Raw genomic sequence first — 115,343 nt, forward strand, 5'->3', positions numbered from 1 at the left:
AAGCCGTCGCGCTCACAACGCCGCTAAAGAAAGAAACCAAAGCCGAAAACCATGCCATCCCCGCCGCGCCCGTCGCCTCGCGAAACGCGGAAAAATGCACGCCGGAGTCTTTGCGATCCGTCACCTGATAGAAAAACCCGCTCAGGGTTTCCGGATTGCCCCAATCAAAGGAAGGTTCCGCAAGCGAACGGATGGGCAGATACAGGTAGACCGACAGACCCAGCAGAAACAGAGCGACGCAAGCCGTCAGGGAGCCCGGCGCCGCTTCCCGCTTCCAGAAAAAATAAAGCGCGACAATCGCAGGCAGGTACATACCCACTGTCGCGTGATTGCCCGCAGAAAGTCCGTAGAGGAACGCGGCGGCAAACAAAAAACGCGCATCGCCTCGCTCTTTCCACAGGAATAACAGATACATCAATACGACAATGAAGAAGGCGTTGAGCGAATACACCTCCGCTTTGACCGCATTCGACCAGAACGGCAGGGCAAACGCCAGCAAGGTCGACGGCGCCAGCGCAGATAAAAATAAAGTCCGCGTCTCTTTTGCGCTTTGACAGATTTGTAAAAATTTCAGGGATGCAAGGAATAGCGCCGACAGCGTCAGCGCCGCAATAAATGCCGAAACCGCGTTCACTCGAAAGGCGATGGAACCCAGAGGGATGAAGGTCGCGGCTTTCGCCGTCAGATTGTAAGTGGGAAATCCAGCCGGATGACTGATTCCCAACATGTACGCCGTGTCAATGAACTCAGGCGAATCCTTGAACCCGACGGTCGGGGACAGACTGGAAAGATAAATCAGCCAGGGAATGAAAAACAACGCCGCCAAAGCGACGATTGTTGGACCTGCGTTTCCAGGCAAAAAAAATCCGCGCCCTCCAGAAAAATTCCGGAAGGCGCGGATCATAAAAACTGAAACAGCTTAGGAAATATTACCCGCTGAATCGATCGAGTACATGGTGTTACCGCTAGTATGCGTTGCGGTTGCCGCAAACGAAGTTTCCGTTCCGTCAGAAACAGCCACCGTTACGTTCGCAGACTGCGTGTACCCAAAGGTCGATTGAGCCGCGATCGTTGGACTACAAGCATCCGAACCTGCATTGTCGCCCCAGTAAGCCTTACAAGCGAGATACATATTGTGCAGATTCGCTTTCGCATCTGAGTGATAAGCCCGTCGTTTGTACTGGCTGAATTGAGGAATTGCGATCGCCGCCAGAATACCGATAATGGCGATAACGATCAGCAACTCGATCAGGGTAAAACCTTTTTGATTTTTAGCTTCCGCTATTTTTGATATCATTCCTTAATTCTCCTCTGCCTAACGTTAGTGTGATTTGGAGCTGAACCCATAAAATTTTATTTACCCTTAGAAAAGCAATAACTATTCCAGAAGATGAATTTATTTTAATTTACAACATAAATGGCTATTTTTCAATTACATTTATAATTAACATCATAAGTAACAATAATCCAAATTATAACAAATTGACAAAAAACGTCAGTCAAAAAATGACAATATTTGGCATATTTAACAGTTTCATAGACCATGAATGACTCGCCCAAGCGCCCTGTCGGCATTCTCGGCGGTAGCTTCGACCCGATCCACAACGGTCATCTGAGTCTGGCACGTGCGGCCATGATTGAACTCGACCTCGCTGAGACGCTGTTCATTCCCGCGTGGGTATCGCCGCACAAGACCCATACCGACGTGTCTCCCGCCGAAGATCGGCTCGCCATGTTGCGACTCGCCCTGCAAGGACAAGCCAACTGCTCCATCTGCGAGATTGAACTTCAGCGCGAAGGCGTATCCTACAGCTTCGACACGCTGGCGGAACTAAGTTCCCAATTTCCTCAAAACGCCTGGCGGCTGATACTTGGCGCCGACGCCTTCATGGAATTTCATACCTGGAAAGACAGCGAGCGTTTCATGGAGCGCTGCGATCTGGCAATCGCCCCCCGCCCGGGCTTTGACTGGGGCGAGGCAGACCGCCTCTTGCAACAACCCTATATGAAAATCTGCGGGCCTCTGGAACCCGAACGCGATGCACAAAATGCGGGACGTTTTATAAACACCCGCACCGGGAGGCGAATCGCATTTTTGAACGGACCCGTCGTCGATCTTTCCTCATCCGAAATACGGAAACGTATCGGCTCGCGCCAATCCGTTAAAAATATGTTGCCCGAGGCAGTCGAACAATATATTATTCACGAATGTTTATACACAGAATGACCTCGGCCTGAGGCGGAATGACAGACACCTTAACCGAGTTGCAATCAATAGCTATTTCTGCCGCGGCAGATAAAAAGGCCTTCGACATCATCCTGCTCGATCTGCGGGGACGGTCCGACCTGACAGACGCATTCCTGATCTGTAGCGGCGCCTCTAAAGTTCAAGTCCAGGCGATCGCTGACTCCATACTCGAAAAGACACGCCTTGCTAAGTACAAGACCATTGCCCAGGAAGGTTTCACCGCCGGCAACTGGGTCATTCTGGATTTTATGGATATCATTGTCCACGTCTTTCAACAGGACTCCCGGGAGTTTTACGACCTGGAGCGATTGTGGGGAGACGTCCCAGTCTATAAGGCGGCAGGGCAATCGTAATACGGAGTGAGTGTCTAGATGAAACAGAAGGAATCGGAAAAGTACCTGTCCAAGCTCATGGAGATCCGCACGGGCATGGGCATCGACGCCGGAATCGGCTCAAACAAGGGTAAAAAATTTGAAAACGGGCCGACCCCCGATATAGCGGACGAAGCGGTCGAAACCTATGCCAAAGACATTCGCATGAATCTGGGCGAACAGGAATGGCAGAAATTCAAGCTCATCGAGGAAGCGATAGACAACATTAAAAACGGTTGCTATGGCCTGTGCGCGGAATGCGAAAATCCAATTCCACCGGCAAGACTCGAAATCATCCCCTTCGCAAAATTCTGCGTGAACTGCCTGAGCAAGATGGAAAACAACTCTGGTAGCGCGCGCACCGACACTCTCCAGTAAACCGACAACGCAACCTCTCGTCAGGCAAACAGGCGAACGCAGGCCTGTTTGCGCACAAGCGCCTGAACCCTCCCGACTTTATTTAACGGGACGAACGCGTCTTCCTCAGCCCGCATCAGCGCTCCAGATTAAATAAAATTGAAATAAGGGCCCCAAAAGCGGTATAAAGTAGGTTTCGAATTTAATATTTAAACCCTCGCGGGGATCTATCGTGTCTTTAAAAATTATCGTCATCGTCAGCTTACTGGTCATCCTTTCTGTTTACGTCGCGTTTTTAAACCCACAAAGCATAGAAATCAGCCTCACGCAAAGCCAGGTCTTTCATATTCCAACCGCTATATTTTTCTTTATATCGGTTCTGGTCGGCGTCGTCGCATCGGTCATCACCTACTTCACCGCCAGCGTGAAGGATGTGTTCAGCGACCTGTGCGAAGCCATGGATCGCAAGCGCAAGGAAAGAGAGCGTCTGCGCTGGGAGATTCTTCTTGAGAAAGGCGCCAACGCTCTGTTAGCGGGCAACAACGATAAGGCCCTCAAGTTTTACGGCAAGATCATTCGCGACAACCATATGCATGTCCCCGCCTTGATCCAGATGGGAAGCGTGTATCGCAAGCAGAGGAATCTCGACAGAGCGATTCAGTTGCACCAAAGCGCGCACGAATACGCGCCCAAAAATTTGCAGGCCCTGTTCGAGCTGGCGGATGATTACGGCGCCGCCGACATGTCCGCGCAACAATTGCAGACCCTCGAAAAAATCCGCAATCAGGACGGCAAGATCATTCTGGCGCACACGAAAAAACGCGACGCCTATATCAAAGTAGAAAACTGGCGCGGCGCTGTCGATGCGCAAAATCGCGTCGTCAACCTGACCGACAAGCGCGAAGACAAAGAAAAAGAGAAAAAATATCTGGCCCGCCTGCTGTTCAACAAAGCCTGCGAGCATATTGAGAAAGGCCAGAGCGACACGGCGATTTCCGAATTCAAAAACGCCCTGAAAGCCGACCCGGACTGCCTGCCCGCGCACGTCAAACTGGGCGACCTCTACGCCAACACCGGGCGCGAAAGCCTGGCGATGAAAACCTGGAAACACGGTTTCGAACGCACCGGTTCCGCCGCCTGCCTCATGCGCTGGCAACAGACCATGCTCGAACACAAGCAGGACAAGGAAGTGATCAAAACCTACGAAACGGCTCTCAAGAATTCTCAGCCTGGAGAAAAAGAAAATCTGGCGGCCCTGCTCGCCTCGCGCTACCTCGAAAGCGGTGAACCTGCAAAAGCCATCGAGTGCCTGCGCAATTACGGCACGGAAGATTCCGTCAAGCACGCGCTGTTGCTGTCCAACGCCTTGACCGAACAGGAAGAGACAGAAGCGGCGCAAACCACCTTGGACGTTCTGATCCAGCGTCTGCGACGCGAAACCATTGATTATATCTGCGGGGATTGCGGTTCGGTAACGGAACGATGGCGAGCCTACTGCGAGGAATGCGGGAGCTGGAACAGCCTGACTTGCCGCTTCCAACTCGCCGAGGTCGCCACACAGATCGCGGACAACGCGCCCATCGCGACGCCTGAAGCGCCCGAGACGCCTGAAGAAAATACTGATGAGGCGGAAGCTAAAAAAGAATCGGAAACTCCGGTCGCGGGCTAAGACTTACCGGCGAATCAATTGATGGTCGAGGATTTTGCTGTCCTTGACGAAAAACTTGGCCGAAACCAGGGTGTCGCCTTTCAGGAAAAAATAGATTCCCTTTCCCGGGTATTGCGCGATTTTGTTTGAGAACATATCGGGCACGCCGTAAACCTCGATCAGACGGTCGATTTTATCGCCCAACTTCAAGCCCTTGTCGAACTGACCTTTGAACGAAGGAAGCAGTTCCAGCTCCTCCAGCGTTCCCTTGTCGTTCAAATTATGAATGATGACGCCCTCGCCTTCATAATGAACCGAAACGCTGTCCAACTCCGGCCCCATTCCACGTTGCACCTTCAATTTTTTCGGGATTCCCAGCAAGTCGATCGCTTGCGACAAAGGCATTCCCACCTTGATATTTTTGCCAACGATCAGCCCCTCTTCTTCCTTGGGTTTCTGCGGCGCCTGCGCGGGAACAGGTTCCGGGGCAGGCTCTTGCGCATAGGCAGGAGCGCCGATCAGACATGCAAGGATCGGAATCAAAAATAATTTCGCCAAAGGTCGTCCTCCTCTATTTACGCCGTTGTCCTGAACCATGCAAACGTCCGCAGAACGCAGACGACAACGGAGATTTGACTGCAAAGGCCGATTACCGGGCCGGTTGTACCATTCAAAAAAAATCCATATCAGACGGCAGATTCTTGCGCCGGTCTTTTTTCTTTCTCGCTTTGTCTCTTTCGAATTTTCGGCGTTGAATCGGATCGTCGCGCAGGGGCTTTTTATGTTCGTCGTCATCGCCGTCCACCGACCAGATATCAGGCAATACATCCCTGCCGGACGCTTTGCGCGTGGTCGGCGTCTGAACGTATTTTTTTTCTTCCTGATAATTTTTGGAAGTCGCGCCGGACTCCAGCTCGTACAATTCCTTCAAGCCGTTGGCGTTGCCTTTGCGCGCCAGCGCCTTGCCCCGGGATTTGATTTCGCGCGCGTTGACCAAGCCTGTGCGCCACTCCTGCGGGATCGCTTCCTCGCCGTACCAGGCGCCAGCCCAGGCGCCCAGCAGACTGCCGATTTTTTCCGTCTCGCGACCCATGTTCAAGCCCTGAGTCATCACCGAAGAAAAACCATGAACGCGCGACAACAATATCAGCGCCAGCGGAATCAGGGTCAAAGGATGGCCCTGGTTGGGGTGACGAATTTCGACCCCGGCAAATTCCGATGCGTTCTTGCTGATCCATGCAAACAGTTCCGCCTCCGGTTCGTCGAAGCGTTCCAGCAGTCCTTCCAGCGTGACCGTAAATCCTTTAAATAGTTTTTCGTTCGTCTCCGCCGCCGCTTCGGGAAACAAGTCTTTGAAAGTCGCGTTCACCTCCGCGCAAAAAGCGATCATCGCCTTTAAAATTTCCGCGACGCGCTCCGGCGTTTCATCCTCAGAAGGCGCTTCCAGATCGAGCAATTGCAAGGTCGCAAAACCCGTCAACGCCGCGCCCGTCGCTTCCCACAAATGTCGGCTCATCATCAAACTCGTTTCCAGCCAGAGTCGAAGCAGAGTGGCGGAAGTCTTTTGATAATATAAAGCGGCGGGAATCGCCATCGTGGAGAAACTCAGCGTCGCTGATTTCAGTTCGCAATCCAGAAGTTCGTCACGGTTGACAAGGGACTCCAGCGCGCGCACGCACACCCCCTCTGGCGAACGGTACATGCCGAACCGCCCTTCCGGTCCGCCCGAAGACAATTCCCGGAGCCGTTCGGCCACCGCTTCAATGCCCGCCTTCTTGTCTATCAGCAAAGCGTCGCAAACCGCCAGCGCCAGCTGGGTTTGCGCCCCATACAGTCCGCGCATGCGATAACGTTTGACGCCCTTGCCCAGGAAGGGACGGACATCCTTGAAGCCGTCCATCTGCTTGAACAATTGCTGAATCGTCTCCGGCTTCAGGCCGCGAGCCGGGGCCGCCAGAGCGTCGCCGATCGCTAGCCCAAGCAAACTCCCCATGATTTTATCATTCCTGCTGTCCATAACGACACACACCTCCACCGAATTGTTTTCTTAGACTTCCATCAGCGGCGTGGGCTGGTCCTGGCGCGCGAGTATCATCGGCGTCGCATGGGATCCCAGAGCCTGCCGAGCCGTCATCTGGGCAATTTCCGGACAATTGTTTGTTTCGCTCAAATGCATCAAAACCGTCATTTTCAATTGCGAATGCACGACCTGTGATATCAACTCGCCACAGACTTCATTCGACAAATGACCTTCCTCACTTCTGATCCTTCGTTTCAAAGGCCAGGAATACGGACCCGCCATCAACATCTCCACATCATGATTGGCCTCGACCAGCAGAACATCGGAATGCCTCAGGGCGCCTACCGTGGTCGGGGTGAGCTTGCCCATGTCCGTCGCGTGGCCGATCTTCTTGCCGTCGCAATGCACGGTGAAGGCGACAGTTTCCCGCGCGTCGTGAGGCGTTTCATAAGGCTCGATGATCAAGTCGCCAACCGTCAAGGGTTCGCCAGCGCGAAAGCCGCGCCATTCCGGGAGCTTGCCCGCTTTTTTCTCGATGCCGCGAAGCGTGCCCTGGGTGGAATACACCGTCGCGCCCGAACTGCGGGCGATCGGCCCGACGCCGCGCACATGGTCGGAATGCTCGTGCGTTAGAAAAATAGCGTCCAAGGACGCCGCCTCCCGACCCAGGATCGCGAGACGCGATTCCATATCGCGCAGGCTGATTCCCGCGTCCAGTAAAATACGCGCGGAACCGGATTCGATGTAAACCGAATTGCCTTTGCTCCCGCTGGATAAAACGGAATATTTAAAAATAGGATGACTCGAATGAAAGGGTTATCAACCAGAAGGTTTTGGAAAGTCCAGAATCTCGTCGGTAAAAAAACGTTTCACGCATTCGTGCGCGCCGGATTTTACCAGAGAATGTTTGAATGCATAATCAATTTTTAACCACTGCTCCGCCAGCTCCTGGGGGATATCGCACTCTTTCAGGCTATCCTGCAAAAGGCAATTGCGCACTTCAAATAATTCGGCGCTGATGTTCATGTGCTGGTGCGCCGGTTTGGGAAAGCGACCCGAATAGACGCGACCGCCGCCCATGTTAGAGATCATGAAATCCGTTTGCTGGTTCTCGATGGTCTTTTGATCCACTCCCTTGAAGTAAGGGGCCAGCCAGGGATGCTCGTAAATCTTGTCGTAAAAAACTTTGTGAACTTTTTCAAAGGTTGGGCGACCGCCCAGTCTGTCAAACAAAGAACCTTCCGACATGCATTCCCCTTCAGTGAAGATCCATCGTCCCGCTATGCAACAACGACAAAATATCCATCAAATACTGATCCGGCGGATCAATGAACTGGACGGCGATGAGAAAGTCTTCCTCCCGCTCCATGCAACGCAAGGCCTTCGCCTCCAGCTCCGCCTCTCCGATTTCAGCCGTCCCGGAAAAAGCCACGCGCAGTTTCTGTCCCTCAACGACGGGGAAGGCAGAGAGAAAGGAGCCTCCCTCCACGGTCAAGTCGACGAGACGAGCTTTTTCTTTTTTGCCGACGCACTCCAAAGAAATCGTCAGCGGCAAGGATACGCGAGAAAACTTTCGATTATTCTCAGCCATCACAACATTCCCTACAGAGTCCGTAAAAAGACCAGCGACCCATTATACCCCTAAATATATATAGTCCAACCGCATTCGTTTCAACACAAATAAAGCGTCGCGAAGCTTTCATTGCCTGATTTCACGCCGCGCCCGCCGCCCTCAATCCATCTGGGCTTTTTGCAGTTTGCCGCTGTAATCCACATAGACCGATTTCCACTCGGTGAAAATTTCCATCGCCGCCGTTCCCGCCTCGCGGTGCCCGTTGCCCGTGCCCTTGGTGCCGCCGAAAGGCAACTGAATTTCCGCGCCAATGGTGGACGAATTGATATAGGTGATGCCGGTGTCCAGCGTTTCGATGGCGCGGAAGGCGCGGTTGACGTCCTGCGTGTAAATCGCGGAGGACAAACCAAATTTCGAATCGTTCACAATGGAAACCGCGTCGTCCAGGCTTCTGCAGGCGATGACGCCCACCACCGGGCCGAAAATTTCCTCCTGCGCGATGCGCATTTTGCGCGACACATCGGAGAAAACCGTGGGCTGAAAAAAGAATCCGTTCTTGCAGTTCTTGCCGGTCGCGAACTCGCCGCCGGTCATCAAGCGAGCGCCTTCGTCCCGCCCGATCTTGCAATAAGACATCACCTTCTCCCGCTGATCGGCGTTGACCAGAGGGCCGACGTCGACGGAGGCGTCCAGACCGTCTCCCAGCTTGAGGGCTTTGGTCCGCTTCAGCAGTTTGGTCGTGAAGGCCTTGAGAATTTTTTTATGCACGATGACCCGACTGCAGGCCGTGCAACGTTGCCCCGTCGTGCCGAAGGCGCCCCAGACCACGCCTTCTACGGCGGCGTCGATATTGGCGTCGTCCATGACGATGATGGCGTTTTTTCCGCCCATCTCCAGCGAGAAGGGCTTCATGAGACGCGCGCAATTTGCGGCGACGACGCTTCCCGTATCCGTCGAACCGGTGAAGGAAACGAGGTTGACTTCGGGATGGCTCATGAGCGGCTCGCCGGTTTCTGAACCGGAACCGGTCACATAATTCAGAACGCCCGCAGGCAGTCCCGCTTTCTCGAATAATTTGACGAAGGTGAGCGCCGACAGCGGCGTGTCGCTCGCAGGCTTGATGACGACGGTGTTCCCGGCGACCAGCGCGGGCAATAATTTCCAGGAAGGAATGGCGATGGGAAAATTCCAGGGCGTGATCGCCGCGACGGTTCCCACCGGCATGCGAACGGACATACAAAATTTATTGGGCAACTCCGAAGGCACCGTTTCGCCCGCCATGCGCCGTCCCTCGCCTGCGGCATAGTAAGCCATGTCGATGGCTTCCTGCACGTCGCCGCGCGTTTCTTTCAGGACCTTGCCCATCTCGCGCGTCATGTCCACGGCGATGGCTTCCTTGTTTTTCACCAACAGCTCGGCGACGCGGAACAAGATTTCGCCGCGTTTCGGGGCGGGCGTTTCGCGCCACATCTTGCGCGCCGAAGCCGCCGCTGAAACCGCTTCTTTAACGTCTTCTGCAGCGCTCTTCTGAAAACGCCCCACGCATTCCTTGTGATTCGCCGGATTGATGTTTTCAAACACGTCGCGGGTTGAAGCCGGTTTCCATACGCCGTTGATATAATTCTTGTAAAGCGGAGCCATGCCAACCTCCTTCCAGAATGAAACGATTATCGCTGAATGCGCTATGCACTCAGGCCCCTCACTTCAGCGCGTTCAACGCTCACTACCAATATAATGACTGAGTGGGCTAAAGCGCCAGTCCAATTGCATCTATCTTTCATGCGCTGGAGTCATCAATTTATCGCCCTCTCAATAGAGAGGGCCTCAGCCCTGAAAGGATTTTTTAAAAATTATTTTTTGAAAGAGCCTGGTAAAGAATCTTTCAGGGGAGGTTCAAGGGGTGATCGGATTGACCGACACGTTATCAAAATTCATCACGTTTTTTGTGGTCATCAAACCTACCTTCCCTTCTGTGTAGGTTGAGTCTGTCACCTCCAGATCCCAACTGGCCGGTTCGGGATCCGTCGCCAGCCATATCTTGGCCTTCAAGGCGTCGCCTTCAACGCTGGCCTTGATTGTGTAGTAATCCCCGCTCGTAACTACCACAACCGCCTGATCCAGCACCGTTCCAGTGAAGCCAAGCATGGACATGATGCTTTCCGTGGTGTCCAGAAGTATGAGTTGAAGCACATACACATGACCCGCAGGGTTTCCCGCACAGGCCAGACACAATATTCGCGCCTGATACTGGTGGGTGGTGTCCTGGTATCGCAGAACAAGGCCGGCGTATTCGTTCAAGCCCAAAGAACCATTGCGCATTAAATCCACCTGAGCTACATAGTCCTGCCAGGATGCGCATCCATTCAGGGATTGACCGGATCCGTTGGACGCGGTTTTGTATTTCTGGCTGGCTACGTTCCAGTTGACTGAGCCCAGTTCGGTCCATCCCGCGCTGTCGCCGTCGTCAAAATTATCCGTTAAAATACCGTCGCCCGACTCAAACGAAACGGGAATGGCGTTGAACACTGGGAAGTCGCTTCCCCCCACCGTGATCAGCGAATTCGCCGACAGGGTGATGGATGCGTTGGGCGCGGCCCAGTCATAGGAAAGCGTCGTGCTCGCTTCGCCCGAACCATTGGTGGTACTGGAAGACGCTCCCACCGTTCCGTCGCTGGCGTTGAAATTCACCGTGAGGCCCGAACCCACCGCGGCTCCTTCGGAGTCGAGCAGGGTTGCGGTGACGGTCGTCGTGTCGTCCGGACACTCCACCGGATTCGGCGAGGCCGCGATGCTCATGATGCCGTAAGGCGCCATGACCAGATTGCGCGGCGATGCATTGGATTCAAACGTGAGTCTGTGATGGCGGTCGCTGTAAGTCGTCGTGCCGCCCACAGTCGCCGCGCTTCCGGTCGTATAAGCCCCGGAGTCGAGATATTCATCGCGCGGGTCCTGGTTCGGGCTTTTCACCAGCACTTCAATTTCCAGTCGCCGGATGTCGTTCATATCGCTACTCGCCAGCGTGTAAGGCGGCACCGGTCGACCGTCTGCGTCCACCGTCACGCCCGAGGGCAAGGGATCGTCGTTCTTGTCGTAATAGCGGATGATGAGGTTGTCGATATGTTCCGCCAGCTTGCTTCGCTCGGAACCGCTATCGCCTACGTTGGGCTTGATCATATAAAGGTTAAAATCCGGCGTTCCCAGAGTGAGACCGATGGAATAATCCCGTGTTTCCGCCGAAGAGATCGCTCCGTCGCTGTCCATATCAAAAAAAGGCGAGATCGTGAAGGTCTCGGTGCTGGCCCCGGTCGAATTGGACAAGGCGTAAGTGAACACTTCATCCGCCTCTATCACGCCGTCGTTGTCTTCGTCAAATACGCTGGTCAGATAATGGTCGGATGCGGCCAGAAACCGGGTTCCCCGAACGACGTTGAAACCGGAGTTCTGCACGCCGCGCGTGATATAGTTCACGGCGGCGCGGCCGTTGGCTTGCATCTTGTTGAGTTCGTTTTGCAGGATGAACGATTCTTTTTGCGACTGAAACACCGTCACCAGCATGGCGATGAGGACCAGAGACAGGCCGCTTCCCACCATCAAACCTATCAAGGTAAAACCGCGCTCGTTGGTCCAGCGTTCGCCTGAAGTGTTTGCTTCGCACATACACGATTCTCCTGATATTTGCATACGATTCATATCGTCTCCCTACTCAAGAAATCCCACTCGCTCAACGCTGTAAATAGAGGGGATGAAGGGCGGCCAGAAATCCGGGTCCTGAAACCGAATGTCCCAGCCCCAGTTTCGCGTCGGGCCGGAATAACAGTCGCCGCCCAGACACCACAGGCCATCCGCCTGCTCGCTGACCCAAAGATTCACAAAGGAGCCTAGAATATTGAGACTGTTCCCCGTCCACCACTCATGCAGTCGTGGATAAGAATGCACGCCGCCGCTGTATTCGCTCCCGTCCGCTTGCGTCGGAAGGTTGCCGCTGAACAGCGCCGCATTGACCGATGTCGTCGTGCCCTTGTAATTGTTGAACAAGGTGTTTTGACTGATGCCGCAGGGCTTCGTTACAAAGGCGTTGGACAGTACGTTGATCGCGTCGCCAATGACCGCCACGCCATGCGTGTTGATGGTGTTGAAATCGCCGTGAATATAAACCGGGTTGTCAGTGACCAGCGTGGTTTCGTCGGAGACCTGGGCGGAGGAGGTCGCGTCCAGCTTGACCAGACGTATGGCCTGCAAGTCGCCCGACTGGTTATCGAAGCTGGCGTCCGGCGAACGCGATGTAAATATCAGAATGCCGTCTCCAGCGAGGCTCAAACCATTGTCCGCCAGATAGGCCTCGTACCACGATTCCAGCAGGTTCAAGTCGATGTCCGTCGTGTCCACATCGCGACCGTCTTCCCGGCAATCTTCAAATGCATCCTGCGTTTCCTGAATGATCGGCAAGGCCAGACCGGTTGAAACTCCGGCTGAGGATTCCCCGGCCGCCACCAGCGCCGTCACGTCGGTGTTGGGAGAAGGACGCGATACGAACACCTCGGTGCCCGACCCGAGACCGCCGGTGCCGATGATCTTGATGCCGTCAATGGTCGTGCGTTGCGGGTCGCCCGCGCGCTGTTCATAAAATCCGCCGCGCGAGAAAAACGCCTTTGCAGGAGTCGAATAGGGTTCCTCCTGAATCAACACGTAATCATTGAAACGCGTTTCCTCTGTGGCTTCGTTGGCGGTGGTGATATCCGTCGATACGGTCTCCGTTGGCGAAAAGGTCGTACCCGTCCCTGCCGTCTTCACGATCACCGTATTGTTATAGGTGCGAATCGGCGTGTCCTTGGTGTTGTTGTAGACATTGCCAGCGGCAGACATCAGATGCGGCGACAGACTGTTACTGGTATCGTAATTTCGCAGGCGGATTTCATTGCCGGACGAGGAACCGATATAAATGTCGCCGTTTGAATGAATGCGTCCCCACATGTCCATGTCCGGCCCGGGAAACAATTCCAGATCGGCGGCGTTGCCCGTCATTCCATAAAAAACGAAATACTGCACGAGCGGCGTCTCAAGAATACGAATGGTTTCGCGCACCGTTTCCTTGGTCTTGTCCTTGAGCGACTGGGAGTGGCTCTCGATATTGTAAGTGTAGGCGTAATGATAAATCGTGGTGTTGCCGACGATGGTCTGATAAAGGAATTGCTCGACCGGATTGGTGACCTTGTATTTGACCTCGTAACCGCGATAATCGCTCTCCGTGATGAAGCCGTCTGCATCGGCGCCCGCGTAATCTGCCGACTCGGTGTAGACCGAGAGATTTTCAAATTCGTTGACCACTGCGTTGACGGCAAGGTCCAGCCCCACCTCCGCCGAATAAAAGGCCTTGCGCCCCTTGCTGAAGGAGTTGGTCGTCTCCATGTTCAGCGTCGCCGCCTTGAATGCGCCCGCCGCAAGCGACGCCAGCACCGCCATGATGATCATGAACAAGACAAGGGTATTGCCCGCCTGACTCGCCCAACTTCTGCAATACTGAGCTCGGATATTCATTCGATAAATTGCCTCCTGTGCAGGACAGAACCCATATCAACCGTGTGCGTCTTTCCCTTGCTACCGGTCCACGATGTCTCCACCGTCACCTCGATCATGCGTATGTCTTCCGCGTCGTCAAAACTGTAGCTCCCGCCATGCGGGTAAGCGATGATCGACCACTCTTGCGTGAAATTGTCGATGGTATCCGTTTTTGTGTAGGTCCAGTCGTCGACCGCTGTCATGGACTGTTCGGTGATGTAATCCGTCACAACATAAACAAAGCCGTACACGCCGCCAATGGGCTCGTTGGTGGCGAGTCGTTTCAGTTGTTCTATTTTATTGGTCGTGTGCATGGTGGCGAGAGTTTCGTACTTCGACTGCCGCTGATGATGCATGATCGAATCCACCGCCTTTGCCAGCGGCACCATGCCAACGGCAAGGATGACCAGCGACACCAGAATCTCGATCAATGAGAAACCCGCCTGTCCGCGCAATCGACATTTTTCAGTCGCAAACTTGATTGTCTGTTCGTCGGCTCGTTGCATCATCCTGTGCTCCAGGGTCCCGGCGTCGCCGCCAGAGAATCATATTTCCAAAGGTCCGCAGACCCTGTTCCCATTACAATGCTCACGGCGCGCATGCGATCAGTGGATAATCCTACATCCTTGCTCGGGAGCATATAGACGCCGCCTCCGGCGGAGGCTTCGCCGCGGGAATTGAAGGTGAGTGTGGCAGCGCCTCCGAAATCTGCGGCGGCCGACATCGCATTGCCATCCACGTCCTGGATCGACGAGTCGTAGCCAAACTTCATATTGTTTTCCAGATTGACGGTTTTTACTTCTTCGCCGGAATCTGCACTGCCGTCGGAATTCGTGTCGTCATGGATCGTATACGTGTGATTACTCACGTCAAAGGTCACAATCACATCATTGTTGTTGCCGATCGCCTTGGAGCGGGCGAGCATCAGATCGAAATAAACTTTCTGCGCCTCGGCGTTGATCTGATACATCTGCGCCCAGTTGGATATTTTTGGAATAGAAATTGCCATCAACACGCCCATCACGACAATAACCACCATGATTTCGATGAGCGAAAATCCGCTGTCCCGAGACGCGGCAAGTATTCGGAGACGACGATGGGGAATGACAGACATATCGCTTCGCCCCAGGCTCTCAGCGCCGAACACCAAAATTTCGTAAGCTGAAATTATCGGACTGAGTGAAAGTTGCCTTTGCTTAATATCAATGTCTGTTGCTGTAAGCATTCGACTCATCGCATTTTGCTGTGAAAACAAACGACTCTACTGTTGTGTATGAATGATTGAATTATATACCCATTCCTACCAAAAGTAATGCCATTCAATTGATGTCACTTATTGGAATAGATAAAGCAATCTCTATGCCATCATTCGGAGCAAGCCAAAACAACGCAGTGAAGACCAATAATTATAATAAGTTATACATTGATAACTTTTTTAATGAAGCAATTGCTCTGGCACTCGACTGACAAATACAGGCAGTAAATCGGACAATCGTATAAAATATCAGACGGTAGCTCTCAACTCCTGAAAGGCTCGAAGCTCCTCAATGAGTCCGTCAAACCGTTTTATAAAACGAAATTTAGAAAAACAGGGGGGGAAGATGCTACACAGGAAACCTGCCCTCAGGTTTCCTGCCAGGATAAAATGGTCACTTTATTGCTCAGGAATGGCGCGACGCCTCCGCCATTATAGTTGATGTTCGGGTTGCCGCTCAGCAGATTGGCGGTGACTCTCGAATCGGTCGCCGAAGCGTCCGCCGCCAGCACAAAACCGTTGATTGTCGGGTTGCCGCTGAACTCGATCTGCTCGCCCGCATAAATCATCCCCTCAATCGCGTTGGTCGGGTTACCGCCCATATCGATATCGGTTCCCGCCATCATAAAGATATTCTGGATTTCCACCGGGTCGCTCGCCAACTTGCGATTGGTCAATTCCGGGCCGCCGGAGGTGACGATATGCCCTTCTGCTATGACAGTGATCTCAAAAGGACTGCCCGCCGAACCGGCGCCGCTGATCGACACATTCCCTTCGATATAATAATTGCCCGGAAAGCCGCAACTGTCGCCCAGATCCCATTCCACCGGCGGTCCGGCGTCGTATCCCCAGCCCTTGTTGTGGCTCCCGCAAGGCCCCACTCCGGTGCGAAAATTGTCGTCGGTCGAGGTATTGTGGATCGTCGTTCCCGCCCCGTCGCGCACCACCCCGTCGGCGCCCAGCACGTATTCTGAAAGGCTCTTGTAATCGGAGATGGTCGGAACAGGGATGCTCTCCACCGGCGCCCCGCTCGCCGTGGCGCCGCCAACGGTCGGACTGCCGCCCGCCGTATAAGTTCCCGACGCTGTCGCCGATTGACTGATGGAGGGACTGCCGGAGAGCGTCAAATCTGCATTGGAATGCGCGCTTCCGCTCGAACCCGTAACCGAAGGGTTGCCTGAAACCGTCAGATCGCCGTCGGTCGCGATCGCATGGTTCCCCTTATAGAGCGTGCGGGTCAACACCACTTCAATCGTTTTGCTGATGCCGTCCGCCGTACCCGTCGCGGTGAGAACCACGGTGTTGTCCACATCGTCTGCAGTGTTCCCATCATTATCGTTGTTATCGGCAATGGTGACCGTATAGGTCCCCCCGCCCAGAGAAATATTTGTGAAGGTTCCTGCGGGCCAGTTCGAGCCGTCCACTTCATCGTCAAAACCGTTACTCACTTCGCCGGGGCTGTTGCCTGAGCCGTCGTAATTGAAGTAGCTGACGGCGCGATGGATACCCGCTTCCGCCAGATAGACCGCCTTGCGCGATTTGGTATAGTCTTTCGTTCGCGAAATATCCTGCGCCGCCCATTTGATGCCGCCCAGAGCCAGCGCCGCCAGAACCACCAGCAGGATGAGAGAAGTGGCCAGCGCCATTCCTTCCTGCCGCATGAAACGATGTTTCGGGATCGCTCTGTTCATTGCCCTCTCCTCAATTCCTCAGGACCACATCGGTCTTGAATTCTTTCGTCAGTTTGGAATCGTTTGTGTCCTGCATAGAAATTGACACGCCGATGCGCTTGACCTGGGAGGTTTCGGTTTCTCCGTAAAAATCAAAGCTCATCGACTGCGCCTCGCTGATCAACACGTCCGCCGATCCTGAATCAACGGTCTTGGTGATGTTCGTCCCCGAATGTTGCAAGGTCACGTCGTTGTACTTGTTGACCGTGAACAGGCGCGTGTTCAATCCATAGGTGTAGGAGTTTGCCAGACCGCTTCCCAAAGGCAGATTCGACGCCGTCGGAGTCCCGTCCACCGTATTGAGTTCGTAGGACCCGGCGCCGGGATTATAAATGACAATCTTGTCGCCGTCGGCAAAACCGGTACCGTCCACCACCGTCAAATCCGTCGCCCCGGCCGCCCCGGCGCTCACGCCTGAACTGCCTGTGGGCGTCGTCGTGCGCACGTCTCCATTATTCACCCGATAACTGATCGAGGAGGAAGACATCGCCGTGATGCCCTGATCCGGCGGCATGCCAAAACCCGCCATTTTCAACTCGCGGGTGATTATCTTGATCGCGTGACGACCCTTGGCCCGGATATTGGTTGATGAATTCTCATCCTGAATCACCTCTTCCTGCATGGTGAACACATAGATCGTCGCTCCCAGCAAAATAACGCCGATGATCGCCGCGACCATGAACTCGACGAGAGTGAGGCCGCTTTCTTCACGCCACCGAGTCTTCAATCCCGCTTTCTGACCCTGTCTTTTGACTCTGTTTCGATTCATCATTGCCCTGATCTATTGCGAAATTTGCGAAGTCAGCGTAACGGACCCGTTTTCCCAGGCCACCGTCGCCTCCACCGTGTAGAAATAATATAAGGTTCCATCAGTCGTGATCGTCCAGGTGCGCGTGTACAGCGCATCCGAGCCACCCGTCGCGCCCTCGGCGTCAATCAATTCGCCGCCCGTAGTCGCCGACCAGCCTGCGGAATAAACCGGCGAATCCAAACCGTCGGCGCCGCCCAGCGAAGTCGACAGGGCAATGCTTTTGATCGCCTCCAGCTTGTCCTGGGCCAAAGTCGTCGCCGTGGTTTCATGACTGCTCTTGGCGTTGCGCGAAACAATCGAACCCGAAGTGGAGGCATAGAGAATGAAACCAAGCGCCAGCATGACGATGGCGATGAGGATTTCCATGATGGTGAATCCTCGCTCCGATACCGCAGGCTCCAGTGAGGCGACCCGGTGATCTGTTCCAGAATTTTTTAAATACAAACTCGCGTCCTCATTATGGAATGCGACTCCGCCAAGCCAGACCCAAATATGATTCTACTAACAGTTGAGGTAATAATTAGATTGTAATATAAATATAGCCACTATTATAAAATACGTCAACTAAATTACCAGCCATAACTGAAAGCGTATGAAATTTTAGAATTCTACTTTTTCATCTCGCGGCCCAGTTTTTTCTCGACGGAAGCCATCTTCGATTCCAGGCGGCCGCTGGCTCCCTTGCGATAATCGATTTTGATGCCGCAGGAGATGCGGTCGCAGTCCTGGCTCATGCGCTCATAGCACTGTTTCACCACCGCCATCACCTCGTCCCATTCCCCTTCAAGCACGGTTCCCATGGGATTGAGTTTATAATTGACCCCGCTTTTGTCTATGATTTCAAGAGAACGGCTGACGTACTCGCTTACGCTTTCCCCTTTGGTCAAAGGCGACATGCTGAATTCCAGTAAGACCATAAGATTTCAACTCCAGAATGAAAAAATTAATAAGAATTTACTTGCATTCTATTCCGCATTTATGGAATCATCAAGAATTCCATTCGAAATCACACAAATATTTCGAAAATCTATGGAACAAGGTGGTATTTTGAGTTGCGCCCAATAGATGTATATCGCGATAAAATAGACAAGATCGACGATCAACTGCTCAAGTTGATCAATCGCAGAGCCGCCCTCGCCGTTCAGATCGGCAAGGAGAAATCCAGGCAGAACGCCAAGATTCATTTCCATGTTCCCCATCGGGAGCGGGAAATCATCGAGCGTTTGAAACAGGCCAATACCGGTCCGTTTTCCGATGAAACCATCGAGCTGGTATTTCGCGAACTGTTTTCCGCCACGCTGGCTCTGGAAAAACCCCTCAGGATTTCCTTTCTTGGCCCGGAAGCCACTTTCACGCACCAGGCCTCCGTCAAGCATTTCGGTCATTCCTCCACCTTTCTTTCAGCGCCCAATATCGAAAGCATCTTTTCCGACGTCGAAAATGGCAAGAGCGATTACGGCGTGGTTCCCGTGGAAAACTCCATTGAAGGCGCGGTCAACGTCACCCTCGACTGTTTCGCAGAATCGCCGCTGTTGATCTGCGACGAGGTGAATCTTAAAATCTCGCATTACCTGTTATCTTCGGCAAGCGATATCAAGTCGGTGAAGACGATTTATTCGCATCCCCAGCCTCTCGGCCAGTGTCGCCAGTGGTTGAACCGTAATTTACCGCTCGCCGCGCATGAAATCACATCCAGCACCGCATCCGCCGCAAAAACCGTACGCGGCAAGAAAAGCGTCGCCGCCATCGCAGGCAAGCTGGCGTCCGACCTCTACGGTCTGAACATACTCGCAGAAAATTTGCAGGACAGCGCCGACAACACCACGCGCTTCTGGGTGATCGGCAAAGAACCGGCCAAAGCGGCCAAGCGCAACAAAACTTCAATTGTATTCTCTATTAAAGATGAAGCCGGATCGCTTCTGCACACCTTGCAGTTATTCGCCAAAAATTCGATCAATCTGTCCAAAATCCAGTCCCGGCCCTTGCGCAATCGTCCCTGGGAGTATCTGTTTTACGTCGATCTTGAAGGCCACCAGGACGAAGAACTCATCGGCAAGACTTTGAAAACTCTGGCCAAGAAATGCCTGTTCTTCAGGATTCTGGGTTCCTACCCCAACCGAGGCTAGAGAAAAAACGTGCCTGAATTTGGAAAAGTATGCATTGTCGGCGTGGGCCTGCTGGGTGGCTCGATTGCGCGCGTTATCAAAAAGAAACATCTGGCGGACGAAGTCGTCGGTTTCGGTCGCAACCTGAAAAATCTGGAGTTGGCCAAATTCCTCGGCGTGGTGGACGGCTTTTCTCAGGATTTGGGCGAAGCGGTCAAGGACGCCGATCTGGTGATCTTCTGTTCGCCGGTCGGTTCGATCATACCGCGCCTTGTGGAGAGTTTACCGCATTTGAAAGCCGGTTGCCTGCTCACCGATGTCGGTTCGGTCAAAGCCTCTATCGTCAATGCGATTGACGAGTTACTGCCCGAGCGCCTGCATTTCATCGGTTCGCACCCCATCGCCGGGAGCGAGAAAACCGGCGTCGAGGCTTCCTCGGACGATCTGTTCTGCGGGGCGCGTTGCATCGTCACGCCGACCGAGAAGAGCCAGCCCGAAGCGTTGGAAAGCCTGCGTCGTTTTTGGCAAGACATCGGAATGGCCGTGGATTGCATGAGCGCGGAAGAGCACGATTTGATACTTGGCGCCGTCAGTCATCTGCCGCATATCATCGCCTTCGCCCTCATCAACACGCTGTCGGCGGTGAAAACGGAGAACTGTTCCGACGTTTCCGCATTTTCCGGCAAGGGACTGAAAGACAGCTCGCGCATTGCCGCGTCGGATCCGGTGATGTGGCGGGACATCTGCATTCACAACAAATCAGCCTTGTTGAATCTGATTGACGAGTTTCAAGCTTCCCTGCAACAGACCCGAAGCTGGATTGAAGACCAGCAGTTCGACTCGCTTGAAGACTCGTTTCGTTCGGCGCAGGAACGCCGCATCAACCTGACTTGAATTTATGATCATCGCAATCGACGGACCCGCAGGAAGCGGAAAGAGTACGGCGGCGAAGACCGTGGCCCAGCACCTGAATTATCGCTACATCGACACCGGCGCCATGTACCGCGCCGTCGCCTGGAAAGCCCTGCAGGCGAATGCCGATCTGAACGACCAGAACGTCATCGGCAAAATCGCCGAGGAGCTGGAGATCGAACTGCTTCCGCAACCCGGCGGTCAGCGCGTGCTGGCGGACGGACAGGACATCACCTCCCAGCTCAAGAATGAGACGGTTGGCGGCGGAGCGGCGGTGGTTGCGGCGCAGAAAATTGTGCGCGACATTCTGGTCGCCAAACAACGCGATTTTGGCAAGAACGGGGACATCGTGATGGACGGTCGAGACATCGGCACCGTCGTGTTCCCGCAAGCAGATTTCAAATTCTTTCTCGAAGCGGACCCGGAGGAACGGGGTCGGCGACGATATCTGGAAATGAAAGAAAAACATTCCGAAGCCAATCTGCCCGAGATCATCGAGCAGGTGCGGCGCCGCGATCAGGAAGATCGCAATCGGGACATTTCACCGCTCAGAATGGCGGACGACGGCATTCTCCTGGACACCACGGGACTCAATCCCGGCCAGGTGGTCGAAAAAATTATCTCTTATATAGAACAGACAGCGACTAAAAACTGATTTCTGAAATTATCAACACTAAACACTCCGATGGAGAACAACATGGACTTTAGAGAGCAGATGGAGCAGGACGCATTGGCTGACATTGCCGAGTTGGAAGGCAAAGAGTCAATGACCGCCGATGAAAAAAAGGCGTTTGCAGAAATGGAAGATTATTTTAACAACAATCTGGCGCAGTTTAAGGAAGGCCAGATCATCCACGGCGTTGTTCTCGATCTGAACAAGGACATGGTCACCATTGACGTCGGTTTCAAATCCGAAGGTCTCATCGCCACGCATGAATTTTCCGACGGCGGCAAGAACCTCGCGATCGGCGACGAAGTGGAAGTCTTCCTCGAAAAAGTGGAAGACAACGACGGCAACGTTGTTCTGTCCAAAGAAAAAGCCAACAAGATCAAACTCTGGGACGAACTGGTCACCACTTTCGAAGCGGATCAAACCATCGAAGGCACCGTGGTCGCAAAGGCCAAAGGCGGCCTGACTGTGGACATCGGCCTGAAAGCCTTCTTGCCTGGATCGCAGATCGACCTGCGCCCGATTCGCAACCTGGAAAAGCTGATCGGCGAGAAGTTCGAAATGAAGATCATCAAGATGAACAAGAAGCGCGGCAATATCGTTTTGTCCCGCCGCATCCTGCTCGAAGCGCAACGCAAGATGATCCGCGAGGATACGCTGAAGAAACTGGAAGAGGGCAATCTCGTCACCGGTATCGTCAAGAACATCACCGAATACGGCGTGTTCATCGACCTCGGCGGCATCGACGGCCTGCTCCATATCACCGACATGTCCTGGGGCCGCGTCAACCATCCTTCGGAAATGTTTTCCATCGGCGACAAGGCCGAAGTCATGGTTCTCAAATTCGATAAGGAAAAAGAGCGCGTTTCTCTCGGTCTCAAACAAATCACTCCCGATCCCTGGGTCAACGTCGAAGAGAAGTACGCTGTACACACCCGCATCAAGGGTCAAGTGGTCAGCATCACCGATTACGGCGTATTCGTGGAACTGGAAAAAGGCATCGAAGGCCTCATTCATATCTCCGAGATGAGCTGGAGCCGCCATGTGCGCCATCCCAGCAAAATGGTTTCCCTGCATGATGAGGTCGAGGCCATTGTTCTTACGCTCGATAAAGAGCGCAAGCGCATTTCTCTGGGCATGAAGCAGATCGAACCGAACCCCTGGGATCAGATCGACGAGAAATATCCCATCGGTTCCGAAGTGGAAGGCACCGTTCGCAACCTCACCGATTTCGGCGCTTTTGTTGAGCTGGAAGACGGCGTGGACGGACTCATCCACATCTCCGACCTGAGCTGGAAGAAAATCAAGCATCCGTCGGAAGTGTTGAAGAAGAAAGAAAACACCAAAGCCGTCGTGCTCAGCATCGACAAAGAGAACTGTCGCATTTCTCTCGGCGTCAAACAGCTTCAGCCCGATCCCTGGGATGAAATTGCGCAGAGCTACACCATCGGCACCGAAGTGGAAGGCAAGATCATTAAAGTCATCAACTTCGGCGCCTTCGCTGAATTTGGCGATGGACTGGAAGGCCTCATTCACGTTTCGCAACTGAGCTCGGAAAAGGTAACCAACCCGGAAACCGTGGTCAAAGTGGACGATGTCATCAAAGCCAAAGTCATCAAAGTCGATACCTTCAATAAAAAGATCGCCTTGAGCATCAAAGCCTTCGAGAAAAATCTGGACATTGAAGAGATCAAAAAAGAGCAAGCTCTGCTGGACAATTTCAAGGAAGATAAAGAAGACGGCGACAACGCCGAATGATTTTGGAGCCTCGGCGAGTTCATACCGGACTCGCCGGGGCGCTCCTTGTTCCCCTCTATCCCTAACTAAAAATGTTTAAATTTTTTCTGGGAACCCTGTTGGTCGCACTGCTGGTCATCGTTGGAATACGCATCAACTCCACCGATTTCAGCAACCGCCCCAAAATTGCCATTGTCGACGTCGCAGGCGTCATCACCCAATCCGACAACGTGGTCCGGCAGTTATCGACCTATCGCCTCGACAACAGCGTGCGCGGCGTGATACTGCGCATCGATTCGCCCGGCGGCGCCGTCGCTCCCTCGCAGGAAATTTACGACGAAGTGATGAAACTTCGCGACGCAAATAAATTAGTCTACGCTTCGATGGGCAATCTGGCCGCCTCCGGCGGCTATTACGTCGCCAGCGCCACGCACCGCATCATCGCCAATCCCGGCAGTCTGACCGGAAGCATCGGCGTGATCATGGCCTTTTCCAATGTCGAAGAACTCATTCAAAAAATAGGCGTGCGCCCCGAAGTCATCAAGAGCGGCGAGTTCAAAGATTCCGGCTCGCCGGTACGACCGATGACTGATACCGAGCGCAAGTATCTGGATCGCGTGGTCAAAGACGTGCATGCCCAGTTTGTCGACGCCATCGTGCAAGCCCGCGGCATGCCTGAGGATAAGGTCCGCGAACTCGCCGACGGCCGCATATTCACTGGACGTCAGGCCCTCAAGCTCAATCTGGTGGATGAGTTGGGCGGACTCGAACACACCATCGAAGTTCTCTCCAAAGAACTCGGCATCGAAGAGACGCCGCGAATTATCCGCGAAGAAGAAAAAACCGGCTTTCTCGATTTTCTGGCCCAGACCCTGTCGCCAAGCCGCGCCCTGCAAGCCGTAACCCGCCCCGCCCCGCCCTCCCTGCAGTACCTCTGGACCCTCAATTAGATTGCCGCGCGAATGGCGCCTCGCTACATGTCTGGGAAATACGCTTTGGAAATATCAAAAGCCTTGACTTAGTTGACTTTAGTGCTATACTTCCGACCATCAAAAACGTAACAATTTTCTAATTTTTGCTTTTGAGTGGGAGAAAGGTTAAATGACTAAGGCCGAGTTGGTTGAGAAGGTGGCCAGCCAAATCAATCTAACCAAAAAGCAGACTGAAGTTGTGGTCAATACCGTCTTTCAAAGCATTACCGAATCGCTCGGTCAAGGCAAGAAAGTGGAGTTGCGCGGTTTCGGAAGTTTTCGGATTCGTCAACGCAACGCCCGGGTCGGTCGCAATCCCAAGTCTGGCGACAAGGTGGACGTTCCCGCTAAAAGAGTTCCCTTTTTCAAAGCTGGGAAGGAATTGCGAGAACTGGTGGACGGCGAACTCGATGGCGACGACGGTGAAGATTAAGAGTTTAGGAAACGCCACTGCTGTCCCTGCTCTCTGATTGTTTCATTGTTTTGCCTTCCTGGTGATTGTTCTGCATGCCGAGGGTTCATAAACCCGGCGGCGTCTAATGGACGCACCCCTACCCCCCTTCAAGATCCTTAACATTACCCGTTGACGTGTGAATTATGGGCGGAAGCTCTTACGGAAAACTATTTCAAATCAGCACCTGGGGAGAATCTCACGGCGCTGGCATCGGCGTCGTTGTCGACGGTTGCCCCGCAGGACTGCCCCTGAAGGAAGCTGAAATTCAGGTCGACCTCGACCGCCGAAAAACCGGACAAAGCAAGGTCACCACCACGCGCAAGGAACTCGATCAGGTCAAAATCCTGTCCGGCGTGTTCAACGGCAAGACCACCGGAACCCCCATCGCCTTGTGGGTGGACAATCAGGACGCCGACTCCTCCAAATACGAATTGATCAAGGACCGCTACCGCCCCGGTCATGCGGATTACACCTACGATATGAAGTACGGCTTCCGCGACTATCGCGGCGGCGGACGCTCCAGCGCGCGCGAAACCGTGGGCCGCGTCGCCGCAGGCGCCATCGCGCGTAAATTATTGAAGCGTCGCAAAATCAAAATCATCGGATTCACCCGGCAGGTCGGGCCACACATCGCGCAGAAAGTGGTCTACTCCGAAATCGAAAAAAACATCGTCCGTTGCCCCGACAAGAAAATGGCCCAGGCCATGATCGACCATATCCTCGACGCGCGCAAACGCGGCGACTCCGTCGGCGGCGTGGTCGAAGTAGTGGCTATCGGCGTGCCGCCCGGACTGGGCGAACCGGTGTTCGACCGACTCGACGCCGATCTCGCCAAAGCCATGATGTGCATTCCCGCCGTCAAAGGCGTGGAGGTGGGCATCGGATTTCAAGCCGCCCTGCTCTCCGGCTCCGAATGCAACGACGCCTTCGAAAAAACCAAAAGCGGCATCACAACGCGCACCAATCGCGCCGGCGGCGTACTCGGCGGCATTTCCAACGGCAACGATATCGTCGTGCGCTTCGTGGTCAAGCCCACCGCATCCATCAATCAGGAACAGGATACCGTTTACCAAAGCGGCAAGGCCGGGCGCATCCGCGTTGAAGGACGCCACGACCCCTGCGTCGCCCCGCGCGCCGTACCCATCGCCGAGGCGATGGCCGCGCTGACCCTGATCGATCACCTGATGCGACACGAACATTCCAAACTCTAGTCACCCGCAACATCCGAGGCCGTCATGCATATCGGCATCATTCAAAACCAGCCCATCTTTGGCGCCGTCGAAGCCAATCTGCAGGATCTCGAATCGCGTATCCGACTCGTCAACGCCGACTTCATCGTCCTGCCCGAGCTATGCACCACCGGCTACCAATTTGTTAATCGCGAAGAAGCGCTGGAACTGGGCGAATCCATCCCCGATGGCCCCTCCGCGCAACGCCTCATGCAACTGGCTCACGAAAAGAAAGCCTGGCTCATCGCCGGACTGGCCGAACGAGACGGCGACACCGCCTACAACTCCGCCCTGATCTGCGGCCCCGAAGGCTATCTCGGAACCTACCGAAAAGCGCATCTCTTCGATAGCGAAAACGACTGCTTCAGCCCCGGCAACACGCCCTTTCCCGTGTTCGATCTGCCCGGCGCGCGCGTGGGCGTGATGATCTGCTTCGACTGGCGCTTCCCCGAAAGCATGCGAACGATGGCCCTCAAAGGCGCCGACCTCGTCGCCCACCCCTCCAACCTGGTGCTACCGCATTGCCCCGAAGCGATGATCACCCGCTGTCTGGAGAACCGCATGTTCGCCGTCACCGCCGACCGCGTCGGCTCGGAAGAACGCATCCCCGGTCAGCCCCTCAAGTTTATCGGACAAAGCCAGATCGTCGATCCCGACGGAACCGTGCTGGCGCGCGCCTCGCGCGACCTCCCCGAAACCATCGAATTTGAAATCGACCCGAAGCAAGCCCGGCAAAAAAGCATCAACACCCGCAACGACCTGCTCAGCAACCGCCGCACCGACCTCTACGAACTCGACTGAATTTTTTCAAACGATATAATCAAAAAGTATTGATCTGAAATTTGGAGATTGCTCTTTTCTTCCCACTGTTCCGAGAATTCAAAAAAAAATTGGAACAGCGATAGTCCGAGTGTTTATACTCTGTGAAGCCATCGTTGTGTGTGTTGGTCCCTGATAGACAAATTGGGGGAATCAATTCTGCTCACAAAATAGTAGCTTTGGGCGTACAAAGTATTTTAGAGATTACACACCATACTCTTAAATTCGCTTAAAAATTAGATCACTAATCATGCCTGACAGAAACCGATGGACACGGCAACAATTACTAATAGCATTCAAACTCTATTGCGAAATACCATTCGGAAAATTTCATCAATCTAATCCAACGATAATACAATACGGAAAAATAATTGGCAGGAACCCATCAGCGCTAGCAATGAAATTATCAAATATCGCTAGTCTTGATCCGGCGATCACAGCGACGGGGCGAAAGGGCCTTACAAAAGCATCAAATAGCGATAAATTGATGTGGGAGGAGATGACTTCTGATTGGAGCCTTTTTCTTGTTGAGATTCAGAAAGCTGAAAAGGAATTAAAAATTCAATCTGCTTTAAACAATGAAACTGATAATGACTTTGTAGACAACGGCAATGTTATTTATCTGGGTAGCAACAAGATAATTCAATCAACGCAACGTATTGGTCAACATTTTTTTCGCAAATCAGTTCTAAGCGCCTATGACAATAAATGTTGCATTTCAGGGCTTTCTATTCCAAGCATGTTGGTTGCCAGTCATATCATTCCATGGAGAATTGATGAAAAAAACCGCTTAAATCCTAGCAATGGTTTGTGTCTTTCAAGCTTGCATGACAAGGCGTTCGATTTGGGAATCATAACGGTTAACGAAAATATGAAAGTCATGGTGTCTCGATCAAAAGTTGGCAAGGACGATCATTTTTTTGATTCGGCAATTATGGCATTTGATGGAGCCTCAATCAAAGGTCCTGAAAAATTTTTTCCCCACAAAGAGTTTTTGTCTTATCATCGTCAAAATATTTTCAAACCCTAATATCCCTGCAAATTATGAATATTTGTTTTCAATATCTCTATAGAGACTATGGGAATTTTAAAAACTGGGGAGACGTGATTTTTTCAAATCCTAATGGATTGGATATTGGTCAGATTAAATCTATGCTTGAAAAAGTACTAATAGATCAAGCCTATTTTGTCGCCTCGAAGGTGAATGTCCCGAATTTGTACTTTGAAGATTACAAAGAAAATTTAGATCATGTCTGGCATGAATTTTTCTCCATTGAATATACAGACGAAAAGCCAAATGATATTTATGGTCGTACCATCGAAAAATTTGTTGAATCTATTTAATATTTAAATTTATCCGCTACCTAGCAAATTGCAATGTTTAGACGACTCGTCACATTGGAAACCTAATCATGAGCGAAAAGAAACTCGGTTCTTGTCTTTGCAAAGCGGTTCGATTTGAAATCGACGGAGAATTTGAGTCCTTCTATCTCTGTCACTGCGTGCATTGCCGCAAGGATACGGGTTCGGCGCACGCGGCCAACCTGTTCTCGAAGAGCGCCTCTCTCCACTGGATTTCCGGTCAGGACAATGTCACGACTTTTCACCTGCCATCGACCCGCCACGTCAAAAGCTTTTGCGCGACCTGCGGCTCGGCCCTGCCCAACCTGCAGATGGAAGGAAAACTCCTGATGGTTCCGGCGGGCTGTCTCGATAGTCCGGTTGCCGTCCTGCCGACGGCTCATATCTTTCTGTCTGACAAGGCGGAATGGGACGAAGCTTTGGAAAACGTTCCCAGGCGCGAAAATTTTTCGGATTAAAAGCGATCAGCATATCCCGTCATCGCGAGCGACCATCAGGGAGCGCGGCGATCCAGCGACGTTGATCGTTTCATGAAAGACTCTGGATTGCTTCGTCGCTTACGCTCCTCGCAATGACGTAGTGTCGGCTGCGTTTAGCAAGTGGACGGGTGTTGTTGCGTCGCTGGCACAGCCAGCGTCATCGCGAGCGACCATCAGGGAGCGCGGCGATCCAGCGGCGTTGAACGTTTCGTGAAAGACTCTGGATTGCTTCGTCGCTTACGCTCCTCGCAATGACGTTAAACAATTTCCCCATATAGATCTCGCCAATATGGGTTTTTCTCTTCTATCAGGCCTACCTTATATATCCGAGAACCAGCCTTAATCTGTTTTTCACGTGTTATAGCATCATCCATTTTGGAGCAAATTTCAAAATAGACGAGCAGGGTGCAATTGTATTTCTTGGTAAAACCTTCTGTAATTTGTTGCTTGTGCTCATACACGCGCTTGGGAAGGTTTGCTGTTACCGCTGTATATAAGGCCCCGTTTCGTTTGTTTGTCATTATATAAACAGCAGGAATTTTCATGATGTGTTCTGGATTGCTTCGATCTGCGCCGCAATGACGACAAATGTATTCATAAGAGGTGAACTGTTATAACCCCGGCTGCTTCCATACTTTACAATATAATTTTGGGGAGGGGAATTTGAAGCATTGATCTCTCCGTCATCGCGAGCGACCGTCAGGGAGCGCGGCGATCCAGCGGCGTCAAGTTCTTCATGAAAGACTCTGGATTGCTTCGTCGCTTACGCTCCTCGCAATGACGAACCTCCCGGCAAGGCACCAAGGCCGCAAAGCTAACCCCGTATTACTATTCATCTCTTTTGAGCGCAATTGATATGTTCCAGCAATCTTCCAGCGGGCGTTGCCCGCCTGCCCCCTCACCCAGCCCTCTCCCTCAGGGAGAGGGTTTTCTAACTCTGAACTCTTAATTGCTAGCAATCCTGTTAGGCGCAATTGATATGTTCCAGCAATCTTCCTGCGGGCGTTGCCCGCCCGGCGAGGCGCCGGAGCCGTAAAGCTAACCCCGTATTGCCATTCATCCCTCCAGAGCACAATCTAATCGTTACGGCAATCTTCCTGCGGGCGATGGCCGCCCTCTTAAATCAATTGAAACTTTCAATCTCTATTGGAAAACTTTACAGAATGGATGGATTTTTGTTAATCTGTCAGCCGTTCAACCCTTGATATCAAAACAAGCTCAGGCGTGTTCCGCCTGTCAACTGGAAGGTCCTATGGAAAAGAAGACCCGATATTTAAAGAGCAACGAGGACAGCATCTACGATTCCATCACCAGCCTCACCTGGATGGCGAAGGACTCTCAACTGACGCTGGAAAAAGCGGTGAGCTGGGACGAGGCGGAAAGTTTTGCCAAAGAGATGAACAAGAAAAAAACCGGCGGACACGACGACTGGCGCATGCCGACGATTCATGAAGCCATGTCCCTGTTCCAGAAGGAAACGCTGAACAAGGATTCCGCCGGGGCCGATATCCATATCGACCCGATCTTCCCTCCCGGCGCGGGCAACTGCACCTGGACCAGCGAAGTGCGTGGACGCGAAGCGCAGATTTTCTTTTACGTGAACGGATTCCCCTACTGGTACGAAAAAACCGATCAAACCATCAGCCACTGCGTTCGACTCGTTCGCCGCGATTGATTTTTAAAGATATCCAAGTCGGCTGACCCGTTGCGATTGATCTTCAAAGGTACCCATGTCGGCTGACCCGTTGCGATTGGCCTCTAAAAATCCCCATCTCGACGGGTCGGGCGCGATTGATCTTCCAAAGATCTCCATGTCGGCTGTTCCGATGCGATTGATCGAGTAAGAACTTCCATCTTTGAGCGTCCGCCGCGTGTAAACAGCGCGGCGTCCTCAATCTTCGTTCAAGCCGTGCAGGTATTTGGGGTTGGGAACGTCCAGACCGAAGGCGCGCTGGGTCTTATCCTGGCGGCTGAACTGGCGATAGAGTTTGTGGAAGGATTCGGTATCGAGCCGGTCGTCGAGCAGGCGATGAAACTGCGCTTCGGAAATCTTCTGTAACGACGATTCGGCAAACAGAGAGGTTCCCAGCGCCGTCCAGTAAGGCCCGACAAAGCCCTGATGCACCAGGCTGTCGGCGACGCCAAAATAATTCAAGGATTCACGCAAGATGTGCTGGGCAATGTAGACCGGAACGCATCGTCCGATCGCCGCGGTTCGGGAAGGGTTTTTGGCGGGATAGACCCAGAGATTGACGATGGTTCCCCCCATCGCCCCGAAGTCGCGCCGAATGCCGCGCAAGCGCGGGGCATATTGTTTCGACATCCAGGCTTCCAGCTTGACCGCTTGCCGCTTCCCCGTCTTGCATTCAGGCGCCGCTTCGGTCGGCAAGACGCCGGCCAGCAAAAAAATCGCCAGACCTACGCCAATCAGACCGGCGCGGCTGAATACGGGCCGCTCAGTCGTCGGTTTTCTTGAAGTTCGGCACTTGCTGACCGAACATCGGGATGTGATCGTTCTGAATGGTGTATTCCTGATACAAAACATGGAACTCCTCGTTTGTGAGGTCCGGGTTCAACAGCTTTTTCACCTGCTCTTCCGTCACCAACTGCTGGGAAGGTTCGTCGAACATGGTGGCGCCCACGCCGATCCAGTGCGTCGGCAGGAATTTTTGAACCGTCAGACTGCCAATGCCGCTGGTGTATTTATCCGCAACCGTCAATACATGCCTGGCAATGTAAGCGGGAACGCAACGCCCCACCGCGAAACTTTTCGAGGTATCGCCCATCGGGTAAGCGCGCAAAGCGAAACGCACATGCCCCACTTCTGAAATTTCGGCGCGGATCGCTTTTCGATCCTTGCGGAATTGCTTGGAAAAATAGCCTTCCACCTTGATCTTCTTTTTCTCGACAGGAGCGCACTCTTCCTGCTCTTCAGCAAACGCAAGGCTCGAAACTGACAAGATACATAGCGCTACGCTGGCGAGGATAAACATCCGGTATTTCATAACTCTCCTGGGTAAAATTGGGACCCTGCAATTGCACAAATCCGCCTGAATTTTAAGTAGAATGGGTTGACCTTTGTTATAATAGACTGGAACATTTGAAAAATCACGTTTTGTTCTGGCAGACTCAGGGAATGAAAACCCCGTCTCAGCTTTCGCCCGGCTTGTCAGCGCATTGCGAGCCGCAAAAATAGACGCTGTGTTCCGATTCGGTTTTTTCCACAGCCTCCCCCTTGGGAACATAGGTTCCACAACGGGCGCAGGCGACCATTTCCGTCTCTTTGGTCTCCTCTGTACGAGGTTTGATAAGCGACCAGACCAGCGGAATCATCGCAAGGATTATGCCCAATAGTATTAAACGTGCCATGAGTTCATTCTAAATTCTACTAAGATCAAATTCAACGAGTTTCGATGGAAGACGCAAATACCTCAGACGAAGAAGAGTTCCACGAGTCCGAATGGCAGGAGCCTGAATTAGACGACGGCGAGGCGGAGGAAGAGGTCGCAGAAGTACAGCACGCTCTCGTTCCTCTCAAGCAAAACGACCGTTCGCTGGTTCCGCTCGACCCTCTGGCCGCCTATTTGCGTGAAATCCGACAATATGAGGAAATGACGGAAGAGGAAGAACACGAGATGGCGGTGCAATACACCAAAGACGGCGACATGTCCGCCGCCTACCGGCTCATCACTTCCAATCTGGTGCTGGTCGTTCGCATCGCCATGACCTTTCGCCGCGAATGGCAGAACATGATGGACCTGATTCAGGAGGGCAACGTCGGCCTCATGAAAGCGGTGAAAAATTTCGACCCGATGCGCGGCGTGCGCCTGCCTGCCTACGCCACCTGGTGGATTCGCTCCTATATCCTTAAATTCCTGCTCGACAACTGGCGCATGGTCAAGGTCGGCACCACCAACACCCGGCGCAAACTGCTCTACAATCTCAAGAAGGAAAAAGAAAAGCTGGAGCAACAGGGATTTGAACCCTCGACCAAACTGCTGGCGGAGCGTTTCGGCGTGGACGAATCAGAAGTCATCGACGTCGCCGCCGGACTGGGCGCCTCCGACCTGTCCGTTGATACGCCTTACAACGCTGGCTCCACGCTGACCCCGCTGGACACGCTCAGCGACGGGCATTCGCTGGAAGATCAATACGTTAACGAACATTTGTTCGACGCTTTCAATGACCTCATCAGCGAGATGAAAGATTCGCTGAAACCCATTGAAGTGCAGATCATCGAAGAGCGTCTGCTCTCCAGCGACCCCAAGTCCCTGCGCGAGATCGGCGAGGAAAATAACGTCACACGCGAGGCCATTCGTCAGGCGGAACAACGTCTCAAGAACAAAATCAAGGCCTTCATCAGCGAGCGTCTGCCGGAAGCCGCCGATTATTTCAAGGAATCTGATTGATTCTCGTCATTTTTTAACTAAAATCCAACAAACAGCATCAATGTTTGCGGTCGGCAGTCTCCCGCGCGGGGAGCTTGCCGACGCGAACAGCACTCAATTGAAACGATTGAAGAATCCAACGGCTTCTTCATCAAACGTATAGATCAGAAAGGGGCGCCACGATGGAACATCGCATTGAAACCGACAGTATGGGGGAAATTCAGGTACCCGCCGACAGATATTATGGAGCGCAAACGGCGCGATCCTTGATTCATTTCGATATCGGTATCGAAACCATGCCGAGGGAAATCATCAAGGCGATGGGTCAGTTGAAAAAAGCCTCCGCCGCCGTCAACGCCGACCTCGGTCTGCTCGAACCTGAAATCAACGACCTGATCGGGCAAGCCGCCGACGAAGTCATCGAAGGCAAACTCGACGACCATTTCCCCCTGCGCATCTGGCAGACCGGGAGCGGCACGCAAACCAATATGAACACCAACGAAGTGATCGCCAACCGCGGCATCGAAATCAGCGGCGGCGTCCTCGGCTCCAAAACGCCGATCCACCCCAACGATCACGTCAACAAGGGTCAGTCGTCCAACGACACCTTCCCCACCGCCATGCACCTGGCGGCGGTCGCGGAGATCAACGAACGACTGGTGCCCTCTGTCACCAGACTTCGCGGCGCCCTGCAACGCAAGTCCGACGAATTTTCCGAAATCATCAAGATCGGCAGAACGCATCTGATGGACGCCACGCCGCTCACGCTCGGGCAGGAATTCAGCGGCTATGTCACGCAATTGTCCAACGGGCTCGACCGTATCCTGTCTTGTCTGCCGCGCCTGAGCCAGATCGCCCTGGGCGGCACCGCCGTCGGCACCGGTTTGAACTCGCACCGCGAGTTCCCCAAACGCGTCGCCGCGAAATTGACCGAAATCACCGGATACAACATCACATCGGCTCCCAACAAATTTGAAGCGCTGGCGGCGCACGACGCCGTGGTCGAAACCAGCGGCATGCTCAAAACCCTGGCCTGCTCGCTCATGAAAATCGCCAACGACATCCGCCTGCTCGGCTCCGGCCCGCGTTGCGGTATCGGCGAACTCATCCTGCCCGCCAACGAACCGGGAAGCTCCATCATGCCCGGCAAGGTCAACCCCACGCAATGCGAAGCCATGACCATGGTCGCCGCGCAAGTCATCGGCAACGACGCCGCGATCTCGGTGGGCGGCTCCTCCGGTCATTTTGAGTTGAACGTCTTCAAACCGGTGATGATCTACAATCTGCTCCAGTCCATCCGATTGTTGGCCGACGCCTGTCGCTCTTTCGAGGAACATTGCGCCGTGGGCATTCAACCCAATCGCCCGGCGATAGAAGCGCATCTCAAAAACTCGCTCATGCTCGTCACCGCGCTCAACCCGCATATCGGTTACGACAACGCCGCCAAAGTGGCGAAGAAAGCCTATGAAGACCACTCCACTTTGAAGGAAGCCGCCGCTGAACTGGGATTGATTAAAGCCGAGGAATTCGACGAGAAGGTCCGACCTGAGAAAATGATCGGCCCCAATTGATCGACCCTGCGCCGAGCGCAGGACCTTCGCGCCACAGAATGCCGCAAACCTTAAATTGAAAGGGCTGTATGAAATTCCAATCGATCACCCGTTCTATCGCCGTCGCGCTTATCACCGTTATGATGACGCTGGGCGCTCTGCAATCGGCCCAGGCCCAGACTCAGAAGGAGAAGGACATCAAAATCCTTCTAAAAGTTTCCGGCATTCTCGATCAACTCGGCTATATGAAGGACAACCTCACCCGCTCCTTCGGTCAGACCATTTCCTTCGCCTACCCGCAGGCGCCCGACGCCTTCTGGGATGATTTCGAGAATGTCGTCTCGCAGGACTATATGGACGATCTGGTCAACCGCGTTGTCGTGGTCTACGACAAACACATGGAACACGAGGTCGTGCTCAAACTGATCGAGATGTTCCAGACCCCGTTCTGGGCGGAATGGCGCGAGAAAATGCCGACCATCAGCCGCGAAGCCGGAGCGGTGGGAAGCCAGTGGGCGCAGGAAGTCAGCCTGTCCGAAGGCTTCAACGCCAAAATAGATGAGCTCATCGGCAAGCACAAGCTCGAAGAGCTCAACCCCATCACGGAAACGGAAGAGGCCACCGAGAACCCGCACGGCGAACCGAACCCGCACTAGGCCGAGCGGCTGAAATTGATAAAGGCTGGCATCCCCACGGAGGATGCGTTACAGTGAAGTCCCTTCAAAACATTGTAAAAGGACGGCATCATGGCGGAATATCAACGACGTTTTTCACTCGATAAAGTCGAGATCGACCCGAAACTGCTCAACCGCATCCTGTCTGCAGACGGGGACGAGACGCTGGGATTCTGGGACGGCGAAAAAATCGAAGACCTGGAAGCGGAACTGGACCGCATCGAAGAACGCTATGATGTGAACTACAACAGCCTGCCGCACCAGAAAAATATCCCCGAAGAGTTCAAAGGCGCGGTCGAGAAAGATTATCCCGTCTGGGCCTGCGACAAAAAAGGCGACTGCCTCGTCGGCGACGGCGTCGAAATCCGCATCGAGTCTGCCGACACCGTGCGCGAGTTCTACACGAAAAATCACGGAGGCATCGAAGCCTTCGTAGAAAAACTACGAATCGAACGCCAGAAATTCATGGACAGCCTCGAAGGCCCCTCCTAACCAGCGTGCCGCTGGACCCTTAACGCTGTACTCTTTCTGCTAGCAATCCCGTTGGGCGCAATTCAAACGTCTCGGCTTTTATCTAACAGGCAAAGCCTGCCCGGCGATGCGCCGGAGCAGTAATGGCTCAACTCCCAAAGCTATCTATCCCGCTGGACGCAATTGAAACGCTACAGCTTTTATCAAGTGGACGTTGCTCGTCGGCTATTAATTCGCAGGCATAGCCTGCCCCCTCACCCAGCCCTCTCCCGCGAGGGGAGAGGGTTTTCAAATGTGATTCTCGATCTGTTATCTATACCGCCAAGCGAAATTGAATAGTTACGGCTCTCTTCCTGCGGGCGTAGCCCGCTCCTCTCCCTCAGGGAGAGGGCTAGGGTGAGGGTGGTTTGTTGCGAGCCGCCATTTTTCTAACGTTCAACTCTCACTGCCAGCAATAGAATGTGATGATAGAGGTCGTCATCGCGAGCGACTGACAAGGAGCGTGGCGATCCAGCGGCGTTGAACATTTCATTTACTTATTAAGAGGTTCATAGCAATACAAGACTGGCATTAGAAAATCCCTCTTCCCTTGCGGTCAGGCTCAACCTGACAAGGGGCTGCGTAACGCCAGCGCTACTGGGGGCTTGCGGGGCTTTCGATCTTTGACGGAGGAACAAAAAAATTTTAGGGCCGATGTGGGGTTTGGGGATTAGCGTGGGACCAACGTCCGGCGAATACTATACTTGTACAAGTTTACAAAACAATAACTGTTCGCTAATGACCATCGCGACATCATATCAATGGCCTTTAATTGCGCTCCAAACAGGATTGTAGTCATACTCTTGATAATCTTTTTCTAAATCTAACAGAGTATTTTCTTTTTCGATATCATTTTCGTTGGCAACTAAAAATGTTAAAAACAATTTATATTTTTTATATCTAAGTTTTAAATTTTCAAAATAGAAACTGGCTGTAGGTTCGCCAAAACTATTTTTTAAGATTGGCTGTTCAATTTTTTCAAATTCATCAAATGCTATATTATTTTTAGCATCAATTAGCTGTATGTTAATTATTGTTACTTTACCCGAGATATCTTGATTAGGCTTAAACCAGACCCCCAAGTCATAAGGTGAAGCCTCAATTGAATTGAATTTTTTTGATCTGTACTTTCCCCGAGCAAAGAGCTTTGCTGTTATTTGTCCAGTTTTATAATTTGCCTTAGCCGGTTTATAAACTTCCCTTTTGGCTTTGTGGGTGCAACCAAAGAAAAAGAATAACCCGATGCAGAATAAATAAATAGTGATCCTCTTATGCATATCGTTGTAACAGTTTTTTTCAACAATTAATCGAAATAATATCCCGCTTCCATCTCATCCCCGCCATAACTTTGCTCGATAAGATCTTCTTCGGGTGAAAAAGCATCTTCAAGCCATTTCATTCCAACGTCGAATGCATCGCCGACACGATCAAAGAATGACCGGGGATCATCGAGACCATTTCCGAAAACAACACTGGGAGCCACATCGGCGACAGCGTGCATTATGGGAGATTCTTCAGCAGAATAATAATTATATGTTCCCTTATTAACTGCGTCACTCACCAATTGAGCGTTAATGTCAAATACTGCCTCGCCATGCCCGTCGGGAGAAGTAAATACACGATTCCCTTCATTTCCTAATCCAATTTGATGGAAATATTCTTGGTCGTCATCTCGTTCATTCCAAGATTTAGACGCAGTAATAATATCAACCGAGGGATTATTCTCATTTCTTAAATAATGATCTACAATCCAATCCGCCAGTACAGCAAAATTCCCACTCGGATCGTTCGCATTGATCGGGTTGTTGTTGACGTAGGCGTAGAAGTTGATACCAGCGGCGAAGCCCATCGGGTCTTCGGTGAGGAAGCGGCCGACTTCGGGGTCGTAGTAGCGCGCTCTGTAATAGTATAAGCCCGTGGCGTAGTCGTTCTCGCGTCCCGTGTATTTTAGTCGATTGCGATGCGCGGTTCCAGTACTGCGCGTTTCGTTCTCGATCTCTCCAAAGGGGCCCCCAGCGTGACGCTGGACCCGTAAGGCTCAGCCTGTACTGCTAATCATACTGTTCAAACGCAATTGAAACGCATCGGCCCTATTCCTGCGGGTGAAACCCGCCCTCTCCCTAAGGGAGAGGGATCATTAATTGCTCAACTCACTCTGCTATCTATCCCGCTGAACGCAGTCGAAACACCTTCCAATGCCCCTTTACTCTGGTCGCAATGATGTGTGATGTTCCTGAGGCCGTCATGGCGAGTGACTGACAAGGAGAGCGGCGATCCAGCGGTGTTGAACGTTTCAGAAAGCCTCTGGATTGTTTCGTCGCGATGCTCCTCGCAATGACGTCACTTTTCCTATCACTACCTTTCCATGTTGCTATCAATCTCTCCAAGCGCAATTCTAAATTTGCTTGCCGTATCATCAATATTCTACAATAATAGGTGCATATGCATATAAACACTTAAAAGGATCAGGTCATGACCCGTTGGAATTTGAGCATTCCTGAAGAAACCGACCGCGCTGTTCGTTCTTTTCTGGCTCGTAGGGGCGGCAAGAAAGGCGATCTTTCAAAATTCGCCAATGATGCGGTGCGCAAAGAAATTCTGCGCCAAACGGTGATGGATATTCAGGAACAAAACGCCGACCTGAGCGAACAAGAAGCCGTCGATCTGGCGCAAGAAGCGGTGGCATGGACTCGTGCGCATCGTTCTTGACAGCAACATTCTGATCTCTGCGCTACTTTCCCCAAAAGGTCCGCCCGGTCAGCTTGTTCGACTTTGGCTTGAGGGTAAATTCGAACTCTTGACCTCCAAAGCTCAAATTGAGGATTTACGGCGTGTTTTCGACTATCCTAAAATACATTCGCGCATTTCTTCCGAACAGGCCGCAGATTTTCTAAACCATATCGATGCAATGGCTACGGTTCTGGACGGCCTGCCTCTTGTTGAACTGTCCCCGGACCCGGATGACAATGTTATTCTCGCAACAGCAATCAAAGCCAAAGCGGATTGCATCGTGAGCGGCGACCGATCCGATTTACTGTCATTGAAGGAGGCAGAGGGCATCCCTGTCATCACAGCTCGCCGCGCTTTGGATCGTTGTACAAGTCCGTAAGACTTCGCAGGCTTCATGGTCGCGTCCAAATTTCTCGCCATTTTAAAAGCCATTTGGCCTTTTCCCACAATTAAACTCCAATTTCCTCTTGCTAAATACTAAATATTTTGTAAAATATTCAGTATTCGTAATCATCTACCGATAAGGCAGGTATGAAACAGACTTTACACAGCGCAGACGAGATCAAGAAGCAGATCGTGGACCAGGCCTTCGAGCGCTTCGGTCGCTTCGGTTTCGGCAAGACCACCATGGCGGAGATCGCCGGGGATTGCGATATGTCTGCGGGCAACCTCTACCGTTACTTCAAGAGCAAGGAAGAGATCGGGGCGCAATGCGCGCGTACCTGCATGGGCGAAAAACTGGACCTTCTGCGCGACATCGTGCGTCGTCCGGGCATCACGGCGGCGGCGCGGCTAAAATGCTATGTGATTGAAATTCTTCATGCGATGAACGCGGCCTTTGCGGATCGTCCGTTGCAAATGGAGCTGGTCGATCATATCTCCGAGGCGCGCTGGGACATCGTTCTCGACTATCTGAACAAAGAGGCTTCCCTGCTGGCGGAAATTCTGGCGGAGGGCAACCGCACGGGCGAATTTGATATCGCCGATATCATGCAGACGGCAAAGCTGGTGCAGGCGGCTTGCATCAAGTTCACAACCCCGCGCTTTGTATCGGGTTTGCCTCTCGAACAGCTGGAACAGGAGGCGCGCGGCGTCATGGACCTCTTGCTGACGGGACTGAACAAACGATAAATTTTTTTGGGATATTAGTAAATATTATACAAAATATTTATTATTCCCAATCTTAAAGGACATCATTCATGGCTAAGGATTTGTATCAAGGCATCGTCGACCGACCCTGGAGGGTGATTCTTCTCGTGCTTCTGCTGGTCGGGCTGGCAGGCTCGGGCGGTCGCTTTCTGGATTTCTCCACCAACTACCGGGTCTTTTTCAGCGAGGACAACCCTCAGTTGAAGGCCTTCGACCGCCTGCAGAACACTTTCACCAAAAACGACAACGCGATGATCGCCATCGCCCCGAAAGACGGCAATGTGTTCACGCCCGAAACGCTGGCGCTGGTCGAAGAGGTCACCAAACAGGCCTGGCAGATTCCCTATTCCACGCGCGTCGACTCCATCAGCAATTTCCAGCACACCTGGGCGGACGGCGACGATCTGGTGGTCGAAGACCTGGTCTCCGGCGCCGCCGACTATAGCGAAGCCGATCTCAAGCGGGTGAAGGAAATCGCGCTCAACGAACCTTTGCTCCTGAACCGGCTCATCACCGAAAAAAGCGACGTGACGGCGATCAACGTCACCGTCAACCTGCCGGAAAAATCCCTTTCTGAAACGCCGGAGGTCATCGCCTTCGTGCGCGGCATGGCGGACGATATCCGCGCCAATCACCCGAATGTGGACGTTTACCTCACTGGCGTGGCCTTCATGAACAACGCCTTCGACGAGGCGGGGCAAGGGGATATGAAGACCCTGGCGCCGATCATGTATGTGTTGATCATTTTCATTCTGATCGCGTCGATCCGTTCCTTCTGGGGCACGCTGGGCACGGTTGTCATCATGAGCGCGTCGATCTTCACGGCGATGGGCCTGGCGGGCTGGATGGGCATATTGCTCACGCCGATTGCGGCCAACGCGCCGACCATCATACTGACTCTGGCGGTCGCCGACAGCGTGCATCTGCTCATCACCCTGTTTCATGAAATGCGCGCCGGACGTTCGCGCAAGGAGTCGATCGTTGAATCGCTTCGCGTGAACCATGCGCCGATCTTCATCACCAGCGTCACCACCGCCATCGGATTCCTCAGCCTGAACTTCAGCGACTCGCCGCCGTTTCGCGATCTGGGCAACATCGTGGCGATTGGCGTGATCGCCGCTTACGCCTTGTCGGTCACGCTTCTGCCCGCGATGATGTCGATCTTCCCGGCTCGCGCCAGACAACGCGCAGAGTCGAAGGCGCTGGTCATGGATCGCCTCGCCGATTTTGTCATCGCCAAGCGCAAACCGTTGTTCTGGGGCATTCTGATCGCCATCATTGCGATTTCATCGCAGACCACGCGCATCGAAATCGACGAGCGTTTCAATGAATACTTCGACCACCGCTACCAGTTCCGCGCCGACAACGATTTTGTGATCGAAAACCTCACCGGCTTTGAGTCCATCGAATATTCCCTCAGCGCGGGCGAGTCTGGCGGCATTGCAAACCCCGAGTACTTGAAAACGCTGGAGGCTTTTTCCGACTGGTACCGCCAGCAACCCAACGTGATGTATGTCGGAACGCTGACCGACGTGATGAAGCGCCTGAACAAGAACATGCACGGCGACGACCCGGCCTATTACAAATTGCCGGAAGAGCGTGATCTCGCCGCGCAGTATCTGCTCTTGTATGAATTGTCCCTGCCCTTCGGGCTGGACCTGAACAATCAGATCAATGTAGACAAGTCGTCCACGCGCCTCACCGCCGTCGTCAACAGCATTTCCACCGGCGAAGCGCTGGAACTGGAAGCGCGCGCTCAAGACTGGCTGGAAGAACACGGGCTGGAGAGCATGCGGTCGCATGGCGCCAGTCCGCTCATCATGTTCTCCCACATCGCTTTTCGCAATTCGCAGAGCATGTTGTGGGGCGTGGTGACGGCGCTCATCCTCATTTCCGGCGTGCTGGTCTTCGCATTGAGGAGTTTCAAATTCGGACTCATCAGCATCGTTCCCAATCTGGTTCCCATCTTCATCACCTTTGGCCTGTGGGGATTGGGATTTCAGCAGATCGGCCTTGCCATCTCCGTCGCCACGCCGGTGGCGATGGGCATCATCGTCGACGACACGGTGCATTTTCTCAGCAAATACCTGCGCGCCCGGCGCGAACAGGGCAAGTCGCCGCAAGACGCGGTGCGTTATTCCTTTCACACCGTCGGCACGGCGCTGTGGGTGACCTCACTCGCGCTCACCGCAGGCTTTCTGGCGCTGACTTTTTCCGGTTTCACCATGAACGTGCATCTGGGAATGCTGACTACGATTTCCATTGTGTCTGCGCTCGCCGCAGATTTTTTCTTTCTACCTGCATTATTAATCAAACTTGAGGAGACTCATCATGAACAAACTGCTTAAGACTTCCATCTTCACCGTATTGATGTTGAGCCTGGTCCCGGCCTTCGCTGTGGCAGACGACAAGGAAACCTGCAACAAGAACAAGGAAGAAGCGATGAGCCGCGTTCTTGAAGATCAGCAAAAGGAACAGAACGAAGACATCCAACAGCAGATCGCCGATATCGTGAGAGAAGACGCGATCCGCCCTGAACTGACTCAATAATCCATCCTGCGTATTCCGGCGCGCAAGCGTCGGAATGCGTTTGCTTTCTATAGAAAGGAGATCCGTATGACCTTTCGGATCATGACAATCGTAACCGCGCTGGCCCTCCTCCCGCTCGCCCCGGCCTTCGCCGAAAGCCCGGAAGAAAAGGGACTCGCCATCGCCGTCGAGGACGACCGCCGCGACAATGGTTTTGGCGATTACGTCGCCGATATGGTGATGACCCTGAAGAACAAACAGGGCGAGTCCAGCACGCGCCATATTCGCTCGCACAATCTGGAAGTGGAAAACGACGGCGACAAATCCCTCGTCGTCTTCGACCGACCGCGCGACGTGAAGGGCACCGCCCTGCTCAATTTCTCGCACAAGACCGGCGTGGACGACCAATGGCTCTTTCTACCTGCGCTAAAGCGAGTCAAGCGCATCAGCTCCGCCAACAAGTCCGGCTCCTTCATGGGAAGCGAGTTTGCTTACGAGGACGTGACCAGTCAGGAGGTTGAAAAATACACTTACAAATGGTTGCGCGATGAAACGCTCGAGGGCATGGACAGTTTCGTGATCGAACGCATTCCCGCTTACGAGCATTCGGGCTATTCGAGACAGGAGGTCTGGATCGATAAAAAGGAATATCGCCTGCTCAAGATCGACTACTACGACCGCAAGCAATCGCTACTTAAAACCCTCGTCTATTCCGGCTATAATCAGTATCTGGATCGTTTCTGGTACCCGGACAGGATGTATATGGAGAACCACCAGACGGGCAAGAACACTCTGCTGGAATGGTCCGATTATAAATTCGGCAACGGTTACACCGACCGCGATTTTGACAAGAACTCGCTCAAGCGCGCGCGCTGACAGTCAGCGTGGCGCATGCAGATACCTATGAAAGTTTTTCAAAGATACGCTTCATGCCTCGCCCTCGTGGCGACGCTGTTATTCAATACACCCGCGTCGGCGCATGAGTTGACCGGCTACCTGCTCGCCGAAGGCCGGGTTTTCGCCGATTCCGCCATACACGAAGGCCAGCGCGATCATTCCGCCTCCTTCGCGGTTCAACCGGAGTATTATCACGAGTTCGAGTCCGGTAGCAGTTTCACCTTCGTGCCCTTCTACCGCTGGGACGCGGTCGATCCCAATCGCTCGCATTTCGATCTGCGCGAATTGACCGGGCTGTACCTCGCCGACGATTACGAACTGCGTTTCGGCGTGCGCAAGGTCTTCTGGGGCGCCACGGAATTTCTGCACCTCGTCGATATCGTCAACCAGACCGATCTCGTTGAAAACGTGGACACCGAAGACAAGCTCGGTCAGCCGATGCTCAATCTCTCCGTCGCCCGCGACTGGGGCGTCTTCGACGTATTCGTTCTGCCCTATTTTCGCGAACGCACCTTCACCGGTACGCGCGGGCGCCTGCGCGGTCAGGTACCCATCGACGACCGGCAGACCCGCTATGAGAGCGCGGCGGAGCAATGGCACACCGATTTCGCCTTTCGCTACACGCAAACCTTTGACGATCTCGACATCGGCCTCTCGCATTTCACCGGAACCGGACGCGACCCGATCCTGATCGACGGTCGCGACGACGGCGGCGCTCCGGTCAAAATTCCTCTTTATCCGCAAATCAACCAGACCAGCCTCGACGGAACCTATGTCCACGGCGAATGGCTGTGGAAAAGCGAAGCCCTGTTCCGCGCCGGACAGGGAGACGACTATTTCGCATGGACCGGCGGCTTTGAATACACCTTCACCGGATTCCTGGGAAGCCGCGCCGATCTCGGCGTATTAATGGAAGGCATGTACGACGATCGCGGCGATCTCGCCTCCACCCCCTTCAATCACGATATCGCCCTCGGCCTGCGCCTCGCCCTCAACGACCTGCCCTCCACCGAACTGCTCGCCGGATTCGTGCAGGACGCGCATTCGGATGCCCGCAACCTCTTTCTCGAAGCCGAGCGCCGGATCGGCGAGCGATGGAAACTTAGTCTTGAAATTCGCGCCGATTTCGGTCAATCTGAAGGGGATTTCCTGTTCGAACAACGCGCCGATGATTTCGGCCAGTTGGAGCTCTTCTATTATTTTTAACCCTTCTGCCAAGGCGGGCCACATGAGCTATACAGGTAGAGCGTTATCGCTTATTTTATTCTCTTGGTTTTGTATCTTCCCCAGTCTCGCCAGCGCGCAAGACAACAGCGACTTCAATGAATTAATCCAAGTCAAGCGCCAGCTGGAGACGCAACACGGCGTCAAAAGTCTGGAATGCTACCCCTTTCTCCATGATATCGGATTCGACAAGGATCAAGCCGTCCTCATCTCGCGATGCCTGACCGGCGCGCGCACCTTGCTGATGGTATTGCCGCAGGTCGAACAACCGGCTTACCACACTCTCGGCGTCGGCTTTCAATACCTTAAAACCGGGGGATTCCAGACCGCCATCCTTCCCTGGAACGCCAGCGCTGAGGAAATGGTCAATTACCTCAACGACCGCCTGTCGCTCGATGAACGCAACGCCTATCTCGACCGCGTCAGCCAGGTCAAACGCGGCATCATACAACGCACTCTCGTGCCCGACATGTTCTGCAAGCAGAGCATCTCTAACGAAAACTGTCTCAAGGGATACGAAAGTTTATTGCTGGCCACGCAGTTGACCGAACTCAAGCGGCTCAAATGGAGGAGCATCGCCATCACCCCGCCGGGTGAGAAATTGCAGGACGCCTACGCTCTGGCCCTGGCCTACGACCTGACTCCGGCGGAGATGCGCAAACTCATTCAGGAAGACTTGCACGATAACTGGACCGACCGCAGACGCACCTACGAAGCCATCGACGAACATTTCGGCGAAAGCCTGCAACGCGGACTCGGCGTCGCCAACTTCTTCTGCCGACCCGAAATCAGCGAAAGCGACTGCCTGATGGCGGCATCGAATCTCGCCAAAGCCGGAGAAAATGAAACATTACGTTCGCAATTCTGGGGCCAGGTGCAAGTCGAAGAGTACAACACCCTGCTTCGCGGCGATTTCGACGTGACCCTGCGCTACGACCTGAAGCCGGAACAAATCATCTCCGCATTCGAGCATCGCCTGACACGCGCGCAAACGCACAAGAACAACACCCTGGCGCAGAAGCTCGAAGGCTTCACCAAGAACAACACCGCGCGACTGCGCGCCGTTTGCGATCTGGAGGGGCTGTCCTCCGCCCTGTGCGTGAACGGGATGGAAAATTTCATTCGCTTCGTGAAGACCCACCGCGACTTTCAGGCGGACCCGCGCTGGAACGAAATCATGTTTGTGGATGGGAAACAATTGTACCGCGTCAACTTCGCCCTCAACTCGTCGATGCGACAGACCTACATCTACATCGACGCAACTTCGGGTTACGAAGAATTTGAACGCGCTTTATTGAAATTTGGAAAGACCGCCCAGCAGATGGGCGGTTGAATCACTCCGCGGCGATCTTCGCCCCGGCGCGCACTTCGTCAGGCAGGAGATAGTGTCGCGTGTCGTACTCCACAGTCGTCAACACCACCTGCCGCGCCAGTCGCGTGCGAGGGTTGATAACCAGCGGAGCCAGAAAATTGCCCGTCATGTCCGTGTAAGCGTCCGGCACCGTCACGATGATCAGAACGCTGATCTCGTCCGCCCCATCCTTATCCACCTGCCGCTCCTCTTCAAGCGAAAGCGACCAACGGTAGTCCGGCATGAAAGCGTAAGGGTCCGTCACCACAAAAGCCAGACCCGGCGTGGTCAGCGACTGCAACCATTGCAGGGGACAGTCGATATTGGGATCGAAGGGAACCAGCACAAACCTCTGTTCGCGCTCGAAGCCGTAAATACCCACGGGAAATTCCAGAACATCTTCTTCGTCAAATTCTATGAGTCCAAAGCGGACCGTTTCGAATTGCATGGAGTTTATCTCTTTTTAATCAATTGGGAGATCTGTCCCAGATCGAATTTCCGGGACGACGCGGCAGATTCATTTTCCTGCCTGATTTTAATGAAAACCTCTTCGCGGTAGATTTTGGTCTCTTTCGGAGCCTCAATGCCCAGACGAATGTTTTTACCCTTTACTTCTATAACGGTAATTTTGATATCTTCATTAATTTTTATACTCTCGCCAACTTTTCGGGTGAGCACCAGCATAAGAAAGACCGGGAAAGGTAAGAACCGCTCACGGCGCACAGGACGCCGGAAAGTGAATAAAAGCAATGGAATTATAGCAGATAAGCGCGGAAAACCCTAAAATTTAAGCGCTTTCGCCAATCCCGTGATATCAATTGACAGACAGGCTCTAAATGTGTTAATTTTCGCAACTTGTTTATAGAGAAGTATTTCCGACCCATTCCCGCAGACAACGCGGCGCCCCGGACGGAATCCAAGCAAGACACCGATACGGGAAGGTAGCTCAGTCGGTAGAGCAGAGGACTGAAAATCCTCGTGTCGGGGGTTCGATTCCCTCCCTTCCCACTCCCTTGCAGGGAGGGCCTAGAGCCGCAAGCCGTTACACCTTTCGTTTTTCCCTATTAGCTTCGTTAGCCACAACCACCCCATAGCAACATCTACGTGACCGGAACAATTGCGCCTAAAACACTTTTCTGGCTTTTCGTGTTCAGCCCAAGTCTCCTGTCACAAACCGCCCCCTCACCCTGACCCTCTCCCCTCGCTGGCAGGATTAACCTGACAAGGAATGGGTGAAAAGCGGGCAACGCTCGAGGAAAATAGTCGACAAGTTTTGATTGCGTTCTGAGAGATGAATAGCAGTACAAGTTCAGCATTACGTCTCCGGCCACGGGCCGGGATTCGTCTTGCCAAATACGACGATTGACTCCGCCCCCTTCCCTGTAGTTTAATCAGCTTCTAATCAATTCCAATGGCTTAGCGGAACGATGAAAGAAGCGACAGCTCGAGTTAAAATCAATAAATTGCTTGAGGCCGCGGGTTGGCGTTTCTTCGCGGAAGGCAATTCTCCCGCGAACATTCAGCTGGAACCCAGTCTTTCAATCAAAAGAAACGATCTCGATGCTTTCTGTGAAAATTCTGAGAAGATCAGTAAAGGCTTCATCGATTTTCTGCTACTCGACTCCAAAGGTTTCCCCATGATCGTTTTGGAAGCCAAGTCCGAAAACAAGAATCCGCTAATGGGCAAAGAACAGGCCCGCGACTATGCAAAATCTCATAAGCGCCGATTTGTAATTCTTTCAAACGGTAATCTGCATTATTTCTGGGATCTCGAACACGGCACCCCCTCTGCCATAACCACACCTTCAAAATCTTTAGCCTGCAAATGGATAATATTAAAGAATGATACTGGACAATCTATAGGAGACTAGGTTATGCCTCAACTGATATTGATCCTTTTTATCCTTGGCTTTATGTATACCAATGGGCAAAGCGTTTCTCAGGATGACAAAGAAGCTGTTACGTGGTTTGGAAAAATAGCTGGACAGGGAGAGGCTTTTGTCCAATACACACTAGGCGTGATGTATTACAAAGGACAATTCGTTGCTCAAGATGACAGAGAAGCTGTCAAGTGGTTTCGTAAAGCCGCTGAACAGGGGCATGCCCAAGCCCAAACAGACCTTGGGTGGAGTTATTTAGATGGGCAAGGCGTTGCTCAGGATGACAAAGAAGCTGTTAAATGGTTTCGCAAAGCCGCTGAACAGGGACATGCCCCAGCCCAATCAAGGCTTGGGTGGAGTTATTTAGATGGGCAAGGCGTTGCTCAGGATGACAAAGAAGCTGTTAAATGGTTTCGCAAAGCCGCTGAACAGGAATATGCCCCAGCCCAATTCAAACTTGGCCTGATATATGCCAATGGACAAGGTGTTGCTCAAGATGACAGAGAAGCTGTCGCGTGGTTTCGCAAAGCCGCTGAACAGAAAATTGTATTAGCTCAATTCCAACTTGGCTTGATGTATGCCAATGGACAAGGCGTTGCCCAAGATTTGATCCAGGCCCATAAGTTTTCTAATATCGCAGGGGCTAACGGAAATAATCTGGGAAGAATTAACAAGGACGTTCTCGAATTGAAAATGACTCCAGATCAAATAGCCGAAGCGAAAAAATTAGCAAGGGAGTGGATGGAAACTCACAAATAAATGGGCTTCTACCGCATCAATGTAGAGAAGCAAACGGCGACTTCAACCAATAGCACAACTAGCTTCGTTAGCCACAACCACCCCATAACAATTCCTTCGTGACCGGAACGGTCCTCTTCGTTAGAGGGGCGCAGATTGCATCTGCTGGCCTAGAGCTGATAGCCCTTACCCCTTCCGCAAATCTCCCCTAGCTTCGTTTCCCGTTACTCCCAGCGCACAACCCCAATTACCAGACCCTAACGCTCTAATTGCGCCTTGAAATGCCAATAACAGAAAAACCTTAAGCCTCGGGAAAGAGGAATCATCATTCCCCCTCACCCTAACCCTCTCCCGCGAGGGGAGAGGGACGGACTACGTCCGCTGGATGATAACCAAAACTGTTAAATTGTACCCAACGGGATTAATGGCTGTGTGAGTGGAAAGCTTGAATTGCGCCCTGAGATATTGCTATTAAAGGTGAGTCGAGCATATGAAAACCCTCTCCCCCGGGTGGGAGAGGGGAAACTGTACAAACAAGCCTAATGCCATTCAATTGCGCCTTGAGACATTGCAATTAAAGTAGAATTGAGCGCTAGAAAACCCTCTCCCCTCGCTGGCAGGATTAACCTGACAAGGAATGGGTGAAAAGCGGGCAACGCCCGAGGAAAATAGTCGACAAGTTTTGATTGCGTTCTGAGAGATTAATAGCGCAAAAAGTCGAGCGCTTGAAAACCCTCTCCCCTCGCGGACAGGCTTAGCCCGACGAGGGCTGGGTGAGGAGGGCGGGCAACACCCGTTGAGTATAAGGCGGTGGGTTTTGATTGCGCTTGAAAGAGATCAACAGCAATACTAAACGGCTCTAGCCGCACGCTGGCCCCCTAGCCAAGAGAGTGTTGTAGTACAACACACATCTTGCGGTCGTTCTTAAGTGCTTAATTTTTCAATTTTTCTTTGACCGGTTCTTATTTCTTACGTTTAAGAATTATATATTCCAGTTTCAAATGATTAATGATCCGATACGCCCCTAGATTTTCTAGACACCTTGTATTTTCATTTAGATAATATTTAAACGGATGATTTTTCTTTTCTGGAGGTATTCGAATTTTTGCGAGGAATTTCAATCCATAGGTTTTTATAAACTCACCACCATTTTTTTGATTTAATAGGCCCTTTATTTCTATTGATCTTTTTTGCAAGGTTTTTCATGTTTTCTCTCTTTTGAGTGAATACCTCAGCTAGAAGTTCTTCCATAAGTTCATAGGCATCAAGTATGTCATCAGACGTCACTTGCTTGCCGCTGTGGCTTCCAGCATTACCAAGCCATTTTATTGCAAACAACAGGTCTTGAATCTCTTGGTATTTTCTAGGGAGTAGCTCTATTCTATTGTGCAACGCCAAGTATTTTCGCTTCCCATTAGAAGTTGTAGATTTTTTTATTTTCAAGTAGGTCAGTAGATTTTCGAGGGCAGTGCGCATGTGATTTCCTGAAGACGAATAATCACAAAAAAATAGTGCGAAGGATTTTTCTAATTCATCTTTTACGTTGTCGGGAATTTTCTTTGGGTAATTGAATAGCTTGAGGTTTGGTGAAAAGTACTTTGCGGTAAAAAAATCGACTAGAACATTTTCAGGATTTCCGTCTATGTCATCGACCATATCATGGTCAACACATCCAATTCCGGTATTGGATACTATTTCTTTGCATGATGGGTTTGTGCACTCAAGCAAGCAAGAATATACATAACGAATATCGTTAGGTAACGAGTCATTGTGTAGTTGATAATTACGAGAATGTAGCGTTTGTTCGAAATGAAATGTTTCAGCTTTTATTTTTAATATGCTTTTTCTGCATGTTGGACATTTCCAGTTTAATGATCCGTCAAGCTGAAAGTAGGGATTACATTCTTTTCTATTAATACTCATAATTAATTTTGAAGGTCGTTAACTTCGGCCGTTTGTTGTTAATTGTGGCGAGCATACCATAATTGATTTAAGACAAAGAATTCATTGCAAAAAATATTATAACAATTAAATTATTTCAAAATTAAAGAATATCCTTCGAATTTTAGGTGCAGATGACTCTCAGTTTATGTGTTTCTCTTTGGATGTTTTTAAAGAAAACTGGAAACCGACTTTTGAAAGGCGGCGTGTGGAAGATGGCGGGTACCAATTTTGAGGACTATGAGGCGTAAGGTTCATTGTCGTCGAAAGTATAAAAAAGTTCATGGTGGTTAGTCTGAAATATTTACGAAATATCAGCCATGGAATAACTGGTACTGCGTCCGCCTCCGGGATTTTTGACCAAGATGTCGCGCTTGATAAGATCGTCAATATCGCGGGATGCTGTGTCCTGAGAACATTTTTCCAGTTTTGCCCATTTCGATGAAATCGAGTTTTCCTTTAATCTCCGCATTGGCAAGAATTATTCTCCGCAGAAAATACGGAAAATAATCCATCTAATCTCCCCATTCAAAACGAATAGCTTTTTTAGCGTCATCACGTGATTGTTATTCGCAGTTTTCAACAGCGAAAAAAGAGTCAATAATAGCAAAGCCCTCGGCCTTGTTTTCATTGGACTCAGTTGTGCTTCCTGGGATAAGATTTTTTCGTTCATAGAAGTCTTCACCCCGACCTTGGGCCAACGAATCGAATGGAGCTTTTTTGCTGAACTCTCTCTTATTGAAATTGCGGCAGGTGTTTTTTCCCAATTCGCGTCAATTCTGGGAGGGGCGCTATGCGCTGGGCGGGCATTCGGGGGGTGGGTCTTACGGCTTGCTGGCGGAGTTCAAGGCAGAAATCCTCAACGGCTTCGTCGCGCGTCACGCTATCCAGTCGGTGGTCGAGTTCGGTTGCGGCGACGGCGCTCAATTGTCTCTCGCTGACTATCCAAAGTATACAGGGCTGGACGTGGCGTCGACTGCTGTCTCGCTGTGTTCGGATCGCTTCGCCAACGATCCTTCCAAAAATTTTCTCTTATACGATGCGGATTCCTTCGATCCGGCATCGCTTCGCGCCGATCTGGCTTTGTCGCTGGACGTGATCTATCACCTCGTCGAGGATGCGGTTTACGAGGGCTATCTCGATCATCTGTTCGCGACGGCTGAGCGTTTCGTCATCGTCTATTCGAGCAATCACGACGAGCGCGGGGCCTGGTTCGAGCGTCACATCCGGCATCGTCCGGTGACGCGGGATATTCTTGCGCGCTTCCCGGACTGGCGCTTGTTGGAGGAGATCCCGAACCGCTATCCCTGGAACGGCAACTCGGCGGAGGGTTCCTTTGCCAATTTCTACATCTTCCAAAAATCCGGCGAGGCCAGCGTGACGCTGGACCCGTAAGGCTTAACTTTTCTCTGCTATTCATCCCTTTTGAGCGCAACTGAAAAGTTGCGGCTCACTTCCAGCGGACGAAGTCCGTCTGCCCCCTCACCCAGCCCTCTCCCGCGAGGGGAGAGGGTTATCAAACGCTAAACTCGTATTGCTAGCAAAATATCTAGGCGCAATTGAATAGTTACGGCTCTCTTCCTGCGGGCGTTGCCCGTCTGCCCCCTCACCCAGCCCTCTCCCTCAGGGAGAGGGTTTTCTAAGGCTCAACTCACATTGCTAGCAAAATCTCCAGGCACAATTGAATAGTTACGGCTATCTTCTTGCGGGTGAAACCCGTCGGCTCTTATCCTGCGGGTGAAACCCGCCTAAAGTTTTAAGAAAAACGGTCGTAAAGGGGGATAAGGATAACTGTTCCCTTTAACTTTTTTGGATCATTCGCATGGTAGCGATCATTCAAGGGTCCCCGGTCTTCATCTCCGCCCCAGGCAAGGAGTGCACGGACTGCGAGGACGACCTGCGTCAACAAAAACTCCAGGAAGCGGAGGCGACGCGTGAACGCTCTGTGGTGGATCGGGTCTCTCTTTCTGCCACGGCGCGCAGGCTGGCGGACGATTCAGCGGTTTCGGTTGACGAGGCAGAGGGTGAAAGCGAAGGCAAGCAAGGGTCTTCTCCCCTTTCCACGCCGACGGAAGCGCAGTTGACGGAGGAAGAACGCCAAGTCGTTCAGGAATTGCAGGCGCGCGACCGCGAGGTGCGGGCGCACGAGCAGGCGCACAAGAGCGCGGCGGGTCCCCACGCAACGGGCGGCCCGACCTACACTTACCAGACAGGGCCGGATGGACGCCGCTACGCGGTGGGCGGCGAGGTGCAGATCGATACCTCTCCCGTTCCCAACAATCCTGAAGCGACGATAAGAAAAGCGCAGACCATTCGACGTGCGGCGACGGCTCCGGCAAACCCTTCGGCGCAGGATCGCGCGGTTGCGGCTCAGGCGTCTCGAATGGAAGCGGAGGCGCGTCGCGAGGTTCAGGCGGAACGAGCGGAAGAAAATAACGAACTGCTGGAGGATTCCAATAACGGCGAATTTTCTCCTATTTCAAGCGCGTCTGAAACCAATCCGGTCTCTTCATCGGAAAGCTCTTCCGCTTCGGGAGATGACGGCAATGATCTCTCAAACCCGAAAACACCCACATCGATTGATAATCGATTCAAACCCTTCACTGCCAGCGCCAGCCAGATCACCGGAAGTCTGATCGACATCATCTCCTAACCCGTCGGCGAGGCGCCGAGGCCTTAACGCTCAACTCGCACTGCTAGCAAAATATCTAGGCGCAATTGAATAGTTGCGGCTATCTTCCTGCGGACGATGTCCGCTCCTGCAGGCGAAGCCTGCTCGGCGAGGGGCCGGGGCCGTATGGCTAGTCCCGTATTGCTATCAAGCCTATAGAGCGCACTCGAACTTATCGGCTAACTTCCTGCAGGCGAAGCCTGCCCGGCGAGGCGCCGGGGCCGTATGGCTAGTCCCGTATTGCTATCAAGCCTATTGGGCGCAGTCGAACTTATCTGCTAACTTCCTGCAGGCGAAGCCTGCTCTGTTCTGGCATTTTCATGCGAGATAGGTTAAAAATACATTTATGAGTTTAATAAATAAAGACAACCTGACTTTTATGGCCTCGGTGGAACAATTCTTCCTTTCCGTGCGAAACTCCGGGCTGACCTTATCCGCGACCGATTACGAACTCATCTCCCGATGGGAAGAGCGCGAGGTTCCGCTTCACGTTCTATTCCCGGCGATAGAGAGCGGCATGGAGGAGCACGCGATGAGAAATCCACGCAAGGGCCGCACGCTGTCTTTAACGGCTCTGGCTCCCTATATCGAAGAGGCCATTGAAAGGGCGCGCTATTGAACTCGACTGAAAAGGGCGTTTGCCCCGCCTGCGACGACCGCAAATACACCGTATCTTCCGATGCGCATGGCAGAATGCGCGCCGAGGTTTGCGCTTGCCTGGTCTGCGACAAATGCGACGGGACGGGGCGTTTGTTCTACGAAGACGATCAGGGTCGCTCTTTCGTTAAAAACTGCGAGTGCCTTAATTTTCGCCGCCGGGTCGATTTGTTGAGCCGGGCTGGCTTGCCCAGCAAGTATGCGAAGGTGGAGCTGGAAACCTACCACCCCTTTGACAGCAGTCAAAAAAAGGCTCTGTCCCGAGCCAGGGATTTCCTCGCCGATTTCAAAAAGGGCGGGTCAGATTTCAACCACGGTCTGGTGTTCATGGGCGGGCCGGGCGTCGGCAAAACGCATCTATGCGTCGCCATTGTGAAGAGCCTCATTCTCGACCTGGGCGTATCCTGCAAATTTGTCGATTTCTTCCAGTTGTTCGGCGAAATTCGTCAGGGATACTCCGAGGATCGCGCGGAAAAATCGCTCATCGAGCCGCTGATTCAATCGCGGGTGCTGGTGATCGACGAGTTGGCCAAGGGCCGCCGCCACAGCGAATGGGAGCAGTCCATATTGGATGAATTCATTTCAGCGCGTTACAACGCGGGCAATAAAGTGACGCTCTACACAACCAACTACCTCAACCAGCTTCCCAACGGCAAGAAATCCAAGAAAGACGATCAGCAGGATCGCGTTGATTTTCGCGAACGCGAGTTCCAGCAATCCTTTTCCAAAGAAACCCTGCTGGACCGGGTCGGCGAAAGAATTTATTCGCGGATCACCGAGTCCTCCGATTTCATAGAGATCAAGGGCGAAGATTTTCGCCAGGGCATGCAGGGTTCCTCCCGCCGCATTCGCAAATAGGCGGACGACGTCCGCTGGAAGATTGCCGTAGCGTTTAAATTGCGTTTTAAATATTTCTAGCAGTGCGAGATCAGCCTTAGATATGCAACAACGCCACCCTCACCTGTATCCTCTCCCTGAGGGAGAGGAGCGGACTTCGTCCGCAGGAAGATAGCCGTAGCGTTTAAATTGCGTTCAGAAATGTTGATAGTATTGGGAACTGAGCGTTAGGAATTGGCGTCATTGCGAGGAGCGTTAGCGACGAAGCAATCCAGAGACTTTAATAAAATGCTTAAAGGCGCTGGATCGCCACGCTCCTTAACAGTCGCTCGCGATGACGACCTCAAGAACATACTCATCATTGCGTTTTGAGAGATTGGTAGCAGAGAGGAGTTTAGCGATAGAAAATCCCTCTCCCTGAGGGAGAGGAGCGGACTTCGTCCGCAGGAAGAGAGCCGCAACTTTTCAGTTGCGCCATAAAGGGATAGATAGCAGAAAAAAGTTAAGCGCTAGAAAACCCTCTCCCCTTTGCGGGAGAGGGCTGGGTGAGGGGGCAGGCTGTGCCTGCTTTATAAGTGCCGATAGGTTACGATTGCGCCCAGAGATATTGATAGCAGTCCGAAATCAGCGTTACGGCCTCGGCGCCTCGCCTGGCAGGCTTCGCCTGATGATAAATAGGCTAAACTATTCGACTGCGATTAGAGATATTGACAGCAGTGGAAGGTTCAGCGTAAAGGCCCCGGCGGCCTCGCCGAAGGGATGGATAGCAGTAGGAGTCGAGCGTTAGGAATTGGCGTCGCGCCAAGGGGCGCGGGGAGCGCGCTTTAGAAGCGCAACTCCCCACTTATTCAGGGATTTCTATTTCGTTTCTACCCGACCTTTGGTGGAGGATTAGGAGTTAAACGATCAAGACTTCCCCTGAACTTTATCGGTCTACGGTCTCATGGTTCCAAAACCCATTCGTCCGTCTCTTGATTAGATTGTAGAGGCTCTTTTCTTTTTGCTTTTCGACCGCGGCCCTTGGTGTTTTTCGCAGGCGCAAGATCTGTCGAACTCGCAAAGAAGTCATTCCAGTACCTGTTGCTCAGGGTTTGACTGTTAAGAACCTTTTTTACCTTGCCCTCTTTGTCTTTAATTCTAACTTCAAAGAACATGGCTTACCTCCGGGAGTTAAATGTGCTTCACGTCTCCTTTTCGTGTTTTCGGCCGCACTCCCGATGTACTGGGCAATGATAACGACCGAAACCTCGCTTCATTTTTTGTCCCCGTACTGATATGATGAATGAAAAACCCTGTGGGATTCTCAAATTTACTTCCTATATCCATTTATCGGAGCATTAAATTGAAACAGTTAGTTTTATTTTGCATTTTTTCGTTTTTTTTCTTACTCACCGCCTGTGAGCAGGAATTGAAGGAACATCCCATGCCCATCGCCATGAAACGCCAAATCCAGCAGGAAACAACGGTTTCGGCTCAGGGTCAGGATATTGTCGGTGTCATCACCCTTGATGAGAGACGTGCAAAAGAGGCGCCAGAAAACGCTGTTTTATTTATCGTTGCCCGTCCAGAAGGGGTGACCAGCGGTCCTCCGATTGCGGCGAAACGCTTTTCGCTGGTGAAATTTCCTTTTTCTTTCAGTTTGGGACCGGGCGATGTCATGCGTCCCGGCACTCCTTTTGAAGGGAAGATGACCGTCACCGCGCGATTGGACAGCGACGGCAACGCGCAACCGATGTTTGGCGATTTATTTGGAACCTTGACCGCCCTTCCCGGGGATCAGCAGGTGGAAATCGCTCTCGATCAGGTTTACGTCGCTTCGGAAGAACCCAGCACAACAGTGTACGGCACCGTGAGCCTCGATCCATCAGTAAGCGCGGTGAAAGAAGGAGCGGTTCTGTTTCTATTTGCCCGAGCCGAAGGCGTTCGTCGAGGTCCTCCGATTGCGGCGAAACGGATTCCCGACGCCACTTTTCCTTATGAATTCAGCCTGGGTCAAACGGATACGATGATGCCGAACGCAGTATTCGACGGCAAGCTGAGCATCACCGCGCGCCTGGATAGCGACGGCCTTGCAGGCGCAGGCCCCGACGATCTGGAAGCGGTGATCGAAACTTCAGCCGGTCAAAAAGGGGTCAACATCGTCATCGGGCAGGCTTCGCCTGCAGGAAGTTAGCCGATAGGTTCCGATTGAACCTGACAGGCTTGATAGCAAAAAGGAGTTAAAGCCACCCTCACCTGGCGGGCGACGCCCGCAGGAAGATTGTAGGAACGTTTCGATTGCGCTCAAAAGGGATTAATAGCAGAGAAACGATAAGCTATTACGGGTCCAGCGGCACGCTGGGCGGCAAAGCCACCCTCACCTGTATCCTCTCCCTGAGGGAGAGGAACGGACTTCGTCCGCAGGTAAATAGCCGATAGATTTCGATTGCGCTTAGCGGTATAGATAACAGATCGAGTATCGCAATTGAAAACCCTCTCCCCTTAGGGGAGAGGGCTGGGTGAGGGGCGGGTTTCACCCGCAGGATAATAGCCGTTCAGTTTCATTTGCGCTCAAAAGGGATGAATAGCAGTGCGAGTTCAGCATTAGGAAAGTGGCGGCACGCCACAGGCCCCGGCCCCTGGCCGGGCGGGTTTCACCCGCAGGATGAGAGCCGCGACGTTTCGATTGGGCTCGAAGTGACGTCTTTGCGAGGAGTGTTAGCGACGAAGCAATCCAGTGACTTTCATGAAACGCCTAAAGCCGCTGGATCGCCACGCGCCTTATCAGGCGCTCGCGATGACGGCTCTAATTGCGTTCCAGGCAATAGATAGCAATGCGAGATCAGCGTTAGGAAAGTGGCGCCTCGCCGGGCGGGCAGACAACGTCTGCTGGCAAATAGCCGTTAAGTTTCATTTGCGCTCTATAGGGATGAATAGCAGAGAAACCTTAAGCTATTATGGGTCCAGCGGCACGCTGGGCGGGTTTCACCCGCAGGATGAGAGCCGTAAAGTTTTTTTATTGCGCTCTATAGGGTTGAATAGCAGAGAAAAGTTTAGCGTATGGGCCCCGGCGCCTCGCCGGGCGGGCTACAAGCCGGATATATCGTCGGGAAGGATGGTGGTTGCGTCGGTCTGCGCCGAGGCGATTTGTTCGGCCTTAAGACCTTCCGCCATTTTCAGATTAGCGCCGCGCAGGTCGGCGCCTTCGAAAACTGCATGAAGGCAATCAGCGCGCATCAGATTCGCACCTCTCAGATCGGCGCCTTTCAGGTTGGTCCAGCGCAGGTTGGCGCCGCGCAGATTCGCGCCTTTCATACAGGCCCCCTCCATATCCGCTTTCTTCAGATAGGCGCCGTAGAGATAAGCCCCTTCGAAATTTGCATTTTTGAGTTGAGCGGCCATGAACACGCCGCCTTTCAGGCGCGCCTGCTTCAAATTGGCGGCCTGCCCCTGCGCCCCGCCGGACTGGGCCCATTGCGCGTGAAGTTTAAGCGTTTCCGCCAGTTCTTCCTTGCTGAGTTCGCGCAAGGCGTCGGAGGTATTGGATTCCTGATTCATAAATTATGCAATTGAAGGGTTTGCAGATCGTTTGGGACTTTGGTAAAACTATTCCTGACGAACAGAATTCATATTCAATTAATACAGAGGACTCGACAGCATGCCCGAATTAAAACAGATTGACGTAAACAAAGCCAAAGAATTAATGGATGCCGGGCCGGTCAACGTCGTGGACATCCGCGATCCCGGTTCGTATCAAGCCGGTCATATCCCTTCGGCAGTTAATCTGAGCGACGCAAACGTTGCTGATTATATCGAAAAAACCGACAAGGACAAACCGCTGATTGTCTGTTGTTACCACGGCAACTCCAGCCAGGGCGCGTCCATGTATCTTAGCGAGCAGGGCTTCAAGGAGTCTTACAGCCTGATGGGCGGATTCGAAGTCTGGCAGAGCGCCTTTCCAGAAGAGCAGGAGTCCGGTTACGACGACTGAGCGATGCGCTTACTCTGATTCATACGTCGCCCATCCATTCGCGCCAATCGTCCCCGATCATTCCCTTGTCTTTATAACGGCGCAAGGCGTCGGGGCAGTTACAAGACGCGGCGTTATCTGCCAAATGACGAAAGGCGCTCGCGAGTAGCGCTGGAAAACGCTGGATCGAAGCGTCCACCTGCCCGCGTTCTTCATCCGTCATCATCCCCTCAAACAAAGTTCCCCCTTTAAACTCACGTTCCTTCACGCCTTCGGCGTAATTCGTCAGATAGCAGATGGAGGCGTAACACATTTCCAGTTCCCGCGCCAGAAAGGTCTCCGGCGCCAGGGTCATGCCCACCAGATCGGCGCCTTGCAGGCGGAATTTACGTATCTCGGCGGGCGACTCCAGGCGCGGTCCTTCGGTGCACACATAGACGGCTTGTTCATGATGGACCAAACCCTCCTCGTGCAGAGCGTTGTGCAGGGCTTCCGCAACGGACGGACAAAAGGGATGGCTCTGGCGGATGAATCCCCAGCCGCGATTTTTAAAAAAGGTGCTTTCCCGTCGTCGCGTTTCGTCCAGAATATCGTGCGGGACGACAAAATCGCCCGGCTTGAACTGGGTCGCGATGATGCCGGGGCCGGACCAGGAGACAATGCGTTCGACCGCGCATTCTTTCAGCGCATAGATATTGGCGCGGTAATTGACGAAAGGCGCCGTGAGCGAATAATCGGTCTCGCCATGACGGGACAGAAATAAAAAATCGTGATCGCCCATGCTGAAATGATGGATCGGGGCGCTCTCGCCAAAAGGCGTTTCAATCACCCGGCTCTCGATTTCTTTCCCGAGGGAATGGTTTTGGAGCAGGTGATAGGCCCCGCTTCCGCCTATGATTGCAAATCTGGATTTCATTGTTCGGGAGGATTGCGCCGTTCAAAAATTTGTATCAACTCATTCATTCGGCGTCATCATAGCGGATGGATGCTAAAATAAAAAGACATCTTTAAAGACGCGACCCGCGCTGACAATGCTCCCAGGCCTTTTTACATTGAGTCAAACGCCATGAAACACGAACGACCGCAACATAAAGCAGACGGCAAGACCCGCGCCTTGATCGCTCTATTTGTAGCAGGCGGACTCAGCGTTTTTTTTCTCGACCCGATCGCGCAAAATCCCCTGTGGTCGCAATTCGCCGATCATCGAACTTTATTCGGCATCCCCAACGCGATCGATGTTTTGAGCAATTTTCCTTTTCTGGTGATCGGCGCGATGGGCCTGCGCTTCATCATGAACCTGTCAGAAAAGGATCAGGCTTTTGAATTTTCTATAGAACGCCGGGCGGCGCTTTGTTTTTTTGGCGGCGTGTTTTTAACCGCTTTCGGCTCCGCCTGGTTTCATCTCGATCCCGGCAATGATCGCCTGGTTTGGGACCGTTTGCCGATGACTCTCGCGTTCAGCGGCGTCGTTTGCCTGTTGATAGCGGATCGCACCGACCCGCGAACAGGCGCGTCATTACTGCCGCCTCTCGCTCTGTTGGGAATCTTCAGCGTGATCTGGTGGCGCTGGTCGGAGTCGCAGGGGCAGGGCGATTTGCGTCTTTATTTTTATATCCAGTTCGCGCCCATGTTGATGATCCCGATTTTGCTCACCTTGTTTCCGGCTCGTTATACGAAAAGTTCCGGTTATTTATGGCTGCTTATCTGGTATGCTTTGGCTAAGTATTGTGAAGTGATGGATGCCTCCATTTATGACTCGTCCTCAAACGGGATCAGCGGACACAGCTTGAAACACCTCTTGGCGGCATGCGGCGTTTTACACGTCCTTCACATGCTCCGAACCCGTTCAGCCCTGAAAATCGAGCCGAACAAAAATAATTTACTGTCTCTGTAAAATTATTCGATGCAGGGAACTTATTTTAATGATATAAAATAACTGTTTCTGATAGCAATCAAACAGGCGAGTCATGTCGGGCAAAGATTTAAAAAATATCAAAGCGCTTGTGATCGAAGACGATGAAGCCTCTCAACGTTTGGTCACAAAATATCTGAATATTATTGGAATCACGCACATTGTTGCAGTGCAAAATGGCGAGGAAGCCCTGCAGAAGCTGTATCTCAACACAGTCAATATCATCATCACCGACTGGTGCATGCCTGAGATGAACGGCCTGGATTTCTTCAAGGAAGCGAAACGCCAAAACCTGATCGAAGGCATTCCCGTATTGATGATTTCGGCAGAGAACGAAAAGGAAAAAGTCATCGAAGCGCTCAAAGGGGGCATCCGGGATTATATGGTCAAACCCCTTGAACTGGAACCGTTCAAAGCGAAGGTGTCCAAATTATTAAAGCTGGAATAAAACCCTTTTTACAAGCGCTCTCTGACGCGCGTCAGTCCAGCCCCACCTTTTTCCTCACATCGCGAACGGTTTGCTGAATCACCGCTCCCGCTTTTTCCTTACCCAAGGCTAAAACCCGGTCGATCTCTTTTTCGTCCGCCATCAATTTTTCAAACTCAGCACGAGCCGGACCAAAGGTCTCGTGTATCTTGTCCAGCAAGGCCAGCTTGGCATGTCCAAAACCGATCGAACCCGCGCGGTATTTTTCCGCCAGCGTCTCAACCTCTTCCGACGTCGCAATCAGTTTGTATAGTTGAAACACGTTGCAGGTTTTGGGGTCCATCGGATCGCCCTGGGCCAGCGGCGCGGTGACGATGCTGTTGACCTGCTTCTTCAATTTTTTTTCAGGCGCGAACAGGTCGATGGTATTGGCGTAGCTCTTGCTCATCTTCTGCCCATCCGTACCCGGCACCACCGCCACATCCTCCGGGATCACGCCTTTAGGAACTTTAAAAATCTTGCCGTAGTCGCGATTGAATTTCTCCGCGATCTCCTGACAGATTTCGATATGCTGTTTCTGATCCTTGCCCACAGGAACCACGTCGGCCTGCACGCAAAGAATATCCGCCGCCATTAATACCGGATAATAGAATAAGCCCACCGTCGGGCTGATGCCCTTGGCCTGCTTGTCCTTGAAGGAGTGCGCGTTGGTCAAACGCCCCATTGTGGCGTGGCAACTGAGGATCCAGCTCAGTTCCTGAATTTCGGGAATGTCGGACTGACGATACAAGGTGGTTTTCCCCGCGTCCAGTCCGAATGCGATGTAAGCCGCGACAATCTGCCGTATGTTCTTGCGTAACTCATCGGCTTTCTTGATCGTCGTTAAAGAATGCCAGTCGGCGACAAAAATGAACAACTCATCGCCCTGATCCTGTCGCTTGCGAAACTGCGCAATCGCGCCAAAATAATTGCCTAAATGCAAATCCCCGCTCGGCTGAATTCCGGACAACACGCGAATGGATTTTTGACTCTCCATGAATGAACACTCCATCATTTAAAAATCAAACATCATACACAATTTAATCAGGCTTCGCCAGCAGGCAGACTTCGTCTGCTAAATAAAGGGCAGACATTGTCTGCTGAATAAGGGCCGGAACATATCAATTGCGTTCACAGATGTTCATAGCAGAGTTTGGAAAGTTGTGTCATTGCGAGGAGCCTGTCGCGACGAAGCAATCCAGAGACTTTAATACAATGCTTAAAGGCGCTGGATCGCCACGCTCCTTAGCAGTCGCTCGCGATGACGACCCCAAGAACATACTCATCATTGCGTTTTGAGAGATTGATAGCAGATCAAGTTGAGCGATAGAAAATTCCTCTCCCTGAGGGAGAGGAGCGGACTTCGTCCGCAAGTAAATAGCCGCAACGTTTCGATTGCGCTCAACAGGATTAATAGCAGAGCGGGATGGGCTTTAAATGATCCCTCTCCCTCAGGGAGAGGGCTGGGTGAGGGGGCAGGCGGACTTCGTCCGCTGGAAGAGGGCCGCATTGGTTTTGATTGCGCTCAAAAGGGATAGATAGCAGAGAGAAGTCGAGCGTATAGGTTCCGGCCTCAGGCCGGGCGTTACGGGGCCAGCGGCACGCTGGGCGGGAACGCCACCCTCACCTGTATCCTCTCCCTGAGGGAGAGGAGCGGACTTCGTCCGCAGGAAGTGAGCCGCAACGTTTCGATTGCGCTCAATGGGAATTGATAGCAGAGTGAGATCAGCGTTAAGGCCCCGGCGCCTCGCCGGGCGGCACGCTGGTCAGGCTTTGATATCGAGGATGGTTCCGAGCATTTCATCAGCGGCGCGGACCATGTTGGCGTTCGCCTGGAACGCCGCTTTGGAAACGATCTGGTCCACCATTTCTTCGGCGATATCCACGTTCGACATTTCCAGCACGCCGGACAGGACCGTACCGAATCCGCCATCGCCCGGATTGCCCGCAACTGGCGCGCCCGAGGCCGCCGACTCCGAAAACAGGTTTTCGCCCTGCGCGGTGAGACCTTCAGGATTGTTGAAGCTGGAAAGCTGGATTTGACCGAGGATCTGGTTCTCGCCACCGACTCGCGCCGTGACCTGGCCGTTGGAACCGACGGAAATTTGCGTCGCTCCCGCTGGAATGTTTATTTCCGGCACAAGCGGTTCGCCATTCGGCGTGACCATTCGGCCCTGACCGTCCACGCTGAAATTGCCTGCGCGAGTGAAGCCCGGCGCGCCGTTGGCGCGCGTCACTTGAAAATGTCCGTTGCCGTTGATTGCCAGGTTGAGGGGGTTGCCCGTTTGCTGAAGCGGACCCTGCGAATTGACTTTGCTGACTGCCGAAACGCTGGAACCGCCGTTGCGGTTTTCGACGCTGGCGACTTCGCCTTTTTTGAAACCGGAGGTTTGCAGATTCGCGAGGTTGTTGGAACTGTTTTGCAAGCGTCGCGACGCGACGTTCATTCCAGACAGCGCGTTGAACAATCCGTTAATCATAACCGATTCCTCCTATTGACTAAGCGAAGATAGATACTATTAGCTTAGCATAAGGATATTTTCAATTCTATGCCTTGCGGATTTTGTCGCTTAATCAACGGATTTTCAGCGCGCTTGAGGCGCTGTAAAGGCCGGAAGGACCCGGCGTTTTTATACGGGAATGCTTAAAGTCGTGGAATCGCCCATGGTTTGCAGGGGATAGTCCACCGGCTTCGGCAAGGCGCGGATCAAGGCGATCTCGTCGCAATAGTCGCGGTGCAGGCAGGCTTTGCAATCGTTCCAGACTTTCATTGGCAACTCGTCTTTGGAAATGCGATAGAAGCCGAGTTTTTCGAACAGCGTTGGGATGTAGGTGAAAACAAATATTTTTTCTTCCGGCCCCTGCGTCGCCAACTCCACGCAACGCGATACCAGAGCCGTGCCGATGCCGCGTCGGTAATAGCGCGGGTCCACCGCCAGCGAGCGAATTTCGACCATATTGTTCCAGCCGAATTTGAGACTGCAGGCGCCCACCACCTGGTCGTCCTCGACATAGACGAGGAAGTCCAGCGCCCGGCTTTCGATCTCTTCGTAAGAGCGCGCGAGCATCTGGCCCTTTTCTGCATAAATGCAGATCAGGCTGTGAATGGATACCGCATCAGCGGTGGTTGCGTTTCGGATCATCGTGTTAAATTAACCAGTGGCGGCAAGGATCAGGCGGTTGCCTCCCTCTTCCAATGCATCTGCCAGTCCTTTTGAAGCGAGCAGGATTAAATCGTTGGGCGCTTTCATTTCTGAGTGCGGGAAGGTCGCAATTCCCACGCTGATAGTGGGAAATTCGTAGCCTTTTAAATGCGGATATCGCAACGGACCCAGAGCTGAGCGAACCGTTTCGGCAAATTTTTGCGCGGCTTCCGCATCCGCTCCAGGCAACAGGACAATGAACTCACCTATGTCTATACGAAATACGATACCATAGGATTTACATTTTTCCGTAAGTATTTTAGCGAAATCCTGCAATATTTTTTCGCCTTCCGCCTCGCCGAAGGACTCCAGCAGGCTGAGGAAATAGTCGATATGCAGTTTGAGGCAGGACAGGGGTTTGCCTTGCGTCGTGGCGATTTCGAACTCGCGTTGCAGGGACGGTTCGAGATAGGACGAGGCATAAAGACCGGTTTGCTTGTCTGTCACCGTCTGCTTGCGACGCAGTCGGTCGATGAGCAGGATGTTGCCCATGGCGATGCCGATTTTTTCCGCCATGCGTTCCAGATAGTCGGTGCGCAGGCCGTCGTAGAAATGATTTTCGCGCGCGCTTCCCAGACCGATCACGCCGACGGCTTCGCCGCCCAGAATGATGGGGATGAGCGCCTCGGATTTGATCGCTTCCTTTTCTTCCGCCTCGACGAAAACTTTTGAGTCGCCTTTCACTTCCCCGTGCAATATCGGTTTCAATTCGCCGTTGAATAAATCAGCGGCGGCGTTTTTATCGAAGAAGCGCAAGGTGCCATTGATGCCGCCGGGATAACTTTCCTTCAGTTTGTATTCCATGAAATGATCGGCGCCGTCGGCCAGGTAAATGCGCACGGCGATGATCTCGAAGCGGCGGGTGATTTCCACCTTCAACTGCTCCACCATTTCGTCAAGATGAACCGTGGACAGAATGGCGCGTTCGATCTCATACAAATGCTCGTGAATCTTTTCGTTCGCCTCCGCCACCTCGACAAACCATTCCAGCTTGTTCTTCAGGTGAGCCTTGTCATCGTGCACGCGCTTGATGATGCGGTCGGCGATGCTCAGGGTATTCAAGGGTTCTATCGGCAGATCGCTTTCGTCTATCGCCTTGATTTTTCGAAGCAATTCCGGGTATTCGTTAAAAAATTCGGGGTGTTCATTTATATAGATGGCGATCTGATCCTTGTTCATCCGCATCGTCCTTTGGAAAGGTTTAACGCTAACTCGCGTTCCCGAGGGAACACGGCGAAAATATTCTCCCAAATTAACACATAAGGTCAAATAAATCAATAACTTAATGAATTTTCAAGGGGATTTTACCAGCTCAGACGGGAAGGACTTTTGAAGGGAGGAGTTTTGCTACTATAGCATAAAGAGCCAATAAATCAATCAGTTAATTAATTTGGACTGGTTTTGTCCGGCGGACGCGGAGGGGCCTTGTAGCCGCAACCCTGTTGCGCGCCAAGGAACAGCAACAAGAGAAGGATGATGGGGAGCGTTCGCAGAATTCGTTTCATCGTATCGTGTTTATTTGAGCTTTTTTTCCAGACGCGCGAGTTGTTTTTCGACCTGCTTGCGGGCCGTGCCGCCGTAAACGTTTTTTCGTTCCGCCGAGCCTTCCATCGAAATCAGATCGAAAATATCTTCGCGAATTTTTGGCGACAGTTCTTTCATTTCAGCCAGCGTCAATTGATCCAGCGTTTTCTTCTTCGACAAACACAGGGCCACGGCCTTGCCGGTGATCTCATGCGCTTCGCGGAAGGGGATGTCCTTGAGGACCAGGTAATCCGCCATATCCGTCGCGGTGAGGAAACCGCTCGCCTCAAGCGTCGCCAAAGGAATGCGTTTGAATTTTGCCGTCTTCAACGCGAGGTTGATCAGAGCCAGCGAGTGGCCGACGGTGTCCGCCGTATCGAACAAGGGTTCCTTGTCCTCCTGCAGATCGCGGTTGTAGGCCATCGGCAGGGACTTCATCATCGACAGCAGGGACACCAGATTGCCGTAGACGCGACCGGTCTTGCCGCGGATCAACTCCGCTGAATCCGGGTTCTTCTTCTGCGGCATGATACTGCTACCCGTCGAGAAGGCGTCGGACAGTTCGATGAAATTGAATTCGCTGGTCGACCACAGGATGATCTCTTCGCACAGGCGGCTCAGATGCATCATGATGATCGAAGAGGCCGCGCAAAACTCGATCATGAAATCGCGATCGCTCACCGCGTCCATGCTGTTATGCGTCATCGCCGGGAAGTCCAGCAATTTCGCGGTGTAGGAGCGGTCGATAGGAAAATTGGTTCCGGCGAGCGCGGCGGAGCCCAGGGGCATCACGTTGATACGCGCCAGCGCGTCTTGCATGCGGTCGCGGTCGCGCTGGAACATTTCCACATAAGCGAGCAGGTGATGCGACAGATGCACGGGCTGGGCGCGTTGCATATGCGTGTATCCCGGCATGATGTAGTCGATATGCTTGCGCGCCAGCTTGACCAGGGTCTTGCAGAATTGATCGGCGAGACGAATGATATGCTGAGTTTCATCGCGCAGATACAGGCGCACATCCAGACAGACCTGATCGTTTCGACTGCGCGCCGTATGCAGTTTGCCCGCAACAGGGCCGATCAACTGGGTCAGACGGTGTTCGATATTCATGTGAATGTCTTCGAGCTTGTCGTCGCACTCGAACACGCCGTCTTCAAATTCTTTCAGGATCTGAGCCAGGCCCTTGCGGATCTTCGCCGACTCCGACGATTTGATGATTCCGCATTTCGCCAGCATTTTGCAATGCGCGATACTGCCCTGAATATCGTAAGCGTACAAGCGTTGATCGTAGGAAATGGAAGCGGAGAATTGCTCCATCAAAGTGTCGGTGGACTGATTGAATCGTCCGCCCCATAATTTCTTCATGCACCGTCTCGCTGAAATTCAAACCTGCGACGCCTGCGCCCCGCCTGTGTTGATGTTATATAAAGTTGATAGCCTGGCTCAAGCCGCCGAGGACTGCGCCGGCGTTTCGTCGCGCCATTTATCTTTTTTAACGATGTTCACATGCGTTCCCAGCGGAACCATTTTCGCCAGGAAGTGCAGGTACCATTCCTGAATATTCGGGCACCCGGCGCTGCCGTTGCGCCAGTCAAAATTTTTCTTGTAGAATTCGTTGACCCGGTTCACGTTGACGCCGTGAATGCCGTAACTTCCCGGACCTTGATCGCTCATTTTTTTTAATCCGAGCCACCAGTGGCCGATCTCATGATCTTCGTCGCCAAAGGGGATGGCCCGCACCCGCGTGCGCCCGTCTTTCAATTCCTTTTTATACCAGGTCGGCTTGTACACTTTATTTTTGATGGCGTATTCGCCCAGAGGCGTCTCCTCGCCCTTGCGCCCGAAGATCGCGCGGATCTCCAGAATCTCCTCGTTATCGTAATAAATGCGAAGCGCTCCCGTCTCCACCACACCCAGCAAATACCATAGTTTCGGATCGTTCAAATAACTGGCGATTTCGCGCCCGTCAAACTGCAGGCTGGTGCGGTCGCTGGTCGAAACATAACGCGCGCGCGGGTCGCCATAAACCTGCTTGACGATGTACTTTAGATTTTCCGTCACCTGGTTGTTGAGAATCATATCCTCAACCACCTGACTGAGTTCCATATTATGCTGTTGCGTTTCCTCCAGACGCGCGCTCGCCTGTTGCAATTCTTGCGCGGCCTCCTGAAGACTCGCCTGAATTTCTTCCAGCCGCTCCTTGGAAACCAGCCCCACCTGATTGAGATTGTTGTAGAACGCCATGTCCACATCGCGCCGCGTCTCCGAGCTCAGCACAAAGTGATAGCTGAAGGCGCCCAGCGCCGCGACCGCCGCCAGACCCGCGAATGCAAACTTCACCGCGCTCTTGACGTTGCTGGACAAGCGATAACGCGCCACTTCCATTTTGACGCGTTTGTCTTTTTCCTGAAGCGGATCGAATTGCGCGTATTGAAATTTCTCGAACAGACGCGCTTCGAGTCGTGAATGACGCGAGCGGGCGTTGCGCAATTTTTCGATGATAGTGTTGAGATTCTCGCGCGTGTTCTTGTCGTACGCGCCGCGCGGGTTCTTATTGCAGATCAGGTTGTATTCCGCAATCTGCAGAACGTTGAGTTTATCGTCTGACAGCATGGATCGTTATCCCTATCGTCTGCGATTCGATCATCCCACCCTCTTGAATTTGAAGCGGTCGCTCCAACGCAGCCAAACCCGCTTCTTCGCCTGTTCCGGGCGGACGATATTGCATTGACCGTCAACGCGCGCGCCTTTTTGCAAAAACAGATTGGGGGCGATGAGATCGCCTTCCATGCGCGCGCTCGATGCGACTTCCAGCCGCTTCGCACAACGCACCGTCCCGCGCACGAATCCGCGACACACCACCAGGGGCGCGGTCACGTCGCCAAAGGCTTCGCCGCCGGATTCGATAATGACTTCATCATCCGACACCACCCTGCCCGCGACCCGGCCTTCCACTCTGATTTTACCGCGATTGAACAACGGACCGGAAAGGGTTTCTCCGCGCGGCGCAAGAATGCCTATCTCCACCGAATTCCATAATTTCAATAATTTCTTTTCGGGACGCGTGCAAGACGCTTGCTCGGTTTTTAATTTATCAATGATCCCGAGCAATTCATCGCGCTCAGTCTCGCGATAATATCCTTTGGGATCGGCAAGAGATAAAACGCGAAACTCCCGGGTAGTCAGGACGGACACATTCAATTCTAGCATTGCGGCAGGTCTTATAGATTAAAGTTGCTGGCGATTTTTCGAATCTTGTTTGGGAAACCCGGTTTCCCGGTTTTCTGCAGATAGGAAATGATGTCCCGGTTGCTCGAAGCCAGAGTCGGGCAATTGACATTTTTGGCGATGATGTTTTCCGCAACGCTGGCGATGCGATTGGTCAGGGACCGGTCCTTGTCGAAGAACAGCGCGCCGCGATTGTTGGTGATGTTGATGATCTTGTGATTCGGCACCATGCCCACCAGATTCAATCGGTCCTTGAAGGTCTCGAGTTGATCGAGCGTGTCGAGATAATCGCGAATACGGTCCAGACACGGCCCGATGGCTTTTGAATCCTGACAGCGATTGAACAGGATTCCCAGTTTTTTATTTTTCAGCGAATCTTCCACCGCTTCCAGTCCGCGCGAGGCCACCAGTCGATTCACAAAGGCCTTGTCCAGTCCGGTGAGTTTTCCCGCTTTGAAATCGCGGTAAAAGTCTTCGTAATAATCGATGAAGGAATGGAGCGCGTCAATACTGCCGTTGATGGCGATGTTGTTGCTCATGTCAAACACGAACAAGGCCTGGTCGATGGAATTCATCAGGGACGACAAGTGATTGACCCCGCCCGCCGGCGTGTCCAGAATGACGTAATGAAACTGATCGAACAGACCGTCCAGCGCTTCCAGAAAAAGAGCCAGAAAGGCCGGTTCGTTGATGCGCTTGCGATGATTGCGTTTGCCAAGAATAGGAATTTCTCCGCCGACGATGGAAAACTGGAACTCTTCGACGTAATTAATATATTCCTTTATAAGGGGCTTGGAATTGGCGTCGTATTTGTCCAGCACTGCGCGGAATTCGGTCAAATCGATATCCGTCAGCAAAGGCCGCAAGGACTCCAGATCTTCCAGCGTGTGCACGTCGCCCCGACTCAAAAACAATTCGTGCATCTGATTGCCAAATTCAAAGTCGGAGAAATTGAACAGGTCGGTATTCAGATTGTTGTACAAGGAAAAACTCTTGGCCAACTGACGATTGCCCGGCTCCAGCTGGCCGGTCAGGTGCGCTTGAAACGCCGTCACAATGCGGTACAGCGTGCGCATGAAATCGACCTGATAGGTTTTGTTCGCCAGCGTTTCAAACAAATCGTAAAAGGTCTTGGCGGGATGGCTCTCCAGCAAACTGGAGATCGTCGGCAAACGCAAGTCCAGGTCGACCAGGCACACGCGATTGTCCGGCGTGGTCTTTCCCAGAATGCTGGTCAGCGCCGCCGCCGTGTTGATGGACAAAGTCGTCTTGCCGATGCCGCCCTTGGGGCCTATGATTGAAACGATTCCCATTCAGTTTTCCTTTTCCTGTTTGCCCGGTCGCCCAATGACCAGGGTGATCTCGCCCTTCCAGTTGCGTTCGTTCTCAGCCAGCTCGGTCAGCGTGCCGCGCACGGTCTCTTCGTGCAGTTTGGTCAACTCGCGCGTTACCGTCGCGGGTCGGTCGCCCAGATGTTCGCTCAAATCCTTCAATGTTTTTTGGATGCGCTTGGGCGATTCGAATAACACGATGGCCCGCTTTTCCTGCGCCAGCTCCTGCAATAACTTCTGCCGACCTTTTTTCCTTGGCAGGAATCCTTCAAAAATAAATCGGTCCACCGGCAGGCCGGAAACGGTCAGAGCCGCCAGTATCGAGGATGGGCCGGGAAGCGATTGCAGGCGTATCCCCTCTTCCACCGCCAATCGCGCTATGTGATACAAAGGATCGGAAATACCCGGCGTGCCCGCATCGGACACCAGAGCCAGGTTTCGACCCGACTTCATGAACTCAACAAATTGCGCGCTCTTCTTCTCTTTATTGAAACTGTTGTAACTCGAAAGCGCGGTCTTGATTCCATAATGATTTAATAGAACTCGCGTCCGGCGGGTGTCCTCTGCGGCTACGAGATCCGCTTGATTCAACAACTCTACCGCTCGGTAGGTGATATCGCCCAGATTCCCGATGGGCGTGGCTACGATGAATAATTCGCCTCTTTGGGCTTCTTCGATCACAGCCTTGGACATCCTTTTTCTATTTTAATGAAAAACTTCAAAATTTCAACGTTTTCAAGTGCAACTCTTAGAACGCAAAGACTCCGTCGCGCAAGCGGATTTGAAACGATGCGGCTCTTGCGCTCGCTTCAGATTCGCAAGGCTCCGCTTACTTCTGATTGACCGTGGCTTCGCCCGATTCGCCTTTGACCAGCGTGATGATCTTGCCATCCTTGCCGGACATATTACAATTGCCGTCCAGAATCGAACCCTGCTCCATGCTGAGCGACGGGGTGATGATGTTGCCGACAATCCGGCTGGTGGAATGCAGTTCCACACGATCCTTGGCGAAGATAGAACCCTCAATCTTACCCTTGCAAACGAGGGTGCCCACCTGAATCTCCGCTTTCAAATCCCCGGTCTCGCCCACGATCAAGGTATCGGCTGTTTCGACCCGGCCTTCAAATTTTCCATCCATGCGCACCGCGCCCGTAAAGGACAAAACGCCCTTGAACACGGTGTCATCGCTCATATAGGCTTTAAGATTCTTATCGCCTGGCTTTGAGTTCATCACAGATCCACCTTTCTATAGCGCCCGATCCGGCAAGATACAAACGTCAGGCAACTATAATCAATATACAGAGAATTAAAAAATAAAAAACGTTTCATTCGACGGAATCCATCGCGTCATCCGTCGGCGCATCATTCGCCTTGCACTTTAGGCAACTGCATTTCCTTCAAGCGTTCCAGATCGTCCAGGGAATAATAGCTGATGATCAATTTCCCGCCTTTCTTACCCGGACGAATTTCCACCTTTGCACCCAGCTTGCGCGCCATTTCCTTTTCAAGATCTTTGGTAAATATGTCCTTTTGGGCTTTTTTACTCGCAGTAACGGTTTTAGCCGCCTGATTTTTAACCGCGTTCTCGGTCTGCCGCACCGTCATGCCCTCATCTATAATTTTCCGTCTCAGAGCGTCCATTTGCGCCGCGGACTCCAGCCCCAGCAAGGCGCGGGCGTGCCCCATCGTCAAACGACCGGAAACGATATCTTCCTGAACCGGACGCGGCAATTTCAGAAGCCGCAATGCATTGGTGATCGCCGTTCGGCTCCGCCCCATCGCCTCGCCGATCTGCTCCTGGGTGAGTTCAAACTCACTGGCCAGACGGTCAAAGGCCTCGGCTTCTTCAATCGGGTTCAAATCCTGACGATTCAGGTTTTCTATCAGAGCCAGCTTGAGGGACTGATCTGAAGTCACTTCTTTTATAATGACCGGGATTTTCTTGAGTCCCGCCTTCTGGCTGGCGCGCCAGCGTCGCTCACCGACGATCAATTCATAACCGGATTCGCTCTTCTGCACGATGACCGGCTGAATGACGCCATGTTCCTTGATCGAACGCGCCAGTTCTTCCAGTTTTTCGTCGTCGAAATACTTTCGCGGCTGGCGAGCATTCGGCGTGATTTCGCTGATCAGCATTTCCACCGCGCCGCCGGAGGGCGCATTCTGAGCGGCTGAGTCGAGATCAAAATCTGGAATCAGAGCGCTGATGCCTTTTCCTAACGCTTTTCTATTCATAAGTTTACAGGCTCAAAGGATCCATATTAATTTTTGGAGAAACACCCGCCCACTCTTTGAAAATTTTTCTATTCATAGGCTTACAGTTTTAAAGGATCCATATTAATTTTTGGAGAAACGCTCTTCCACTCTTTGAAAATTTTTCTATTCATAGTCTTGATACTTGTATTCTCGGGTTTAGCTTGGGTCGGCCAGCGCCGCCCTCTTCCAGCATTCCTCTGTCCATGCGCTCACTCGCTCCCTTCCGGCGCCAGGGTCAATTTTGAGCGAGCGATGATTTCCTGGGCCAGCTCCACATAAGAATCCGAACCTTTACTGCGACTGGCGTATAAAATGATCGGCTTGCCGTGACTGGGCGCTTCGCTGAGGCGGACATTGCGCGGAATAACGGTTTTGAGCAGATAATCCTTGAAATAGGCTTCCACCTGCTCTTTGACCTGAGTCGTCAACAAGGTTCGTGAATCGTACATCGTCAGCAAAATACCTTCGACGCGAAGCTCCGGGTTCAATGACTGCTTCACCCGCTTGAGCGTTTTGAGAAGATGACTCAATCCCTGCAAGGCATAATATTCGCATTGCATCGGAATGAGAACCGATTGCGCCACGGTGAGGGCGTTGAGAGTGAGCAGTCCCAACGACGGCGGGCAATCGATAAAAATATAATCGTATTCCTCGCCGCTTCCGTTCAGAGCCTGCTTCAATTTCGACTCGCGCTCCGGCTGGTTGACCAGCTCGATTTCCGCTCCCGCCAGATCAACAGACGATGGAGCGACCTTAAGCGTATCAATGTCAGTGGGATAGGTTGCCTGAGAGAGATTGGCCTGACCGAGTATAATATCGTAGATGCCCTTTTGCGACTCGTCAATAGCCACGCCCAGACCCGAAGAAGCGTTGGCTTGCGGGTCCAGATCGATCAGCAGGACTTTTCTTCCAGACAATGCGATGCAAGCCGCCAGGTTGATTGCCGTGGTTGTCTTGGCCACCCCACCCTTTTGATTGGCAACACAAATGATTTTTCCCATAGCCGACGATCACCTTTGTAAGAATCCCATCAAATTTAGCACAATTATGCAGTAGCAACTACTTAAAGATGGAGAGACCGAACCATTTTTTGCATTATAACTTGATTCTTCGACGGATAGGAATCATCCCGACAGATGTTTCACGTGAAACATTCAATCCCCTATCGTCGCAGAACGGAAAAAGATGAATGTTTCACGTGAAACATTCTGCGCTATGAGTCGACAGTCTTTTGAATTTGAAGGATGTAGGAGCGCCTGCCTTCATAGCCGTCATAAGCGATCTGCCGGAACAAGTTCCAGCCGGACTGGCTGGCAAGGTATTCAAGCTCTTCCTCTCCGGCTTCTTTCTGAACATAGATAAAACCGCCCTCTTCCAAATAGAGGGAGCCGACTTCGAGATTGTCAGGCAGGGAGGAGAATCCGCGAAACAGGACGGCTTGGAAGGGCTCTGAGAATTCCGAAACTATCTCTTCGGCACGGCCTTCATGGGTTTTGCTCCCTGTAAGCTCCAATTGACGGCTGGCGTGGCGCAAGAAACTACAGCGCTTGCGTCGGGATTCAATGAAAGTCATGGAATTTTCAGGAAACAGGATGCGTACGGGAATACCGGGGAATCCGCCGCCGCTCCCAATATCCACACATTTCAGGCCGGAATGCATCAAGCGAGCGAATTGGAGGGAATCGAACAGGTGCCGTTTGATGATGAATTCCGGGCGGGAATCGGAGGTCAACCGGACCTTGCTGTTCCAGGACACCAACTCGGAAATGTAGCGGCTGAGCTGACTGCGCGCCGAATCGCTGAAACGACTCTGCAATTCCTGAAAGTCTGCATGATCGCATACCTGCCGAAGCCATGGGTCCATAGAGAAAGTTCTCTGAAAAGGAGGGCGCCGCAAAGCGACGCAGTGTTCGATAAGGGGGGAGACTTTTAGCTGTTGAGAATTTTTTTAAACTCTTCGTTCAACAAGGGGACGACGGTCAGGGCGTCGCCGACGATGCCATAGTGTGCAATGGAAAAAATCGCCGCGTGGGGATCGCTGTTGATAGCGACGATGCACTTGGAGGCGGACATACCCGCCTGATGCTGAATGGCGCCGGAAATACCGCAGGCTATATAAAGGTCGGGTGATACGGTGCGCCCGGTCTGCCCGACCTGATTCGAGTAATCGCGCCAGCCATTATCGACGACGGGGCGACTGGCCCCCACCGCGCCGCCCAGCGTATGGGCCAGCTCTTCGAGTAATTTGAAATTCTCGGCATTCTGCATTCCCAGTCCGCCAGACACCACAACCCGCGCTTCGGTGATATCGAGATCGCCGGAACCGGCAATCACTTCTTTGACGATCAAGGCAATGGTGTCTTTCAGCGTTGGAAGCTCTTCGCAAATCAGTTCACTCTCCACCTTCGATTCATCCGCAGAATCCGGGCGAAAGACATTGGCCCGGAGAGTCAGAATATGCGCGCCCTCTCCCTTGAGAAGGGTTGTGGCGTAAGCCTTGCCGGAATAAATCGGGCGTTTCACACTGAGACCTTGAGCCGACATCTCCAGCCCAACGCAATCGCCCGCATAGCCGGTCAGCAATTGCGCCGACAGGGCCGCGCCGAGTTCCTTGCCGTGGTTGTTTGACGCCAGAAGAAAGGCCAAGGGTTTGCCCTGCTCGATGCGTTCGGCCAGAGCCTGGCGGATGATCTGCGAATTGAACAATTCAAAATCGTCGCCTTGCAGTACGTGAACCCGGTCGGCGCCCAGAGCTTTCAGGGAATCCGCGTCGTAGCCGCCAACGCGAGCGCAGACAAAGGCTTCCACCGGAGCGCCGTTTGCCGTAGCAAGGTGACGCGCGGCAAAGATCAATTCACTGGCAACGGGCTTGGGCCGGCCTTCATTCAACTCAATATAAACCCAAATGGGTCGTGATGCGTTCATAAGTCTCTAAATTTTTTTGCCCGAACGGGCTTTTATTGTAATTAATATTTGCCTGGGGGACGGAAGATGGGCAAATCCAGTATCCACTGGACGTCCCAAATCTCGCCGACCGTACCGAGAGCGAGCAGGCAGACGTAGAGCGTCAGCAGGCCCAGCCCCAGTTCGGCCCGGCGCTGGCAGGCTTTCTCTTTAAGGCGGGAGAAAAATCCGGAATTGTCTTGTTCATTCATAAATGAAAACAAACCTTTCCAAAACTTCGAAAACTTTATTAAATAAACAGTTCCTTCTTATTCAGCAAGGAAAGACGTTTGGTCCCATTAGAAAAAAACGCCAACTTTGCTAGACAACCTTTTCTTTGTTTCTCAGCAAGGCAACCAGTTCCCGCGCCTGATCCGCCGCCTCGCCTTGCACCATATGAGCCGACTCATGTGCAGGGGGAAGCGCCAATTCAGCCGCCGAGGCAAAATGAAAGCCTTGAGAAAAATCTGAAGCCAGTTGCAAATCTGCCGCTGTCAGGACTTCTACGGTTTTTTTCTTCGCCGCCATGATGCCCTTCAAGGAAGGCAAACGCGGCAAGTTGAGTCCCTTCTGACAAGTGAGCAAAAGAGGAAGCGGGCATTCAAGAATTTCAGAGCCGCCTTCAATCTGCCGCGTCGCCGTCGCGCGCTTGTAATCTTCGGAAAATTCGAGGCGCGTGACCACCGATACACAAGGGATTCCCAGAAACACAGCCAACGCAGGCCCTGCCTGGGCGCGATCCCAATCCACCGCCTGTCTTCCGCACAGAATCAGATCGTAAGACTCCCGCTCAATCGCTTTCGAGAGAACGTGGGCAATGCCCAGACCTTCGAGCGAGTCAAAAAGCGGATCGCATAAATGCAAGGCGCGATCAGCGCCCATGGCCAGAGCGGACTTGAGGACTTCCGCATTGGGGCCGATCGAGATAGCCAGAATCTCGGTCTCTGGATGTCTGTCCTTGATGAGCTTGGCTTCTTCGACCGCAAACTCGTCATAAGGATTCATGATCCGCGCCGCCCCCGGCGCATGCACGCTCCCATCCTTGATCTCCACCTTGGCGGCAGTATCCAGCGTCTGTTTGACGCAAACAATGATTTTCATAATTTCAATATTCGGTTAAGAGCTGGCGTGAAAAATCGAACCATCTATAGAAAAGAATTCAACTCGCCTGAACGCTGAATCGCGGGCTGTGGCCCGGCGATGCCAAAGGTCCAGACGCCAGAAACGATTTAGCCTGAAAACAACCTGCAAATCATTTTAGTATAGAATCATAGCAGGCAAAACCATTATAAAAAAGAATATGAAATTGTCCATGACAAGCGCAAGAATTATAGAAAACAAACGGAACTTTCTGGCGCTCGCCTGATAAAAAAAGAATATGAAATTCTCTAAGGCCCACACAAAAAATAGAGAGAGAGAAAGGCGCATCACAGCGCCCAGCCCCGTCCTGTTGAATTTCCAAATGAGCCGTCCTGCATGCTGAAGGCGCTCGGAAATCTGAAGCCTCTTCATGCGCCCGCATTCCTGCTGGCAATGTGTCTGCTCTGCGCCTTCAATGCCTTTTCGCTGACCACCGCAGACCCCGACCTCTGGGGACATATCAAATTTGGCGAAAGCGCATGGCAGGAAGGCGCCTTGCCGAGCGAAGAAAACTATTCCTATACTGCGCCGGGGCATCGCTGGATCAATCACGAATGGCTGACGGAAATACTCTTCTATAAAATATTTTCGATCTTCGGCTCCGGCGGACTACTGGTTATGAAAATGCTGATCGGCCTGTTCATCGTCGAAAGGCTGGCCCGGCTGGCCTTTGTGAAGGACAAACCGCGACGCAATAGCGCCTGCCTGATCATTATTGTATTGCTGACCTTCATCCTCGCCCCCGGATTCATGCCGCGCCCGCATCTCATGACCTATATCGGGATCGCCTTGCTGACCCTTAGTTTAGGCAAGGCCTTTCAGGGCAATGAAAAAGCGCTGATCTATATTCCCATCATTTTTCTATTCTGGGTGAACATGCACGGCGGCGTGGTTGCCGGTCTGGCCATTGCCTGCGTGGCGCTGGGCTATGGCGTTGTAGAAAAAATACGAACAGATCAGGCGCCCGGATTATGGATCGCAACTCTGGCGGCGACAATCGCGATTTGTCTGGTGAATCCTTACGGATATCATTTATGGAATTTCTTTGCGCAGACCCTGAGCGTTCCGAGAAATATCACAGAATGGAATGGCATTCCCTTCGACACCATGCATTTCTGGCAGTTCAAGTTGTATACGATCCTCTTCATCGGACTCTGGCTCTTCGATAAGAAAAAATGGGGCTGGCAGGTCTGGGTGATTGCGCCCGCCATCTACTTTGCCTTCAAGCACCAGCGCCATATTCCCCTGGCGGCGATTTTAATGGCGCCTTATCTGATCGCAAGAATATCAGAACTGGCGGAAACAAAATTCCGCCTCTACACCGCGTCCATTCATTTGCATAACGGCTTGCTGGTCGGCATGCTTCTCTTTGCAGGGTCGCAGTTGGGAATCGGACTCATGAAAAACGCATCTGCCCAGTTCAAGCTCCTCGCGCCCCCGCAAACTTACCCGGTCTACGCCGCGCGATTCATGCATTCGAACGATATCAGCGGCAATCTATGGAACCCGCTGGACTGGGGTGAATACCTGATATGGAAAACGCCGGGTTCCAGGGTGTCGGTGGACGGGCGTTTCCGCACCGCCTATCCCGAGGAAGTGATTCAGGATCATTTCGATTTCGCTTCCGGTCAACCCGGCTGGCAGGCCCTGCTTGAAAAATATCCGACCGAATTGGTTCTGGCCCGAAAACGCGACGGGACGCATCTCCGCATGAACCAACTGCCCGGCTGGGTCAAAATCTATGAAGACCTGATCTGTGTGTTGTATGTGAAGAACGATCCCAGACTCGCCCTATGGGAGCGCATGAAGAAAGGGCCCTTCATTCGCGACGAATCATTGCCCGACTTTCATTTTCCATAAAACCAAACCGCACAGCGCGGCAGTATAATTAGAAAATGAAAATCATTCCGAGGTGGTAGAGAATCATAAAAATGAGCAGGCTGGCCATAACGATGTGCAACCAGAGCCATTGCCTCAGGAACCACTGCAGACTGGCGTGGACGTCGAGCTGTTGTTTTTCCTTGTAGAGTTTCTTGATTTCCACAAGCACCAGTTTTTCGTCGTCGTTCAGGAACTGCTGGAGATTGTCGAATTTATGCAAGCGTTCGGGCAGGCCCGCAGAGGAGCTGAAAAAATACTGCATTGAGGGCTTGGGGCCTTCAAAAAAGGGAAGCACGTATTGCTCGCAGAAACTCGAGAGCGTTTTGGAAATCGGCTCGCCTTTGCCCCGATCCATCAGATCGTTAATCTTCAGACGCAGGGACTCGACCACTTGCGGAATTTTTTCGTAGATCACTTCCGTGTCCAGGTCCGCCAGTTTCACAGGGATCACCCGTTGCAGGTTGACGCCGAGGATTCCCAGAGCAATGAACAGCGTGAACAACAGGAACAAACAATAAGAAAACAGGCCGTTGGGCAGGCTCAAATCCAGATGGAACATAAACAAAATCATCGCGGCGATTCCCGAATAGATATGGATATGCATCCAGAGCCGGGAGCGCCCCCATTTTTTAAAGGGAGCGAGGTATTTTTTCAGCTTGAACGCCGCCGCCAGGACGATCAGGAACAACATGGCGGAGCCGGAAATGAGGCGTTCATCGTCCAGATTGAGGCGCACGTCGTTGATATAATAGGCGGAAATAGCGACGCCCAGCAGACTGTTGAGCACGATGCCCGTGCAATGACTGCTTTTTTTCAAATTACCCAGCGCGAACGCGGCGCAATACAAGGACAAGGCCAATCCATAATGCCCGGCGTTGATCGGGATGATCTTCTGGCCCTTCATCCACATCAGTGAAAACAGAACCAGCACAAAGAACCAGCCCCAAAGGCGCAAATCCCTCGATTGGGAATAGGGCGTCAGATGGCCTTTCCAGAATTGTTCGAGCCAGGGGTCGTCGTAGCGCTGGGGCAATGGCGTTTGGTTTGACATATCAGTAAGCGGACTCAAAAATTTCATTGAAAGACATGCGGCGCATCGCATCCTGCGGACAACTGCGCACGCAAGCCGGGTCGCCGGTTTCCACGCAAAGATCGCATTTCATCGACTTGAGAACGGGTTTGTTGTTGGCCGGATTGAGCTGATAGACCGGGTCGGCGTCCATCATCACCGTTTCCGCCACCGGCAAGGCGACGATATTATCGTAGATGCACTTGGTCACGCACATCGTGCAACCGACGCAGGTGTCGATATCGATCAACACTTCGCCGTGTTGTTTGGAGCGATGCAGGGCGCCGCTCGGGCAACCGTCCATACACAAGGGATCGATACAGTGCATGCAGGCGTGCGGGAACATGGCGTTGCCGATTTTACGACCTTCGCGGGCGAAACGCGGGTAGCCGTCGTGCGCGTCGGCGCAGGCTTTCACGCAGTCGTCGCAACGGGTGCAACGGTCGAGGTTGATGACCATGATGCTCTGCCCATTGGGCAATTCGTTTTCGATGCCAAAACTGAGAAGCGACAAACTGGCGATATGCTCTTCGATATTCGCCATTTTCTTCATGCGCGCTTCCACGGTCTTCATGATGAGTTCGCTCGCCGTAGGCTCGCGCAATAACTCCTCAAAAATGCTCCGGTTCAAAGCAATCGCCTCGACGTTGTTGATGGCGGTGACGGTGCAGGCGTTGTTCTTGCCCTCCATCAGCGAAACGACGCCGTAAATTTCGCCTTTTTGCAGAGCGTGGAAGTTGAAATCCTTTTCGCCCACCTGTTTCGATAATTTGGCGAATCCCGAGAGCAGGATGTAGAGGGAATCATTGTCCTGACCTTCGCTCAACAACACTTCCTTCGGACGGAATGAAAAAAATTCAACCTCATTGGAAATTCTCTCAAGCAATTCAGGACTGCAACCTTGAAAAAGCGGCTCCTCTTCAACAAAACGGGATAACATGCGCTCGCGGTAACGATCTTCAATGAAGGATTTAAACTCCTTACTGCGCTTGGAGAGAATGCGAAGCGCCTGGATTTTGATTTCCAGCGTCTCGCAAAGCGGAGATTGCTCCCAGCCCGCCGCAACCGTCGCCGAGCGACTGATACGAAACAAAGCCGCAAGTTCTCCGAACATCTCGCCTTTCGGCAGACGAATGATCTTGTCCTTTGAAATTTCCTCGCCATCATCATCCAAAGGCGGGGCCGGAACGAAATTCGGCAACAAGGTATTGCCCGCCGCGTCGCAAAACACGCCGTCGGTATTGAAACTGGTGGTGGACACCCGGTAATCCTGCGCCCGGACGAATTCGCCGCCGCGCGTGTTCTTGTTGATGATGCCTTTCAGCCGTTGCCACCAGGATCGCTTGTTTCGTTTGCGTTTATCCTGAATTTCCAATTGCAGGGAAGGAGGGTACACATCCACATTGCCCTCAAGGATATAAAAGGCGGAGTTTCCAAAGTCGCCTTCGCGGATGACCATCTCGCCCGGCAAAAAGCGGCGAAACATGATATGCGGTTGCATGCTCTCCAGAACCTTGTCGCTCAGGCCTTTGAAAATATCGATACTGCGCAGACGTTCCAGAGTCAGGAAATTGTCAGGAACTTTCTCCTTGGGCGGAGCAAAGGCTTCCATATGCAAACGCTCCGGGTTCACCCCGCAGGAAGCCGCCGTTTCCACCGCCATTTCCATGACCGGGCCGGGGCCGCAAGTGTACAGGCTGACGTTTTCCGACATGGCGTTGATAGCGTCGATGATCGCCGCCGGGTTGATGCGTCCTGTTTTACCCTGCCAGGACTCATCCGGTTGCGACAAGAACACTTCCAGCTTGAAATTCGGGTTGGCGGTTTCGAGTTCTTTCAGTTCCTTATAGAAAATGATGTCGTCAGACGTTCGATTGCCATAGAGCAAAACAATTTTGCGCGTGGAATTCATGTCGGTGAGCGAGCGAACCATGCTGAGAAGCGGAGTGATTCCCGAACCGGAGCCGACCAGCAGAAGGTCCGTGGTCTCGGACAGGTCCATTTTGAATTTGCCGCTTGGTTTTTTGACCGATATGAGGTCGCCGACCTGAACCGAATCGTTGAAATAATTACTGACCAGACCCTTCTTTTGCCGCTTGACCGTGATTTCAACATGGTCCTTATTCTGGCAGGAGGAGGAAATGGAATAACAGCGAAACTGTTTCTTGCCGCTAACGACCGGACCGATGGTGATGAACTGTCCCGGCTGAAACTGGTAAAATTCATCCGCCGTCGCTTTCAACTGGAAGGATTTCGAATCGACCGTGCGATCGTAGATCGATTCCACCCGCGCCTGCAATTCTTCATCGCCTTCGGAGGAAACACAGACCAGGTCCGTTGTCGCTTCAGCGACGCAGGAAAGGAAATAGCCGTTTTTGACATCATCGTCAGACAAAGTCCCTTCAACAGAAGAGTGGACTTCTCCGCTCACCTTGCGAACTTTGCAGGTGCCGCATTCGCCTTTACGACAGCTTGAGGGAATATCTATCCCGCCCTCTTCCGCCGCTTCAAGAACTGAAATTCCTTCTTCAGTCTCGATTTCCTTATCCAGATCCTTGAACTTGATTTTATGAGCCATGAGGGTCAGTTTGTTTCGTTGGTGTTAGGAGTTTCGTTGGCGTCAGCAGTTTCGTTGGCGTCAGCGCTTTCGCTCGCGCCCGAATTTTCAATCATCAGCTTGGCCATTTCAGACTGGTTCAGCATGTGATGGAATACATGACAGCCGCCGCATTCATTTCCCACCATTACATTATTATGGCAGTTGAAGCAGGAAGCGTTATCGATATTGATATTGGAATCTTTGAGCGATTCGCTGGTCGCAATGTTTTTATGGCACTCGTTGCAACCGACGCGGGAATGTTTCTTGTGCGGAAAACGAGTGATGTCAGCGCGCGGAGCGCGTTTCGCGATCGGAGCGAAATAGAAATCCTTGCCGACTTTTAAATTGGGTTGCGCTTTGGCGTTGCCTTTATTCAGCAAATGGCATTTCAAGCAATTCAATGTCGCGCCCGGTCGCCCCGAAGACAATGCCGACTCCACCTGTTCTTCGGAGAAATCCTTTTCAGAAAACCACATGTTCAAATAGGGATCCTGATGAATGGGCTTATAGCTGAACGACGCAGGACGACGTCGACGTTTACTGCCTTTGCTGTATTCAAAGCGAGAGAAAAAGGTATCGTGCGATTCCAGGCTGAACTGCACCGCAAGGCTTTTGATTGAATCCGCCAGGCCTTCGAGTTCCTCTTCCGGGAACATTTTGGTGATGGACAACTCTTCATGCGGGTGACAGTCCTGGCAATTTTCCTGAAAGGTCACGCGCTTGAAATCCATGAAATTCGTCTGCGGATCGTATAAATGACAGAGAGGACAACCCTTCTTGAACTTTTCGTTGATATCGTCTTTGTTCTTGTCGCGAACCTGATGCGTCTTATGATTGAATTGCAGACCGATCTTGTTCAAGTCAGAAGGTTCCAGTTTTTCCTGTTTGAAGGCCGGATGCTCGAACTGAGCGTTGCTGATCTGGTGGCAATTCTTGCACTGGCGGTCGCCAATCTCGTGGATCATGTACTGTCGACCGCGATGCTCCTTATGGCAATCGACGCAGAATTTCTGTACGGTTTGTCGTTCTTTGGCTCCATCTTCGCGATGGCTGGTGATATGAAACTTGAGTTGCTTCACCGTGCTATGGCATCCCATGCACTTTTTTTCCATGGACGCTTTTTTAATTTCAGGGGAACCGGAGGCGTGGCAGGACTCACAAGTGGCGTCGAACATCGCATGCGATGAAGATACCGGGCCTTCAGAAGCGAAAAAACGAGCGCCAGAGAAGTAATCCAATCCAAACAGACTCACTACAACTATTAAAATAATGAGAACGGCTTTGAAAACGGGTGGGGATTTTCTCGGTGGATTGTATTGATTCGTGTAATACGAATGCTCTGATTTCTTTTTCTTGCTGGAAGCCATCGGGAAGAACCGCGCCTAGCGCATGAAGTGAATGATGAAACTCATCTAAAAAATACCTGAAGCCCTCGCCCCAAACGGGACGGGGCTTCAGAATTGAACCAAAAGTTACTTCTTGTTGCGGATGTAGGTGCTCTTGTCGGGAATCGGGAACGAAGCGAATTTATCCGCCGCAATGTCCGCCGCATCCAGCTCGTTCACAAAAGCCACCGTCGTCGCATTGATTTCTTTGGCAACCGCTTTCGCAGAAGCCGGGTCCGCATTGACCTTACCGCCAACCGCAATCAACTTAGACAATTTGTCCGACGGAATAACGCCCGCGACTTTCTTCAGATTTTCCACCGCCTTGCTCAGCAAAGCCGCGTTCTTTTCTGTGTACTCGCCTTTGCCGGACGCTTCAGAAATACGCATGATCGACGCTTCAACCTGCAACGCTTCACCGGCGACCCAGATTTTTCCGATCTTTTGCGTCAACTTCGCATCCAGATTGCCAGACGCTTCCTGTTCTTTACTCCAGACCCAGTGTTTGAAATCGCCCTGGCTGTATTTGACCAGATCAAATTTCTCACCCAGACGGTGACCCGCCTTATAGAAGTCTTCTTTCGCGCCGCGATGACAACGGAAGCAGTCTTTAGACCAGGCGTAAAAATTTCGCGTGTCGCGCATTCCCGCTTTTATCGCTTCGGGAACTTTGCCCTTTTTATCGTGGATCTCCACCCAGTCCTGAGCCGGGTTGTGGCAGGTTTCGCAAACGATGCCGAACAAACCTTTTTCTTCTTCTGTCACTTTAGGATAATCCGAGGCCACTTCGATGCCGTGACATTTGATGCATTTCTCATCTTCAAACTGATCTTTCACATTCATTTTCTCAGCGATCTTCACGCCCTCTTCCTCAAACTTCTCGTTAAAGAAAGTTTCATGAGGGTGGAACAACAAATCGTCGAAAATGCTTTTATGACAATTGGAGTCCGAACATTGCTTCGGCCCAATGACCTTGTTCTGCGCAAACGCCGATGCGGAAACCAGCAACGACAAACAAACGATTAAACTCATCTGTAATCTAAACTTCATGTAAATACTCCGCACAAAAAATGATTAAATGTTTAAAATTTAAATCGTAATTCCATTGAACTCGACCAGTCTTCACTGCGAATCTCGTTGTGAATGCCCACCGCCTTGCCGACCAGCGACATGTGATTGCTGAGCAGGTACTGAACTTCAAAACCGAGCGCATATTGATCGTTGGGGGCGATGCTTCCCGACTCGTCGCGCAAATCCTTTTGATAAGAGAATTCCGGGTTGAAGGTCAAAGCCTCGCGATCCAGAAATTGCTTGAAACCGAAAGACACGCCATAAGTCCCGGTTCCCGTGTTGCGCAAAACCCCAAAACTGGTGACGCCGTTGCCGCGATAAAAAATACCGGCTCGACCGGTGCGGCCCTTGGCGATATCGTTCCAGCCTTCGGTGCCGTAAAACATCGTCAGGTACAAATAGTTTTTATCGTAATAGTCATGGTTGAAGGCAGAATGGTTGAACTCCATAACGTACAACTGACCATTGCCCGCCGTTCCCCCGCCTTTACGGTCGTCGCTCATGTTCAACATCACACGACCCGAATAGTTGAGCAAACCGTAGGTTGACGACAAGGAAGCCGCCAGAAAGTCCTGCGAATTGTCCGCTTCCACCTGGTTTTCGAGATGGAAATAGTTGAACTCCCAGAACTGGTTGCGTCGCTCGTATCGCGCCGTCAGACCATACAGATTGGCGTCGTTGTTGTTGTTATCCGCGTCTCCGCCGGCGCGGGTTGCATTGATCTCGTCAATCGCCACCATCGCCTGCAACAACAGGTTTGTGCCGTCGCCAACGATCAGATTCGGCTTTGAAATCAAGGCGCCCAGAACGTTGTCGTTCATCAAATAACTGTTCTGATAAATCACCGGCACCAAACCAACCGCGATGTGATAGTCCGTGGGAAAACGATCGTCAGGACCGATGAAGTTGAACATCTCGCCGATCTCGCCTTCGAACCAGGCGAAGGTGTTGTCCACGCTCAGTTCAAATTTGTGATCCGCAATGGTCGGGTCTTCGTTGTGAAAACGATACAAACCGCCGGTGCGATCGCGCGGCTCGTCAATGTCGACAAAAGGCCGGTACTGAATATGGAAGCGCTCGGTGTTGGTGAGATCGAAGTTGAAATCAAAGTTGAGATTGTAACCCAACTGACCCTGATTCTCGTTGTTGATTCGACCGCCGTACATGATCGTGGAGAAGGTTCCGTAAAACTGGGCGCGCGGTCGAATCGCATTGGCGCCTTCGCCAAACCAGCTCAAACCGTAATCCTTGATCGCTCCGGTTCCAAGAAAAGGTTCGCCAAGCGATAAGGCCTCGTTATTGAAATCCAGGAAAGACCGGCGCGGCCGGATGATGCTTTCGTCAGCGGCGATGGCTTCTGCGATTTTCTTCTTACGTTCCGCCTCCCGCTTGTCCTGGGCTTCCTGCCTCAGCGTCATTTCATCTTTAGCCGCTTCTCCATACCCGGCTTCGCCTTCCGCCACTTCGGCGCCCTCTTCAGCATCCCCTTCGCCTTCATCCGCATCTTCAGCATCTTCTGCATCCTCTGCAGAAGCCGCCGCCGAAGCTTCAGGCGCCGATGTTTCAGCAGGCGCCTCGTCGCTCCAGACGACCGAAGGAAGGTTTAAAAAAAAAACGGAAAGAGCCAATACGCCTGCGATTTTTAAACTTTTCATCCCCTGTCCCTTCTTTTGGTTTCCTTTGGATTCTTGATTCATCGAACGTTGACCTTAAACTTTTTAGAAGCCATCTCCACAATTTCCAAGCGTGGGATGAATTCTGCCGCATCGAGCTGTTTCAAAACGATGGGGGCAAAGTTTCTGAAATTGAATGAAATTTCCACGTCGTAAAAAGCGGAGCTTCCATCCGTATCAACGCTGTAATCCGCCGTCCGGGTCTTCAAGGGAGGAATCGAGTTCTTTTGAACGCGAACCGGGGGAGGACCGTTGAATGAGGCGCTCGGAAAGGCCGCAGGTCGTACATAGGCAAAGTTATCGACATCGCGAGGAATGAAGAAATGATCTTCTCTTTCATGCCCGGCAATGGTCTGCAATTTGAACTTGGATTGCAGGTTGAACAGATCGTGATCGTAATCGGCTTCGCCGCGAATAACAGCCAGACTCTTGTTGTCCTTCAAGTCGCCGTATTCGTCCAGATCGCCGCTTTGATAAACGATCTTGCCCTTGTCGTCCATAACCTTGACATGCAACCAGACCTGGCGTTCGGTATTGAAACCTGCAGGCAGAGAATGCCCGGAGATTTTGTTCGTAATATTCACGGCGATATCCAGATCGTCGCCGCGCTCAATGGCTTCAGGAACTTCGTAAGTCAGCTCCGCCGAATTACGCAGAAGCTCTACGCGTTTGCGTTTCGCCATCGCAAGCAATTCTTCGCTCTTCTTCACCAGCTTCTGGTATTTCTTCCATTTGCGCTTGTCCAGGCGATTCATTTTTTCGCCGGCCGCCTTCTTGGCATTGACCTTCTCGATCCAGTTATAGAAATTTGGATCGTCCATCAACACCGGCCACTCGAAGCGACGCAAAGGGAAATCCGAGATGTCCAGAACCGAGTAATCCGGTCCGGCAAAGGTGTGATCGCTCAAGGTGCGAACAGGAAATTCCTTGCCCTTGATGACCGCGATCTGCCCTTTGGCGCGCGGGCTTTTCACGCCCTGCTCGACGCCCATATGACAGTCCTGACAGGTCGTGCCCTCTCTTGCGGCGGGGCTGTTGCGCCATTCGCCAAACAGATCTTCCAGTCGGAAACCGTTGGCGACGGGCACGTCGTGACATTGTCCGCAAAATTGCCCCGAGCTGATATTTTTTGACATGGACGCCTTATGCGTCAACTCGCCCTCGCGGCCGATCGGAATCTGCTTGATGCCGTCGAAGGGTCCGAACAACTCCTCTTCAATCGGGCCTTTTTTAATAAAAACTTCGGCGCGCGTTTTGCCGTGGTTGCCCACCATGCGGTGACAGACCACGCAGGTGATGCCTTCAATCGCAACCGTGTTTCGCAATTCCACCGGGGCCAGAGGATCTTCCCCCATGATGATGGCCATCGGCGAATGACAACGCACACAGAAAGCGCCAGCGGTTCCGCTGGTTTTCTGATGCATCAGTTTATTGAAATTATTCATGAACGGGCTGAGCTGTCCATAAGCATGGTTGGACACGCGCCATTCGTTGAAATGACGCGGATGGCAGGTCTTGCACACATGCGCCGACTGGTAACCGATGACTTCTTCAATCTCCAGACTGGCCGCAGACACCGGCGCAGAAAAAATAAAACCAGCAAGTAAGGTTGCGCTAAAAAATGCGACCCATAAATACGCCCTGCTGAAAGGCTTTTGTTGCTGAATGCTGTTTAATTGCATTGTTGTCTCCTCCAACACCGATGATATGCAAACTTGCTTGAATTCGATTCCTGCGCGCCAGGAGAATCCCCTCGACTCTGCCTGAGCGATTTCGCTCAAGCCTATAAACGCCTGCCACCCCTTGCCTGCACCCTATACCGCAAGGCTCAATAATTCGCCAAAATGGGAAAAATCAATTGCTTTCCCCCAGCCTAAAATCCAATGCTCTGATAAAGAGGTAACTCTATTGGGATTATTGATTTAAAACGAAGTTAAGTCATTGTTTTCTTGAATTTCCGTGCAAGTATAATTGATCTTTGGCAGGGGTCAAGAACTTTTTTCAAGAACTATATAATGTATAGAGACTAAAAATTTTCCAAAAATGGGCTAATTTTGCCGCGGGGATATTATGGTCTTCTAAAAATTATTTCGGATTAAGAAATAATTTCACGCAAAGCAGGCGCCGATCTTCTTCAAGGCCGCGGTCAAATGCTCGGAGACGGCTTGCGAGCTGATCTTCATTGCCTTGGCGGCGCGTTGCTTGCGGGCGCCGCCATAGAACACCAGGCTCACGGCGATCAACTGTTTATCGGTCAGGTTCAATTCATTCAAATTGATCGGCGCGCGTTTCAAATGCTCGTATCCCGGGCGCGGAAATAAATCATCTGCACAACCTGAAGATGCCGTTTGCAAACAGAGCTCCAGATCATTGGGGGCAAAATACAGAATATTGCGGTCTCCGGTCTCGGAAACCTCGGGGACGCTTGAAGTGGAATTATGATTGTGTGAATTCATGATAGCTGTGTTCCAAAAAATTTCTGAATTGATATTCATCTCCAAGGACATACTCGCGAAACCAGTCGGGAGGCTGTACTTCGGACAGATCGCCGCGCAAAAATCCGGGCAGGGAATCGGCGGGCGATTCGACGGGGAAGCCGTTAATGTAAACCTGATCGCGTTGCAAACTCACCCTCCAGAACTCGCGCGATAATTTGAAATGAAACCAGAGGGTCTGCAAATCGGGCTGGCTTTGATAACAGAAATTGCCGCAGTACAAACAACGCCAACCGCCTGAGGCTACGATCATGCCGCATTGTCCGCAACCGCGTTTCAACATTTCGCCGGATTCGAGTTTGCGAACCACGATCCGGCATTCGGTCAAATGGGCGCCGCCCCGATTTTGCGGGATGCGACGCAACGACAGCTTTCTCATCTCGCGCCTTTCTATCCTGTGAATATGATAAGTGTTTCATCCCGGCCTTTTCTCAACTGTGAATGCGACAGCTTTCTCATCTCGCGCCTCTCTATCTCCTAAGTTCGATAAGTTTTTCATTCCGGCCTTTTCTCAACTCTACATGCGACAGCTTTCTCATCTCTCCCCTTCTTCCTTTCTATGCAATGGCCGAAGATGGAATCAGGCCGCAAGCGTCAAACCGCCCGCTTCTTCCAGAATGTGTTCCTTGAAACCGCTCAATTCCTGGGCCTCGCCAATGGAGGCGTAATGCGCGACCAGCACATTGTCCAGATAGCCTTGCGCTTTCATCTTGCTCAATCCTCTGAGCAGGGCGCGCAGATTATTTGGAGTGAGGGACTCGGCTTCGATACACAGGGCGCGCAGAGTGCGTAGATGGGACTTCATGCGAAAACGCGAAAGCCGGGAAACAAGAGCGGTGAGAAACGGAACCATGAACAGAACGAAATGACCGGAATTGAGGGTGTCGAAAGGGATCAACTTGCCCTGCCGACTCCAACCCATCTGCAAATCCTTGCCGGTGAAATCTATAGCGAACTCCAGATCGGGATCGATCAGACGCAATATCTTTCCCGCTTCGTCCTGCAAACCGGCGGCGGCGCGCGCAACAATGTCGCCTTGCAAACCGGAAGGACCGAACAGACTCTCCGCCTGTTTCATGATTTCCAAATCCTGTTCCGCATCCGCTCTGGCGCGTTTTAAATCTTCCACCGCCTGGCGCTTGCCCTCTTCCTTCAAGGCTTGGTCGAGATCGGCGCGCAGTTGCCGGCGTCGATTCGTCAAATCCTGTTTATCCACTTGAAGCTGGGCGCGCTGATCCACCTGCTCCGACAAGAGCGGATTGACGTTTCTCTCCTTGCGAATCGCTTGCAAGGCCTCGTTGCAGGCAGTCACCCGGCTTTCGGCACGGATGCGTTCGACCTCTGCCGCATTGCGTTTTTCCAGCAGGCCGGTTTGACGCAATTCGAGCGAGCGATTCCAGTCTCTCCCTTCCTGCAATTGCTTTTGCAGATGCTCGCGTTTGGCGCGCATTTCTTCGAGGCTTTCCTGCGTTTCGAGATTCTTTTCTTCAAGAGCGCCGAGACTTTGACTCAGGTCGCGAATTTCCTCCGCTAAAATTTCCTGATAGGGCGTCATGTCCGTTTCGCAACGGATCGACCCGGCGATAGGACAGCGCGCGCTGGCCGCCGCCTGCGCGGCTTCTACAGTGTTCCTGCGCAGATTCAACTGTCGTTGAGTTTCAGCAAGCTCCGCCTCTTGTTTGCGGAATTGACCGGAAAGACTGTCCCAGGGCTGGAGCAAATCATCCAGACTGGCCTGCAATCGATCCAGATCGGTCTTGTCCCGTTCCAACTGCTCCCATTCTGAATCGAAAGATTCTGCGGAACGCTGGGCGTCCAAACCACGCTTCAAATCCTCCAGCTCCTTTTGCAACGCCGCTTCCTCGCGGCGACCGGCTTCCTCGATCGCGTGCCGTTCCGCCAATGCGTCGAACTGCGCCGTCAGCGATTCCAGTTCATTCTCGCAACGCTCCAGATCGCTTTGGAGCGCATCAATCGCCGGACCCTTTCCATTCTCCGGCTGAATACAGGCAACCGCGCCCGCTTGTTCGCGGATCATGGTTTTTTTCTCGACGAGCGCAGACTTCAATAATTTTTGGATCATCTTCAAATTGTCCTGAGCCGACAAGGATGCAGACCAGGCCTGCAAGGCGGCGTCGAGAACGCGACGAATGCGCGCCCAGCGTTGCGGTTCCTGAGACTCAAAATGCATCTCCAGTTTATGCGTGATCGAAGCGCAGTCCTCCTTACAATCAAACAAATCGTCCATTGTCTTCATTGCAAACTCCTGCAGCAGCAAATTCAACAATCCGGAACCCAGATAACGCCTGGTGAAATAGGCCATCGCCATCATGCGCACCCAGTCCTTGTCAATCGACCAGGTTTCCGGCGAATGAGAAATCACCCATTGCAGTTTCTTCGCCGCGCTCAGACCGAGAAATTCCTGCGGATCGAAGGCGACGGACACCGCGCCAATGTTTTCCTTGATCCAATAATTCCCTTCCTCGAACTTCAATTGCGCCTGATCGATTCGGATCGGACGGCGTTCGCCCTGCTTGCCTTCTTTCAGAAAACAACGCTCAATGACCCGGCGTTCCGAACCCTGTTCCGCGACCGCCTCGACGCGAATCGCGTCTTGAGAAGTGAATTTGAGGATGTCGTCCAGATTTTTGGCCCGACCCGGTATCTCGCCCAGCAAAACCAGCTTGAAAGCCTCCAAAATCGCTGATTTTCCGACTCCATTGACATTATTTGACGTGAATAAATCAAGCCCCGTCAGCGCCACATTGCGGGTTTGATCCTTGAATCCCTCAAAAATTAATTGCCTGATCATGATAGTTTCCCTTATGCTCTGTGTGAATAAATACGGCTCTCAAACGAAAATGAAACTGGCATCCAGCAGACCCATGATTAGCCAGCTGTCTAATTCACAAAACAAGTATCGGACATTTATCCGTATTCGTCAACAGAAAACCGAATAAAAAGCGAAAATTATTTCGGTAATGTGTATATATGAGTGAAAATTCAGACCAGCCGGTTTTGAAACGGATCGAGTTATTGCGGGGATCGCTCAGCCTGAAGGGCTTTTGCGAGCGTTGCGATATTAGTTATACCGCGCTCCAGAAATCCGTCGTCCGCGGCAAGGTTCCCAATCTGGATATTCTGGAGAAGATCGCTAAGAAGGAAGGAGTCAATCTGCAATGGTTGATCAGCGGACCGCAAGCCCTATCCACTCTCAGCGCCACGCTCAATCGCAACCTGGTCGCCCTGCGTCGCCAGCGCGGCTGGTCGCAGTCCGAACTCGCCGAAAAAGCAGGACTCGGCGCCGTATCGCTCAAGCTCCTCGAAGAAGGCGCCTGGCCGCTCAGCATCGACGAACTGGCGACGCTTTCCGAAGCTCTGGGCGCGCCGCCGCAAACCTTTTTGCTGGACGACATGCAAGTCGCGCCCGCCACCGAACTGAAAATTCTGAAATCGTCCAGCTCCGCCAAGGCGCCGAAGATCAAGGATGAAGACTATGTCTCCATTCCCCTGACCAGCTCCGCCATCGCCGCCGGGCAACCCATCATTCAGGAAGACCAGATCGAGGACTATGTCTTATTGCATGTGCGGGCGGCGGGCCGACGCGGAAACCTGGTCGCCAGCCGGGTGGAAGGGGTATCCATGGAGCCGATGCTGCATTCCGGCGATATTGTGGTGATCGACCGCAATCAAAAGACGATACAGAAAAACCGCATCTTCGCCATCTACCATCAAGACGGCCTGACCGCGAAGTATCTGGAAATGCAGAAGAATCTGCTGGTATTGCGACCGATCAATCCCATGTCGCAGGTGCAGATCATCAACCTCGACGAACAGCCCGACCCCATCGTCGGGCGCATCATAGGAGCCTGGAAGGAATTGTAAGCGCTGAAATTTTCCGTTTAATTTTTATTTAAGACACTGCATAATGGTTTCTATGACTGAAGAAACGGAATATTCAGAATCCTTCAAAATTCTGCTGGCGGACGACACGCCGATGAACCTGACCCTGGCCACCAAACTGCTGACGCGCCGGGGACATCAGGTCAACACCAGCGTCAACGGACTCGAAGCCTTCGAGTTGTTTCAGAAAGAACCTTTCGACCTGATCCTGATGGACGTGCAAATGCCCGTCATGGGCGGGGTCGAAGCCACGCAGAAAATCCGCGAATACGAAAAGACCAACACGCCCGGCAAGCGCATGCCCATCATCGCCCTCACCGCCAACGACAGCGAAAGCGACCGCGAAGAATACCTCCGCTCCGGTATGGACGGCGTCATCACCAAACCCCTCAACATCAAAACCATCGTTCAGGAAATCAAAGACATCATCAAAGCCATGCCCGGCAACTCCTAACGCAGATTGCATCTGATGGCAAAGGGCCGCAGCTATTTAATTGCGCTCAGTGGGATCAAAAGCAGTGCGAGATTAGCGTGAAGAATGTAAACGGTAATTTTAGTATGGCAACTTATATAGGACTGGTCCGAAAAGATCCGAATTCAGATTTTGGCGTCGACTTTCCAGATTTTCCTGGATGCGTGACCGGCGCGCGGACAATCAAAAAAGTCCGAAACATGGCGCAGGAAGCATTGGAACTTCATATAGAAGCGATGATGGAAGAAGGACTCCCCATTCCAGCGCCCAGCTCTTGGGAAAAAATTATCAAAGACCACGATCAACCAGACGTAATGATGATTCCAGTAATCATTTAATAAATAGTTAAGGCGAAAAGGAAGAGATATCAAAACAATTCGAGACTTTTCGGTTGCTGTCACAGGCCACCCGCATCACGTCATTGCGAGGAGCCTCAGCGACGAAGCAATCCAGTGACTTTCACAAAACGCTTAGCGACGCTGGATCGCCACGCGCCAATCAAATATTAAAACATGATACTGGCGTCGAAAAGACATGACACCCCCTCACCCTAGCCCTCTCCCGCCAGGGGAGAGGGACGGCGATCCGCCGCAGTATAAATTGCCGTAGCGCTTCAATTGCGCTCAGCGGGACCAATAGCAGTACGCGTCAGCGTTACGGCGCCTCGCCGGGCGGGCAACGCCCGCAGTATATATTGCCGCAATCTTTCAATTGCGCTCAACGGGAACAATAGCAGAGCGAGTTTAGCGTTACGGCCCCGGCGCCTCGCCGGTCAGCCGACTTTGCCCAGCATCCAGCCTTTGATTTTTTCCCAGAACGCCACGAAGCCCGCGATGCCCGAGGTCGCGGTCCAGATCACCACACGGCCCAGAATCTCCAATCGTGTGACCCGCGATTTCAGCCCATAACGATCACCGTATAATGTTTCGTGATGCTCGGCCTGGGTTTTTGCGAGGTGCTCCTGATTGCTGATGACCCGAGTCAATTTCGCGGTCTGGTCCTGCAATTGCCTGTTCGTTTCTTTGAGAGAATCGCAGAGATCGCGCAGGTCTTCGTGTGTCGCCTGATTCATATTTCCCCTTTATCCATTGGCTCAGAGGTTCGCTGGCCAATGCGTATCGTTTTTAAAATCGGAAGGGAGCGTGGACTCCAGCGTATCGGAGGCGGCGCGAACGGATTTCACCCAGTTCCAGATAGATTGGATGGCGTTGATCTCCGTCTGCTCTGGAGTCGTCCAACCCGCGTTTTCGGCTTTGATCTTGTTGAGTTCCACGGCGCGCGCGGTCAGGTTCGCTTGCTTCCATTCCGGGTAGGCCGCCAGAATGCGACGACGCGCTTCGGCTTTGACCTGCTCCGGCGTGGGGCCATCGGCGGCGGCAATCGTATTGCCTTCTCCAAGCCAATTGACAACGCGCCGATCATCAAGCGGGTAGCTCGCGCCGGTGTCAACGTCGATCGCATATCTGTTCTCGGGGCCATATTTAAAATTCATTAAAACACCTCCGCTTCTGCAGAAAATTGAAAAGAAATACTCGACGCAGGATATTGACCGAGTTGCGGACTGATCCCGATCTCAGAAAATCCCTTCGCCCCTGGCGATGAAATACTGAATTGCGCGGGAATTCCATTATTGTTGCTGTGCGCTGAATTGTAGGCGTAGCCCTGGATGCTCCAGGTTCGTATCGTAGGCGTCTCAAACATTTCCACGGGGAAAAACAGGACGCCCGAACCGCTGTTGCCCGATGCGTTGCCAATAAAGGGTATTGCCCCCGCGTTAGTCTCAGAGCCTGGCGCGCTGTCCTGCGCGTAGGTTTTCGCAAAATACCGATTCGCCTTGAGCAGATCGCCCTGCGGCTCTGGTGGGACAAAATCTGTCAGGCTATCGCCCGTGTTCAATTGCGCCTGGAACAAATACAGCTCATCGCTCGCCACCGCATCCGTGTCGTCAATCCAAATCAGCAAGCCGATGTTCGTGGTGGAAGCGTTGACCGTCACGTCTTCAACGCTGAAATTTTGATTACTCGAAGTGATAGGGATATTTGCCGGTGTGTTGGCAAAATACCAGTCCGTGTTGAGCGTCGGGTTCGCGCCAGCCGCGCCCCATGCCGATACCGGGTCGGCGGTCGCCGCGTCTTTCGCGCCTCGCCACTCGATCACAGCGATGCGGATATTGTTGATACCAGATGAAGCATTCACCCGCGCCACAATGCCGATTGACGCTTTCCCATTTTTTACAAATGCCAGCGTGTCGCGATTCTCCAGCAATTGCATGAAGCCAAATTTTTTATTAGGCGTGACGACCGTCGCCTTCAAACCATAGGTCGATCCAGCCGGAGGCGTTTCAGCGCTTCGCGCAAGATCAACAATGTCATTTCCATCAGACAGTAATTTGAATCGATCCGCTGTGTAGTCGCCGTCCTTGTTCTGAGAACCAATGATCGTAATCAACAGACCTTCGTTGATCGTATGCCCCGTAGTCGCGCCCCATTTCACGCGAACGCCCTCGGCTAGCGTCACCCAATCCGTGTCAGTATTGACTCCCGACGTCCACGAGCCTGTGTTCTTGCGCCATTTGAATGTGTCCGGCGTTCCCGTCGCATCAATGCGAACTTCGTAGACAGCGCCCCAATCCGTACCCGTGAAATTGTCGCCGGAATCGACGACGATGTCATTCAGCCCACCGCCAAAATCACGATTGGCGTCATAGCCCTTGATATTCGTGGTCGCGCTGAAACTTGTCCCGCGTTGCCACAGATCAAAGTTTGAATTGACCAACGCGTTATGTGATGTCTGAACGCTTGAAGCTGGCGCGGAACCCAAGTCCCACAACTCGACCCATGCGTCATCAGCCGCATTGCGTTGCTTGAGCTTACCCGCCATCGTGTCCGCCCAGAGCAGATGAGCGAAAGTCGGCGAGGGTTCAGAGGAGCCAACATAATAATTCTGCGACGCGCTTGATGGCGCGGAACCCAGATCCCATAAATCGATCCATGCGTCGTCGGCTTCGTTGCGTTGCTTGAATTTCCCAGACGTCGTGTCCGCCCAGAACATCGAAGCCTGCGTGACCAAAGGCTCGGTCGAGCCGCGATGACAGGCGCCGAGCGTATCGAGAAAATCAAGCGCCGCCTGCCAGTCCGGATACCAATCCGTTTTGCCGGCCGCGCCCTTGTTCAAATTAAAATTAGTCGTAAACGAATCCGCCATTTAAATCGCCTCCACTCCGCCAAGACCGCTGGCGCCCAAGGTTTGTATTCCCAATCCATCGTTTGCATAAAGCCCGCGCATGAGCCGGGCCGTAACGGGAACCGAATCCATTCGCCGCGCCTTGCCCGATCCCAGGACTCGCCCAACGCCCAGCGCAACGCATAACACCGAATCCAGTTCATGAATGGGCGGATTGATCTGCAAGACATCGCCGCGCTCTAATTCCATATGATCGAGGAAGAGTTCGAACTCGTACACATCCATAGGTTCGGCGTACTCATGCAAATAAAAATTCGCCAGGTCCTCGGCCATTGCGGAATCCCTCAGCCAATCGAACTGAAAGGCGTCCGGCTTTTCGCGTCTTCCGTAACGCGCGATAGAATCCGCATCGCTCACCGATGCGATAGCGGCGTAAGGCTCGTCGGCTTCGGACCAGTCGCGTTTGTATTTGAGATCGATCACGTTCACGATATTTTCAACAGACCCGCGCTGGGCCGAAAATGCAAGACGCCCGTTTTCATCGGCGCGTATCAAACTGGAATCGATCGCCATATCATGAGCCGTCGCTTGCGTCGTCCAGTTCAAGGGACGCACGCGAATGCGCGCCTGACCCAGATCCCAGTAAAAATACGAACGAGAGGATCGTCCCCATTCCGCCCAGAGATTGCGTAAACTGGTCTGGCTGAAAAGCGCACCAGCCAATTGATAAGCGCCCGCATCATAAAAAGTCGCCGCGCCCGACATCGACGCGGAATGAATTTCAGCAGAGGAAAGATTGAGGACTTTTAAAATCGACCATTGATAAACATGATCGGGTCGCGTGATCAACGCCTCCGGCGTTCCTGTAATCGTTCCGGCGTCGTCGTCGACCACGCCTTCCACGTCGGCGCTGATCGCATCGGTGAAACTGACGCGTCGGCGCGCGTATTCAATCTCGAAGGCCGTGTGAATAATAAACGCGGTGCGCCCGTCGCTGGTTCCGTTGTATTTGACATGCACCTCTTTATCCTGAAACCAGGCCCAGTCGCCGTTCACATGCGCCGTCACGTCGAAATATTTCACCACCGTTTTTGTGGCTTTTTCACTGGTGACGTTGAGCGTTTTATTTCCCGTGGTCTGCGCCAGCGAACCGCTGGAGCTGGTCGATACTCCCGTTGAGTCCGTCGCCACGTCTTCGAAACCGGAGAGCGTGATGATGCGAAGCGCGGAGGTGATTTTTACATTGATCGAAGTGAGGTGCGCCCCGGTCATGACAATGCTGTTGTCTTCCTTGTTGATCTCTCCGGCGAAGTTGTAAGTGTTCACACCCGAACTTAAGTTTTTAGACCAGCACTGATAAGAACCGGGGCCCGGCCCCGTGCCCGTGCCTGCCAATTGTAAAAAGGGATCCGAGCCGCCGCTGGGGAAGGTCGTTCCCAATTCGAAGACGACGGAATACTCCGCTTTCTCCAAGGTTCCCGAGAAGCTTGGGAAGGTGATGGTGTGATTGGTATTCGCGCCGCCAACCACGACCTGCACAAATTCCGGGCTGACGCCGCCAAGCGCGTTCTGGGTGATAGTGGTTTTCTGCGGCAAAGCGTGCTCATGCTGGGGATCGCTGACGGGAAAGGTCAAGGTACCGATCAAGGTGTCATGCGTGATATCCACATCGCCCACCGCCAGCGCGACATCGTCGATCGCTGGAGGGGGAAGCTCGCCGAGTTCGCCAATACCGGGAATTTCGACGGTCAAGGAATCCGCCGTCAGCTTTTCTTCCATGAAATGTTCCACACGCACCAGCGCGCTGACAATCTCTCCGAGATTCGCCAGCTCGTCCATTTGCGTCAAGGCAAGCGGCGTCGCGCCCTGATGCAGTTTGGCGTAGGTCGCCGGACTGTTCGGAATAAACGCATTAGAAGGATCGACCGCATTATTGCCAGCGGCAACCGCGTCCATCTGGGCTTGCAGAAATTTCGTGTCGATGGAATCGGTCAGCTTCGGCTTGTCGGCAAACACCACTTCGCCCTTGGCAAGATCAATCGTGTAGTCGCCAGAATCGGCAATATGACCGCCCGCGCGCACGCGGCTGATGCTCTTGATCGGATAATCCGGGTCTGATAGAAGATAGCGATGGTTCGACACTTTCTCAAGCACAACGTCGTCGGAGTAGTGAAACTCATTGATTCCCGTACATCCCAGAAACTGGGTCGAGTTTTTACTCGCATAGGCGATTTCGTCATCATTGATGATGATCGATCCGCTATTCGGGAAGTCTGAAGTATCGGCAACGGTGATGATGAAGCCGCCCGCCAGAACCACAGATTTCACCCGCGTCTCCGCCGCCTTGCGCAGAGGGATCGCCGGAACCTTTTCAACGCTTCCGATGACAATCGGTTTGGCGCGACCAATGGACGATTCGGGAGCAAGTGGAAACTCTTCCTCTTTAATAAGCGAAGCGATCATCGTCTTGCCGTGTATTGATCCCATATCCATCAGATCAAACTGGCAGGAGTTCTCATCGAAGCTCACCGGATCGTAAGGCCGCCCGACAAACAAGGACGCCAGGTCCGCTTCGACCAGACCTTCATCCTCGAACCATTGGTAGACCGTTGCGGTTCCCGCTTCCAAAGGGTATTTGCGGAACAGGTGCGAGAAGGGCGCAGGCGGATCAAACAATTGCGTCGGAGCATTGACCACAGACACGCGCAGATCTCGCTGACCATTGACGTCAAGCGCAGAGGCCGCAACATTGGCATCAATGGAACCGAGATTTTCAATCAGGGGAAACCAGTCGATCGTTCCCGTGTTGATTCCCGCGCGGTCGCTGAGATAAAGCGTCAGCGCAGGGGCGCCCAGGGGTTGCGCAGGCCATTCCAGCTTGAGTAATGTCGCTGGCGCATGCGCGGATTTGTTTCGCGCCGCATCAAGATTTGTCGTGAAATCTGTTCTCATAAGGTTCCCTTCACGTTCCCTATAATTACTGGATGGGATTCTCTTCCATATAAATCATTTCCAGCTTGTCGCTCACATCCATCTGTTTGGAATGCATGCGTTGCAGAATCGCTTCTCGACACCGTCGATTGACGATTTTGACGAGGGCCTGGAAGTGACCCGTCTGCTCTTTCAGTTCACGATAAAAATCCGCGCGAATCGACACCATCTTCGAGAAGGCCGTCTCGCCGGAATCGCGATGGATGATCTTGACGGGAATCTGGATATGCGTCGCCGTTTCGACAATCTCCTCGCCTTCGAACGAACAATTAAAATCTTCCGGTCGTACCTGTTTCCAATCAATCATAGACACTCCCAACGCGGGCGCTCGGGCCCGCTGTGTTCTGGTCAATAAATAAAAAAAGCCGACACTCTCAACGCCTTCTGCGCATCAGCTTTCCTTTCTCAACTGCACCGATCCGCTGTAGCGTCCTTCGTGAATGTGTTAAAATCGAAAGCGCTCATCCAGCGAACCGTGTGCAGGTCGCCGCGCCAGTCCTCGTATTCAAAAGTCCGCACCGACTTTTTCACCGCGTCGAAAAAAGCAAGGGCCGCCGTTCGGTCCGCTTCCGTCAATCCGGAAAAACGCAACTCGAACCGCTCGCGCCGCACTCCCTGATCCTGCACATAAAGCGCGCCGCCCGCCGTTTCCGCCGAAGCCTGGCGCGGGTAGTCCGCAGACTCTGAGAGTGGGAACAGCGGTTGCCGCGTCGGGACCCATTGCGCCGTCGGGGCCGCTTTGTCGGGATAATAAAATCCTGTCGCCATAACAGTTCTTGCTCCAGTGATCGCTTACGCCAGATAGGACGCTTGCTTGTTTTGCGCTTTGATGATGACCGAACCGTAAGTCGCGGACTCCAGAATCTGGAATTGCGATTTAACGACCACCACGTCGCCTTCGAGTTCCTTGCGAGCTTCGCGATACACCGCGCGCGGGAAAATCAGATCGACTTCGTAACTCAAGGTATCCGAGCCGCCGCCGATGATTGCGCCGCGAATGGGCAGATTCAATACATACTCCGTACCATTCTTCAACGCGTTCTTGTGGTCGTCGTCCGCCATTTCAAAAGTCGCAGACAGCTCGTGCTTCCATCTCTCGCCGCGTTCAACACGCGAAACGTAGCCGCTGTTGTCGCCCATCTCGTACAAGGTTTTTGGGTCGGCGTTGACGGAATAATCAAAACTGAGGAGAACGCCTTTCAGGGAAGTCGGCGAAGAACCCAGCGCCAGATCGCCCGCCGCCACTGATCCTGTGAGACTGCCGCCGCGCGTGAACTCGACGTCGCCATAACGCAGGTAGGATTCTGCGACCTTGCCCGGCATCGAAATCGCGCTCGCCTCTTCCTTGCCCATGCCGCCGAAGGACGCTTCGAGCTTCAGGAAATCGCCGCGCGCGCCGGAGAGTTTCAAGGACTTGCAAAAAATACCCGCATAGCGTTTTTGCGCGACGCCGTCGAACTCCGCCATCGTCACCGACTTCATTTCAGGCGAAGTCAGATCGCGCTCGATGTAATGCCGATACACATCGGGATCGTTCACATCATCCGGTTGATCGCTGGTGACTTTTCCAAGAACCAGCCCAGCGAACAGGGCGACGTTATGAGGCATGGCCCGTTGCTTGTGGGCGCCCTCCAGTTTCCAGTTGAGGGTTTCATGCTGACTCGCCTCGACATAGCCCGTGACTTCTTTTTCATCATTTTGCGTCTGGTTCGGCTCGACATCCGTGGGCGCGCCCTCGAAATTCAGAGTCGTGTCAAGCGTCGCCGGGCTTCCGTAGGAAGATTCCGCAAAAGTGGAAAACGCGCGCCATCCGGTTGAAATACGTTTTGTGGTCATAAACTGACTCCTATTGATGACAATGTTATAAAAGCCGCAACCTTTCGATCACGTCAAACGGGATTACTAGCAGTACGAGTTGAGTATTAGGGAGTGGCATCATGCCCCCTCACCCTGACCCTCTCCCACTAGGGGAGAGGGGCGGCGATCCGTCGCAGGAATAAGGTTGTAAAGTTACGACTGCGCCCGAAAAGGATTGATAGCAAAGAAAAGTTGAGCGTCAAGGGTGTGGCGGCACGCCACCGGCCATTGGCCGGGCGTCATTGCGAGGAGCCACAGCGACGAAGCAATCCAGTGACTTTCATGAAACGTCTAAAGACTCTGGATCGCCACGCTCCTTGACAGTCGCTCGCGATGACGAACGGCGATCCGCCGCAGGAAGAGAGCCGCAACGTTTCAATTGCGCCCGAAAAGGATAATTAGCAGATAGAGTTGAGCATTAGATATCCCTCTCCCCTCGCGGGAGAGGGCTGGGTGAGGGGGGCGGCGATCCGCCGCAGGAAGAGAGCCGCAACATTTCAATTGCGCCTAGCAAGATGAATAGAATAAAAAAGTTGAGCGTTAAGGGTGTGGCGGCACGCCACCGGGTCCAGCGGCACGCTGGTTAGAAATCGATACCCAGAGACTCGCGCGCTCTCGGCAATTCGCGAAGCACCGCCCGCGCCAGGTCGCGCGGACTCGACTGCTCGCCGCTGATGTGGACGTTGAAATTCTCCACCACCACCGCGCCGCCAGACGAACCGCGACGATAAAGCTCCGCCGCATGCGCGGGGAGAACCGCTTCGCCGCGATGCAGAATCGCCGGGTAACCGTCGTAAGGAATATAATCCGAACCGCTCGCCAGCTTGGATGCTGTAGCAATGGTCGGTTCAAAGGAAGTCTGTTTGGGAGTGGAATCCCGAAACTCCGCAGTCGAGGCTTCCAGGTCGATCAGGCCCGACAAGTCGCCGCGACTGTCTTTGAAGCGAACCTCCTGATAAATCGGTTCCGCAAAGAAATCGCGCATCTCCTGTCTCAGCGCCTCCGCATCCTCGCGCAAAACCTCCTGACCCGTTATTTTGATATCAACCTCCCAATCCTTGAACTGCTCCGAAAGCTCCGCCAGACTCTTGTTCATCTCCAGCGCCTGTTGCGTCTGGTCGTTGATACCCGCCTGAGCCTGGGCCATCTTCTGAACCGTATCCAGACGGCGCTCATCCTGAGCCAGCAACTCCTGATTTTGTTGTTTTTCCAACTCCCGGTCTAGCTTGGCCTGTTTACGAATCTCTGCCGCGCGCAGAGTCGCTTCTATCCGCCTGGTAAGACTTTCTAAAGAGTTTTCGCTGGTTTGATTTTGTAATTCTCTTTCGATACGAATCGGGTCTCCGGCCTTATCACTTACATCAGTAAAAGGATCCAGGCCGACGGCTCTGAATCCATTCAACGACGTATCGGGTGATTTTGACGAAAGAGCCGGCAAAAAGGGCTTCGCTAACATCTCGTTCATTTCCTGCAACTGCCTGCTATTTTCCGCAAGCAATTCAGAAAATTCTTTACTGAATTGATCGTCAAGTTGAAGACTGATTACCGCATTGGCAGAACTGGGAACTGGCATGGCGTGAACCTCCTTTAATTATCAGATTGAACAATATTACGAAACGCCATTTGCTTTGCGGGCGACAGAATTTTTGCTAGAATTCCGAATAAGCAAATTGGAATAAGGTGAATCATGGCTCTGAGTAATTGTTACGGGTGTAAAAAAGAAATCAGCGATCAATTGACCCAATGCATCCATTGTGGGTTTGAAATTCCACACGGTAGCCCCGAAGACATGCTCCACTGCGTCGACTGCAAAAAGCTGGTTCACTATTATGCAAATCGTTGTTGTTTTTGTGGATGCAAGCGTCCTTCCGGGATGAACTTTTTTCAACAAGAGCCTCATGCCAAGTACATTATAGGAGCAGTACTTGTAGTGAATATTGTCTATTTTTATTACAAATATTTTAAATGAGTTTTGTTCTAGTTTGACCATCTACGAGCGCTTAAACCCCGAACCTTCGCTACAACAAAAGAGTTAATTTAATGGAATTTGGAATAAGAAATTTAAGCGGGGATACTCATGAAGGTCATTGAATGTTCATCCTGTAATAAAAGAATCATTGATGTATTAAAAAAATGCCCTCACTGTGGAGCTGGTGGAGCTGAAAGCATTGTAGAGACCTCCGGCAAACTGGTTAATTGCATCGACTGCGGAACAAAAATTCAAGATTCTTCCATGAATTGCCCCAGTTGCGGATGCAAGAATCCTTTGGGACTCGGTCTTTTCCAACGACGTATCGGAATGCTGACACTACTTGCGGCCATCGTCGGTTTGTATTTTCTGATTATTTTTGTCGAATACATTTCCAACCTGCCCTAGGAAAACGCGCTCAAAAAATTGCTCAGCTCAAGCAATAGAAAGTTCCTATTTAAAATCGCTTTTCTGGCAACATCCCTCTTTATCTTCCTCTTCAATTACCTTTCCAATTAGCCATCGTCTGCCTAAAACGTTACGGTCAATTCGATCAGCGCCGAGGTGGTGGACACAAAATAATAGAACTCGCCTTTCTTGAAAGACTCGTGTTCAGTCGCAACCTGGCGGACAAAGGCGTCCAGACCCAGGTGATCGGTTGAACTGCGTTGCTTCTCCAAAATCGTTTCGATATGCTGAACAATCTGGTAATGCGCATCGAGACCGGCTTGCGCGTCGCGATCTCGACTGACCGCAACGACCTGGGCTTTGACGCTATCCACCTGTTCGCGCGTTGTCGTCAAGGCCGACTCCTTCGGCTCTGAATTGGGAACGACCGCAATGGCGGGTAAATCGACATCGCCAAAGAACAATGAGTCTCGGTTGTCCTGTATGGAAAATCCGCGCTTGTGCGTTTCTATGGTTTTGACATTGGCGCTGTCGCCGAGAAAAGCATCGGCGGATAATGTTGAGGCCACCGCCGTGGCCAACTGGGAATAATCTGTCATCGCGCTCCGCCTTTCTGATCGGTCAAATCCTCGTGTGTCTGCATCATGACCTCCTGTTGAAATACTTCGGAAACAATCGATCCAATATCGTCTGGGCCTGGGCCGTGGCTTTTTCGGCAGATTGTTCCAGAACCCGGAAGGCTGGCGTGCCGGGGTGCTGAACTTCATTCGCAAATCGACCGCCGCCAAGGAACAGGACCTTTCCATTACGCGCTCGGATCGTGTGCGGCCTGGAGCCAAACTCGATGACTCCGGCGTAGGGCGCATCGCTGAACAAACGACCGGTCACAGCGCCCCCGTTGAATTCGATCTTCGATTGAATGGATCGGTAATACGGGCCTTGCCCCTTGCCCGGCTTGCGGGATGGGTCGGCGACTCTTTGCCTTGCCAGGGAATGAGACGTTTTTACAATTTCACGCGCGGTTTCATTGGCGAGTTGATTGGCTTCGTTCGCCAGTTTGTCGACCAGCGCTGAAAGCGCGCTGAGATTGCTGAATTCCATTTTAAGCATCGCTATACTCCTGCTAGAGCCGCATCAACTGATAGGGTTTCCATAAGGAAAGGGTCTGGGGCGGCATTTCCATTTTATGCAAATCCACCAGACCGTTTGACGATTCATCCGACTCCAGCAACTTCGTGCGCCCGGCAAACAACACCTTCAGCCAAAGCAGAAGCCCTTCACGGATCGCCGCAGGGACGGCGGTCGCATCGCCATAGCCCGCAACGTATTGCACTTCCACCGCGCGCACGGATCGTAAGGAGCCGGGCCAGGAATATTCCTGATTAAAAACCACCCGTCCGGGTTCGGCAACCGCATCGACAAAATAATTAGAGGGGTTTAAGGTCGTCGCCGATCCGGCTGGATCGTAGGTTTTGACATGCGTCACCGAAACCAGCGGCGGACGCGGTAGCGCGAGAACGCGGGATGCGTTGATCAATTCACCGGGAACGCGATCCAGCCACAACGCCCAGGTTTGAGTCAAAAACGCCCGACCTGTCCACGACTCCGCGCGATCTGAAAGCGCCTGTATCAGCGATGCGATTTCTGCATCGTCCTGCGTGTCTGAAATACGAAGATAGCTCTTGGCTTCCGCCAGGGTCGCCAGGGGGCCGGAAGGCGGTGTGATCGATTGTAAATTCATCATGAGTTCCAATTTATTAATAATTAGAGTTTGGCTCATAAATCTATAGCCAGAAATAAAAGCTAAACCGCAAACCACCCTCACCTGTATCCTCTCCCTGAGGGAGAGGAGCAGATTGCATCTGCGCGCAGATCGCCGGAACGTTTCAGTTGCATCTTGAAATATTGCTAGCAAAGCGCGTGGAGCCTTGCGGGTCCAGCGGCACGCCGGGCGGACTACGTCCGCAGGACTGATGCCGAAGCGTTTCGATTGCGTTCAGAAGGATTGATAGCAGTACGGGCAGAGCGTTAAGGCTCCGGCGCCTCGCCGGGCGGACTACGTCCGCAGGACAATGGTCGTAAGACTGGCAATATCAGTCAGGCTCTGCGATAAAGAGTCTGTTTCGATTCGAGGAGCGCCAGAGCGGACCATTCGAGCGGCGATAAATCATTTTTATCGAGCGGATAGCCCGCGCGTTTCCACCAGGCGATTCGCTCCAGTTCCGAAACCCAGGCTTTGAAGTTATTGGGGAATTGTTTCAGTATCGGGCGCGCCGGGTGGTTTTCGATATTCCATTGTGGATCTTCGCATTCATCGTCCACGCTTTCCAAAAACGTCTCGTACTCTACCTCCAGCCCCGACGCGTTGTCCCGCAGGTAGTCCATCAGTTTTTTAGATAGGAGTTCTCCATCTCGCTTTGTATCCGCGTCAATTCAAAACCGGCGGAAATTTTCCACAAAGGATTGATATGGTCTTTCCAGTTTTCCACTGCGGGATTGAGTTCGCGGTCCTCGTTCGCATGCACGTCGTAATAGGTGACGATGTCGGGCTTGCCTTCCGGATCGACGGCAGAAATGTTCATCAACAGCCGGTCCACAAAGTTAATGGTCGCCAGATGGTATTGTTCCTCATTGCTGTGGTCATCGGGAAGATTGAGGTAACGCTCGCGCATGTAGGCGCTGAACTCTTCAGCCGTGAACTGGCGAAACTCCAAAACCACATGGCAGTCGCCATGGGCGATTTTGACCCGGTGAAAACGGGGCGAAATATTAATGGGCATCGGCGGCCTCCTTTTTATTTTCCGGAGCGGCTTTGCGGTCTTTTGCTTTGCGCGGGCGACCTGCTTTCTTGCCAGATTCTTTTTGCTTCGCCCAGCCTTCTTTCAGAAAGGTATGCGCCAGGTCGGTGTCCATATCCATGGGAACCGAATACTCGCGGCCTTTTTTGAAAGTGTGAAGCGTCAGTCCGTCCGGCGCGGCTTGTATGTCTTGCAACATGATGATGTTCATGGGAATCCTTTAGAAAAAACTAATCAAATGTTTATTTAAAACCACCCTCAGCAGATTGCATCTGCATGCAGACAGCCGAATCCTTGCAACTGCATTCAAACAAGATTGATAGCAAGCAGGTATCACCTGCGGGAAAAGAGCCGCAGCATTTCAATCCACCCAGAAAGGATTGCTAGCAATGCAAGCTGAGCCATTACGGCCCCGGCGCCTCGCCGGGCGGGCTACGCCCGCTGGAAGAGAGCCGTAGCGTTTCGACAGCGCTCTAACAAAATTGATAGCAGTGCAAGATGAGAGCTAGAAAACCCTCTCCCCTAAGGGGAGAGGGTGGACTGCGTCTACTGGATAAGGGTCGAAGCTTGCAATTGCGTTATGGAAGTCTGCTAGCAATGCAAGATGAGCCATACTGGTCCAGCGGCACGCTGGTTAGGCGGCTGGGGCGTGATGCGGGATCGCTCGGGCGACCACGCTACACAAGGCGCCGCCAGAGGTCGCGGAAGATACGTTGACGACGGGGCGGATATAACGCTTGATTCCTTTGTAGCCAACACGTTGCACGGCGTTCGCCGACAAGGCGCTCAAGGTCCCTTCCAAATCGCTGGAGGCGACATCGGTCCAGTTGGAATTGTCGTCTGATTCCTGAACGCGCGGCGCGTAGACGCCGTCGGTCAGGGTCCCCGTCATGAACGCAACCACCGCGCCGTAGAAGTTCAACAAGTCCGCGCCAGCTCCCGCCTCATCCTGATCGGTTGAATAAACGGCAGGGGCCAGACTGTGTACCAAATCCATATTGTTTTTTGCATCACTCATAAAATTATTTCTCCATATTATTGGTTAAGCAGGCATCGCCTGCTGGATAAGAGCTTAAGAATTTTTGATTGCGTTCTTGGGGATTGCTAGTAGTGAGAGTTCTGCGTCAAGAAAGCGGCATCATGCCGCCCCCTCACCCTGGCCCTCTCCCGCCAGGGGAGAGGGTAGACTGCGTCTACTGGGTAAGGGTCGTCGCTTGCAATTGCGCTCTATCAGGATTGATAGAAATGCAAGCTAAGCCATTACGGCCCCGGCGCCCCGCCGGGCGGGCAACGCCCGCTGGATAAAAGCCGTAACGTTTCAATTGCGCTCTAACAAAATTGCTAGCAATGCAAGCTGAGCCATACTGGTCCAGCGGAACGCTGGTTAGGAGGCGGTTTTTTGCAGGACGAGCGCTTCGAAGTTCGTCACATCGCCGCCGGTGCGTTTGGTGGTGTAGAACATCACAAACGGCTTGGCGCTGAAAGGATCGCGAAGAACGCGGATGCCGATGCGATCGACAATCGCGTAAGCCTGATGCCAGTCGCCGAAGGCCACTGACAAGGAATTCGCGGCGACGTCCGGCATGTCCTCCATGCGTTCGATCGGGCGACCCATCAGCGTTTGCGGTTCGCCAGCCTGCAGACCCGGTTGCCAGAGATATTGACCGCTGGTGTCTTTGAGTTTCGAAACCGCTTCCACCGAACTGCGCGACATCAACCAGCTGGCGCGTTCCGCGTAGGGGCTTTTCAATGCGTAGAACAATGCGCGGAGACCGTCTGCCGTGAGAGCGGCGGAAGCGCCGGAGTTGACTTGCTGAACCTGACCGGGGTTGGTCGTGCCCGTGGGGTAAGTCAGCAAGCCGCGCGGCTTGCCCACGCCGTCGCCGGAAATGAAAGCCGCATTTTCCATACGGGAAATCTTATCGGCGATCTTGCCCGCCAGCCAGGATTCCACGTCGATGCGCGCATCGTCCAGCAAGGTTTGCGTGGCTTTCGGCTGAGCATACAACTCGTGTACGGGGATGCGTCGCACGCCGATTTCAGGCGTCGCCGTTTCGGTGCGCGAAGCCTGCTCGGAAGTCCATCCCGCATCCGCTTCGTTGATGTCTTCGGGAATCTCCAGAGCGTCGCCGGAGATCATTTCCACTGCGGCAACGTGACGCATCGGCGAAGTTTCATGAATTTTCTGAACCACTCGATCCGACATGGCAGACGCCACCCAGTAACCGCCGTCGGGGTCGCTATCCGAAGAAAGGAGTTTGACTTCCTGCGGCGCGAGAGCAGATTCGCCTTTGCGGATATAGGTCAGAATGGCGTGATCGCGCGCCTTGCGCTCGGGTTTCGTTTCGCCCGTCATATCGAATGCGGGACGATTGACAAGAGCCTGCAAGCGTTCGACGCGCTCCTTGACCTGCAACAGCTCTTGCAGATCGCGCGTGATGCGATCCACCTGGTTTTCCAGAAGCGGGTCGGCGTGACCGCGTTTTTCCAATTCGGAAAGGCGCTGGTCGTTTTTGTTTTTGTGTTCCAGGAAGGCCTTGTTGAGGTCGTCCACCAAAGTTTTCACTTCGTTCATGAGATTCTCCTTGAGGATAGGTAGGGTCCGACTCCAGCGCCGAAGCGTAAGAATTCAGGACAAGAAATGTTTCGTGAGTTGTTTCAAAGATTGCTTCAATGCTTCGAACGAAGCATCCTGATGTTTCAAGCCGGTCACAGTCGCTTGCGGGTTCATCGGAAAGGTGACGACGCTGTATTCCATCAACTCGATTTCCTTGAGCCGACGAATGCGCGGGTCGTTCGCGTCCGCTTCGTCGCGCAGGGTGCGGAAACCGATGGATAAGCCCATGCGCGCGCCGACTTGCGCCGCCTGCCGCATGAGCGCGTGCTTTTCGCGTCCCGCCTGCACTTCGAGGTTGAGACGACCGCGAACAAAGAGGCCGTGCTGATCTTCACGCGCTTCCAGATTCCAGCCGATCTGGCGCGTTGGGTCGTGATGATCGAGGAGCGGAATCTTGCCGCCAGATTCGATGAGCGTTTGCGTGAAGGCGCCCGCTTCGACCAGTTCGCCGCCGAGATCGACGTTGCCAAAGGTCGAGGCGTAGCCGGAAAAGACGCCGCTGTCGTCCACCTCGTTCATTTTGAATGGAAAGGATTTGATTTGCGGCGGCGCGTCGTGATTAGCGGTGGCCGTCCGGCTTGCATGCGTCATTGCTTCTCTCCTTTGTCTGTAGATTCCAGTCGATCACCGCCGGGGATATCGTCGTATCCAACAAGGCGGCGTTTTTCATTCACGGTTAAAAAGTTGGAGTCTCCGGCGCGACGCCAGAGGCTTTCCTGATCTTCGGACAGGGCCGGGATGGAATCGCGGTCGTAGTCGAGAGTCCATTCCTCGCCATAGCGCGGCGTCAACCATTGGTTGAGGGCGTCGCGCAGACGGTTGAGAACCGGGCAGACCACTTCGCTGTACAGGGCTTTGCGAGCTTCCTTGCGGTTCTGGTAAGTGGCGTTTTGCAGACCCACCAGTTCCGGCGGGACGTTGAAGACCTGGGCGATTTGCGCCGCGCTCAGTTTCAGCCCTTCGATCCAGTCCATGTCCTTGGGCGACAAGCTCAATTCTTTCCATTCCAGATCCTGTTCCAGCAGGAGCGGTTCGCGCGCGTGGCTGACGCCCTGCAACTGACTGCGCATTTCATCGCGCAGGCGCTGAAACTGCTCGTCGCTCAGACGTTGCCGCGACACCAGCGCGCCGGAGGGAACGGCGGAGTTTTGCAGAAGGGATGCGTTCCAGCGGTCGCCTTCATTCAACTTGTCGATAGCCAGACCGGCGACCTGCACCGGCGACAAGCCGTACCAGTCGTCGAGAGGATGAAACAGTTTCAAATGCAGAATCTGCTCAACCGATAAAGTTTGCGCTCGGCCGCCAACGCGGTACTCGTAGCCTTCGATGCGGCGCAGGGGATGCGGCAGAATCCGCATGCGATCCGGGCGAAGCGCGTACAGCTCCTGCGGCGGCGCGACGTCTGTCGGACGAGAGTCGGAGACCGATTCAAGGTAGGCGTTGCCGGATAGATAAAGGAAGGACACCAGCGTTTCGATCAACTCGAAGCGACCCTGAAAGGGATTGGGTTTTTGCAGAAGATCGAGGAGCGGATGCGCGACGACTTCCTCGCGTCGGCCCGTCTTGCTGGCTCGATACAGGAGCCAGTCCACGCCTGCGGCGGCTTCTGAAATTTCCCGAATGCAGGCGTAGACCACGGAATTGCATGAATAGCCTTCGCTCGCCAGGGCGTCGTATCGCGCGCGCGGGGCGGGCGAACTGCCCACAGGGAGCATGAGGGTCAAGGCGCGCGTGGTGGCGCTCGCCTTGCTTTGAAACCAGTGAAATAGATTCATAGCGATAGGAGTTGAGGTTGAAAGTGGATTTTCGTTCCCGCCCTGCAATCGGTGCGAACGATTCCAAAGGAGTTTCAGTAAATAAAAGTGAGATCAGTGAACGCGGCGCACGCGCGGCCCGCCGCTGTGAGAGGCGGCGAGGCTGAAGATCATCTCCAGCGCGTCGGGGCCGTCGTCGTGGTCGGCTTTGGGAAAGTATTTCAGTTGATTGAGCAAGAGCGTTTGACTGCGTCGAAAGCGGATGAAGCCGTTTTTGATATGCGGTTGCAGTTTGGAAATCCTGAGAGTTTTGTCGATGTGCGGCCGGGTTCCTTCGATGGGAAGGTAGAGACCCCGGCGCGCGCTCTCGCGGGCGATATGCTCCTTGAACAATTCCTGAAACTGCACTTCTTCGACCACAACGCGATCGAAGGAATACATTTGATGAAAGACAAACAAATCTTCCATGATGCGGTCGGGATGGCGTTTCTGAATATCCGCTTCCAACACATCGAGGATGCCGTTCTCGCGCAGAACCGCGACGACAATCGCCGAGGGGTCCGACTTGATGGAAGCGCCACCCATCGAAGGATCGACCGCGCAAAGCACCGATTCCCCGGCTTGCAGGACCAGAGAACCCTGAGAAGAAAAACAGGAATCGTCCCAGAACTGAAACCAGTCTTCGTTGAACAAGCGTTCTGAAGGGTGGATCGGCTCGTTCTGTTTTTCAGAATCGAAATAGGCCGGCCCGTCGATCAGGCGCATCTTCATCAGATAGTAATAAGGTTCGCCCGCAGGCCAGAGCTCTTGCGCCCCTTCCAGCATTTCCTTTTGATGTGATTTGAAAAAGCAATCTGCCGCCTCTTCTCCGTCGGAGAGGAAGAGCCGTTCCCAGTCTTGCCAGAGCGGCGACGGCGACCATTGCAAAACGGCCTGCCATATTCTGGCCTTCCAGCCCGGTTGTTTGAGCAGTCGGGACAGGAGCGAGTCGTAATGCAGGATCGTTCCGATCACCAGATAGACGGTGTAGCGACCTCCGATTTTCATCACCGCCTTGAAGAACCAGGCGCGGTCTTTTTCGCGTTGTTCCGGCGATTCAATATTTTCATCGTCTTCCAGGTCGTCGCAGATCACCAGATCGGGGCGTCGACTGCCATGCCGGGCGCCGCGCAATCGTTTGCGTTTGCCCCAGCATTTCACTTTCACGCCGTTTTGCGTGATGATTTGTCCCGCCTTCCAGGCGCGCCCTCTGGCGCATGCATCGGGAAAGTCTTCCCGTAATCGTTCGTTGGCTTCCAGCTCGGCTTTGATGGACTCAAGAAATTCTTCAGCCTGTTCGGTGGTGTCGGAAAGCACCCCGATAAACCGGCGCCTTTTCCCGACGATGCACCAGAGGGGCAATATCAGCGTGCTGAGCGTCGACTTGGCGTTGCCGCGCGGGGCGGCCCGCGCCACGCGGTCGCCCTGGCCGTTCGATTCAGATTGTAGAATGACGGATTGATAGGTTGCATAAAGCTCCTCATGCATGACGGAGGGTTGATCGGTCAAATGATGCGGAAAATAAGTCTGGGCAAAAAACGTCAGGTCGTCGAGGGCGTTTTGCTTTCTTTGGATTTTTTCTTTCTCCCCGGTTTCGATGAAGGGGCGGACGGATGACTCGATGAGCGTCCGGATCGCTTCGTTTCCCCGGGCCAGCTTGTTTCCCCAAACTGACGCCATTGTTCCTTCGCTTTCTGCTCGATCGCTTCGAGATATCGCCCCACCGTTTCGGCGGCGGCGTTTTCCTTTTTTTCATTGAGGACCAGAACCACGCTCATCAGAGCGTCGATGAGGATTTTGTCCCGGTCGAGCGTCATCGCCTGAAGCGCGGTCTTGTAGGTTTCCATGGTCTTCGCGGCGTAGAGGCAGTAGACCCGGTGCGCCTGCAAGTCATCCGGCGCGTTTTCGATGAGCTTGCGCATTCCCTGACGCGCCAGCTCCAGCTCTTCATGGAGGTCGGAAAGACCGGAGGCTAACTTCGGAAGAGTTCCCATAACGAGGCTTGTCTCCATCGCTGAATCGGCAAGAACCAGCCATCCAGCGCCGATTGATTTTTTGGAAATCGGAAATCTGGCTTTCGATGCATCGCCACGGCAAAGGCTTGTTTTCCAAGTAAAAAAGGTAAGAAGCGGGAGGAAGAAATCCCCCCGCTTTTTGGAAGGAAAAAGCCCGATGCGCACTCGGACAGGAAGGTGACAGTCAATCTGATTCCCAAAATTTAATGGCCTGGGTCAATCCATCCCTGAAACGAAAGGAATTGCCTTCGAGCCATTCTCGATTTGATACTCCAAGACGAGAAGCCCTTCGTTGTATTCGCGAGAGGGCTTCTTAACTATTGTCTGCTGGGACAAGGGTATGTTTCCATATCCCTTTTAAATATAATGATTTATATCGATAATAAATGAGGGGTTTGCTATTTTTTGCGATGTTCTGCGGCAAGAGATTTTAAAAGCGGATTGATTTTTCGGGTTTTATAATAAAAATCGCGTGAAACTTTTTTAGGGCTTGATTTTTAGGCCGGGGTTTAATAGTATTCCTCCTGATTCCCTCCAATCCTTAACAAAATACCGGGTGTTTATGAACTCTCCTGATGTCCTGTGGAATCGTTGTCTCGACCACGTAAAAAGTAAGATACATGCTGAAAACTATGCAACCTGGTTTTCTCCTACCTATATTCGATCATACGAAGAAAATTCATTTTTAATAGCAGTTCCGAATTATTTTTACAAAAAATGCCTTGAGGAAAATTACCTGGATTTGATTCAGGAATCCGTAAAAAAAGTCACAGGCGCGGCCCCTGAGATTGATTTTTATATCGATCCGGAATTTGGCGAAGAGCAGGAAAATTCCAGTCCTGTTATTGAAATTCCAGCGCCAACTTTGTCTGCGGAGCGGATGGAGCAAGGTCCAGCTTCAACATTGAACCCTAAATTCACTTTTTCCAGCTTTGTTGTGGGTTCCAGCAACCAGTTTGCCCAGGCGGCGGCTCAAGCCGTTGCCAAGAACCCGGCGATGGCCTACAACCCCTTGTTTTTATATGGCGGAGTCGGGCTGGGGAAAACCCATCTACTGCACGCGATCGGCAACGAAATTCTGCGCAATAATTCCAATGTTCATGTGCGCTATTTAACGGCAGAGCAATTCACCGTCGATTTGATCGAATCGTTGAGAAAAGACCGGATGCCTGATTTTCGGGCAAAATACCGTCCTCTCGATGTCTTGCTGGTGGACGATATCCAGTTCATCGCGGGCAAAGAACGGACGCAAGAGGAATTCTTTTACACATTCAACGCCCTGTACGAGTCGCACAAGCAGGTTGTCCTGTCGAGCGACCGTTACCCGAAGGAAATCCACAATATTGAAGAGCGCCTGCGCTCGCGCTTCGAGTCGGGTCTGATTGCGGACATCAAATTGCCGGATTTAGAAACGAAAGTGGCGATTCTTGAAAGAAAAGCGGAGTTTCACAAGAAAAACGTTCCGAACGACGTCAATCTTTTCATCGCCAGCAATATCAAAACCAATATTCGCGAGTTGGAAGGCCTGTTGTTGCGGATCATTGCTTTTGCCTCGTTCACCCGTAAAGAGATCACCCTGGAGCTGGCGAAAGACGTTTTGAAGGACTTCACCTACGATAAAAACAAGAACTTCAATGTCCCCAAGATATTGAAAATAGTAGCTTCCCACTACAATCTGAAGGTTTCCGATCTCAAATCGAAGAAGCGTTCGCGCAATATTTCAGTCCCTCGCCAGATCGCCATGTATTTGTCGCGGGAATACACCCAGACTTCGCTCCCGGAAATCGGCAAACAGTTTGGGGGAAAAGATCACACCACAGTTTTATATTCTTACCGCCAGATCTCCAACCTGATCAAAGAAAGTTCTGATATTTCAGGCTCGGTGCAAAGCATCATCAAGAAAATCGAACGTGAATAAATTGTTGGAAAGCTGTATAAAAAATGTGATTTAAAGGGTCAAAATAAGGTATACTTTAGTGTACGCAAATTAGCGCCCAACCAGCCTTGGAAACTGACTGCTTGACTAACAGATTCTGCATTGAAAATTCCTAATAGAATCGATGACTTAATGCGATTCTCCACATAATAAACAGGCCCTACTACTTCTTCTTGTTTATATTTTTATTCAGTTAATCTACTTACGTAATAGTTAATGGATCAATCGACCGACAGCCCAGTTTACGATTCCAGCAATATTAAAATTCTGGAAGGCCTCGAAGCGGTTCGCAAACGCCCTGCGATGTACATCGGAGGAACCGGCGCCAATGGCTTGCATCATCTCATTTTTGAGCTGGTGGACAACAGCATTGACGAGGCGAATGCGGGTCATTGCGATTTCATCCGGGTCATCATTCACATTGATAACAGCGTGACGGTGAGCGACAACGGTCGCGGCATCCCTGTGGATTTGCATACGGATCGCAATGTATCGGCGGCGGAAGTGGTGATGACGGTGTTGCATGCCGGCGGCAAATTCGACAAAAACAGTTATAAAGTCTCTGCGGGCTTGCATGGGGTTGGCGTTTCGGTTGTGAATGCGCTGTCTGAAGACCTGCATCTTGAGATCCGCAGAAACGAACAGATTTACGTTCAGAAGTATCAGGCGGGAAAACCGGTCACCACCCTGGATGTCATCGGAAAAACAAATTCACGCGGCACCAAGATCGTTTTCAAGCCGGATGGCACGATCTTCGAGGTGTTGACCTTCAGTTTTGAGATTCTGGCGAATCGTCTCAGGGAATTGTCCTTTTTGAACAAGGGCGTGAAGATTCAACTGAAAGACGAGCGCGACGGTCGCAATGATGAATTTTTCTACGAAGGCGGCATCGTTTCCTTTGTGGATCATCTCAACACCAACAAGAAGACCTTGCACGACCAGCCCATTCATATCGAACTGGATCGCGAGGAGTGTTATCTCGATCTGGCGATGCAATACAACGATAGCTATGTTGATGAGATTTTTTCTTACGTCAATAACGTCAATACGCGCGACGGCGGAACGCATCTCACCGGTTTCCGCGCGGCCTTGACGCGCACTATCAACAGTTACGCTTCGCAGAATGGAATGTTGAAAAACGTCAATGTATCTATTTCCGGCGACGATGTGCGCGAGGGTCTGGTTGCCGTGTTGAGCGTTAAAATCCCAGAACCGCAGTTCGAGGGGCAGACGAAAGGAAAGC

At 52.6% G+C, this 115,343-nt stretch carries 117 protein-coding genes and 1 tRNA gene (2 of these 118 cut by a window edge); 46 read left to right on the forward strand and 72 right to left on the reverse strand.

Features of this window, described 5'->3' with window-relative positions:
- On the reverse strand, positions 1–859 hold the 5' portion of the coding sequence (locus G3M78_03400; GenBank protein QPJ64493.1) for a DUF2723 domain-containing protein. 1,325 nt of this gene lie to the left of the window's left edge; 859 of the gene's 2,184 nt are visible here — the first part of the coding sequence; it begins with the start codon at positions 857–859; its stop codon lies beyond the left edge, outside the window.
- A gap of 60 nt (positions 860–919) precedes the next feature.
- Entirely contained in the window at positions 920–1,297 is a 378-nt protein-coding gene (locus G3M78_03405; GenBank protein ID QPJ64494.1) for a prepilin-type N-terminal cleavage/methylation domain-containing protein, read from the reverse strand.
- 246 nt (positions 1,298–1,543) lie between these two features.
- Here G3M78_03405 and nadD point away from each other — a divergent pair, with 246 nt between their 5' ends.
- From nadD to G3M78_03425, 4 genes are all read left to right on the forward strand, one after another.
- On the forward strand, positions 1,544–2,227 hold the full coding sequence (nadD, locus tag G3M78_03410; GenBank protein QPJ64495.1) for a nicotinate (nicotinamide) nucleotide adenylyltransferase: 684 nt from the start codon (positions 1,544–1,546) through the stop codon (positions 2,225–2,227).
- 17 nt (positions 2,228–2,244) lie between these two features.
- A complete protein-coding gene (gene rsfS / locus G3M78_03415; GenBank protein QPJ64496.1) occupies positions 2,245–2,601 on the forward strand; it encodes a ribosome silencing factor in 357 nt (118 codons plus the stop codon).
- Between the two features lie 18 nt (positions 2,602–2,619).
- Complete coding sequence (locus G3M78_03420) at positions 2,620–2,997, forward strand: TraR/DksA family transcriptional regulator (GenBank protein QPJ64497.1); 378 nt, start codon at positions 2,620–2,622, stop codon at positions 2,995–2,997.
- Between the two features lie 211 nt (positions 2,998–3,208).
- Positions 3,209–4,645 carry a tetratricopeptide repeat protein gene (locus tag G3M78_03425; GenBank protein ID QPJ64498.1) on the forward strand — a complete coding sequence of 479 codons (1,437 nt, stop codon included), beginning with the start codon at positions 3,209–3,211 and terminating at the stop codon, positions 4,643–4,645.
- Positions 4,646–4,648: 3 nt separating this feature from the next.
- Here the strand turns inward: G3M78_03425 and G3M78_03430 are convergent, their stop codons facing one another.
- From G3M78_03430 to G3M78_03495, 14 genes are all read right to left on the reverse strand, one after another.
- Positions 4,649–5,182 carry a hypothetical protein gene (locus G3M78_03430; GenBank protein ID QPJ64499.1) on the reverse strand — a complete coding sequence of 178 codons (534 nt, stop codon included), beginning with the start codon at positions 5,180–5,182 and terminating at the stop codon, positions 4,649–4,651.
- A 112-nt stretch (positions 5,183–5,294) separates the two neighbouring features.
- Positions 5,295–6,641, reverse strand: a complete 1,347-nt coding sequence (locus tag G3M78_03435) for a hypothetical protein (GenBank protein ID QPJ64500.1) — start codon at positions 6,639–6,641, stop codon at positions 5,295–5,297.
- 30 nt (positions 6,642–6,671) lie between these two features.
- Complete coding sequence (locus G3M78_03440; GenBank protein ID QPJ66751.1) at positions 6,672–7,439, reverse strand: MBL fold metallo-hydrolase; 768 nt, start codon at positions 7,437–7,439, stop codon at positions 6,672–6,674.
- 24 nt (positions 7,440–7,463) lie between these two features.
- Positions 7,464–7,892, reverse strand: coding sequence for a group 1 truncated hemoglobin (locus G3M78_03445; protein ID QPJ64501.1), 429 nt, complete (start codon positions 7,890–7,892; stop codon positions 7,464–7,466).
- Positions 7,893–7,902: 10 nt separating this feature from the next.
- Positions 7,903–8,235 (reverse strand): PilZ domain-containing protein, encoded by a 333-nt coding sequence (locus G3M78_03450; protein QPJ64502.1) that lies wholly within the window; start codon positions 8,233–8,235, stop codon positions 7,903–7,905.
- 141 nt (positions 8,236–8,376) lie between these two features.
- Positions 8,377–9,858 carry an aldehyde dehydrogenase family protein gene (locus G3M78_03455; protein QPJ64503.1) on the reverse strand — a complete coding sequence of 494 codons (1,482 nt, stop codon included), beginning with the start codon at positions 9,856–9,858 and terminating at the stop codon, positions 8,377–8,379.
- A gap of 252 nt (positions 9,859–10,110) precedes the next feature.
- Positions 10,111–11,874: a hypothetical protein gene (locus tag G3M78_03460; protein QPJ64504.1), complete on the reverse strand. Its 1,764-nt coding sequence runs from the start codon at positions 11,872–11,874 to the stop codon at positions 10,111–10,113.
- Positions 11,875–11,916: 42 nt separating this feature from the next.
- The gene (locus tag G3M78_03465) at positions 11,917–13,752 is read right to left on the reverse strand and encodes a hypothetical protein (GenBank protein QPJ64505.1); all 1,836 of its coding nucleotides are present in this window, start codon (positions 13,750–13,752) and stop codon (positions 11,917–11,919) included.
- Positions 13,749–14,282 (reverse strand): prepilin-type N-terminal cleavage/methylation domain-containing protein, encoded by a 534-nt coding sequence (locus G3M78_03470; protein ID QPJ64506.1) that lies wholly within the window; start codon positions 14,280–14,282, stop codon positions 13,749–13,751. Before G3M78_03470 ends, G3M78_03465 begins: the two co-directional genes overlap by 4 nt.
- Positions 14,279–14,887: a prepilin-type N-terminal cleavage/methylation domain-containing protein gene (locus G3M78_03475; protein QPJ66752.1), complete on the reverse strand. Its 609-nt coding sequence runs from the start codon at positions 14,885–14,887 to the stop codon at positions 14,279–14,281. Before G3M78_03475 ends, G3M78_03470 begins: the two co-directional genes overlap by 4 nt.
- 509 nt (positions 14,888–15,396) lie before the next feature.
- Positions 15,397–16,719, reverse strand: a complete 1,323-nt coding sequence (locus G3M78_03480; GenBank protein ID QPJ64507.1) for a hypothetical protein — start codon at positions 16,717–16,719, stop codon at positions 15,397–15,399.
- A 10-nt stretch (positions 16,720–16,729) separates the two neighbouring features.
- A complete protein-coding gene (locus G3M78_03485) occupies positions 16,730–17,527 on the reverse strand; it encodes a hypothetical protein (GenBank protein ID QPJ64508.1) in 798 nt (265 codons plus the stop codon).
- 12 nt (positions 17,528–17,539) lie between these two features.
- On the reverse strand, positions 17,540–18,013 hold the full coding sequence (locus G3M78_03490) for a prepilin-type N-terminal cleavage/methylation domain-containing protein (protein QPJ64509.1): 474 nt from the start codon (positions 18,011–18,013) through the stop codon (positions 17,540–17,542).
- 164 nt (positions 18,014–18,177) lie between these two features.
- On the reverse strand, positions 18,178–18,486 hold the full coding sequence (locus G3M78_03495) for an MTH1187 family thiamine-binding protein (GenBank protein ID QPJ64510.1): 309 nt from the start codon (positions 18,484–18,486) through the stop codon (positions 18,178–18,180).
- Positions 18,487–18,621: 135 nt separating this feature from the next.
- Here G3M78_03495 and pheA point away from each other — a divergent pair, with 135 nt between their 5' ends.
- The 11 genes from pheA to G3M78_03550 all read left to right on the forward strand — a co-directional run bounded on the left by pheA (position 18,622) and on the right by G3M78_03550 (position 28,286).
- A complete protein-coding gene (pheA, locus tag G3M78_03500) occupies positions 18,622–19,695 on the forward strand; it encodes a prephenate dehydratase (protein QPJ64511.1) in 1,074 nt (357 codons plus the stop codon).
- Positions 19,696–19,704: 9 nt separating this feature from the next.
- The gene (locus G3M78_03505) at positions 19,705–20,568 is read left to right on the forward strand and encodes a prephenate dehydrogenase/arogenate dehydrogenase family protein (protein QPJ64512.1); all 864 of its coding nucleotides are present in this window, start codon (positions 19,705–19,707) and stop codon (positions 20,566–20,568) included.
- A gap of 4 nt (positions 20,569–20,572) precedes the next feature.
- Positions 20,573–21,241 (forward strand): (d)CMP kinase, encoded by a 669-nt coding sequence (locus G3M78_03510; GenBank protein ID QPJ64513.1) that lies wholly within the window; start codon positions 20,573–20,575, stop codon positions 21,239–21,241.
- A gap of 60 nt (positions 21,242–21,301) precedes the next feature.
- Positions 21,302–23,014: a 30S ribosomal protein S1 gene (locus G3M78_03515; GenBank protein ID QPJ66753.1), complete on the forward strand. Its 1,713-nt coding sequence runs from the start codon at positions 21,302–21,304 to the stop codon at positions 23,012–23,014.
- Positions 23,015–23,085: 71 nt separating this feature from the next.
- Positions 23,086–23,943 carry a signal peptide peptidase SppA gene (gene sppA / locus G3M78_03520; GenBank protein QPJ64514.1) on the forward strand — a complete coding sequence of 286 codons (858 nt, stop codon included), beginning with the start codon at positions 23,086–23,088 and terminating at the stop codon, positions 23,941–23,943.
- A 151-nt stretch (positions 23,944–24,094) separates the two neighbouring features.
- Positions 24,095–24,397, forward strand: a complete 303-nt coding sequence (locus G3M78_03525) for an integration host factor subunit beta (protein ID QPJ64515.1) — start codon at positions 24,095–24,097, stop codon at positions 24,395–24,397.
- Positions 24,398–24,561: 164 nt separating this feature from the next.
- Positions 24,562–25,629 carry a chorismate synthase gene (gene aroC / locus G3M78_03530; GenBank protein ID QPJ64516.1) on the forward strand — a complete coding sequence of 356 codons (1,068 nt, stop codon included), beginning with the start codon at positions 24,562–24,564 and terminating at the stop codon, positions 25,627–25,629.
- A gap of 24 nt (positions 25,630–25,653) precedes the next feature.
- Entirely contained in the window at positions 25,654–26,448 is a 795-nt protein-coding gene (locus G3M78_03535) for an acyltransferase (GenBank protein ID QPJ64517.1), read from the forward strand.
- Positions 26,449–26,716: 268 nt separating this feature from the next.
- Positions 26,717–27,496: an HNH endonuclease gene (locus tag G3M78_03540; GenBank protein QPJ64518.1), complete on the forward strand. Its 780-nt coding sequence runs from the start codon at positions 26,717–26,719 to the stop codon at positions 27,494–27,496.
- Between the two features lie 14 nt (positions 27,497–27,510).
- Positions 27,511–27,810 carry a hypothetical protein gene (locus G3M78_03545; GenBank protein QPJ64519.1) on the forward strand — a complete coding sequence of 100 codons (300 nt, stop codon included), beginning with the start codon at positions 27,511–27,513 and terminating at the stop codon, positions 27,808–27,810.
- 68 nt (positions 27,811–27,878) lie between these two features.
- Positions 27,879–28,286: a GFA family protein gene (locus G3M78_03550; protein QPJ64520.1), complete on the forward strand. Its 408-nt coding sequence runs from the start codon at positions 27,879–27,881 to the stop codon at positions 28,284–28,286.
- Between the two features lie 278 nt (positions 28,287–28,564).
- Here G3M78_03550 and G3M78_03555 read toward each other — a convergent pair whose 3' ends face one another.
- Positions 28,565–28,852 carry a GIY-YIG nuclease family protein gene (locus G3M78_03555; GenBank protein ID QPJ64521.1) on the reverse strand — a complete coding sequence of 96 codons (288 nt, stop codon included), beginning with the start codon at positions 28,850–28,852 and terminating at the stop codon, positions 28,565–28,567.
- Between the two features lie 707 nt (positions 28,853–29,559).
- Between G3M78_03555 and G3M78_03560 the strand changes: the two genes are divergently transcribed.
- The gene (locus tag G3M78_03560) at positions 29,560–29,982 is read left to right on the forward strand and encodes a DUF1566 domain-containing protein (protein ID QPJ64522.1); all 423 of its coding nucleotides are present in this window, start codon (positions 29,560–29,562) and stop codon (positions 29,980–29,982) included.
- Positions 29,983–30,198: 216 nt separating this feature from the next.
- Here the strand turns inward: G3M78_03560 and G3M78_03565 are convergent, their stop codons facing one another.
- The 3 genes from G3M78_03565 to G3M78_03575 all read right to left on the reverse strand — a co-directional run bounded on the left by G3M78_03565 (position 30,199) and on the right by G3M78_03575 (position 31,676).
- On the reverse strand, positions 30,199–30,852 hold the full coding sequence (locus tag G3M78_03565; protein ID QPJ64523.1) for a hypothetical protein: 654 nt from the start codon (positions 30,850–30,852) through the stop codon (positions 30,199–30,201).
- Entirely contained in the window at positions 30,764–31,312 is a 549-nt protein-coding gene (locus G3M78_03570) for a hypothetical protein (protein QPJ64524.1), read from the reverse strand. Before G3M78_03570 ends, G3M78_03565 begins: the two co-directional genes overlap by 89 nt.
- A gap of 145 nt (positions 31,313–31,457) precedes the next feature.
- Positions 31,458–31,676 carry a hypothetical protein gene (locus G3M78_03575; protein ID QPJ64525.1) on the reverse strand — a complete coding sequence of 73 codons (219 nt, stop codon included), beginning with the start codon at positions 31,674–31,676 and terminating at the stop codon, positions 31,458–31,460.
- A 44-nt stretch (positions 31,677–31,720) separates the two neighbouring features.
- Here G3M78_03575 and G3M78_03580 point away from each other — a divergent pair, with 44 nt between their 5' ends.
- From G3M78_03580 to G3M78_03595, 4 genes are all read left to right on the forward strand, one after another.
- Positions 31,721–32,716 (forward strand): sigma-70 family RNA polymerase sigma factor, encoded by a 996-nt coding sequence (locus G3M78_03580; GenBank protein ID QPJ64526.1) that lies wholly within the window; start codon positions 31,721–31,723, stop codon positions 32,714–32,716.
- Between the two features lie 161 nt (positions 32,717–32,877).
- Complete coding sequence (gene fumC / locus G3M78_03585) at positions 32,878–34,266, forward strand: class II fumarate hydratase (protein ID QPJ64527.1); 1,389 nt, start codon at positions 32,878–32,880, stop codon at positions 34,264–34,266.
- Between the two features lie 68 nt (positions 34,267–34,334).
- Entirely contained in the window at positions 34,335–34,901 is a 567-nt protein-coding gene (locus tag G3M78_03590) for a DUF2059 domain-containing protein (GenBank protein QPJ64528.1), read from the forward strand.
- Between the two features lie 90 nt (positions 34,902–34,991).
- Positions 34,992–35,411: a hypothetical protein gene (locus G3M78_03595; GenBank protein ID QPJ64529.1), complete on the forward strand. Its 420-nt coding sequence runs from the start codon at positions 34,992–34,994 to the stop codon at positions 35,409–35,411.
- 776 nt (positions 35,412–36,187) lie between these two features.
- On the opposite strand, the gene G3M78_03600 is transcribed toward G3M78_03595, so the two are convergent.
- Both G3M78_03600 and G3M78_03605 read right to left on the reverse strand, forming a co-directional pair.
- A complete protein-coding gene (locus G3M78_03600) occupies positions 36,188–36,706 on the reverse strand; it encodes a hypothetical protein (GenBank protein ID QPJ64530.1) in 519 nt (172 codons plus the stop codon).
- Between the two features lie 26 nt (positions 36,707–36,732).
- Positions 36,733–37,425: an RHS repeat-associated core domain-containing protein gene (locus G3M78_03605; protein ID QPJ66754.1), complete on the reverse strand. Its 693-nt coding sequence runs from the start codon at positions 37,423–37,425 to the stop codon at positions 36,733–36,735.
- A gap of 476 nt (positions 37,426–37,901) precedes the next feature.
- Here G3M78_03605 and G3M78_03610 point away from each other — a divergent pair, with 476 nt between their 5' ends.
- From G3M78_03610 to G3M78_03645, 8 genes are all read left to right on the forward strand, one after another.
- Entirely contained in the window at positions 37,902–38,138 is a 237-nt protein-coding gene (locus tag G3M78_03610; protein QPJ64531.1) for a methionine repressor-like protein, read from the forward strand.
- Complete coding sequence (locus G3M78_03615) at positions 38,092–38,538, forward strand: putative toxin-antitoxin system toxin component, PIN family (GenBank protein ID QPJ66755.1); 447 nt, start codon at positions 38,092–38,094, stop codon at positions 38,536–38,538. The genes G3M78_03610 and G3M78_03615 overlap by 47 nt, the downstream gene beginning before the upstream one ends.
- 152 nt (positions 38,539–38,690) lie before the next feature.
- Positions 38,691–39,290, forward strand: a complete 600-nt coding sequence (locus G3M78_03620; protein ID QPJ64532.1) for a TetR/AcrR family transcriptional regulator — start codon at positions 38,691–38,693, stop codon at positions 39,288–39,290.
- Between the two features lie 68 nt (positions 39,291–39,358).
- Positions 39,359–41,656: an MMPL family transporter gene (locus tag G3M78_03625; GenBank protein ID QPJ64533.1), complete on the forward strand. Its 2,298-nt coding sequence runs from the start codon at positions 39,359–39,361 to the stop codon at positions 41,654–41,656.
- Positions 41,640–41,858, forward strand: a complete 219-nt coding sequence (locus G3M78_03630) for a hypothetical protein (GenBank protein QPJ64534.1) — start codon at positions 41,640–41,642, stop codon at positions 41,856–41,858. Before G3M78_03625 ends, G3M78_03630 begins: the two co-directional genes overlap by 17 nt.
- 78 nt (positions 41,859–41,936) lie before the next feature.
- Entirely contained in the window at positions 41,937–42,713 is a 777-nt protein-coding gene (locus G3M78_03635) for an outer membrane lipoprotein-sorting protein (protein QPJ66756.1), read from the forward strand.
- A 27-nt stretch (positions 42,714–42,740) separates the two neighbouring features.
- Positions 42,741–43,940 carry a hypothetical protein gene (locus G3M78_03640; protein QPJ64535.1) on the forward strand — a complete coding sequence of 400 codons (1,200 nt, stop codon included), beginning with the start codon at positions 42,741–42,743 and terminating at the stop codon, positions 43,938–43,940.
- Between the two features lie 22 nt (positions 43,941–43,962).
- Positions 43,963–45,291, forward strand: a complete 1,329-nt coding sequence (locus tag G3M78_03645) for a hypothetical protein (protein QPJ64536.1) — start codon at positions 43,963–43,965, stop codon at positions 45,289–45,291.
- Between the two features lies 1 nt (position 45,292).
- On the opposite strand, the gene G3M78_03650 is transcribed toward G3M78_03645, so the two are convergent.
- Together G3M78_03650 and csrA are read right to left on the reverse strand one after the other, a co-directional pair.
- Positions 45,293–45,757: a flagellar assembly protein FliW gene (locus tag G3M78_03650; protein ID QPJ64537.1), complete on the reverse strand. Its 465-nt coding sequence runs from the start codon at positions 45,755–45,757 to the stop codon at positions 45,293–45,295.
- A gap of 5 nt (positions 45,758–45,762) precedes the next feature.
- Entirely contained in the window at positions 45,763–45,993 is a 231-nt protein-coding gene (gene csrA / locus G3M78_03655; protein ID QPJ66757.1) for a carbon storage regulator CsrA, read from the reverse strand.
- A gap of 251 nt (positions 45,994–46,244) precedes the next feature.
- Here csrA and G3M78_03660 point away from each other — a divergent pair.
- From G3M78_03660 to G3M78_03670, 3 genes are all read left to right on the forward strand, one after another.
- Positions 46,245–46,317, forward strand: a tRNA-Phe gene (locus G3M78_03660).
- Between the two features lie 419 nt (positions 46,318–46,736).
- Positions 46,737–47,180, forward strand: coding sequence for a hypothetical protein (locus G3M78_03665; protein ID QPJ64538.1), 444 nt, complete (start codon positions 46,737–46,739; stop codon positions 47,178–47,180).
- Between the two features lie 3 nt (positions 47,181–47,183).
- Complete coding sequence (locus tag G3M78_03670; protein ID QPJ64539.1) at positions 47,184–47,948, forward strand: sel1 repeat family protein; 765 nt, start codon at positions 47,184–47,186, stop codon at positions 47,946–47,948.
- A 1,119-nt stretch (positions 47,949–49,067) separates the two neighbouring features.
- Here the strand turns inward: G3M78_03670 and G3M78_03675 are convergent.
- Positions 49,068–49,850 (reverse strand): DUF4145 domain-containing protein, encoded by a 783-nt coding sequence (locus tag G3M78_03675; protein QPJ64540.1) that lies wholly within the window; start codon positions 49,848–49,850, stop codon positions 49,068–49,070.
- Between the two features lie 738 nt (positions 49,851–50,588).
- On the opposite strand from G3M78_03675, the gene G3M78_03680 reads away from it, so the two are divergent.
- From G3M78_03680 to G3M78_03695, 4 genes are all read left to right on the forward strand, one after another.
- Entirely contained in the window at positions 50,589–51,263 is a 675-nt protein-coding gene (locus G3M78_03680; protein ID QPJ64541.1) for a class I SAM-dependent methyltransferase, read from the forward strand.
- A 427-nt stretch (positions 51,264–51,690) separates the two neighbouring features.
- Positions 51,691–52,521 carry a catalase gene (locus G3M78_03685; GenBank protein ID QPJ64542.1) on the forward strand — a complete coding sequence of 277 codons (831 nt, stop codon included), beginning with the start codon at positions 51,691–51,693 and terminating at the stop codon, positions 52,519–52,521.
- Positions 52,522–52,885: 364 nt separating this feature from the next.
- Complete coding sequence (locus tag G3M78_03690; protein ID QPJ64543.1) at positions 52,886–53,158, forward strand: hypothetical protein; 273 nt, start codon at positions 52,886–52,888, stop codon at positions 53,156–53,158.
- Positions 53,159–53,232: 74 nt separating this feature from the next.
- The gene (locus G3M78_03695; GenBank protein QPJ66758.1) at positions 53,233–54,054 is read left to right on the forward strand and encodes an ATP-binding protein; all 822 of its coding nucleotides are present in this window, start codon (positions 53,233–53,235) and stop codon (positions 54,052–54,054) included.
- 920 nt (positions 54,055–54,974) lie between these two features.
- Here G3M78_03695 and G3M78_03700 read toward each other — a convergent pair.
- The gene (locus G3M78_03700) at positions 54,975–55,187 is read right to left on the reverse strand and encodes a hypothetical protein (protein ID QPJ64544.1); all 213 of its coding nucleotides are present in this window, start codon (positions 55,185–55,187) and stop codon (positions 54,975–54,977) included.
- Positions 55,188–55,375: 188 nt separating this feature from the next.
- Here G3M78_03700 and G3M78_03705 point away from each other — a divergent pair, with 188 nt between their 5' ends.
- Entirely contained in the window at positions 55,376–56,206 is an 831-nt protein-coding gene (locus G3M78_03705; protein QPJ64545.1) for a hypothetical protein, read from the forward strand.
- 893 nt (positions 56,207–57,099) lie between these two features.
- Here G3M78_03705 and G3M78_03710 read toward each other — a convergent pair.
- Positions 57,100–57,570 carry a pentapeptide repeat-containing protein gene (locus G3M78_03710; GenBank protein QPJ64546.1) on the reverse strand — a complete coding sequence of 157 codons (471 nt, stop codon included), beginning with the start codon at positions 57,568–57,570 and terminating at the stop codon, positions 57,100–57,102.
- A 100-nt stretch (positions 57,571–57,670) separates the two neighbouring features.
- Here G3M78_03710 and glpE point away from each other — a divergent pair, with 100 nt between their 5' ends.
- The gene (glpE, locus tag G3M78_03715) at positions 57,671–58,003 is read left to right on the forward strand and encodes a thiosulfate sulfurtransferase GlpE (GenBank protein ID QPJ64547.1); all 333 of its coding nucleotides are present in this window, start codon (positions 57,671–57,673) and stop codon (positions 58,001–58,003) included.
- A gap of 19 nt (positions 58,004–58,022) precedes the next feature.
- Here the strand turns inward: glpE and G3M78_03720 are convergent, their stop codons facing one another.
- On the reverse strand, positions 58,023–58,898 hold the full coding sequence (locus G3M78_03720; GenBank protein ID QPJ64548.1) for an MTAP family purine nucleoside phosphorylase: 876 nt from the start codon (positions 58,896–58,898) through the stop codon (positions 58,023–58,025).
- Between the two features lie 150 nt (positions 58,899–59,048).
- Here G3M78_03720 and G3M78_03725 point away from each other — a divergent pair, with 150 nt between their 5' ends.
- Together G3M78_03725 and G3M78_03730 are read left to right on the forward strand one after the other, a co-directional pair.
- Positions 59,049–59,876 (forward strand): hypothetical protein, encoded by an 828-nt coding sequence (locus tag G3M78_03725; GenBank protein ID QPJ64549.1) that lies wholly within the window; start codon positions 59,049–59,051, stop codon positions 59,874–59,876.
- 73 nt (positions 59,877–59,949) lie between these two features.
- Entirely contained in the window at positions 59,950–60,342 is a 393-nt protein-coding gene (locus tag G3M78_03730) for a response regulator (protein ID QPJ64550.1), read from the forward strand.
- 31 nt (positions 60,343–60,373) lie between these two features.
- Here the strand turns inward: G3M78_03730 and trpS are convergent, their stop codons facing one another.
- The 16 genes from trpS to G3M78_03810 all read right to left on the reverse strand — a co-directional run bounded on the left by trpS (position 60,374) and on the right by G3M78_03810 (position 75,946).
- The gene (gene trpS / locus G3M78_03735) at positions 60,374–61,357 is read right to left on the reverse strand and encodes a tryptophan--tRNA ligase (GenBank protein ID QPJ64551.1); all 984 of its coding nucleotides are present in this window, start codon (positions 61,355–61,357) and stop codon (positions 60,374–60,376) included.
- 769 nt (positions 61,358–62,126) lie between these two features.
- On the reverse strand, positions 62,127–62,840 hold the full coding sequence (locus tag G3M78_03740; protein QPJ64552.1) for a flagellar hook-basal body complex protein: 714 nt from the start codon (positions 62,838–62,840) through the stop codon (positions 62,127–62,129).
- 150 nt (positions 62,841–62,990) lie between these two features.
- Positions 62,991–63,503 (reverse strand): N-acetyltransferase, encoded by a 513-nt coding sequence (locus G3M78_03745; GenBank protein ID QPJ64553.1) that lies wholly within the window; start codon positions 63,501–63,503, stop codon positions 62,991–62,993.
- A 9-nt stretch (positions 63,504–63,512) separates the two neighbouring features.
- Positions 63,513–64,742 carry a DUF484 family protein gene (locus G3M78_03750; protein QPJ64554.1) on the reverse strand — a complete coding sequence of 410 codons (1,230 nt, stop codon included), beginning with the start codon at positions 64,740–64,742 and terminating at the stop codon, positions 63,513–63,515.
- A gap of 336 nt (positions 64,743–65,078) precedes the next feature.
- A complete protein-coding gene (gene argH / locus G3M78_03755; protein QPJ64555.1) occupies positions 65,079–66,452 on the reverse strand; it encodes an argininosuccinate lyase in 1,374 nt (457 codons plus the stop codon).
- A gap of 78 nt (positions 66,453–66,530) precedes the next feature.
- Entirely contained in the window at positions 66,531–67,700 is a 1,170-nt protein-coding gene (locus G3M78_03760; protein QPJ64556.1) for a L,D-transpeptidase, read from the reverse strand.
- A 30-nt stretch (positions 67,701–67,730) separates the two neighbouring features.
- Positions 67,731–68,297 (reverse strand): polymer-forming cytoskeletal protein, encoded by a 567-nt coding sequence (locus G3M78_03765; protein QPJ64557.1) that lies wholly within the window; start codon positions 68,295–68,297, stop codon positions 67,731–67,733.
- Between the two features lie 11 nt (positions 68,298–68,308).
- A complete protein-coding gene (locus G3M78_03770) occupies positions 68,309–69,628 on the reverse strand; it encodes a ParA family protein (GenBank protein ID QPJ64558.1) in 1,320 nt (439 codons plus the stop codon).
- Entirely contained in the window at positions 69,629–70,339 is a 711-nt protein-coding gene (rsmI, locus tag G3M78_03775) for a 16S rRNA (cytidine(1402)-2'-O)-methyltransferase (GenBank protein QPJ64559.1), read from the reverse strand. It abuts the gene before it with no gap.
- A gap of 136 nt (positions 70,340–70,475) precedes the next feature.
- Positions 70,476–70,877, reverse strand: coding sequence for a polymer-forming cytoskeletal protein (locus G3M78_03780; protein ID QPJ64560.1), 402 nt, complete (start codon positions 70,875–70,877; stop codon positions 70,476–70,478).
- Positions 70,878–71,008: 131 nt separating this feature from the next.
- Positions 71,009–71,881 carry a ParB/RepB/Spo0J family partition protein gene (locus G3M78_03785; protein ID QPJ64561.1) on the reverse strand — a complete coding sequence of 291 codons (873 nt, stop codon included), beginning with the start codon at positions 71,879–71,881 and terminating at the stop codon, positions 71,009–71,011.
- Between the two features lie 230 nt (positions 71,882–72,111).
- Positions 72,112–72,903 carry a ParA family protein gene (locus tag G3M78_03790; GenBank protein ID QPJ64562.1) on the reverse strand — a complete coding sequence of 264 codons (792 nt, stop codon included), beginning with the start codon at positions 72,901–72,903 and terminating at the stop codon, positions 72,112–72,114.
- A 212-nt stretch (positions 72,904–73,115) separates the two neighbouring features.
- Positions 73,116–73,766, reverse strand: a complete 651-nt coding sequence (gene rsmG, locus G3M78_03795) for a 16S rRNA (guanine(527)-N(7))-methyltransferase RsmG (protein QPJ64563.1) — start codon at positions 73,764–73,766, stop codon at positions 73,116–73,118.
- A 65-nt stretch (positions 73,767–73,831) separates the two neighbouring features.
- Complete coding sequence (locus G3M78_03800) at positions 73,832–74,827, reverse strand: electron transfer flavoprotein subunit alpha/FixB family protein (protein ID QPJ64564.1); 996 nt, start codon at positions 74,825–74,827, stop codon at positions 73,832–73,834.
- A 41-nt stretch (positions 74,828–74,868) separates the two neighbouring features.
- On the reverse strand, positions 74,869–75,057 hold the full coding sequence (locus G3M78_03805; GenBank protein QPJ63871.1) for a hypothetical protein: 189 nt from the start codon (positions 75,055–75,057) through the stop codon (positions 74,869–74,871).
- Positions 75,058–75,166: 109 nt separating this feature from the next.
- Positions 75,167–75,946, reverse strand: coding sequence for an electron transfer flavoprotein subunit beta/FixA family protein (locus tag G3M78_03810; GenBank protein QPJ64565.1), 780 nt, complete (start codon positions 75,944–75,946; stop codon positions 75,167–75,169).
- Positions 75,947–76,321: 375 nt separating this feature from the next.
- On the opposite strand from G3M78_03810, the gene G3M78_03815 reads away from it, so the two are divergent.
- Positions 76,322–77,845 (forward strand): hypothetical protein, encoded by a 1,524-nt coding sequence (locus tag G3M78_03815; GenBank protein ID QPJ64566.1) that lies wholly within the window; start codon positions 76,322–76,324, stop codon positions 77,843–77,845.
- A gap of 28 nt (positions 77,846–77,873) precedes the next feature.
- Here G3M78_03815 and G3M78_03820 read toward each other — a convergent pair whose 3' ends face one another.
- From G3M78_03820 to G3M78_03860, 9 genes are all read right to left on the reverse strand, one after another.
- Positions 77,874–78,917 carry a hypothetical protein gene (locus G3M78_03820; GenBank protein ID QPJ64567.1) on the reverse strand — a complete coding sequence of 348 codons (1,044 nt, stop codon included), beginning with the start codon at positions 78,915–78,917 and terminating at the stop codon, positions 77,874–77,876.
- 1 nt (position 78,918) lies between these two features.
- Positions 78,919–81,513, reverse strand: a complete 2,595-nt coding sequence (locus G3M78_03825) for a cyclic nucleotide-binding domain-containing protein (protein QPJ64568.1) — start codon at positions 81,511–81,513, stop codon at positions 78,919–78,921.
- Between the two features lie 5 nt (positions 81,514–81,518).
- Positions 81,519–82,901 (reverse strand): hypothetical protein, encoded by a 1,383-nt coding sequence (locus tag G3M78_03830; protein QPJ64569.1) that lies wholly within the window; start codon positions 82,899–82,901, stop codon positions 81,519–81,521.
- Between the two features lie 105 nt (positions 82,902–83,006).
- Entirely contained in the window at positions 83,007–83,969 is a 963-nt protein-coding gene (locus G3M78_03835; protein ID QPJ64570.1) for a hypothetical protein, read from the reverse strand.
- Between the two features lie 32 nt (positions 83,970–84,001).
- Positions 84,002–85,645 carry a hypothetical protein gene (locus tag G3M78_03840; GenBank protein ID QPJ64571.1) on the reverse strand — a complete coding sequence of 548 codons (1,644 nt, stop codon included), beginning with the start codon at positions 85,643–85,645 and terminating at the stop codon, positions 84,002–84,004.
- Between the two features lie 38 nt (positions 85,646–85,683).
- On the reverse strand, positions 85,684–87,345 hold the full coding sequence (locus G3M78_03845) for a hypothetical protein (GenBank protein QPJ64572.1): 1,662 nt from the start codon (positions 87,343–87,345) through the stop codon (positions 85,684–85,686).
- A gap of 426 nt (positions 87,346–87,771) precedes the next feature.
- Positions 87,772–88,119: a hypothetical protein gene (locus G3M78_03850; protein ID QPJ64573.1), complete on the reverse strand. Its 348-nt coding sequence runs from the start codon at positions 88,117–88,119 to the stop codon at positions 87,772–87,774.
- Complete coding sequence (locus G3M78_03855; protein ID QPJ64574.1) at positions 88,100–88,537, reverse strand: hypothetical protein; 438 nt, start codon at positions 88,535–88,537, stop codon at positions 88,100–88,102. The genes G3M78_03850 and G3M78_03855 overlap by 20 nt, the downstream gene beginning before the upstream one ends.
- Before the next feature lie 201 nt (positions 88,538–88,738).
- Positions 88,739–90,970 (reverse strand): hypothetical protein, encoded by a 2,232-nt coding sequence (locus G3M78_03860; protein ID QPJ64575.1) that lies wholly within the window; start codon positions 90,968–90,970, stop codon positions 88,739–88,741.
- Positions 90,971–91,149: 179 nt separating this feature from the next.
- Between G3M78_03860 and G3M78_03865 the strand changes: the two genes are divergently transcribed.
- From G3M78_03865 to G3M78_03875, 3 genes are all read left to right on the forward strand, one after another.
- Positions 91,150–92,043 (forward strand): LexA family transcriptional regulator, encoded by an 894-nt coding sequence (locus G3M78_03865; GenBank protein QPJ64576.1) that lies wholly within the window; start codon positions 91,150–91,152, stop codon positions 92,041–92,043.
- 52 nt (positions 92,044–92,095) lie between these two features.
- Positions 92,096–92,515 carry a response regulator gene (locus tag G3M78_03870; GenBank protein ID QPJ64577.1) on the forward strand — a complete coding sequence of 140 codons (420 nt, stop codon included), beginning with the start codon at positions 92,096–92,098 and terminating at the stop codon, positions 92,513–92,515.
- A 104-nt stretch (positions 92,516–92,619) separates the two neighbouring features.
- Complete coding sequence (locus G3M78_03875; GenBank protein QPJ64578.1) at positions 92,620–92,871, forward strand: HicB family protein; 252 nt, start codon at positions 92,620–92,622, stop codon at positions 92,869–92,871.
- A gap of 434 nt (positions 92,872–93,305) precedes the next feature.
- On the opposite strand, the gene G3M78_03880 is transcribed toward G3M78_03875, so the two are convergent.
- The 8 genes from G3M78_03880 to G3M78_03915 form a co-directional block, all read right to left on the reverse strand.
- Positions 93,306–93,605: a hypothetical protein gene (locus G3M78_03880; GenBank protein ID QPJ64579.1), complete on the reverse strand. Its 300-nt coding sequence runs from the start codon at positions 93,603–93,605 to the stop codon at positions 93,306–93,308.
- Positions 93,606–93,626: 21 nt separating this feature from the next.
- Positions 93,627–94,025, reverse strand: a complete 399-nt coding sequence (locus G3M78_03885) for a hypothetical protein (GenBank protein ID QPJ64580.1) — start codon at positions 94,023–94,025, stop codon at positions 93,627–93,629.
- Positions 94,025–95,737 (reverse strand): hypothetical protein, encoded by a 1,713-nt coding sequence (locus G3M78_03890; protein ID QPJ64581.1) that lies wholly within the window; start codon positions 95,735–95,737, stop codon positions 94,025–94,027. Before G3M78_03890 ends, G3M78_03885 begins: the two co-directional genes overlap by 1 nt.
- Positions 95,738–98,668 carry a hypothetical protein gene (locus G3M78_03895; GenBank protein ID QPJ64582.1) on the reverse strand — a complete coding sequence of 977 codons (2,931 nt, stop codon included), beginning with the start codon at positions 98,666–98,668 and terminating at the stop codon, positions 95,738–95,740.
- A gap of 25 nt (positions 98,669–98,693) precedes the next feature.
- Positions 98,694–99,014, reverse strand: a complete 321-nt coding sequence (locus G3M78_03900) for a hypothetical protein (GenBank protein ID QPJ64583.1) — start codon at positions 99,012–99,014, stop codon at positions 98,694–98,696.
- Between the two features lie 98 nt (positions 99,015–99,112).
- A complete protein-coding gene (locus G3M78_03905; GenBank protein ID QPJ64584.1) occupies positions 99,113–99,475 on the reverse strand; it encodes a hypothetical protein in 363 nt (120 codons plus the stop codon).
- Positions 99,476–99,499: 24 nt separating this feature from the next.
- Complete coding sequence (locus G3M78_03910) at positions 99,500–100,543, reverse strand: hypothetical protein (protein QPJ64585.1); 1,044 nt, start codon at positions 100,541–100,543, stop codon at positions 99,500–99,502.
- A gap of 604 nt (positions 100,544–101,147) precedes the next feature.
- Positions 101,148–102,137 carry a hypothetical protein gene (locus G3M78_03915; protein QPJ64586.1) on the reverse strand — a complete coding sequence of 330 codons (990 nt, stop codon included), beginning with the start codon at positions 102,135–102,137 and terminating at the stop codon, positions 101,148–101,150.
- A 504-nt stretch (positions 102,138–102,641) separates the two neighbouring features.
- On the opposite strand from G3M78_03915, the gene G3M78_03920 reads away from it, so the two are divergent.
- The gene (locus tag G3M78_03920) at positions 102,642–102,941 is read left to right on the forward strand and encodes a hypothetical protein (protein ID QPJ64587.1); all 300 of its coding nucleotides are present in this window, start codon (positions 102,642–102,644) and stop codon (positions 102,939–102,941) included.
- 122 nt (positions 102,942–103,063) lie between these two features.
- Here the strand turns inward: G3M78_03920 and G3M78_03925 are convergent, their stop codons facing one another.
- The 11 genes from G3M78_03925 to terL all read right to left on the reverse strand — a co-directional run bounded on the left by G3M78_03925 (position 103,064) and on the right by terL (position 111,829).
- Positions 103,064–103,540 carry a hypothetical protein gene (locus tag G3M78_03925; GenBank protein QPJ64588.1) on the reverse strand — a complete coding sequence of 159 codons (477 nt, stop codon included), beginning with the start codon at positions 103,538–103,540 and terminating at the stop codon, positions 103,064–103,066.
- A 43-nt stretch (positions 103,541–103,583) separates the two neighbouring features.
- Positions 103,584–104,051 (reverse strand): hypothetical protein, encoded by a 468-nt coding sequence (locus G3M78_03930; protein ID QPJ64589.1) that lies wholly within the window; start codon positions 104,049–104,051, stop codon positions 103,584–103,586.
- 13 nt (positions 104,052–104,064) lie between these two features.
- Positions 104,065–104,685 carry a hypothetical protein gene (locus tag G3M78_03935; GenBank protein ID QPJ64590.1) on the reverse strand — a complete coding sequence of 207 codons (621 nt, stop codon included), beginning with the start codon at positions 104,683–104,685 and terminating at the stop codon, positions 104,065–104,067.
- Positions 104,686–105,038: 353 nt separating this feature from the next.
- A complete protein-coding gene (locus G3M78_03940) occupies positions 105,039–105,326 on the reverse strand; it encodes a hypothetical protein (GenBank protein ID QPJ64591.1) in 288 nt (95 codons plus the stop codon).
- Positions 105,326–105,721, reverse strand: coding sequence for a hypothetical protein (locus tag G3M78_03945; protein ID QPJ64592.1), 396 nt, complete (start codon positions 105,719–105,721; stop codon positions 105,326–105,328). Before G3M78_03945 ends, G3M78_03940 begins: the two co-directional genes overlap by 1 nt.
- Positions 105,711–105,950, reverse strand: a complete 240-nt coding sequence (locus G3M78_03950) for a hypothetical protein (protein ID QPJ64593.1) — start codon at positions 105,948–105,950, stop codon at positions 105,711–105,713. Before G3M78_03950 ends, G3M78_03945 begins: the two co-directional genes overlap by 11 nt.
- A gap of 423 nt (positions 105,951–106,373) precedes the next feature.
- The gene (locus G3M78_03955; protein QPJ64594.1) at positions 106,374–106,757 is read right to left on the reverse strand and encodes a hypothetical protein; all 384 of its coding nucleotides are present in this window, start codon (positions 106,755–106,757) and stop codon (positions 106,374–106,376) included.
- A 366-nt stretch (positions 106,758–107,123) separates the two neighbouring features.
- On the reverse strand, positions 107,124–108,314 hold the full coding sequence (locus G3M78_03960; protein QPJ64595.1) for a phage major capsid protein: 1,191 nt from the start codon (positions 108,312–108,314) through the stop codon (positions 107,124–107,126).
- Between the two features lie 54 nt (positions 108,315–108,368).
- A complete protein-coding gene (locus G3M78_03965) occupies positions 108,369–108,875 on the reverse strand; it encodes an HK97 family phage prohead protease (GenBank protein QPJ66759.1) in 507 nt (168 codons plus the stop codon).
- 68 nt (positions 108,876–108,943) lie between these two features.
- Positions 108,944–110,131, reverse strand: coding sequence for a phage portal protein (locus G3M78_03970; protein QPJ64596.1), 1,188 nt, complete (start codon positions 110,129–110,131; stop codon positions 108,944–108,946).
- Between the two features lie 93 nt (positions 110,132–110,224).
- Positions 110,225–111,829 carry a phage terminase large subunit gene (terL, locus tag G3M78_03975; protein QPJ64597.1) on the reverse strand — a complete coding sequence of 535 codons (1,605 nt, stop codon included), beginning with the start codon at positions 111,827–111,829 and terminating at the stop codon, positions 110,225–110,227.
- A gap of 897 nt (positions 111,830–112,726) precedes the next feature.
- On the opposite strand from terL, the gene dnaA reads away from it, so the two are divergent.
- Positions 112,727–114,082, forward strand: coding sequence for a chromosomal replication initiator protein DnaA (gene dnaA, locus G3M78_03980; protein QPJ64598.1), 1,356 nt, complete (start codon positions 112,727–112,729; stop codon positions 114,080–114,082).
- Positions 114,083–114,316: 234 nt separating this feature from the next.
- On the forward strand, positions 114,317–115,343 hold the 5' end (the start) of the coding sequence (gene gyrB / locus G3M78_03985) for a DNA topoisomerase (ATP-hydrolyzing) subunit B (GenBank protein ID QPJ64599.1). The gene runs 1,577 nt beyond the window's last position; 1,027 of the gene's 2,604 nt are visible here — the first part of the coding sequence; the start codon lies at positions 114,317–114,319; its stop codon lies off the right edge, out of view.

The sequence above is a fragment of the Candidatus Nitrohelix vancouverensis genome (assembly GCA_015698305.1).
Classification (GTDB): domain Bacteria; phylum Nitrospinota; class Nitrospinia; order Nitrospinales; family VA-1; genus Nitrohelix; species Nitrohelix vancouverensis.

Bases quoted from the DNA above. Each gene is read 5' to 3' on its own strand.
- G3M78_03405 (QPJ64494.1), bottom strand. From the start codon at position 1,297: ATGATATCAAAAATAGCGGAAGCTAAAAATCAAAAAGGTTTTACCCTG.
- nadD (QPJ64495.1), top strand. From the start codon at position 1,544: ATGAATGACTCGCCCAAGCGCCCTGTCGGCATTCTCGGCGGTAGCTTC.
- rsfS (QPJ64496.1), top strand. From the start codon at position 2,245: ATGACAGACACCTTAACCGAGTTGCAATCAATAGCTATTTCTGCCGCG.
- G3M78_03420 (QPJ64497.1), top strand. From the start codon at position 2,620: ATGAAACAGAAGGAATCGGAAAAGTACCTGTCCAAGCTCATGGAGATC.
- G3M78_03435 (QPJ64500.1), bottom strand. From the start codon at position 6,641: ATGGACAGCAGGAATGATAAAATCATGGGGAGTTTGCTTGGGCTAGCG.
- G3M78_03445 (QPJ64501.1), bottom strand. From the start codon at position 7,892: ATGTCGGAAGGTTCTTTGTTTGACAGACTGGGCGGTCGCCCAACCTTT.
- G3M78_03450 (QPJ64502.1), bottom strand. From the start codon at position 8,235: ATGGCTGAGAATAATCGAAAGTTTTCTCGCGTATCCTTGCCGCTGACG.
- G3M78_03455 (QPJ64503.1), bottom strand. From the start codon at position 9,858: ATGGCTCCGCTTTACAAGAATTATATCAACGGCGTATGGAAACCGGCT.
- G3M78_03460 (QPJ64504.1), bottom strand. From the start codon at position 11,874: ATGTGCGAAGCAAACACTTCAGGCGAACGCTGGACCAACGAGCGCGGT.
- G3M78_03465 (QPJ64505.1), bottom strand. From the start codon at position 13,752: ATGAATATCCGAGCTCAGTATTGCAGAAGTTGGGCGAGTCAGGCGGGC.
- G3M78_03470 (QPJ64506.1), bottom strand. From the start codon at position 14,282: ATGATGCAACGAGCCGACGAACAGACAATCAAGTTTGCGACTGAAAAA.
- G3M78_03475 (QPJ66752.1), bottom strand. From the start codon at position 14,887: ATGTCTGTCATTCCCCATCGTCGTCTCCGAATACTTGCCGCGTCTCGG.
- G3M78_03480 (QPJ64507.1), bottom strand. From the start codon at position 16,719: ATGAACAGAGCGATCCCGAAACATCGTTTCATGCGGCAGGAAGGAATG.
- G3M78_03485 (QPJ64508.1), bottom strand. From the start codon at position 17,527: ATGAATCGAAACAGAGTCAAAAGACAGGGTCAGAAAGCGGGATTGAAG.
- G3M78_03495 (QPJ64510.1), bottom strand. From the start codon at position 18,486: ATGGTCTTACTGGAATTCAGCATGTCGCCTTTGACCAAAGGGGAAAGC.
- G3M78_03510 (QPJ64513.1), top strand. From the start codon at position 20,573: ATGATCATCGCAATCGACGGACCCGCAGGAAGCGGAAAGAGTACGGCG.
- G3M78_03515 (QPJ66753.1), top strand. From the start codon at position 21,302: ATGGAGCAGGACGCATTGGCTGACATTGCCGAGTTGGAAGGCAAAGAG.
- sppA (QPJ64514.1), top strand. From the start codon at position 23,086: ATGTTTAAATTTTTTCTGGGAACCCTGTTGGTCGCACTGCTGGTCATC.
- G3M78_03525 (QPJ64515.1), top strand. From the start codon at position 24,095: ATGACTAAGGCCGAGTTGGTTGAGAAGGTGGCCAGCCAAATCAATCTA.
- aroC (QPJ64516.1), top strand. From the start codon at position 24,562: ATGGGCGGAAGCTCTTACGGAAAACTATTTCAAATCAGCACCTGGGGA.
- G3M78_03535 (QPJ64517.1), top strand. From the start codon at position 25,654: ATGCATATCGGCATCATTCAAAACCAGCCCATCTTTGGCGCCGTCGAA.
- G3M78_03540 (QPJ64518.1), top strand. From the start codon at position 26,717: ATGCCTGACAGAAACCGATGGACACGGCAACAATTACTAATAGCATTC.
- G3M78_03545 (QPJ64519.1), top strand. From the start codon at position 27,511: ATGAATATTTGTTTTCAATATCTCTATAGAGACTATGGGAATTTTAAA.
- G3M78_03550 (QPJ64520.1), top strand. From the start codon at position 27,879: ATGAGCGAAAAGAAACTCGGTTCTTGTCTTTGCAAAGCGGTTCGATTT.
- G3M78_03555 (QPJ64521.1), bottom strand. From the start codon at position 28,852: ATGAAAATTCCTGCTGTTTATATAATGACAAACAAACGAAACGGGGCC.
- G3M78_03560 (QPJ64522.1), top strand. From the start codon at position 29,560: ATGGAAAAGAAGACCCGATATTTAAAGAGCAACGAGGACAGCATCTAC.
- G3M78_03565 (QPJ64523.1), bottom strand. From the start codon at position 30,852: ATGTTTTGTATCAGGAATACACCATTCAGAACGATCACATCCCGATGT.
- G3M78_03570 (QPJ64524.1), bottom strand. From the start codon at position 31,312: ATGAAATACCGGATGTTTATCCTCGCCAGCGTAGCGCTATGTATCTTG.
- G3M78_03575 (QPJ64525.1), bottom strand. From the start codon at position 31,676: ATGGCACGTTTAATACTATTGGGCATAATCCTTGCGATGATTCCGCTG.
- G3M78_03580 (QPJ64526.1), top strand. From the start codon at position 31,721: ATGGAAGACGCAAATACCTCAGACGAAGAAGAGTTCCACGAGTCCGAA.
- fumC (QPJ64527.1), top strand. From the start codon at position 32,878: ATGGAACATCGCATTGAAACCGACAGTATGGGGGAAATTCAGGTACCC.
- G3M78_03590 (QPJ64528.1), top strand. From the start codon at position 34,335: ATGAAATTCCAATCGATCACCCGTTCTATCGCCGTCGCGCTTATCACC.
- G3M78_03595 (QPJ64529.1), top strand. From the start codon at position 34,992: ATGGCGGAATATCAACGACGTTTTTCACTCGATAAAGTCGAGATCGAC.
- G3M78_03600 (QPJ64530.1), bottom strand. From the start codon at position 36,706: ATGCATAAGAGGATCACTATTTATTTATTCTGCATCGGGTTATTCTTT.
- G3M78_03610 (QPJ64531.1), top strand. From the start codon at position 37,902: ATGACCCGTTGGAATTTGAGCATTCCTGAAGAAACCGACCGCGCTGTT.
- G3M78_03620 (QPJ64532.1), top strand. From the start codon at position 38,691: ATGAAACAGACTTTACACAGCGCAGACGAGATCAAGAAGCAGATCGTG.
- G3M78_03625 (QPJ64533.1), top strand. From the start codon at position 39,359: ATGGCTAAGGATTTGTATCAAGGCATCGTCGACCGACCCTGGAGGGTG.
- G3M78_03630 (QPJ64534.1), top strand. From the start codon at position 41,640: ATGAACAAACTGCTTAAGACTTCCATCTTCACCGTATTGATGTTGAGC.
- G3M78_03640 (QPJ64535.1), top strand. From the start codon at position 42,741: ATGAAAGTTTTTCAAAGATACGCTTCATGCCTCGCCCTCGTGGCGACG.
- G3M78_03645 (QPJ64536.1), top strand. From the start codon at position 43,963: ATGAGCTATACAGGTAGAGCGTTATCGCTTATTTTATTCTCTTGGTTT.
- G3M78_03650 (QPJ64537.1), bottom strand. From the start codon at position 45,757: ATGCAATTCGAAACGGTCCGCTTTGGACTCATAGAATTTGACGAAGAA.
- csrA (QPJ66757.1), bottom strand. From the start codon at position 45,993: ATGCTGGTGCTCACCCGAAAAGTTGGCGAGAGTATAAAAATTAATGAA.
- G3M78_03665 (QPJ64538.1), top strand. From the start codon at position 46,737: ATGAAAGAAGCGACAGCTCGAGTTAAAATCAATAAATTGCTTGAGGCC.
- G3M78_03670 (QPJ64539.1), top strand. From the start codon at position 47,184: ATGCCTCAACTGATATTGATCCTTTTTATCCTTGGCTTTATGTATACC.
- G3M78_03675 (QPJ64540.1), bottom strand. From the start codon at position 49,850: ATGAGTATTAATAGAAAAGAATGTAATCCCTACTTTCAGCTTGACGGA.
- G3M78_03685 (QPJ64542.1), top strand. From the start codon at position 51,691: ATGGTAGCGATCATTCAAGGGTCCCCGGTCTTCATCTCCGCCCCAGGC.
- G3M78_03690 (QPJ64543.1), top strand. From the start codon at position 52,886: ATGAGTTTAATAAATAAAGACAACCTGACTTTTATGGCCTCGGTGGAA.
- G3M78_03695 (QPJ66758.1), top strand. From the start codon at position 53,233: ATGCGCGCCGAGGTTTGCGCTTGCCTGGTCTGCGACAAATGCGACGGG.
- G3M78_03700 (QPJ64544.1), bottom strand. From the start codon at position 55,187: ATGTTCTTTGAAGTTAGAATTAAAGACAAAGAGGGCAAGGTAAAAAAG.
- G3M78_03710 (QPJ64546.1), bottom strand. From the start codon at position 57,570: ATGAATCAGGAATCCAATACCTCCGACGCCTTGCGCGAACTCAGCAAG.
- glpE (QPJ64547.1), top strand. From the start codon at position 57,671: ATGCCCGAATTAAAACAGATTGACGTAAACAAAGCCAAAGAATTAATG.
- G3M78_03720 (QPJ64548.1), bottom strand. From the start codon at position 58,898: ATGAAATCCAGATTTGCAATCATAGGCGGAAGCGGGGCCTATCACCTG.
- G3M78_03725 (QPJ64549.1), top strand. From the start codon at position 59,049: ATGAAACACGAACGACCGCAACATAAAGCAGACGGCAAGACCCGCGCC.
- G3M78_03730 (QPJ64550.1), top strand. From the start codon at position 59,950: ATGTCGGGCAAAGATTTAAAAAATATCAAAGCGCTTGTGATCGAAGAC.
- trpS (QPJ64551.1), bottom strand. From the start codon at position 61,357: ATGGAGAGTCAAAAATCCATTCGCGTGTTGTCCGGAATTCAGCCGAGC.
- G3M78_03740 (QPJ64552.1), bottom strand. From the start codon at position 62,840: ATGATTAACGGATTGTTCAACGCGCTGTCTGGAATGAACGTCGCGTCG.
- G3M78_03745 (QPJ64553.1), bottom strand. From the start codon at position 63,503: ATGATCCGAAACGCAACCACCGCTGATGCGGTATCCATTCACAGCCTG.
- G3M78_03750 (QPJ64554.1), bottom strand. From the start codon at position 64,742: ATGAACAAGGATCAGATCGCCATCTATATAAATGAACACCCCGAATTT.
- argH (QPJ64555.1), bottom strand. From the start codon at position 66,452: ATGAAGAAATTATGGGGCGGACGATTCAATCAGTCCACCGACACTTTG.
- G3M78_03760 (QPJ64556.1), bottom strand. From the start codon at position 67,700: ATGCTGTCAGACGATAAACTCAACGTTCTGCAGATTGCGGAATACAAC.
- G3M78_03765 (QPJ64557.1), bottom strand. From the start codon at position 68,297: ATGCTAGAATTGAATGTGTCCGTCCTGACTACCCGGGAGTTTCGCGTT.
- G3M78_03770 (QPJ64558.1), bottom strand. From the start codon at position 69,628: ATGGGAATCGTTTCAATCATAGGCCCCAAGGGCGGCATCGGCAAGACG.
- rsmI (QPJ64559.1), bottom strand. From the start codon at position 70,339: ATGTCCAAGGCTGTGATCGAAGAAGCCCAAAGAGGCGAATTATTCATC.
- G3M78_03780 (QPJ64560.1), bottom strand. From the start codon at position 70,877: ATGAACTCAAAGCCAGGCGATAAGAATCTTAAAGCCTATATGAGCGAT.
- G3M78_03785 (QPJ64561.1), bottom strand. From the start codon at position 71,881: ATGAATAGAAAAGCGTTAGGAAAAGGCATCAGCGCTCTGATTCCAGAT.
- G3M78_03790 (QPJ64562.1), bottom strand. From the start codon at position 72,903: ATGGGAAAAATCATTTGTGTTGCCAATCAAAAGGGTGGGGTGGCCAAG.
- rsmG (QPJ64563.1), bottom strand. From the start codon at position 73,766: ATGGACCCATGGCTTCGGCAGGTATGCGATCATGCAGACTTTCAGGAA.
- G3M78_03800 (QPJ64564.1), bottom strand. From the start codon at position 74,827: ATGAACGCATCACGACCCATTTGGGTTTATATTGAGTTGAATGAAGGC.
- G3M78_03805 (QPJ63871.1), bottom strand. From the start codon at position 75,057: ATGAATGAACAAGACAATTCCGGATTTTTCTCCCGCCTTAAAGAGAAA.
- G3M78_03810 (QPJ64565.1), bottom strand. From the start codon at position 75,946: ATGAAAATCATTGTTTGCGTCAAACAGACGCTGGATACTGCCGCCAAG.
- G3M78_03815 (QPJ64566.1), top strand. From the start codon at position 76,322: ATGCTGAAGGCGCTCGGAAATCTGAAGCCTCTTCATGCGCCCGCATTC.
- G3M78_03820 (QPJ64567.1), bottom strand. From the start codon at position 78,917: ATGTCAAACCAAACGCCATTGCCCCAGCGCTACGACGACCCCTGGCTC.
- G3M78_03825 (QPJ64568.1), bottom strand. From the start codon at position 81,513: ATGGCTCATAAAATCAAGTTCAAGGATCTGGATAAGGAAATCGAGACT.
- G3M78_03830 (QPJ64569.1), bottom strand. From the start codon at position 82,901: ATGGCTTCCAGCAAGAAAAAGAAATCAGAGCATTCGTATTACACGAAT.
- G3M78_03835 (QPJ64570.1), bottom strand. From the start codon at position 83,969: ATGAAGTTTAGATTACAGATGAGTTTAATCGTTTGTTTGTCGTTGCTG.
- G3M78_03840 (QPJ64571.1), bottom strand. From the start codon at position 85,645: ATGAAAAGTTTAAAAATCGCAGGCGTATTGGCTCTTTCCGTTTTTTTT.
- G3M78_03845 (QPJ64572.1), bottom strand. From the start codon at position 87,345: ATGCAATTAAACAGCATTCAGCAACAAAAGCCTTTCAGCAGGGCGTAT.
- G3M78_03850 (QPJ64573.1), bottom strand. From the start codon at position 88,119: ATGAATTCACACAATCATAATTCCACTTCAAGCGTCCCCGAGGTTTCC.
- G3M78_03855 (QPJ64574.1), bottom strand. From the start codon at position 88,537: ATGAGAAAGCTGTCGTTGCGTCGCATCCCGCAAAATCGGGGCGGCGCC.
- G3M78_03860 (QPJ64575.1), bottom strand. From the start codon at position 90,970: ATGATCAGGCAATTAATTTTTGAGGGATTCAAGGATCAAACCCGCAAT.
- G3M78_03865 (QPJ64576.1), top strand. From the start codon at position 91,150: ATGAGTGAAAATTCAGACCAGCCGGTTTTGAAACGGATCGAGTTATTG.
- G3M78_03870 (QPJ64577.1), top strand. From the start codon at position 92,096: ATGACTGAAGAAACGGAATATTCAGAATCCTTCAAAATTCTGCTGGCG.
- G3M78_03875 (QPJ64578.1), top strand. From the start codon at position 92,620: ATGGCAACTTATATAGGACTGGTCCGAAAAGATCCGAATTCAGATTTT.
- G3M78_03880 (QPJ64579.1), bottom strand. From the start codon at position 93,605: ATGAATCAGGCGACACACGAAGACCTGCGCGATCTCTGCGATTCTCTC.
- G3M78_03885 (QPJ64580.1), bottom strand. From the start codon at position 94,025: ATGAATTTTAAATATGGCCCCGAGAACAGATATGCGATCGACGTTGAC.
- G3M78_03890 (QPJ64581.1), bottom strand. From the start codon at position 95,737: ATGGCGGATTCGTTTACGACTAATTTTAATTTGAACAAGGGCGCGGCC.
- G3M78_03895 (QPJ64582.1), bottom strand. From the start codon at position 98,668: ATGAGAACAGATTTCACGACAAATCTTGATGCGGCGCGAAACAAATCC.
- G3M78_03900 (QPJ64583.1), bottom strand. From the start codon at position 99,014: ATGATTGATTGGAAACAGGTACGACCGGAAGATTTTAATTGTTCGTTC.
- G3M78_03905 (QPJ64584.1), bottom strand. From the start codon at position 99,475: ATGGCGACAGGATTTTATTATCCCGACAAAGCGGCCCCGACGGCGCAA.
- G3M78_03910 (QPJ64585.1), bottom strand. From the start codon at position 100,543: ATGACCACAAAACGTATTTCAACCGGATGGCGCGCGTTTTCCACTTTT.
- G3M78_03915 (QPJ64586.1), bottom strand. From the start codon at position 102,137: ATGCCAGTTCCCAGTTCTGCCAATGCGGTAATCAGTCTTCAACTTGAC.
- G3M78_03920 (QPJ64587.1), top strand. From the start codon at position 102,642: ATGAAGGTCATTGAATGTTCATCCTGTAATAAAAGAATCATTGATGTA.
- G3M78_03925 (QPJ64588.1), bottom strand. From the start codon at position 103,540: ATGACAGATTATTCCCAGTTGGCCACGGCGGTGGCCTCAACATTATCC.
- G3M78_03930 (QPJ64589.1), bottom strand. From the start codon at position 104,051: ATGCTTAAAATGGAATTCAGCAATCTCAGCGCGCTTTCAGCGCTGGTC.
- G3M78_03935 (QPJ64590.1), bottom strand. From the start codon at position 104,685: ATGATGAATTTACAATCGATCACACCGCCTTCCGGCCCCCTGGCGACC.
- G3M78_03940 (QPJ64591.1), bottom strand. From the start codon at position 105,326: ATGGACTACCTGCGGGACAACGCGTCGGGGCTGGAGGTAGAGTACGAG.
- G3M78_03945 (QPJ64592.1), bottom strand. From the start codon at position 105,721: ATGCCCATTAATATTTCGCCCCGTTTTCACCGGGTCAAAATCGCCCAT.
- G3M78_03950 (QPJ64593.1), bottom strand. From the start codon at position 105,950: ATGAACATCATCATGTTGCAAGACATACAAGCCGCGCCGGACGGACTG.
- G3M78_03955 (QPJ64594.1), bottom strand. From the start codon at position 106,757: ATGAGTGATGCAAAAAACAATATGGATTTGGTACACAGTCTGGCCCCT.
- G3M78_03960 (QPJ64595.1), bottom strand. From the start codon at position 108,314: ATGAACGAAGTGAAAACTTTGGTGGACGACCTCAACAAGGCCTTCCTG.
- G3M78_03965 (QPJ66759.1), bottom strand. From the start codon at position 108,875: ATGAACGAGGTGGACGACAGCGGCGTCTTTTCCGGCTACGCCTCGACC.
- G3M78_03970 (QPJ64596.1), bottom strand. From the start codon at position 110,131: ATGAATCTATTTCACTGGTTTCAAAGCAAGGCGAGCGCCACCACGCGC.
- terL (QPJ64597.1), bottom strand. From the start codon at position 111,829: ATGGCGTCAGTTTGGGGAAACAAGCTGGCCCGGGGAAACGAAGCGATC.
- dnaA (QPJ64598.1), top strand. From the start codon at position 112,727: ATGAACTCTCCTGATGTCCTGTGGAATCGTTGTCTCGACCACGTAAAA.